This is a genomic window from Polaromonas sp. P1_E11, from assembly GCF_056405995.1.
In genome coordinates, this window is record NZ_JBFUBA010000002.1 from 283402 (window position 1) to 397303 (window position 113902).

Here is a 113902-nt window from a genome sequence, read left to right on the forward strand (position 1 = left end):
ATCCAAACGCGGCGCCATCCTACACATCGCCCCATGCCTTGGTACAGAATAGGCCCCAATGGACAAATTGCGAATCGACAAGTGGCTGTGGGCCGCCCGCTTCTACAAGACCCGCGCGCTGGCCGTGGAAGAAATTGACAAGGGCCGCGTACGCATCAACGGCATCGAAGCCAAGCCCGCGCGTGAAGTCAAATCCGGCGACACCGTGACACTGCGACAGGGCCCCTACACCCGTACCCTGATGGTGCGCGGCATCAGCAAGCAGCGCGGCGCAGCGCCGGTGGCCCAGCAGCTCTACGAAGAAACCGAAGAAAGCCTGCGCCTCAAAGCCGAGGCCGCCGAGCAGCGCCGGGTAGCCGCCGATCCGGCTGGCAGCCTGGAGCATGGGCGCCCCACCAAACGCGACCGCCGCACGCTCGACAAGGCATGGGACAACCGCTGGAGCGCGTCAGCCGATTGAGGGCTGGGAAGCTGCCCGTTTTTGCTATCATTTTGGTAGCCGCTCGCGCAAGTTTCAATTGGGCTAGAGGCCGATTTCATTCAAAAATGGGCTGTTTGAGCCATGCAGGTGGGTAATGAACGCTCAGGCATACGCCCGCTGCGCCAGCGCCCGCGCCAGCAGGGCCGCCGGGTCCACCAGCTCAAGTGAATCCCTTCCAGGCACCGCGCTGAGTGCCAGCGGAATCTCGGTGCAGCCCAGAACCAGCACTGAAAGGCCGTGCCGCCCGGCAAGCGCGCTGGCCACGCCCGCAAAACACTCACGCGCCAAAGCCATGTTGCCGGCTTTCACGCCTTCATAAATGCCTCGCATCAGGCGCTCACGCTCTTCCACGGAAGGAATGTGGCATTGCAGCCCCGCCTGGCGCAAGGCCTGGTCGTAGAGGCCCGCCCGGTACGTACCCTCGGTCGCCAGCAAACCTACTTGCCCTACCCCACGGCCGGCCAGGTTTTGCGCGACCTCACGCGCCACGTGCAGCACTTCAAGCTGTGGAAAGCGCTCCTGCAGCTCGGCGTGCCACGCATGGGCCGTGTTGCACGCCACCGCGACGGTGGTGGCACCTAACGCTGCGAGTTTCCCCATCGCTTGCAACATGGGATCCAGGGGCTGATGGCCACCGGGCCCCGGTGAACCCAGCGCGTTGCTGCGGTCCGGCACCGGCACCTGTGCCAGCCAGTGCTCGGGAAATGCCTGGTCAGACACGGGAATCTGCAGCGACCGCATGTGATCCGCGCACGCCTGGACAAACAGCCGCGCAAAGTCCGCGCCGGCCGCCGGGCCCATGCCGCCCAGGATGCCGACCACACGAGCTCGGTGCAGGGCCTGTCTTTCAGTGCTGCTCATGGCTCAAGCTCCAAAACAAAATTCAAGGCGCGCACCCACCCACTGGCGCCAAAGGCTCCGGGTTGGGGATTTCAGGGGGAGAGAAGCTGCGGACCCGATCGGGCGCGGCAGCTGTGAAAGCAGGGCGGGGAGCGGCGCGCAGGCGCTCCCCGTCTGGTGCTTACATGGCCGGCTTGTCGCTCAGCGCCTTGAGGTTGGCCTTCAGCTCTTCGCTCATCGGCAGGTTCAGGTTCACGCCCTTTGGTGGGATGGGTGAAGTGAACCACTTGGCGTACATCTTGGCAAAGTCGCCGGACTTGATCAGGCGGATGATCGTGCCGTCCACCAGCTTCTTGAACTCAGGGTCGTCCTTGCGAAGCATGCAGGCATAGGGCTCCACCTGCAGGGAATCGCCTACGACTTCCAGGGACGCAGGATTCTTGGAGTTGGCCATCAGACCGAACAGCAGGATGTCGTCCATGGCGAAGGCCAGGGCGCGATCATTTTCAACCAGCAGCAGCGAATCGTCATGGTCTTTGCCCAGGATGAGCTGCATGTCGAGCTTTTTGTCGGCGCTGTACTTGCGGATCACCTGCGCGTTGGTGGTGCCGGTCGTGCTGGCCACCGTCTTTTTGGCCAGGTCGGCGTAGTTCTTGATGCCGGATGACTTTTTGACCAGCAGGCGGGTGCCGGTATAGAAGTGATTGATGGCAAATGCCACATCCTTGCCGCGTGCAGTGTTGTTGGTGGTAGAGCCGCACTCGAGGTCGTAGGTGCCGTTGACCAGCAAGGGGATGCGGTTTTGCGAAGTCACGGGCATGTAGGCGACTTCGAGATTCGGCTTTTTCACCTTCTTGCGAATGTCGTCAATGATGGCTTCTGTCAGTTCTGCCGAAAAACCCACCGAGGTTTTGGACCCGATCAGGTAGCTGAAAGGCACCGAAGCCTCGCGATAGGACACGGTGATCTTGTTGCTGTCGGCGATCTTTTTCAGCGTCGGCACCGTTTGCGCGCCGGCGGTGGTGGCCAGGCCGGCTGTCAGCAGCACGGCGGTCATGAGGAGAGTGAATTTCATGCTTGTCCTTTCGGGGGGCGGTGGGTTGGCGTTTCGGGAAACTGGCATCGCTAGTGTAGGAACAGCAGCGTGTGGCGTGTCATTCATTTTCGCGGCAAACCCATGACCAAAACTCATGGTTTACCCAGAATCCCTTCTGCCACCCTTCGCAGGAGGGCATAACCACACGTCATGACCCTCGCGCATTCAGCATTGTTCAAACCTGTACCCACTGCGTAAAGTGGCGCTCTTTCAGGGAACAAAGAGGCTTCTATGCATGTGTGTGTGCTCGGCGCAGGAATCGTGGGACTGGCAACCGCCTACAGCTTGCGGCGGGCCGGCCACGAGGTGACAGTGGTGGACCGCGCCAGCCCCGGCAGCGGCGCCAGCGGCGGCAACGGCGCACAACTGAGCTACTCTTACGTGCAGCCGCTGGCAGATCCCGCCATCTGGCGGCAGCTTCCCAAACTGCTGCTGTCGCCCTCCTCCCCGTTGAAGCTGCGACCTCGCCTGGATGTGCGCCAGTGGTTGTGGGGCGCGCAGTTTCTGGCGGCCTGCAACGGCAAGACCTCACGCAACACCACCAGCCATTTGCTGTCGCTGGCGGCGCTCAGCCGCCAGTCTTTCGACGCGATGATGACCGAAGAAAAACTGGATTGCGACTTCTCGGCCACGGGCAAGCTGGTGCTGTACGCTGGCGACGCTGCGTTCGCCGCAGCGCGCCGGCAGATGTTGCTGCAACGTGAACTGGGCAGTACCCAGGAGGCGGTCAGCGCCGACCGCTGCGTGGAGATCGAGCCCGCGCTGAAAAACCGCCACGGGCACATCGCCGGCGCCATTTACACACCGGGCGAGTGTGCTGCCGACTGCCAGAAAACCTGCGATGGTCTGTTCACCGTGCTGCGCCGCGAGGGCGTGCGCTTCCTGCTGGACACGCCCGTGGAACAGCTCGTGGTGCGCGGCAACCTGGTTGCAGCTGTTGCCACACCCCAAGGCCATCTCGAAGCCGACCGTTATGTGATGGCGATGGGCGCCGGGTCTGCGCGCATGGCGCGCACCTTGGGTGTGCACCTTCCGGTGTACCCGCTGAAGGGTTACAGCATCACGGTGGATGTCACGCCTGGTGATCGCGCAGCACCGCAGGTGAGCGTGACCGACAGCGCCCGCAAGGTGGTGTTCGCCCGCATCGGCTCGCGCCTGCGGGTGGCGGGCATGGCCGAGCTCTCGGGTTACAACACCACCGTCGACCCGGCGCAGATTGCTTCGCTGAAAGCGTCGACCCAAACAGTGTTTCCGGATTGCAGCAACTTTGAAACCCTCAGCCCCTGGGCCGGCATGCGCCCCGCGACCCCCACAGGCCTGCCGGTCATTGGCGCACACGCGAAAGGTCCGGCCAACCTGTTGTTCAACACCGGCCATGGCGCCCTGGGCTTCACCCTGGCGTTCGGCTCTGCGCAGCGCATCAGCCGCATGCTGGAGCGCTGACCTTCAGTTTTGCGCAGCGCAAGCGGTTAGGCGCGCTGCGTCAGGGCTTGCTGGAAGCATTTCACAAAAGACCGCACGATTACCGAGCCGGGCTTGCCTGCGGGCAACAGCGCATTGATGGGCACCGGGATCAAGGGTTCCAGCTCCAGCAGGTCCACACGCGTCAGGTCGGCGGACGCCGCTGTGCACGTGTCAATCACCGCAATGCCCAGCCCGTGGTGAGCCAGCGCCAGCGCCGAATGGTAGGTCTGCACGGTGATATGGAATTCGAGGCCCACCCCTGCCTCGCGGCAGGCCTGGTTGAGGCTGCGGCCCACCGGGTCCATCACATCAAGCCCGACGACCGGTACCTTGGTGAGGTCTTCAAGCGTGACACTGCCACGCTTGACCAGGCGCGCAGGCAGCATGCCCTTGGGCGCAACGCACACCATGCGGCCGTCGGCCAGGTGTTCCTGTGCCAGCGCCGAATGCGCTGCCGGGCTGAAAAGGAAACCGACATCCCCCTCCTGCAGCGCCAGTGCCGAGATAATTTGCGGCGAATGCAACGCCCGCACGGTAATGGCCACATCGGCATGCTTGACCCGAAAGAGCTTGATCGCGTGGGGCAGGATTTCGTAGCTGAGCGCCAGCACCGTCAGGATGCGGAGTTCCCTGGCGCTTTCGCCGGTTTTCAAGTTGGCCGCCAGGCGCTGCACTTCATCGAGCTGGGCAAACAGCCGCTCGATGTGCGGGTACAGCGTCAACGCCTCGGAGGTCGGCGTCAGCCGGCCCTTGCTGCGCTGGAAGAGGGCAAAACCCAGCTGCAGTTCGGCATGCTGCAGGATGCGGCTGACGGCGGGCTGGGTGACATTGATCAGGCGGGCCGCCCCGCTGACGCTGCCGGTGAGCATGACCGCGTTGAAGACTTCGATGTGGCGCAGGCGCATGGGTGGTTCCGTGGTGCGTGTTCAGGCGGGATGGTGCAGGCTCAGCACAGCAATTATCGTGCGCAGCATGTGCGGGTGATCCAGTCACGGAAAACGCCCATGGCCCCCGTCACGCGCCGGGATTTGAGCCGGGTCAACCAGTAACTGCCGTTTTCAATTTCCAGTGGAAACGGCCTTGCCAGGCGCCCTTCCTGCAACTCCCGCACAAACAGGTTCACCGGGAGCAAGGCAACGCCGGCGCCCTGCGCGGCAGCTTCCGCCATGGTCAGGGACGAATCAAACACCACCCCCCTGACCACCGGGCAGTCCACACCGGCCAGGGCAAACCAGCTCACCCATTCATCGGACCGGTAAGAACGCAGCAGCACCTCACCGGCCAGGTCCGCAGGTTCGCGCAGACGGGAAGCCGTTGCAGGTGAGCAGACGGGCGACAGCGGCGAGGGAAAAAGCAGGTCGGCTTCGGTGCCGTGCCATGCGCCGTCGCCAAAGCGTATGGCGTAGTCCAGGCCCTCGCCGGCCAGGTCCACGCGGTTGTTGTTGGTGAACAACCTGAAGTCAACAAAAGGGTGTGCTTGCTGGAACGCCGCCAGGCGGGGAATCAGCCAGCCCACGGCAAAAGTGCCGACAGCCCCGACGCTCAGCACTTCCCGAAAACGGCCATCGCGGAATTGCTCCAGCAACGCGCCGATGCGGCCGAACGATTCCGATAGCGCGGGCAACAGCGCCTGGCCCTCATCGGTCAGGGCTAGGCCGCGCGGAAGCCGCCGGAACAGTGGGACACCCATGCGCTCTTCCAGGTTCTTGACGTGCTGGCTGATCGCGGTTTGCGTGACGTTCAGCTCGTCGGCGGCCCGTGTAAAGCTCAGGTGGCGTGCGGATACCTCAAAGGCGCGCAAGGCATTCAGGGGAAGGTGCATGGTTCAAGCCCAAGATTTACTTATGAGTTCCCTTGATTATTGCCGTTTGCCGAAATTGCAGCCCTTCAATATCGTTACCGTTTTCATACCAACTCGAGAGTAAAAATGATGCAGAGACGACAATTTACCGGCGCACTGGGAAGCTTCATGGCGGCGGGCATGGTTTCAGCTCATGCCCAGAATTTATGGGGTATGAGCGGCGCACCGCAAGCCGCCGATTCAAGTTCGGTCATCGGACGGCTCAAAGCCCTTGAACGGGAAAGCGGCGGCCGGCTCGGTGTTGCCATCCTCAACACCGGTACCGGCGTGCAGCATGGACACCGCGCGGCGGAACGCTTCCCCATGTGCAGCACCTTCAAGCTGCTGGCCGCTGCGCTGGTGCTGCACCGGGTAGACACCGGAAAGGAACGGCTGGACCGCCTGCTGCCTGTTGACGGCGCGGCACTGGTTTCCCATTCACCGGTCACCGGGCCAAGAGCCGGTGGCAGCATGTCGCTCGCGGAGTTGTGCGAAGCCACTATCACCGTCAGCGACAACACGGCCGCCAACCTGATGCTGGCCAGCTTCGGCGGGCCCAAGGGCCTGACCGACTACGCGCGCTCGCTCGGTGACCGCATGACACGACTGGATCGCATTGAAACCGCGCTGAATGAAGCCACGCCCGGCGATCCACGCGACACCACTACGCCTGCCGCCATGCTGGGCACCGTGCAAAAAATCGTGCTGGGCAATGCGCTGTCAGACACCTCGCGCCAGCAGATGCGCCAGTGGCTGATCGCCAGCAAGACATCCGACCGGCGATTGCGCGCCCTGCTGCCGCGGGACTGCCTGGTTGGAGACAAGACGGGTACAGGCGCCAATGGCACCACCAACGACATCGGCGTTTTGTGGCCTGCGGGATGCGCGCCTGTGGTGATCACGGTGTATTTGACCAAGAGCCCAAAGCCCCTGGAGGAACGCGAGGCCATCGTGGCAAAGGCCGGTCAATTGGCGGCTTCTTTGGCCACGCCGGCTTGAGAACACGAGACAACAAAGTTGGCCGCCTCCGGGCGGCTTTTTGCGTTGCGGGGAAACACATTCTCAAACGGCAAAGCTGTCACCAAGGTAAAGAGGTCGGGCACGAGAGCCTGCAATCTATTGCCGGGGTTTGGCGCTTAACAAAAACGTTGGTTTTCGACGAATTTTCTATTGCAATTGATGAAATTATTGAAAACGAAATGCCGTATTAACTAGAGATTGGTTACAACAGAGATAGAAAAATGTAATACTAAAGATCGATAATCAGGAGATTCCTAGAAGAGTTCACATACAACATGAAAATAAACCCGCAGGTAGTGATCGATGAACTTATCGACCACCTCACTGCCCTCGTTCTTCACACGCCTGAGATTGAGAAATTACGGCAGCGAGGAAAAGAGGACAGGTTCAGCCGGGCTGGTTATCAACTCCTTGGGGCACTTCCCGACGGTCAGGACAAGCTCGACTTTATCTGTGAAATCACACTTCAGGCGGAGAAGCAGCGCAGCTCATTCCTTGTAAAAGTACTCGGCCAGGCAAGCCGTGACGGTTCTCACTGGAAAATCACCGAAATCTATGACGTGGAAGTCGAGCTGGCGGGTGGTGGTCCTCCTGTGCCGTAGCAAAGAAATTGACGGCCATATTTGCGAGGTCGCTGATTGATTTTCATGCCCTGCCGGCATGGGACGCAACATGCGTACCGCAAACCTCTCGAGAGCGGGTTCTCGGCACCAGGAATACATAGCGAATAGACGAACGCAGATAGTTTCCTGCGAGACAACCACGGGGCTTTCCGCGCCGAATCAGGGGACCGCCTGGATCCTTGAGAAAAACACGAGCATGAGGTCCGTGAACGCGTCTTTCGGTATGGCGTCTTTTCGATGGGCATCCAGCTCGGCGATATGCTCAAGCTCCAGGGGAAGTGCTTCGAGCGCTGCCATGGAAATGTCTTTGAAGATGCGTTCCTTTGTCGTCGTGATGTAGACGATCCGGCAATTGTGGTGCCGTCTGTCGGTCGCGATGCTCACATATTTCTGAAGCACCGTCTGCTCGGGGCCTTCGAGTATTTGGGCAAACACCCCGCCGCCATAAACCAGCAGGCCCGTGATGCCCAGGGGCGGGTTGTTTTTCCCCGCGCTCTTCAAAACGCCATTGACCGCATCCTCGTTGATGCCGTCCGCAGCGTCGCTGATGTAGAACAGTCTGATCATGAGGCAATGTCCTTGAGTTGAACTTCATCATGCTGAACCGCGCTCCACCGTACGAAGAAGCTGGAGCGTTTCAGCATACGACGAAGCCCCGCCCAAAGTAAAGAAAAAGACGCCGTTGAGCAGGTTCGGTCATCATCCGGCAGGTGCAGCCTCAGCCAGACGCAAAAAAGCCGCCCGAAGGCGGCTTTTTATACTGGCGGAAACGGAGGGATTCGAACCCTCGATGAGGCTCTACACCCCATACTCCCTTAGCAGGGGAGCACCTTCGGCCACTCGGTCACGTTTCCAATAAATCGATTATCTCACGACTTCCCGGCCATTTTCAGGCGGTGGGCTGGTCCAGGTCAAAAGCCTTGTGCAGGGCCCGCACGGCGAGTTCCATGTATTTCTCGTCGATGACGACCGAGGTTTTGATTTCGCTGGTGGAAATCATCTGGATGTTGATGCCCTCTTCGCTCAGCACGCGGAACATCTTGCTGGCGATGCCCACGTGGCTGCGCATGCCGATGCCGACGATGCTGACCTTGCAGATCTTGGCGTCGCCGGTGACTTCCTGCGCGCCCAGCTTGGGCACCACCTGGGTTTTCAGCAGGTCGATGGCTTTGGAGTAATCGTTGCGGTGAACCGTAAAGCTGAAGTCGGTCTTGCCGTCCTTGCTCACGTTCTGGATGATCACGTCGACTTCGATATTGGCGTCGGCCACGGCGCCCAGGATCTGGTACGCGATACCAGGGGTGTCGGGTACGCCGAGCACGGAAATTTTGGCTTCATCGCGGTTGAAAGCGATGCCCGATACGATGGCTTGTTCCATGTTTTCGTCTTCCTCAAAGCTGATCAAAGTGCCTGACTTGGCTTCTTCGTTGATGTCGATGTCCCATTCGGTGAAGCTGGACAGCACGCGCAGCGGCACCTTGTATTTGCCGGCAAATTCCACCGAGCGAATCTGCAGCACCTTGGAGCCCATGGAGGCCATTTCCAGCATCTCTTCAAAGCTCACGGTATGCAGGCGGCGCGCCTCGGGCACCACGCGCGGGTCGGTGGTGTAGACGCCGTCGACGTCGGTGTAAATCAGGCATTCGTGCGCCTTGAGCGCCGCGGCAATGGCCACGGCCGAAGTGTCGGAGCCGCCGCGGCCCAGCGTGGTGACGTTGCCGGCCTCGTCCACCCCTTGAAAGCCGGTGATGATGACAACTTTTCCGGCGTCCAGGTCTGCACGCACACGCACGTCGTCGATCGACTCGATGCGGGCCTTGGTGTAGGCGTTGTTGGTCTTGATGGTGACTTGCCAGCCGGCGTAGCTCACGGCCGGCATGCCTTCGGCCTGCAAGGCAATGGCCAGCAGCGCGCTGGAGGCCTGCTCGCCGGTAGCGGCCAGCGCATCGAGCTCGCGGCCATAAGCATCGCTTGTCCTGGCGGGCGCCAGTTCTTTGGCCAGGCCGAGCAAACGGTTGGTTTCGCCGCTCATGGCACTGGGAACGACCACCATCTGGTGGCCGGCCCGCGCCCATTTGGCCACGCGTTTGGCGACATTGCGGATGCGCTCGGTAGAGCCCATCGACGTGCCGCCGTATTTATGAACGATCAATGCCATTGCAGGATGTCAATCAGGAGTTGTTGCGGATTTCTTGCCGGGAACCTGTGTAAAAGCGCCCGTTTGAGGGCTTTTAACGGCGATTTCGCGCCAGCAAAGCCTTCAATTATACCTAGGGACTACTACCTGGTTAGCTCGCCTTGTCCCCTGCAGCCGCATAGTTCAGCACCGCGCCAACGCGCGTGACATGCCCGGTCGCCACCTTGAGGTGGATCTGGTGCCCGCGTGTGGTGCAAGCGGCGACTTGCAGGAGCAGTTGGTCGAGCTGTGCTGCGCTGGGGGTGGCTTGCTGCAGCATCAGCCAATAGCGCAGCACATTGGCCTGCCGCGGCTGTGACAGGGATTGCAGGGATTTGATCACCGGGGGGGTTCCCACGGCAGCCAGGTCTTGCTGTGCCACCTCGACCAGCAACCCGTGCGCCTGGGCCGCGTGGCGCGCGCTGCGTGCAAAGGTCTCTCGAAACTGCGGAAAGGTTTGTGCCAACGCAGGCAGCAGGCGGGCCCGGATGCGGTTGCGCGTGAACTGCTCGTCGGTGTTGGTCGGGTCTTCCACCCAGGTGATGCCGCGCGTCACCAGCCAATCGCGCAGCAATGCCCCGGGCACCGTCAGCAGCGGACGGTAATAGGTCATGCCGTCACGCTCCCATCGCGCCGGCATGGCGGCCAGCCCAGGCAGCCCCGCGCCGCGCGACAGCGCCAACAGCATGGTCTCCACCTGGTCATCGGCATGCTGGGCAATTGCTATGTTTTTAATAGCTGCTTGCGCAGACCCTTCCTGGGCTGCAGCCTTAAACGCCGCATAACGCGCCTTGCGTGCCGCATCTTCCGGGCTCTCGCCGGAGGCGTGGCGGGCATCCACACGCCGGACAATGAGCGGGACTTTGAACTGCGCACACAGGGCAACGCAGTGCCGCTCAAACTCATCAGCCGCCGCCTGCAGGCCGTGATGGATATGGATGGCATGCACCTGCCCCGGCCAATTCTCGGCGCAGGCTACCAGCAACGCGACAGAATCGGCACCGCCGCTGAGCGCAACGGCCAGCGGGAAAGCAGGTTGAAATTGGGAAATCGCCGCGGCGACAGCGATCGCGGCGCTGCCACTCTCGGCCTCAACACCATGGGGTTGCGCATGGTGGCGGACCATCGTCTTGTCGCTCCAGCTTGTGCCGGGGCGCCTTACTTGCCGGCGTCGGCCTTGGTGTCGGTGAAGCGGCCGTAGCTTTGCAGGCGTTCGTAGCGGCGGTCCAGCAGCTCCTTGACCTTCAGGTCGCTGACCTGGCGGAAGGCGTCGTTGAGGGCGCGCTTCAGAAATGCGGCCATCTGCTTGTGGTCGCGGTGGGCGCCGCCCACGGGCTCATTCACGATCTTGTCGATCACGCCCAGGGCCTTGAGCCTGTGCGCGGTGATGCCCAAAGCTTCTGCGGCTTCCTGGGCCTTGTCGGAGGTTTTCCAGAGGATGGACGCGCAGCCTTCGGGGCTGATGACGGAGTAGATCGAATACTGCAGCATGACCACCTGGTCGGCCACTGAAATGGCCAGTGCGCCGCCGGAGCCGCCTTCGCCGATGATGGTGGTGATGATGGGCACCTCGAGCTGCGCCATCTCGAAAATGTTGCGACCGATGGCCTCGGACTGGCCGCGCTCTTCGGCGTCGATGCCGGGGTAGGCGCCGGGGGTATCGACAAAGGTGAACACCGGCAGCTTGAACTTCTCGGCGGTTTTCATCAGGCGCAGGGCCTTGCGGTAGCCCTCGGGCTTGCTCATGCCGAAGTTGCGCAGGCCACGCTCCTTGGTGTCGCGGCCCTTCTGGTGGCCCAGCACCATACAGGCAGTGCCGTTGAAGCGGGCCAGGCCGCCCACGATGGACAGGTCGTCGGCAAAATGCCGGTCGCCGTGCAGCTCCACAAAATCCGTGAAGATTTCGTTGACGTAGTCCAGGGTGTAGGGACGTTCCGCGTGGCGGGCGATCTTGGTGATCTGCCAGGGCGTCAGGTCACTGTAGATGTCTTTGGTGAGTTGCTGGCTCTTTTTAGCCAGCTGGTCGATTTCTTCAGAGATATCGACAGCCGACTCGGTCTGTACGTAGCGCAGTTCTTCAATTTTTCCTTCAAGCTCCGCAATCGGTTGCTCGAAATCGAGGAAGGTCTTCTTCGCCATGTGCTGCTCCTCAGGGCTTCATGAAACTTAAATTTGCTCGGTACCCGTGGGGGTACCCAGAACCGGTAATGGGTCCAGAGAGCGCCAAATATACCAAGTTGCCACGCTGCAGTAAGGCGACCAGGCGGCAGCCACCTCTCGCGCGTCGCTTCGGCTGACGGATTCACCCGAAAAGTAATTCTGGCTGATGCCGGTGATCAGCCCCACATCGTCCAGCGGCAGGACATTGGGGCGCATCAGGTAAAAAATCAAAAACATCTCGGCCGTCCAGCGGCCGATGCCGCGGATGGCCACCAATTCTTCAATGATGGCTTCATCGTCCATCGCCGCCCAGTCCTTGACGTGGACGGTGCCGGCATCAAAGTGGATCGCCAGGTCCACCAGGTATTCGACCTTGCGGGCGCTCAACCCGGCAGCGCGCATGTCGTCAACTTTGAGGCGCAGCACGTTGGCAGGCGTCACTTTTTTCGGCAATGCCGAAAATTTGGCCCAAACACTTTGTGCCGCCTTGACCGAAATTTGCTGGCCCACGATGCTGCGCGCCAGCGTGCCAAAGGCATCGCCGCGGGTTTGCAGGCAGGCGTCGCCGAACAGGGGAATCAGCCGCTTCATCACACGGTCTTTTTTGACCAGGTGCCTGCAGGCATCGGCCCAATACTCGGGCACCGTGGTGGCCGGCTCGGCAACGTCGGCCAGCTCGGCGCTGGCCGGGCCGCTTTTCACTATCTTTTTCATAGCTGCTTGCGCCGGTCCTTATTGGCCTGGAGGCCGAAAAGGCTTGAAAAACAGGGTGAAAAAACGACGCTAAACCTCACGATTGCACCTCCCAGGTGGTGCCGGCGGGCGAATCCTTCAAAACAATACCTTTGGCCAGCAGGTCCTTGCGGATACGGTCGGCTTCGGCGAAATCTTTTGCCAGCTTCGCGGCTGCGCGCTGCGCGATCAGCAGCTGAATGCTGGCGTCGTCAACGCCGGCGCCTGCCTGGAGGTAGGCCCCAGGTGCGCCCTGCAGCAGGCCCAGGCAGCCGCCCAGGTTTTTCAACAGCCCTGCGAGTTCGGCAGAGCCTGTCCGGTTGACTTCACCGGCCAGCTCGAACAGCACAGCCACGGCCTCAGGCGTGCCGAAGTCTTCGTCCATGGCCGCCTTGAAGCGCTGCGCAAACGGGTGTGCCCAGTCGGTCGGCAGCGCTGCCGGCTTGACCAGATCGAGCGATGTGTAAAGCCGCTTGAGCGAGTTGCGCGCATCGTCCAGGTGGGCATCGCTGTAGTTCAGGGCGCTGCGGTAGTGGGCGCGAACAATGAAAAACCGCACGGTTTCGGCATCGTATTTGGCCAGTACTTCGCGGATGGTGAAGAAGTTGCCCAGCGATTTGGACATCTTCTCGTTGTCGACGCGCACAAAACCGTTGTGTACCCAGAAGCGGGCCAGCGGCTTGCCATTGGCCGCCTCGCTCTGGGCGATCTCGTTTTCGTGGTGCGGGAACTGCAGGTCCGCGCCGCCGCCGTGAATGTCGAAGGTCTCGCCGAGGGTGCCGCGGCACATGGCCGAGCACTCGATATGCCAGCCGGGACGGCCGGGGCCATAGGCGCTGTCCCACCTGGCGTCGTCGGGTTCGGTGGGTTTGGCGCTTTTCCAGAGCACAAAGTCCAGCGGGTCTTCCTTGCCGTCCAGCACTGCGACGCGCTCGCCAGCGCGCAGCTCGTCGAGCGACTTGCCTGAGAGCTTGCCGTAGCCGGGAAACTTGCGCACTGCGTAATTCATGTCACCGGTGGAGCCCTTGTAGGCCAGGCCTTTTTCCTCCAGCGTGGCGATCATGCCCAGCATCTGCGGCACGTACTCAGTCGCACGAGGCTCCAGCGATGGAGGCTCTATGCCCAGCGCGCCGATATCCTGGTGCATGGCCGCGATCATCTCGTCGGTCAGCTGGCGGATGGTGATGCCGCGCTCGACCGCCCGCTTGATGATCTTGTCGTCGATGTCGGTGATGTTGCGCACATACGTGACCTTCAGGCCGCTTGCCTTGAGCCAGCGTTGCACCACGTCGAACGCCATCATCATGCGCGCATGACCGATGTGGCAGAGGTCGTAAATCGTCATTCCGCACACATACATGCGCACATGGCCGGGATCAAGCGGGGAAAATTCTTCCACGGCACGCGACAGCGTGTTGTAAATGCGAAGGCTCATGAAAATTATGCTGCGGGGGCCTGGTATCGGCCGGAAGCAGCCGATGGTCAGGCAAAGGAAAGAAGCTTTATCTCACGGACGCCGCAGGCGGGCAAGGGCCATTCGGCGTACACGCAAAAACGTGCGATAAAACGGAAAGTACGCAATTCTGGGGGCCATGAACTATACCCCCCTCAGTTACAATCGCCCAGTATATCCAGCCCGTCGGACAACGTTCAGCGGCTCCCGGAGCGCCCTGAAAAGCCTGGCTGTTTATGTTGACTTCCGCCCAACGGCTGCCAAAACAGCACCGGGGGCTTTAAAACAAATCGCGAGAGTGCCATGCCCACGCCAAACTTCCTTACACGCAATCCGCTGTCCGCCGCCCTGCGCATGCTGGCCGTGGCGGTCACCCTGTCGGTGTCCGTTGCCCATGCCGACGACTACGCCGACGTCAGCCGCCTGATGCGTGCCGGCCAGTATGCCGAGGCGCAGGCCAAGGTTGACCAGTACCTCGCCAGCAAGCCGCGCGACCCGCAAATGCGTTTCTTCAAGGGCGTGATCCAGACCGAGACCGGCAAGACCAACGACGCGATCGCGACCTTCACCAAAATCACCGAAGACTACCCCGAGCTGCCTGAGCCCTACAACAACATGGCCGTGCTGTATGCCGGCCAGAGCCAGTTCGACAAGGCCCGGGCAGCGCTTGAAATGGCGATCCGGACCAACCCCAGCTACGCCACGGCGCACGAAAACCTGGGCGACGTCTACGCCAGGCTCGCCAGCCAGGCCTACAGCAAGGCCCTGCAGCTCGACGGCGGCAACGCTGCCGTTCCACCCAAGCTGGCACTGATCCGCACACTGTTCTCCGCCGAATCCAAAAGCCCGACCAAGCCGGCTGCCGGCGCGCCAACATCCGGCCCGGCTACAACGCTCCCTGCGGCTCCCCCGGCGGCTGTCAAGCCAGCGCCCTCAGCCCCGGTGGCCGCAGCGCCTGCCCCTGCCGCGCCGGCAACACCCGTAGCACCGGCTGCCGCCGCAGGCGCCGAAAAAGAAGTCGAAGCAGCCGTGCGCAGCTGGGCCCAGGCCTGGTCCGACAAGGACATGAACGGCTACCTGAGCAGCTACGGCCAGAACTTTGCGCCTCCCGGCAAACAGGCACGCAAGGCCTGGGAAGAAGACCGCCGCGCGCGCATCGTCGGCAAGTCGCGCATCAGCGTCAAGCTCTCCGACCTGGCCATCGCCATACAGGGAGCCAAGGCCACGGCCAGGTTCAAGCAGGACTACAGCGCCGACTCCATCAATATTTCCAGCCGCAAGACGCTGGAGATGGCCAAGGCCGGTGATCGCTGGGTCATCGTCAAGGAATCCACAGGCGGCTGATCGCTGGCGGCCGGCCTGACCCAAGTGCATTGTTCAGCCTGTTCCTGTCCGTCTGTGTTGGCCGGCAAACTTTCGTGGAAGCCCGCATGAAAAAAGCGGCCGCAACGCTTCTCTTCATCGCACCGTGCCTGGTGCTGGCCTTTTCGCCTGCGCGGGCCGAAACCCGCGCGCACACAACCAAGCGGCCCGCGCCGGCAAAAGCTTCCGCCCCGCATGAGGCGCGCGGCGGCGAAGCGGAAGCCCGGCTGATTGAAATCTACAAACTGATCGGCCAGGCGAATTCGCGCGAAGCCCTGCGCAAGGCCGAAGGCCTCGTGAAGGACCACCCCAACTTCCAGCTGGCCCAACTCGTTTACGGCGATCTGCTGGCCGGCTTTACACGCCCTGTGCGCACGCCCGGCGACGTTCCGGATGCCGCTGCCAAGACTGCGGCGGCCCTGCTGACCGAGTTGCGGCAGGAGTCTCTGCTGCGCCTGCGCGCACTGCGAGAACGGCCCGCCCCCGGCCTGGTGCCGTCGCAATTCCTGGTGCTGTCATCGCGTAACAAACACGCCATTGCCGTCGATGCGTCCAGGTCACGCCTTTACCTGTTTGAAAACACCAGCGCGGGCCTCAAGCTCGTGGCGGACTATTACATCTCGGTTGGAAAATCCGGCATTGAAAAATCCGTCGAAGGTGACCTGCGCACTCCGGTCGGCGTCTACTACATCACCAGCAACCTGAACCCCAAATCGCTGCGCGACTTTTACGGCTCGGGCGCACTGCCCATCAATTATCCCAACCAGCTCGACGTCAAGCGCGGCAAGACCGGCGGCGGCATCTGGCTGCACGGCACACCACCGGCGCAGTTTTCCCGGGCGCCGCTGTCCACCGACGGATGCGTCGTGCTGGCCAACCCCGACCTGGAGCGCATCATCCGCACCGTCGAGGTGCGCAGCACGCCCGTCGTGATTGCCCACAGCCTCAAATGGGTGGCGCCGCAATCACTGGCGGCCGACACCCGGTCGTTCGAAACCGCGCTGCAAAGCTGGCACCACGCCAAGTCCAGCGGCGACATGGCCAGACTTACAAGCTGGTACACACCCGATTTCACAAGTTACGGCAAGACGCTGGCCGAATGGACGCCGCTGCTGCAAAGTGAGCTCAAGCAACTCGGCGGGCGCGACATCCTGCTCAAGGACGTTTCTTACCTGCGCTGGACCGACAGCACCGATACGATGGTGGTAACCTTTGGCGAACTGGTCAAGGGCGCCAAAACCGGCCGCACCAAACGCCAGTACTGGGTCCGCCAGGGGACCCAGTGGAAGATTTTTTTCGAAGGAACCATTTGATGGCAGTTCACAGGACGTTTGCCGCGCTCGCGGTGTTTTCTCCCTTGCGCCGCGCCGCATGTGCGGTGGCGGCCGCCGCAAGCCTGGCCCTTCTGGCCGGCCCGGCGCTCGCGCAAAGCGCACCCAAGGTCAAGTTCATCACCAGCGAAGGCGACTTCGTGGTCGAGGTCTATCCCGACAAGGCGCCCAAGACCGTTGAAAATTTCCTGCAGTACGTCAAGGACAAACACTATGACGGCACGATTTTCCACCGCGTGATCCCCAACTTCATGGTGCAGGGCGGCGGCTACGACGCCACCTACGCCGAGAAGAAAACCCGCCCGCCGGTGCCGCATGAAGGCCGCGAGGCGCTCGCCAAGGGTGGGCCCAAAAACGTGGTCGGTACGCTCGCCATGGCGCGCACCAACGACCCCAATTCTGCGTCGTCGCAGTTCTTCATCAACGTGAAGGACAACGACTTCCTGAACCCCACGGTGATTCCCCCCGGAGACCCGGTTCCGAAGTTTGAGTACCAGGGACGCGTCTATGAAAACACCCCGCGCGCCCAGCTCGTCAACGCACCCCAGCTCTTTGGCTACACCGTGTTCGGCAAGGTGGTCAGCGGCATGGACGTCGTGAACAAGATCAAGGCCGTGCCCACCGGCGCCGGCGGCCCCTTCCCGACGGACGTTCCCAAGACGCCCGTCCTCATCAAATCAGCAACCCTCGTCAATTAATTGACACACCCCCACAGGACACCACCATGAGCAACCCCAAAGTCGAACTGCATATTGCCGAATACGGCGTCATCACGCTGGAACTGGACGCCGCCAAGGCACCCAAGACCGTTGCCAACTTCCTGAACTATGTGAACAAGGGCCATTACGCCAACACGGTGTTTCACCGCGTGATCCCGGGCTTCATGGTGCAGGGCGGCGGCTTTGAGCCGGGCATGAAACAAAAGCCAACCGATGGCGAAATCGAGAACGAAGCCAACAACGGCCTGAAGAACGACAACTACACCGTGGCCATGGCGCGTACCAACGCACCGCACTCGGCCAGCTCGCAATTCTTCATCAACGTGGCCGACAACGGCTTCCTGAACCACACCGCGCCGAACGCATCGGGCTGGGGTTACGCCGTGTTCGGCAAGGTGGTTGCCGGCGCCGATGTCGTCGACAAGATCAAGGCCGTCAAGACCGGCCGCAAGGGCTTCCACGACGACGTTCCGATGGAAGACGTGATCATCCAAAAAGCCGTTGCAGTGGCCTGAGTGCCCTTTCGGGCCGCGCTTGCCGAAATCCAACCGGTGAACAAACCCCAGGCCGTGCCCCCCATGGCAGAGCTACCGGCTCCGCCCGTGTGGCGCACGGTCGATTTCATTTCCGACCTGCACTTGCAGGTCTCGGAGCCCGCTACCTTCGCGGCCTGGCAGCACTACCTTGAAACAACGCCGGCCGACGCGGTCTTCATACTGGGCGACCTGTTTGAAGTCTGGGTCGGCGATGACGCCGTGGACGGCGACCTGCTGGACCCTGCCGCCGGCTTTGACGCGCGTTGCGTGCAGGCCATGGGCAATGCCGCCAGCCGGCTGGCCCTGTTTTTCATGCACGGCAACCGTGACTTCCTGGTGGGCCAGGCCCTGATGGACCTGTGCAACGCCACTCTACTGGCAGACCCGACCGTGCTGGTTTTTCCCGCCGGCACCGGGCGGCGCTGGCTGCTGTCGCATGGTGACGCCTTGTGCCTGGACGATGTCGACTACATGAACTTTCGCAGCCAGGTCCGCAGCCCCGAATGGCAACGCACCTTCCTGGCCAGGCCGCTGGCCGAACGCCAGGCGATTGCGCGCGGGCTGCGCGAGCAAAGCGAAGCGCGCAAGAAGTCCGGCGCACAATATGCCGACGTCGACACCCAGGCCGCGCGCCAGTGGCTGCAGGCGGCCAGTTCCCGCACGCTGATTCATGGCCATACGCACAAGCCTGCCGTGCATGACCTGGGCGGCGGCCTGTCGCGCGTGGTACTCAGCGACTGGGACCTGGGCGCCCCGGCGCCGCGCGCGGAAGTGCTGCGCCTGACCGCGGGCGGGCTGCAACGGATTACGCTGTGCTGACCCTTGTTTCATTTCGCTTAACCACAACCTTCATCTCATGCTGAACTGGTTACGAACACTTGGCGGCTCCAAAGCCCCAGCCAAAACCATCCCGGAAACCCTGTGGATGGACACCCTGCTGCAGTTCCCCTTTCTGGCCCGGCGGCCGGTCGCCGAGCTGCAGGAGCTGAACGCACTGACCGACAAATTCCTGAAGCAAAAGGAATTCACCGGCGCACACGGCCTGAAGGTCACCGATGAAATGGCGGTCGCGATTGCCGCACAGGCCTGCCTGCCGGTGTTGCACCTGGGCCTGCGCTGGTACGACGATTTCAAGGGCATCGTGGTTCACCCTGGCGCCATGCTGGCGCGCCGCCAGGTCACCGACCAGGCCGGCGTGGTGCACCACTACAGCGAAGAACTGCTGGGCGAAGCCATGCAGGGTGGCCCCGTCACCCTGAGCTGGCAGGACGTGGCCGGCGCGGGCGAATCGGCCGAGCACGGCCACAACGTGGTAATTCACGAATTCATCCACAAGATCGACATGCGTGACGGCGTCGCAGACGGCTGCCCGCCCTTGCCCACGCGCAGTGCCCATATGTCCTGGCATGCGGTCATGCAGCCGGCTTACGACGGGTTCTGCGAAAAAGTCGCCATGGCTACACGCTTCGGCGCCGAGCCGCCATGGCTGGACAGCTACGGCGCCAGGTCACCGGCCGAATTTTTTGCCGTGGCGTGCGAAGCCTATTTTGTGAACCGCACACGCTTCACACAGGACTTCGCGCCCCTGACCGTGCTGTTCGACAAGTTTTTCATGCCGAAATGAGTCCAAGGCGGCTGTCCGGTCGCCTGGTGCGCCGCGCTGACTTTTTTCGAGACAAATCGCCCCTGAACCCAATATTTACGGGCGCAAGCTGCTATCAAATACATAGCAAACGGCTGACCCGATTTGGCTCTTTTCGGCCGGCTTAACCCCATTTCCCTCGCCCCTTCGTTTCAATGGGCTCCACCACTTTCCGGAGCTCAACTTGAAAACCCCACTTCTTGCCTCTTCCATCCTGCTGGCCATCCTCACCATGGCCGCCCTGCCCGCGCAGGCCGTCGGCCGGCTGGCCGATGTGACCGTGATTGACCGCAACACCGGCGCCACACTGCCGCTGTACCACCACCGCGGCGAGTACTGGGTGGCCGGCCAGTACGGCGCCAAATACGCCATCGCCGTGCGCAACAAGCTCGGTGAACGGGTACTGGCCGTGACCGCCGTCGACGGCGTGAACGTGCTGAGCGGCGAAACCGCAGCCTGGGACCAGACCGGTTATGTGTTTTCACCCTGGCAGCAGTACCAGGTCACCGGCTGGCGCAAAAGCAGCAGCGAAGTCGCCGCATTCGAATTTTCGGCACTTGGCGATTCTTACGCCGGCCGCACCGGCAGGCCCGGCAACGTCGGTGTGATCGGTGTGGCGCTCTTCAGGGAGCAGGCTCCCGAGCCGGTTGCCCAGGCACCCGCCTATTCCAGCCGCAAGGAACGCGAAGCCGATGCGTCGCTGGGCTTTCGAAACGCCCCTTCGCCTTCGTCAGCCTCACCGGCACCTTTGGCGGAATCATCCACCGCCGGAAAATCCGCGCTGGCCGACCGGGCCAGCGGCAGCGCGGAAGCTTCTGCCTCGGCCGAAGACCGGGTTAGAAGGCTGCCATCTACATCCCTGCCTGCCGCCAAGCTCGGCACAGGCCACGGCGCGCGGGAAAACTCTCTCGTATCGCAGACCACCTTCGCGCGCCTGCAAACACAGCCCAACGAGGTCATCCGCATCCGCTACGACAGCCGCGAGAACCTGATCGCCAGCGGCGTGATCCGCGAACCCGTGGCGCGCAACCCCATCCCTGATCCGTTCCCACAGTCAGGAAACCCGTCTTATGTGCCTGACCCTCCACGGTATTGAGCCCCCACGGTCGCTCACTTCGTGTAGCTTCCTGCCCCCCGGGGGGGCCGCCCGCCTGTGGCCCGGCAAAGCCGGTTCCACGGCTCATGCTTGGTTGAAGAGTCTCCTGCGGTCGCTCACTGCCTGTCATGTTCTGCGCAGTGATAATCTGGCGCATGCCCAGCGCCATGACAACAGCCGACGACGAAGACAGCGACGAATCGCTGATGCTGCGTTATGCGGCCGGCGACATGGCGGCTTTTGACGTGCTGTATGCGCGGCATGAACTGGGCGTGTGGCGCTATGTGTTTCGCAGTGTGCGGGTGCAGGCGGTGGCCGACGACCTGCTGCAGGATGTCTGGTTTGCCGTGGCCCGCAGTGCCGCCACCTATACGGTGACGGCGAAGTTCAAAACGTGGCTGTTCACCATGGCGCATAACCGGATGGTCGATTACTTCCGCACGGCAAAGCAGCATGTCAGCATCGATGGACGCGGCGACGATGAAGAAGGCCTGGGCCTTGGCGACACGCTGGCGGCCGACTCGGGCTTTGGCCCGGTGCGGCAGCTGCAGTCGCGCGAGCAGGCAGCCGCGCTGATTGCCGCGGTCGAACGCTTGCCCCGCGAACAGCGCGAAGCCTTCCTGCTGCAAGCCGAAGCCGGCATGAGCGTGGAAGACATCGCCACCGCGACCGGCGTCAGTTTTGAAACCGCCAAGAGCCGCCTGCGCTATGCCCGCAACAGCCTGCGCCAGCAGCTACAGGAGTTTGCATGACAGAGCCTGAACACAGCACGCACAGCGACGAGCTGCTGCAGCGCTACCGGGAGGCCAGCGCAGACGATACACGCCGCCCCGGCGCGCATGTGCGCGACGCCGTGCGCGCCCACGCGCAGATGGTGATCGAAGCCGGCAAGCAGGCCGGTGCGCCGCAAGCTGTCGCCAACACCGATGCAGCGCAGCGCCCGGCAGCCAACCAGTCGCGCTGGAAAATCTCCGCGCTGGCGGGCTTTGCGCTGGCCGGCCTGACCGGGTTACTGGTGCTGCAATTTGACCGCGGCACCGACGAGGAAAAAGAACTGGCGTTTGGCCAGCCCAGCGCCACAACACCTTCATCGTCATCATCGCGAGCTTCACCTCCGGCACCGGCGCCTTCGCCATCGATGGCTGCGGCTCCCGCTCCGGTGGCACGGCAAGTACCCGCCCCCGAGGCCGACGCCAAAAAGCGATCTGCCGACATTGCGAAGCCGGCCTCGAAATCACCGGCTCCTGCGGCGCAGGACAAAGCAGTGGCCTCGCCCCCGGTGGCTGAACCCGTTGCGCGGCAAAGAGAAGCTGAAGCTGAAGCCGCGCCAGCACCGGCTGCCGCAGCCCCTCCAGCCGCGCCGCCTCCCGCACCAGCGCCCGTTGCCGCGCCCGCGCCTGCCGCCGCCATCCAGGAAAATGCGCAGTCCTCTCAAGCGCCACGCATGGCAGGCGCCGCGGCCGGATCGCTCTCGGCGCCACCAGCGCAGGCTGATATGGCCGCAGCGGCGCCGGCTGTACGCCCCGCACCTGCGGCGCCTGCCGCAGCAGCGCCCGCCGCGCCTGCAGCACGCGCCGTAGCGCCTCCACAAAAGCAGGAAAGTGCCCTGCAATACCGCGCACCGCGTGCAGAAGCAGGCGCCGGGCCCAACCGTCTGGCCGGGGCTCTGCAGGACGCTGCCCGTGCAGGACGCCTGGAGCTGCTGGAACGCCTGCTCCGGCAAGGCGCACCCGTCAATGCAGCCGATACGGCAGGCCGCACACCGCTGATCCTGGCCGTCATGCAGGGCCATACCGCCGTGGTTCAACGCCTGCTGGCAGCCGGGGCCAACCCGGCGCTGGTGGATCAGGAAGGACTCAACGCACTGCAGCACGCACGGCGGCTTGGCTTTGACGGGATTGCCCGCCTGATTGAAGCGGCTTCCTGAGCGCCGGAACAGCACTGCGCCGCGGACTTACAAAGCAAATCGGCTTGCAGCCCAATACTATCGGGCGCAAGCAGCTATCAATTCAATAGCAATAACAAATCAAACTGCTGAAGAACGCTGCAGGTTCAACGCCAGCAGCCTTTTGAGGATTTCCTCGTCGGGCATGTCGGCGGAGTAGTCAGACCAGCCGTAAGCGGCAGCCACCGCCAGGTCCAACTCTTTGTGCACCGCATCCAGCCAGGCTGGACGCTGGTTATAGAGCTTGGTCAGCGTGCGTTCAGCCAACTCTTTTTCGAATCCGTCTTTGGGCAAGATGCGGTCGGGATACGGACTGACGCTCATGCCCAGTGGAATCACCTCGGGCACACGCTGCGTCCACTCGGGCGGATTCAGCCAGGCTTCGCGCAGGTCATTCAGACGCTTGGCGGCGCGGGCGATGGCTTCGGCCACTGTACGCGTCGCTATCTTATCCATAGCTGCTGGCGCACGCGCCGTCAGGGCTGGAGGCCTGTTTCCCGCTGGAAGGCCGGAAGGAATCAGCGCGCCGCCTTCGATGGCTTCGGTTTGCTGATGCGCAGTGTCGGCGGGGGTCAGGCCTTCGGGGAAAGGGAAGGTCTCGAAGCAAGTGGTAGGGGTGTAGCGCGGTCGGTCTTCCAGCGAGGTGCCCATGCGCAGCGACCAGAGTTCGTGGAAGCGGCTGTGCAGGATGCCGAATGTGGTGTCGTCGGCGCGGGCGACGACAACTACTTGGATATCCGGCAAGACAGCGACTGGAAGATAAGTCCATACGCGATATTTAGACACGCGAGGTGTGGCGAGGAACTTAGATAGCGGTTTAAGAGCGCGTCGAAGCGCAGGGGATGGCTCACCAAGGCGCCACCAATACTTTTTTCTGCTCTCGCGCCTGCCCGCGAGCCTCATCGCCTTGACGTTTTCAGTCAGGTATTTAAACGGCAGCTCTACTAAAGCAGCTTCAGCTTCGGACATCACTAGACCAAAGTCAATGATCCAAGTATCTGATGATCGATCCGCGATGTCTTTACCGTTACTCCACGGTGTTAATACTGAAGAAATTTTTGATCCAAGCGAAGGTTGCGAAAGCCACTTGCGAGCAGTAAGACCATCCACCGTAAAAGGTCCATTCTGCTGAACACCGAGAAGACAACCCGTCAGATTACTGATCAGTTTTTTGGCCGAAGTATGACTATCCCAATGATCGGTCGCCGTCAAATCAGCACCGATAGATTTGACGTCTACGCCATCGAGCCAAGGTATCTGATCAGCACGTCCAAACGCCACCAGCGATACTCGCACCGCAGCTCCTTCATTAACCCACCCTTCGTCACTCCACGCCTCATAAATACGCGTGGTCTTGACGATCGCACTCAGCACCGCGCGATTCTTGCCCCCGCGAATGCTGTTCGTCGCCACCAGCCCCGCTGCGCCCAAACCATTCGTCTCAATCGCTTTTCGCGCCTTTTCAAACCAGTAACAGACAAGATCCGCACCGCCCGGCACACTGCCTTTGTAAATGGCGCGCAGCGTTTCGGTATAGTCGCTGCCCAATTCGGCGCGCATCTTCTTGTCGCCTAGAAATGGTGGATTGCCAATCACCACACTCGCAGTCGGCCACACGGCTTCAACAGCCCCACTCCGATCGGCTTGATAAGTCAAAATCGCATCACGGCACTCGATGTGATCCAGCGGCTCCAGCACCGGGTTGGTCTTGAACTCATAGCCGTGCAGCAGGCGCCACTGCAGCTCGCCTATCCACACCGTCACCCGCGCCAGCTCAGCGGCGTATTCGTTGAGCTCGATGCCCAGCATGTTGTGCGGGCCGGTCACCAGGTCGGTCTCGCGCTCCAAACCCAGCTCGTGGGCTTCAAGGTGGCTCTTGAGTTCAATATCTTTGAGCGTCTTCAGGCCAAGGAACAAAAAATTGCCACTACCGCAAGCCGGGTCCAGCACACGGTAGTTTTTGAGCTGGTCCAGCCAGCCGACAAATTGCACCAGGGCCGCCTTGTAGTTGGCGTCTCCTTTTCTTTTGCTTTTGCCCAACAACACTCGCATCTTCTGCGCCGTTTGATCCCAAATTTGTAGCAGCGGCCGCTGGAGCACAGGCACCACGATGCGCATGATGGTGGCCGGATCGGTGTAGTGGGCGCCAAGCTGGCTTCGTTTACTGGGGTCCAGACCGCGTTCAAACAACGTGCCGAAGATGGACACGTCGATCGCGCTCCAGTTCAGCGCAGCGGCATTTCGCAGCTCGGTCGTGTCGAGCACTGTAAGCGTCGGCACCTTGATCTTTTTGAACAGACCGCCGTTGAACCACGGAATATCGTCATTGCCGTAGAGGCCGCCGTCGCGCATGACAGTGAACAGGTTGCGCAGGCCGGTGGTGAGCTTGTCACTGGTGAGCTGGCGGTTGTTCACCAGACCTTCAAACATGCGGCCGGGCAGCAGGCCCACGTCTTCGGCAAAAAAGCAGAACAGGCACTGCGTGAGGAAGTGCGCCACTTCATCCGCATGGGCCTGCATCTCCAATGGCTGGTCTTCTTTAGCGGGGCCACGCTTGCGCAGGCCGTCTGCCAGCGTGGCAAAACTTTTGGCGGCGGCTTCGGTGATGTCGCGGCTGGTTTTCTTGGGCCTGAAACTCTCAGGATCCGTCCAGATGCGGCGTAGCAGGGCGCGCTTGTCGGGCTGGTCCAGTTCAGACAGCGGAACATTAAAGGTTTCGGTCGGGTGACCGGTGAATTGGGTGTGAATCCGAATCGTCAAGCGGTCGCACACGACCAGAATCGGCGGGTTGCTCAGCGCCAGGCTGTAGCTGAGCAACTGTTTAAGTGCAGCATCAAGATTTTTACCGGGCGCCTTGTTCTCCCAGGCGAAGGCGCCACTCTTGAAGACATCGGCATAGCCTCGTGCCTCGCCCAGCACCAAGGTCTGCTTCTCGAATACGTAGCCGGCCTCGCTGCCGGGCTTTGGCACGCCGAGCAGTTCACACAGATCAATGAAGTGGCTTTGCGCGCCCTGCTCTTCGTTGAGGTAGAAGGCCGGACCGCCGGGGCCCCATTTTTGGATGAAATTCTGGGGCGTCATATTTGCCAAGCTTAACGTCCAAGACGCTCAGTTAGCAAAATACAGCACCGCCACAAAATGGCAAGTGGTACCGGCCGCGACAAACAGGTGCCACACAAAGTGGCCGTAGCGCAGCCGTGAATCGGTGGCGAAGAAGCCGACACCGAGCGTGTAAAAAAGCCCACCGGCCACCAGCCAGAAAAGCCCCCAGCCTGGAATCAGCTCCAGCATCGGCTTGATGGCGATCACGGCGATCCATCCCATGGCGAGGTAGAGGATGGTGGACAGCCGTGGCCAGCGCACGCCCGCAAAGGCCTTGACCGCCACACCGGCCAGCGCCATGGCCCAGACCAGGCCGAACAGCGTCCAGCCCCAGGGCCCACGCAACACGCCGAGCGTGAACGGCGTGTAGGTGCCGGCAATCAGCAGGTAGATGGCGCCGTGGTCCAGGACCTGGAACACCCGCTTGGCACGCATGGCCCGGATGGCGGGCAAGGCGTGGTACAGCATCGAGGTGAAATACAGCACCACCATGGTGGCGGCAAAAACACAGACCGCCGCCACATCAAGCGCATCGCCGTCGCGCGCACTGGCGATGACGAGGAAAGGCGCCGACACCAGCGCGGCGAGCAGCGCAACACCGTGGCTCACGCTGTTGGCGATTTCCTCGCCCAGCGTCTGCTGCCGGTCTTCCTGGCCCCCACGCTTTTCACTTCGTGTGCCTTCGGCCGTGCGCTGCCCCTCGACCCACGTGAGGGGGCTGGACTTGCTTGGGGCGGCCTTGCGCTGCGTCCGCAATACTGCGTCAGCTACGTCAGGGCCTGCCGAATCGGTCATCGCTTGAGCAATGCCTTCAGCACGTTCTGCACACGCCTGGCGTTGCCGGCATCAAAGTCGGCGGCCAGCACCTGGGCGGTGTCTTCACCCCAGGTTTCAGCCGGCGCGGGGGCATTGCGTTTGGTCAGCAGTTGCAGTTGCAGCATGCGGCGTGCACTGATGTGCTCGGCAGGCGTCGGCAGCTCGGCGGCAATTTCCAGGCGCAGCAACGCTTCGGAGGCATCCTTGCCCGAGGGCGTGCTGACGGCTTGCACCCAGCGGTTGCGCACGGCAGCCGGCACAGCCTTGCCGAGGTCTTGCGCGCTTGGCAGTTGCTCCGGGTCGCGCTTTTCCCAGGCGGTGAGCAGGTTGGTGAGCACCTCACCGTGGGCCTGCATCGCGAGTTTCTTGAGCGCCTGGTTGGCGGCTTCAAAGGCTTCGCGCTGGGCACGGAAGGCAGCGTCGCCCAGGCGTGGGCCGCGCTCTTCGAAGGCGGGGCGTGCACTGCGGTCGCCACGGTCTCCCCGATCATTACCGCGCGGGCCGCGGTCGTCACGGCTTTCCCGGTAAGGCTCGAACTTGTTGTCGGTGCTTTGGCGCGGGCCGCCGGGCTTGCTGCCCGGGCGCGAATCCTTGCGGTCGCCAAACTTTCCGCCGCGCCCGGCCGCTGCAGGCTCGGGTTTCTTCATGCCCGGGCGGTCGTCGCCGCGCCGTGCGATCACGGGCTTGGGTGCGGGTTTCGGTGCGGGTGCGGGCTCAGCGGGTGCACTGGCCGGCTCGCCTGCTTCGGCAAATTCGGTGGCCGCCGCTTCGCTGGCAGCTTCCGTCACAGCGGGTGCATCTGCTACGTTTTCGGTAGCTGCTTGCGCAGGTTCTGCCTGGGCTGCAGCCTCGTTTTCCTTTGCAACAGGGGTGGCGTTGGCCTCAGCCAGTGCAGCTTCAACCGATGGCGTTGCCGGGGCCGCAACAGGTGCTGGCGCCGGTGCGGGCACAGGCACTTGCCCACGCACGATGGCTTCCAGCGCCTTGGCAGCCGCGTGGATTTTCTGCACATCACCGCTGGCGGTGGCGGCTTCAACGGCCTTGGAGGCGTCCAGCACCATGCGGTCGTATTCGCCCAGCGCCGCGGCGGCTTTTTCGCGTTCGGCGGTCTTGCGCTGGAAGGCGTCGTCGATGGGTTTGCGGAAAGCGTCCCACATCTTTTGCTCTTGCTTGCGCTCGATGGGCACGCCTTGCGCTTCATGCTGCCAACGCTGTTGCAGCGACTTGACGGCGTCGATACGCAGCATCGGCTCGGCGCCCAGCACATTGGCTTCTTCAATCATGGCCTTGCGGCGCGCAATGCTGTCATGGCGCGCAGCGGTCAGCGGAGCGTCTGCGGCATCCATCGCGGCTTTCCACTGCGGCTGGATTTCGGCAAACGCCTTTTCACCCAGATGGCCGGCTTCACGCCATTTTTCGACAAAGCCATTGAGGCTGCGAATGTGGTGCTTCCAGTCGGTATTGCCCTTGTTGGCTTCGGCCCAGGCCAGCACTTCATCAATCAGCAGCTTGCGTTCGGCCTTGACGGTTTCGCTTTGTTCTTTCACTTTCTCGAGCCAGGCTTCAACGACCTTGTGCGCTTCATTGCAGGCATCGTCAAAACGTTTCCACAGCGCGTGGTTGGGCGTGCCACCCTGGTCGCTGGTCTTCCATTGTTCGCGCATGGCGCGCAGGGCTTCCTGCTGCTTGCGCCCGCCCAGCGGCTTGGCCACCAGGGCTTCTGCTTTCACGACGAGTTCTTCGCGGATCTGGTCGGCGCGCCAGCGCTGCCAGCCTTCGAGTTCACCGGCGGCTGTCAATGCGGCGTGCGCTGCGGTTTCAAGCTTGCTGTCGATGTTGCGGATGTTCTCTTTCAAAGCCTGGCGCAAATCAGCGGCGACCTTGGGCGTGGCCTTGCCATGGCCTTCACCCACTTCATGCTCAAGCCGCGCCAGTGCTTCCTGCACGATGGCGGACGATTTTTCGCGCATGTCTTTGAGCACGGCCGGATCGATTTTGGCCTTGGGTGCGCGGGCAGCTTGCTCGCTCACTGCAGGCGGCAGGCCGCGCGCGGCGCGCAGCTCGTCGGCCCACACGGGCACGGCGGGCAGAGGCGCGGCCGCATCTTCAGCGGCTTTCTGGGCCTGCGCAAGGGCGCCCTGGAAGGCTTCCCACACGGCGAGCAACTGCGCGCGAGATGCGTCGAGCAGTGGAGGGAACTTGGCGTCCACACTGGCCCAGTTGGCGTCGTGCGTGATGTCATCGGCTTGCGACTGCCAATGCGTGACGTCGCCGCGCAGGGATTCGAGGGCGGTTTCGGCATCACGCCAGGGCTTGAGCGACAGCACTTCGGTGCGCTGGGCCAGCAGCACGGCGGCTTCGCGCTGCACCTGGGTGCGGTGCTGCAGGTCTTCAATCGTCTTGACGCGGTCGGCCAGCTGGACCTTGAGGCCCGCCAAAGGTTCTTTGGACAGCGGTGCACCGGCCTTGGCGGCGTCACGCTGCCAGGCCAGGGCGTCGGCCAGGTTGAGCTTGGGCACAGCCAGCAGCGCCTGGGCTTTTTCAGCCCATTCGGCGGCCACGGCTTCCTGGCCCTTGCTGCGCTTGAGTTCGTCGAGCTTTTCTTTCAGCGGCTTGGCGGCGCCCTTGTCGCGGTTGGCCAGGTCCTTGTAGACCTCGGCCATCTGCTCGGCGCTGGGCTCGGTGGCCAGCCAGGTGCGGATGCGCGCCGTGCGTTCACCGGATGTGGGCGCAGAGAAAGCGCCGCCGGTCAGGCCGTCCAGCGGATGGGCTTCAGCCTGCTTGGTGGTGGGCGTTTTCACGGCGGGGGTTTCAGGTTTGGAAGATTTAAACATGGGAACGCAAGGTCAAAAAATAAGTGCCCCCAGCCGCAAGGCTCCCCGGGGAATGGGGGACTTTGCGGGCGGCAGCGGGTGTTGGATTGGATGGGGGGCGGGCGCCGCAACCCGTGTTGCGCGCCCAGGCCCAAAGGCCCCATAAAAGCTTTATCAATAAAGCACTGACGCTATTTTCGCTGTTTTAAGAGCCTGTTCATGATCTATTTGGGGCCACGCAGGTATTTTTTCGGGATGGGATGCAAGGCGCGGTGCGCTGCCAATAGCCCGCTATTGGCAAGCGCCGCAACGCAGCAGACCGCCCGAAAAAATGCCTGCCCTTCGGGTTGGGGTGAAATCGGGCGATTCGGCGCCCCAGCCCCTTGCATGGGCATGAGCCCATGCGGCGGGTACTGGGCCACCAACTCATCCCGATTGCACCCCAACGTGGCCTCAAATAGATCATGAGCAGGCTCTAAGGCATCGCCAAATTCAGCTCCGCGCGCGGTGTCCATTTGGCCTCCGGCGGCACGGCTTTGGCGGCCCCCAGAAAGAGCCTTTCAGGCGGTAAATCGCGTGAAGCCAGGTAGTCTTTCACCGCCACGCCACGCTGCACGGCGAGTTCGCGCATGGCGTCGTCGTTCACTTTAATGTCGGCCAGCAGCAGCTTTTCCATCTCGGGCACGGGCAGGTCTTTGGCCAGGCCGACCAGGTTGCGCGGCTTGGGCATGTCGGCGCGTTTATAAACTTCCTTGAGCAAGGCCGGGTATTCGGCTGGGCTGATGCTGACTGCCGCTGTGGCGATGCCGCCCTCTTTGGCCGTGGCGCGGCGCTTTTCAGCGCGCACCAGGGCGTCGAGCCGCTCGCGCTTGAAACCGTCGCGCTCGGCATCGACACTGCTGGTGCCCACCACGGTGAGCCGCAGCGATGGCCGGTCGGCCAGCGCCTTGGCCACTTTGTCGAGGCCGGCTTTGGCTTCCGGGCCCAGTTCGGCGCTGCCGGCGGCAAAGCCCACGGTGCTGAGTTCTTCCCCGCCGCCGCCCAGCGCATTGGCCAGCAGGCTGAAAGGCGAGGTGATCGCTTTCACAATCACGTTGAGGATGACCTTGACGATGATGGGCCCAAGGCTGAACTGCGGGTCATTGAGCGAACCGCTGATGGGCAGGTCGATGTCGATCACGCCGTTGCGGTCGGCCAGCAGTGCCACGGCCAGCTTGACCGGCAGGCTGGCCGTGGAGCCCTCCACCTTGTCGCCAAAGCTGAGCTGGTTCAGGATGACCTTGTTGGTGGCGGTAAGCCGCCCGTCGGGTTGCACCACATAACCGACGTCGACACTGAGCTTGCCGCGGTTGATGCCGTAGCCCGAGTACTTGACCGAATACGGCGACAGTGGCGGCAGCTCGAGGTCGCGCACCTTGCCTTTGATGTCGAGCGCCAGCGGCTTGGCCAGCGGGTTGAGCTTGCCCAGGATTTCCAGCGAAGCCGTGCCTTCGGCGCGCCCGCGCAGCTCCAGGTCGGCCATGTTGGGCACGGTGGCCGTGGTACCCGGCACGGTAGGCGCGACCGATGAAAAGGCGCTAAGCTTGCCGGTCAGGTCGCTCAGGTCGGCCGAATAGTTGGGTTTGACGAAGCGGTCGGAGAACAACACCTTGCCGTTGATGAGGCTGATCGGGCCGAAGTTGACGATAGGCGGCGGCGACCCGGCCGCGGCTGCGGGCGCCACGGGGCTGACCGGTGCTGCCGACACGAATTTTGAGCCTTTTGAGCTGCTGGAGCTCAATGGCTGTGTGCCAGCAGCTATCGTTTCAGTAGCAGATGAAGCTTGCGGTGAAGATGGCGCCGGTGATGGCGAAAGGGCCAGGGTGGCCGTTCCGCCTTCCGCACTGGCGGCCACAGCGTCTTTGCCGGGCTTCACCAGGTTCTGCAAATTGATGCGGCCATCGGGCAGGATGATCACGCGCGCAAAGAAGTCGGTGAGCACGGTTTCCCGCACATCCACCCGCGTCGCCTTGGCCGGGTCCAGCGCAACATTCAGGCCGCGCAGGTTCAGGACCTTCCAGGCCAGCAGGTCTTCGCTGGGCGCCAGCGTGTTGGCGCGGAACTCTTCCAGCGACACATCACCGGCCACCTGCGCCTGCGGGCCGGCCGGTGTCTGCCGGTAAGACACGCGCCCCTTGAAGCTGGCATCTGCGCGCAGCAGTTCGATGTTGAGCACATCGGCAAGGTAGGGCTCAAATGCCTGCACCGGCAGCCTGTCGACCACCAGCCGGCCCTGCGCCTGAACCGGACTCAAGCCGAGATTGCCGTTGAAATCGACCTTGCCGGGTTCAAACCGGCCGGTGGCCAGGCGCAGCGAGGCAGTCAGCGGCATGGGTTTGGCGGCTTGCGCCTTGGCGTCCGGCCTGTCGTCCAGCACCAGCCCGCCCAGCTGGGCTTTGGCGGCTGTCACTTCAAACACCACCGGCTTGCTGCCCGACTGGTCGGAAAACGACATGGCGCCGCCGTCCAGCTGCACATCGGCAATGGCCACGGCCCATGAAGGCGCCGCCGCGCGTGTTGCGGCGTCGGTAGGGGGCGGCGCCGGCGTTGCGCTGCCCGGGCTCGCCATCCAGCGCTGGTACATCCAGCGCTTGTCGGTGTCGCGGTCGACCTTGGCCTTGGGCTGGTCCAGCTGCATTTTGGCGGCCTTGAAGGACTGGCCTGTCACGTCGATGTCGACCTGCGCGAGTTCGACACGCTTGACGGACACCAGCGAGACCTTGCCCTGCGCCAGCAGGATGTCACTGACAGTCAATTGCGGGGCGGTGACCTGCAACTGCTGCGGCTTGTCACCGCTGGGCGCCTGCCAGTTCACACCGAGCTGGGCGTCGAGCTGCCCGTTCAATGCCGGCAGCAGGAACTGGCCGACGTATTTGGCGGCCATGCCCAGCGGCCAAGCCGCCACGGTGGCCGTGGCCTGGGCGGCCTGGTCGGTGGCTGTGCCGCTGAAAGTCAATAACGCCGGCGTTGCCAGCGCTTGGGCCACGGGCTGGGCCGGTGCTTTGGCGGACGGCTTCGCACCGGGTTTGGCCGGTACAGGCACTGAAGCTGCGGGAGGCGGCTCCAGCCCCAGCGAACCGTTGAACTGCAAGGGCGCGCTGGCCACAAAGGGCATGGCGATGCCGGAGGCATTGAGCGTGAGCCCGGCGAGGTGAATGTCGGCGGGTGAAGCCAGCGTTTCATCCAGCCAGTTCACACGCCCGGCGCGCACCGCCACGCGGGCGATCTGCACTTTCCAGGGGGCGGATGAAGGCGTGTTTTTAGCTGAAGGTGCAGACGCCGGGGCGCCAGCCGAGGCCGCACCGGCAGGTGCCTGGGCTTGAATATCGGAAGAGTTTTGGCCTGCAGCCCTTTCTGGCTGTGCGCCGGCAGCTCCTTTTTTGGTAGCATCCGCCGCGCCAGGCGGCAGCAGATTCAGCCGCCCTGCCCGGTCCCTGGCGATGGACAGCGTGGGCGCTGTGAGCTCCACCGCAGACAGTTTGACGAACTGCTCCAGCGGGCGCACGTCGTCCATCGTGATCTGCAGGCGCTCAAACGCGAGCAAGTCCGCGCGCGCCGCCGGCAGGGCTTCGCTGTCGGCAGCGCGTTTGCCGGATGCACCGGGTTTTGCAGCCCGCGCCGGCGCAGCAGGTGCTTGCCCGGCCGTTTGTGCTGTCAGCACACGCACCTTTTCCGCCGTCACCGTCCCGGAAATCCGTACCACCGTGGCGGGCGTCTGCTCAAACGCGACTTTGGCGTCGGCATGCAGCACCGCGCTTTGCAGCCTGACGGGCAGGCTCGCCGGCCAGTACGCCAGGTAAGGGTTCAGGTCGAAACCGCGCAGCGTGAGGGTGGCGTCGGTTTTGTGGGTCTGGGCAAAGGGTGTGCCTTCGGCAGCGGTGTCAAAGCTGCTGCCGTTGAGCCTGAAGGCCAGGTGCGGCGAGGTTTTGACCTCTCGCTGCGATTTGAGGTTGCTCAGGAACGGAACCGACAGGCCCAGCTCCCGCAGTTCATGGGTCTTGCCGACCGACTGGTCGGTGAAGTCCATGCGCCCGCCGCTGACGACGATGTTGTAGACCGCGAACCGCGGCGGGTCGCCGGCAGGGGCGTCTGCGGGTGTTTTGAAGCGCTCCAGGATGTCGTCGATGTCGTAACGGCCCTCACCTTGATGGGTAAGAAACGCGACGGGTTCGTCCACCTGAACAGCGTCGGCCACCGGGGCGAGGCGCAGCAGGGACTCCAGTTCTGCATCTATATATAGGCGCTTGATGGAAAACTGGGGTGTTGCCTGGGAAGAGGCTGCCGAAACGCCACCCACAGGGCCGGCACGGGCGATGGCCAGATCGTGAAGAGTCAGTTCGAGCGACCAGGGCTTGAAGTTAACCTCGCCCACAGTGACCTGCCGGCCCAGCTTTTCAGAGGCGATCTTCTCCAGTTGGGATTTGAGGATGGGCGGTACGGCCGCATAGGCCAGCACCCACAACACCAGCAAGCTGCCCACCGCCCAGGCCGCGCGGCGCTGCCAGAGCGGCGACCGGCCCACGGCAGCCGCCCTGGCCGGCAGGGTTTTGCCGATTTCCTGCCAATTGGTCTCGCGCCAGTTGAATTTTCGCCATTTGTTCTTCAAATCTTTGATTGCCATAGGCGTCGAGTTTTTAGCGCCGGGGCCGTCAGGTCAATGATTTATTTGAAAAAGACGGTCAACCGAAGGGCATTGAAGCCCGTGAAAAGTGGCGCCCCCAAATGAAAAACCCCGGGCAGTTAGACCGACCGGGGTTGACGGCGGGCGTTTATGCTCATGCCGTCGGGGTTCCGCAAAGAAGAGAGTTATCGTCTCCAGTGCGATGAAAGCAAGTGATTGCTTCCAGATTTTCCGGGGTTGGTTACCCGGTTGATGCGTGAGTAAACACGCAATTGCAGGTTAAACCTCTGCCCGAATGGAGGCAAGACCATCTTTTCAATCACAGCGCGGGATGTGATTGCCGCTGCCTTTTTTGTGTGCTCCCAGGCAACCCAGGCCGGCCACAGGCGCCGATCCGGCGACTACATGCAACATGGAAAACGGCCTACAAGCGCAGCCGCGAAAGGCTGATCGCGCTTTTTAGAGGCAAAACTTAACTTAGAGCTCCATCTCAAATAAAGCCCGTAAACACCTTGATTCAGGCCGGTTTTGCCGGAAATCAAGGTTTTTATTTGACTTTTTGATATAAAGAATTGATTTGTTATTATTGACAGGTTATTAACCAACCCCATAGAATCCCGCCAGTCCCACGAATCCTAGGGACAACCCGAACCCGCTGCCCTATTCCTCAAAGAAGCCGGCAACGTCAAACAAGGGTCAACACCCAAAAGGCTTGCCTTGGTTTGATGGCGACCCAATCAAAGCCTGTCTGGCCCCCAAAGGCCTGCAAGCGTAGAAAGGAGTGCTATGACAGCGCTAGGACAATTCGGCCTTAACCTGAATGTCAACGCACACATCAAGAATGTGCGAAGCAGTGTTTCAAACATTGTTGACGACATCTCCCAAGGCTTTTTCGAGATTACCCACAACAGCTTCGCCCTTCTGGGCCTGGCGGTCGTATTTGCGGTGATCACCCTGACAGCCCGGCCCGACTTGCGTCAGGCCGGTGAATTCAAGCTCATGACCTGGCTGCAGCAGCGCCAGGAGGCCGCCATCGGTTTTACCGAGCCGGCCGCCATTGAGCGCGCCACGGCGTCCAACCCGAAAGACCTGCCCGCCCAACAGGCGGCAGTGGCCTACTGGCTGAGCAAGAAGTACGGCGTCGCGCCCGAGCCGCTGAGCGTGCTGGTGGCCGAGGCCTTCGAGATCGGCCAGAAAGCCAAGCTCGACCCCACCCTGATCCTGGCCATCATGGCGATCGAGTCCGGCTTCAACCCGTTCGCGCAAAGCCCGGTGGGCGCGCAGGGCCTGATGCAGGTCATGACCAAGGTGCACCACGACAAGTACGACAACTTCGGCGGCAAGCTGGCGGCGTTTGACCCGGTGACCAACCTGCGCGTCGGCGTCAAGGTGCTGCAGGAATGCATCGCCCGCGCCGGCTCCATCGAAGGCGGCCTCAAATACTATGTGGGCGCAGCCAACATGGACGACGACGGCGGCTACGCCGGCAAGGTGATGGGCGAACATGCTCGCCTGCTGGCTGTGGTGGCGTCTGCCTCCAAGCGCGGTGCGCCCTCGCCTTTCTTCACCACACCCGGTGGCTCGTCGCGCCCGGTGCCGGCCTCCCTGCCGGCCACACCCGACGCTGATGGCAAGACGCCTGACAAGGTGGCGCTGCTGAACCAGTCCTGATTCGGCCGCTTTGTGGGGCCTTTTCACCCCATCCACTGCCAAAAAGCCGGGCCGCTGCCAGCGCCCCGGCTTTTTGCTTTTCGGGCTGCAGGTGAAGAACCCCGGAGGCGGCAGGTTTTGGGCGCGCTCAGTTACACTAGCGAGGTGCGCAACTGGCGATAGGCTCAAGGTTTTCGCAACCATTGGAGCTGACGTGGGACACCACTGGGAAGCGCACCGCTGAAAGCCGTTGGGCCGAAGCGTTCAGCCGTTCGCCTGGGCAGCCCTTGTTTCATTCATTGAAGAGCAGGGACCACGTCTTTAAGGACTGCCATGTACCACCGCAACATCCTGGTTGAACAAACCGACCCCGAAATCTTCGCTGCCATCCAGGCTGAAAACGCCCGGCAAGAACACCACATCGAGCTGATCGCCAGCGAAAACTACGCCTCGCCCGCCGTCATGGCCGCGCAGGGCTCGCAGCTCACCAACAAATACGCCGAAGGCTACCCCGGCCGCCGCTACTACGGCGGCTGCGAGCACGTGGACGTGGCCGAGCAGCTGGCCATTGATCGCATCAAGGCCATCTTCGGCGCCGAGGCCGCCAACGTGCAGCCGCATTGCGGCGCATCGGCCAATGAGGCCGTGTTCCTGGCTTTCCTCAAGCCCGGCGACACCATCATGGGCATGAGCCTGGCCGAAGGCGGCCACCTGACGCACGGCATGGCCCTTAATATGAGCGGCAAGTGGTTCAACGTCGTCTCTTACGGCCTCAACGACAAGGAAGAGATCGACTACGACGCGATGGAGCGCAAGGCCCACGAGACCAAGCCCAAGCTGATCATCGCGGGCGCCTCCGCCTACAGCCTGCGCATCGATTTCGAGCGCTTCGCCAAGGTGGCCAAGGCCGTCGGCGCGATCTTCATGGTCGACATTGCCCACTACGCCGGCCTGGTGGCCGCAGGCGTGTACCCCAACCCGGTGCCGCACGCCGACATCGTCACCTCGACCACACACAAGAGCCTGCGCGGCCCGCGCGGCGGCATCATCCTGATGAAGGCCGAGCACGAAAAAGCCATCAACAGCGCCATCTTCCCCGGCCTGCAAGGCGGCCCGCTGATGCACGTGATTGCCGCCAAGGCCGTGGCCTTCAAGGAAGCCATGGCGCCCGAGTTCAAGGCTTACCAGCAGCAGGTCGTGAAGAACGCCCAGATCGTGGCCGACACCCTGACCCAGCGCGGCCTGCGCATCGTCAGCGGCCGCACTGAAAGCCACGTCATGCTGGTCGACCTGCGCGCCAAGGGCATCACCGGCAAGGAAGCCGAAGCCGTGCTGGGCAGCGCCCACATGACGATCAACAAGAACGCCATCCCGAACGACCCGGAAAAGCCGATGGTCACCAGCGGCGTGCGCATTGGCACCCCGGCCATGACGACGCGCGGCTTCAAGGACGAAGAAGCCCGCGCCACGGCCAACCTGATCGCCGACGTGCTCGACAACCCGCGCGACGGGGCCAACATCGAAGCGGTCCGCGCCAAGGTTCACGCCCTGACCAGCCGCTTCCCGGTCTACCGCTGATCATGACGGACAGCGCAGGCACTATGATTTTAATAGCTGCTTGCGCTCGTCCTGATTGGGCTGGAGGCCGATTTACACCTTTAAATTCAGGCCCAACCCCATGAAATGCCCGTTCTGCGGCCACCTTGAAACCCAGGTCGTGGAAACGCGGGTGGGCGAAGACGCCGAATTCATACGCCGCCGCCGCCAGTGCGGTGCATGCGAAAAGCGCTTCACAACCTATGAGCGGCCCGATGTCACCTTCCCGTCCATCGTCAAGAAGGACGGCAGGCGCATCGAATACAAGCGCAGCAAAGTCCTGGCGTCCCTGAACCTGGCGCTGCGCAAGCGGCCCGTCAGCACCGAGCAGGTCGACTCGGCGGTTGAACGCATCGAGGAAAAGCTCCTGAGCCTGGGGCTGCGGGAAGTGCCTTCCAACCGCATCGGCGAGCTCGTCATGCGTGAGCTCCGCAAGCTCGACAAGGTCGCCTACGTCCGCTTTGCGAGCGTCTACCGCAGTTTTGAGGATATTGACGAGTTCAAGACGCTGGTGGACGAGGTTCGACGGTAAGGGAAAACCCTGGCGCCGACAGGTGGCGTATTGGTCGCGATGGGCGGCAGCGATCTTTATGTAGGGCTTGCTTACACTGCGTAAATGAATCTTCACACATTGCGCATTGGTCGCCTTCAAAAAGGTTTCACGCTGATTGAAGTGCTGATCACCATGACGGTTCTGGGCGCTTTAATGGCCGTGGCGCTGCCCAACCTGAGATCCTTCATTGTCAGCAATCAGCTGTCCTCCAACGTGAACGGGTTTATAGGGCTGATTAACTACGCTCGCAGTGAAGCCCTCGTGCGGAATCAATCGGTGATCATTTGCCCTAAAGATAACGCCGCGAACACCTGCGTCTCCTCCCAGTTCTGGAACCAATATGAGATCCAGGTATTTGTGGACGTTGATGGCAGCGATACCCGAAACACCGGTGACATCCTGCTCAAAACCATACCTGCGATGGACGTAAATGGGACCGAAACCGCTTTCGTCAGGCCCGCAGGTGTTGGAAACATCAAGTTTGGGGCAGTCGGCATGTCGCAAACTGCTCACCGATTCGACATCCACGCAGTGGCAGCCTCAGATACTGCATACGAATTCAAGTATGGAAGATCTGTTTGCATAAGCAAGCCAGGACGCGTACGGGTTATCCCATATTCCGCCAGCCAATGTGACGCATTTTGACCATGACCTCACCATGAAACAGAAACAAAAAATCCAGTCGTTCCACCATCACGAGCGCGGCGCCACGCTGATTGAGGCGCTCGTCTCGATTCTGATCCTGTCGCTGGGCTTGTTAGGTCTTGCCAGTCTGCAGATGAACGCACTGGCGTATCAAAAATCGTCGTGGGCGACTCACCGGATTGCCGAACTGACGGGCGACATCAGTGAGCGCATCAGAGCGAACCCTCTTGGCGGGACCAATGGCTATTACGTCTATACCGCCAATTACACAACCGCCAAGACTGCCAGCCTCACCAGCAATAACTGCCGCACCTCGGGCGCGGCCTGCACGACAAAGCAGATTGCCGATGACGACTTATCGGCGTGGCTGGCAAAAGCTCAAGCGGCGCTTCCAGGCGGCGCAGTCAACCTTGAAGGTGCCAGCAGCACGGGATATGTCGTCACGGCCATGTATGTGGACAAGGAATTCATCAATTCCACCACGGGCGTCCTTCAGACCTCCACCGTCTGCACCAGCGCAACCAGTGGCATCGCCTGGCGAAACTGTTGCCCGGCCGCGGCGGCAGTCCCCGACGGAGTTCGGTGCTCCAGAACTGACATCATTCCATGAGTACAAGCATGCGCCCTATTCAAGCTTTACAAGGCTCCCGGCCGAGCCAAAACTCGGGATTGACACTGATCGAGTTAATGGTCGGTCTGGTGATCGGCCTTATTCTGTCAGTTGTTGCCTCATCAACTTATCTGTATTCCAAGCAAGCCTTTAATGCAGTCACTGAAAACTCGCAAATGGAGGAAAGTGGCCGGTTTGCGCTGAACCTGCTTGCAAGAAATATTCAAAGCGCCGGTTACGTTTCAATTGACCCCAAGGCCAATGGGCCGCAAGGTCCGAGCGATTTAAAAATCCGTGGTTGCGATTTTGGAATGACCAACCCCAAAACAGCAACCTCGACCACAGACCTGGCCTGTTTGGGCTCGACCCCGGCAGGCACCACACGGTCCGCCTCCATTGGCATCTTCTACGATACCGACGCGAACAACACATCCGGTGCAAAATTTCAGGGTTTCGATTGCCTGGGCAACGCGCCGGTCACTGTTGCAAGTATTCCTGCGGGTGGCAGCCCCACTTATGAAGTGCGGTCGTATTTCTTTATCTCCACCGCCACGGCCCAGACGCCCTACGGAACCACCACCATGGGACAGTTGAGCTGCGTCACCGACCCAACGACAGTGGCGGGGGCCACGGCGACATTCCAGGCACAACCGCTCATCCCCGGTGTCCACCAGATGGCCATAACGTACTTGACGCCATCCACCATAGACAAAAATGCGGCTCAAGCCGGAAACACGGCCGCAACCATCGAAGCCGCGGGAACCTGGGCGCAGGTAGTTGCTGTGGAGGTATGCGTGCTGACCAAATCCATTCAGGCGTCGGGCAATGACACGGCGACGCAGGTCACGGACTGTTACGGAAACAGTTTTACGCCGCCGCCCTCACAGAGTTTTAGACGGTTTACAAGCATTGTGAACTTAAGAAACAGGACGCCAGCATGAAGAGTTCTCATCATTTTCGTTGGGACATGCCGCCACGCACCCCCAATCAACGGGGAATATCGCTGGTCATTGTCATGATCTTTCTGGTGATTCTGAGTGCCCTCGGAGTTACCGCAATGCAAAGCTCAACCTTCTCGTCAAGGATTGCTCGAAATGAATCCGACCGCAATCTGGCCTTTCAGGCCGCCGAAGCGGCTTTGCGCGATGCGGAACTGGATATAAAAAACACGCGCGTCGATGGCACGCTATGCACCACAGCCATTGTCGGCTGCCGGGCCGAACTGATTAACCGCGGCGACGGTTTCGACACAACTTGCCCGTTAGGCAGATGTGATTCCAGCGCAATGGTGACCCCGGTTTGGGAAGACACAACCAAGTGGGCCACCAGCGGCGCAAGCGTTGCTTACGGCACCTACACGGGTGCTGCGGCACTTCCTGTGGTGGCGCAGCAGCCGCGCTATTTGCTTGAATACTTTCCTCTTGGCGACTCCACCGTGTATCGCATTACAGCCGTCGGCTTTGGCGTAAATACCTCCACCCAGATCATGCTTCAGTCCGCAGTTAAGGCACTTCCCATATGACTACCACTCACGGAATATCTTGGTTTAAAAAACAAACCGTTTATACCTGGCTCAGGGAGCGCTTCAAACTCGTACTGTTGCTGGGAAGCGCTTTGCTGGCGTTGCAAACGCACGCGGTGAACTTCACGCCTTTGCCCCCTTTTCTTTCCGAGATAAAAGGCGCGCCTATGGTCATGCTCAACCTGTCGCGCGACCATCAGCTCTTCTACAAAGCCTACAACGAATATTCCGACCTTGACGGAGACGGTCTTCCAGAGACCCAATACGTACACTCTTATAAGTACTACGGTTATTTTGACAACCAGCGCTGCTACCAGTACAGCACCACCAACAACCGCTTTGCCCCCACCAGGCAGGTAGCCAGCGACGGCTATTGCAACTACACCGGTGGAAACTCGGAGTGGAGCGGCAATTTCATGAACTGGGCAACCATGACCCGCATGGACGTGGTTCGCCGGATTCTCTATGGCGGCTTTAGAAGCACGGACGATTCGATCGTTTCGGGCACGTCATTGACGGTGCTGGAGCGCGCCCATTTGCCGACAGATGCCCATGCGTTCGCGAAATACTATGTAGGTGCAGACATCAACAAACTGACGCCTTTTACGAAGGCGGAAATCACGCTGTGCAACGCCTCCTTCAGCAGTACTGCTGCACCGTCCATTCTTGTTGCGGACGGAAACTATGCATTGTGGAACGCCAACGAACGCTGGCAATGCTACTGGAGTGAAGACAAGGCCGCCTCCAACGGAAATAACTCTGCGCTGACCGGCTTGAACGCGGCGAATTCCAACCCATCCCGCGCAACCAAAGGCCTCGGTACCGGGTATGCGGCAGGCAGTTATACCGCCAGGGTTGAGGTTTGCAAAACCGGCCTGACCGGCGGATTTACCGCAGACGAAGAAGCGCGCTGCAAACTTTATCCATTGGGAAATTACAAACCTGTTGGCTTGCTCCAGAAGTACGGAGAAAGAAATGAGGCTGCTTTTGGGTTGATGACAGGGAGTTACGACAAAAACATCTCGGGCGGCGTGTTGCGTAAAAATGTGGCCTCGTTTACCGATGAGGTCGATATTGACGACGGTCAGTTCAAAAACTTCAACGGCATTGTTACCGCGCTCAACAAGCTCAAAATTTACGGGTACAGCTACGCTGACGGTACCTATGAGAGTCTCACAGGCAAATGTAATTTCCAGCAAATTGGCCTGGTAGATGGCGAGTGCTCAAGCTGGGGCAACCCTTTGGGTGAGATGTACCTGGAGTCGCTCAGGTACCTTGCAGGCGCATCGGCCACCGCTGCCTATGTGGCCTCCCCGGCGACCAGGGACAACAGCCTGGGCTTGACCATCACCGCCTGGTCGGATCCTTTTGCGACTTCAACGGTCGCGACTTTTGGCGACAGGCTGTGCCGCAGAAGCAGCATTGTGAATTTCAACGCGAGCGTGACTTCGTTTGACAACGACCAATGGACCGGAGCGCCAAGTGTTTCGGGCATGTCCACCACCACGGTAGACACCTATACCAATCAGATTGGCGCAGCGGAAGGTTTGTTTGCTGCCGGAAAAATGTGGCCGATTGGACGCAGCGGCGCCAGCAACAACGGCTATTGCAGCGACAAGACGCTGACTTTCTCTGGTGCCACCTCCCTCGCCAACGCTACGGGTATCTGCCCTGAGGCACCGACCCAGTTCGGCGGCTACAAAATGGCCGGTGCTGCGCTTTACGCACACGTAAATCCTATCCGAAGCGACTTCACCATCCCGGCCAATAACAGGCGGGCTTTCAGGGTGGACACCTACGGCGTGGCCCTGGCGACAGGCAATCCCCGCATCAAGATTCCTGTGCCAGGCCAGCCGGGCAAGTTTGTTTTTATTTCACCCGCCTACCGTCTTGATGTGGGCACCGGCGGCGGCGGAACACTGGTCGATTTCAAGGTCGTCACGCAGACTCCAACGGCCGGAAAATACCTCATCAACTGGGAAGACTCCGAACAAGGCGGCGACTACGACCAGGACGTTTTGGGCATTCTTGAATACTCCGTGGTTGGCACAACCATCAGCGTGAAGACCTATGCTGCCGCCGAGGCCACGGTCAGTCCTCAGGGCTTTGGCTATGCCATTACCGGCACCAACGGCAAAGACGGCGTCCACTTTCATACCGGCATTGAAGGTTTCGATTACAACGATCCGCGCAATATCACCGTAACACCCAACACAAATGTAAATGGTACCGGCGGTTGCAATAATTGCCAGGTCGCACAGACCGCAACCACGGCGTCGTATTCCATGATTGGCGTCAGCGGGGAAGAGCTTCAAGATCCGCTGTGGTATGCCGCCAAATACGGTGGTTTTGATCGTGACAAGACCACGACATACACCCTTGGTGCTGTTCTTCCGATTGATTCCTGGGACCTGAAGAAGGCCGACGGGTCCACGGGCACCGATGGCATCCCCGATAACTTCTTCTATGCTGTTGATCCGGCCCAGCTGGAAAAATCGCTGGAGCAGGTCTTTGCCACCATCCTGAAGGCCGGTGGCTCTGCCCCGACCGCCACACCAGCGCGAACCGATGCAGGGGGTTATGCTTTCCAGGCTACTCACAGCATCAAGGCCGCCAGTACAAGCGCCGACGCTGACGCCAGCGGCCAGTTTTTCCGGTATAGCTTCCAGAGCGATGGGCAGCTTTCCACTTCGCCGGATTGGGATGCCGGGGCAAGATTGACCATTCAAAACTGGGACACGGGGCGAAAAATACTCTCCTTGACCGGTACCGGAACGATTCCTTTCAGATGGGCCAATCTGGACGCTGCACAAAAGACTTCGTTGCAAACCAATCCCCAAACTGGTGTCGTCGAAACGGTTGCAAAGGGTCAAAACCGCCTGAACTGGCTTCGGGGCGACAACACGAATGAAACCGTAACCGGTGGTTTACGTGCAAGACCTACCACCAAACTCGGGGCAATCATCAACTCCACGCCGTGGTACGTGGGGCCGCCCTCTGCCGGCTATACCAATACGGCTTATGGGGGCGGCTACAGCACATTCAGGACAACGAATACGGCTACCAATGCAGTTTTTGTAGCGGCCAATGACGGGATGTTGCATGCCATCAATGCCGCAACGGGAGATGAGCTGTTTGCGTATGTTCCGCGCGCACTCTATCCGACGTCGGGAACCGCACCGTATTCCAAACTGTCGGCCATCACCGCCAAGGACTTCGCCCTCACTTCGGGAACCAACAGTATCAATGTAGATGGAAGCCTGATGTCCGCCGACATGAAAGTCGGAGGAACCTGGTCCACCTATCTCTTTGGAACGTTCGGTCGCGGCGGCAAAGGGGTCTACGCCCTTGACGTCACCAAACCTCAAAATGTGACGGAAGCCTCTACTTCAGTGGCCAAATGGGAATTCAGTGAGGCGACCGGCGACCCCGATATGGGCTACATCGTTGGCCGTCCTTCCTCAAGGTCTAATGGGCAACCATTTCAGACAGGCTATATGGCCAACGGGAAATGGGCCGCCATTTATGGCAACGGCTACAACAGCACCAGTGGCAAAGCTGCACTGTTTATTCTCTTTGCTGATGGCCCAGCCAGCGCGGGCACGACCACCTGGACTGCGGGCACCCATTACATCAAAATTCCTACAGGAACTGCAGGCGACGGACCCAACAACGGGCTCGGAATGGCGACCGCCATCGACACCGATAACGACGGTGCGATCAACGTGGTCTATGCAGGCGACCTGAAAGGAAACGTCTGGAAATTCGATGTGAGCAATGTCAACCCGGCACTCTGGAAAGTTGCCACTACGAGCGATGTTCCGCTTTACCAGGCAAGCACCACGATCACCGGCAGCACTACGGTCGTGGTTCAACCGATCACCACAGTGGTTCAGCCCTTCCCTCACCCGAACGGCGGTTACCAGATTGTGTTTGGAACAGGTAAATCCCTTGAAAGCACCGACTATCCGATGTCAGTGTCCTTTGCCAACACCGTCTATGGCATTTATGACCGCCCTGGCAACACCACCACTCTCACGGTAGGACGCACTGATCTTGTGCAGAAGTCGACCACTTTTGTGGCCGGCAGACCGTATATATCAACGGATCCGGTAAGTTACATCACCAAAAAAGGCTGGTACTTCAATCTGCCCTTGCCGTCTGACGGCCTCGTGTTCAACATGCTGGCGCTTAACTCCGATCGGGTTTCACTGAAATCGCTGGCTCCAGATGGAACCTCAGACGGATGCCGCGTTGACAGTATCAGCAACGATTACGACCTGGACCCCATTTCGGGAACGCCCCCTCCCGGGGTAGTGGACGGGGCGCCTGCCATTCCCGGTTTTGCCGTTGCAGGCGGATCTTCGAATAACAGCTTTGAAATCGCCAGAGGCGGCATTTACCGCTCACCCACGCCGCCCATCAGCAATACCGCGTGCACCGCAGGAAGTGCCAACTGCGTCTGCAACCCGGCTGCCCCCACCGAATGCGTGTTGTGCCCGGACCCAGCAACATGCAACCCGCCATGGAAACCAAAAGATCCGAACCAATGCGTATTCCGTAAACTGTCTGCACTTGGCACAGGCGGCGTGGAAACGACGTTACGCTATGGAAGTTGTAGCGACGGGCGGTTGACCTGGCGCGAAATCCTGCGCAATCGCTGACCAAGCAACGAGGAAGCTATATGTTGTATATGCAAAAGCAAAAACTGCGTGGATTCACGCTGATAGAAGTCATGGTGACGGTTGCCATCATCGGCACTCTCGCGGCCGTCGCCATTCCTTCGTATTCGGAGTACGTCAAACGCGGCAAGCGCGCAGAGGCACGAGCCGAGGTATTAAAGGCGGAGGGTTGGCTGGAGCGGTTTTATACCGAAAATAACAACTACGCCAGCAATCCGCCAACCAGTAATACGAATGCGGGTTTCAGCTCGCGATTTTCATTGGTACCCAGCACAGGCGGGGCCAATTACTCAGTGACCCTCGCCGTAACGGCTGCAGCCTATACAGTGACCGCCGCCCCCATAAATTCGATGGCCGGCGACAAATGCGGCTCGTACGTGAAAACGAATTTTGGCTCGATCACCGTTCCAAGTGCCAGTTCCAGTGACGTTTCAAAATGCCTAAAGTGATGTAAATGTCCTGGCGGTGGAAGTGTGCGCTGCTGGTGCTGGTGTGTGCCGCTCACGCTTTAATAATTTTTACCTTCGACCCAAAGCCCCGCCCGTCGCCAGCGCATGCGTCCCGGGCCGCTTCTGTGCGTTCGATGACCTTGTACACAATGCCCGCCCTAAGGGCTGGGGACGTCCGGCAAAGCAAATTCGAGCCGGCAAAACCCCGCCGCGTCGCGCCGGTAGAGTCGCTCGAGTCGTTGCGACAATCCCCTCCATCCGATGAGCCGCCCGACACGATGGATCGGGGCATCACCCTGGATGCCGAGAACTTTTTGACAGCGGAGGCCGTTGACGAAACCGCCTTGCCCGAAGAACATTTCGAGGAAACCCTGAAGCAGTCCTTACCCTATGGCCTCGAAGCCATAGAACTGGAAATCTGGATTGACCAGACAGGGACTGCGGTGCTCGTGCAATGTCTCGACCAGGACAATTGCAAGGACTCTTCCGAGGGCCTTCAACAATTGCTGGGACTTCGTTTCAAGCCGGCCATCAAAGATGGGCTACCGGTTCCCAGCCGCAAACATATTTCAGTTCACATAGACCCAACGCCAACATATGGTCTTTAAATTCGGATTACCAGAGTGTTCCAACGGAACTACCATCTACTCAAATGACCGACAAAATTCGAACCAGTCTATTGGCGACGCTTCACAAGCTGGCAGTACAGGCATCAGGACTGAGTTCACCCAATCCTGCTGTGGGTTGCATCATTGCCGACGAAGCATTCAAGGTGCTGGGTCAGGGTCATACCCAGCAGGCAGGCGGGCCCCACGCCGAAGTCATGGCCCTGCGCGATGCGGCGAATAGGGGCCATTCGGTTAAAGGGGCCACCGCCTACGTCACCCTTGAGCCCTGCTCCCACCACGGGCGAACCGGCCCCTGCTGCGATGCGCTGGTCGCGGCCGGCATCAAAAAAGTGGTTGCCTCGATAGCGGACCCCAATCCGCTGGTGGCCGGCCAGGGATTTGAGCGCCTGCGGGCCGCCGGCGTCGAGGTGGAGGTCGGGCCGGGCGCCGGGGAGTCCAGGGAACTGAATATCGGCTTTTTCAGCCGGATGGTCCGCAAAACCCCTTGGGTCCGCCTGAAGGTTGCCGCTTCGCTGGACGGCACCACGGCGCTGGCCAATGGCCAAAGCCAGTGGATCACCTCGACTGAGGCGCGGACCGATGGCCACGCGTGGCGGGCCCGGGCCTCCGCCGTGCTGACGGGCATCGGGACCCTGCTGGAGGACGACCCTCAGCTGGACGTGCGGCTGGTGGAAACGCCGGTGCAGCCCTGCCGCGTGATTGTCGACAGCCTGCTGCAAACGCCGCCTGGCGCCAGGATATTCCAATCGGGTGGCCCGGTGTGGATCTACACCGCCACCCGAGGCTCGCCACACGAAGCCGCGCTGGTCGCCAAGGGTGCGACGGTCACCTGCCTGCCCGACGCCCGGGGAAAAGTGGATCTGGCGGCCATGATGAAAGACCTGGCTCAGCGCGAGATCAACGAACTGCACATCGAAGCCGGCAGCAAGCTCAACGCATCGCTGATCCGCAGCGGGCTGGTGGATGAATTCCTGGTTTACCTCGCGCCAAAGCTGCTTGGGCCGGGCCAGGGCATGGCGGCCCTGGAACCCTTGCAAGCACTTTCCAACGGGCTGGAACTGCAGTTTGTGTCTACCGAAAGGATTGGGCCCGACCTGCGTATCGTCGCCCGTGTAGCGGGCCGGGACACTTTTTAGCGCGATGGCAGATACCGCCCTGCCCGGCGAACAAACACGAAACGCCGCACGGCCGCTATTAAAATAATAGCTGCTTGCGCCCGTCAATATTGGGATACAGCCATTTTTCTTTGAATAGAGACGGCTAAATCGGCCCGCGAATCCCGCGCAAGCCCTGTGAATCACGGCTGAACACCCTCTTTTCCGGGCCTTTGGCCCTGTCTGCGCCGCCGCGCCCGGATTCCCTGCGAAAATGGCACCATGTTTACCGGAATCATTACCGGCTTGGGGCGCATCGTCGCCATCCAAAGCCTGGGCAGCTCTTCAGACCACGGCAAGCGCCTCACCATCGAGGCGCCTGCGGGTTACCTTGATGACGTGGGCCTGGGCGACAGCATCGCGCTCAACGGCGCCTGCATGACTGCCACGACGCTGGACCTTCCCCTCAATCGCTTCACCATCGACATTTCCGCCGAATCCCTGGCCAAAACCACCGGCCTGGCGGAAACCGGCCCCATCAACCTCGAAAAAGCCCTTCGTGCGCACGATCGCCTCGGCGGCCACATTGTTTCCGGCCATGTAGACGGCATTGGCAGCGTGACGCATTTCGCCCAGGTGGGAGAAAGCTGGGAGCTGCGCATTCGCGCCCCGCGCGAGCTGGGCAAGTACCTGGCCTACAAAGGCTCCATCACCGTCAACGGCGTGAGCCTCACCGTCAACCGGGTCACCGACCTGGCCAGCGACGCTGGCGGCACGGAAATCAGCATCAACCTCATTCCCCACACCGTGCAGAACACCGCGCTGGGCCGGTTGGCAGCAGGCTCCGACGTCAATCTCGAGATCGACCTGATCGCACGCTACGTCGAGCGCATGCTGGGCGACACCCATAACAACATCCTGAAAAAGCCCTGAACCATGACCACAGCCATTTCCCCTGTTGAAGACATCGTTGCCGACATGCGTGCCGGCCGCATGGTCATCCTGATCGATGAAGAAGACCGCGAAAACGAAGGCGACCTGGTGCTGGCGGCAGACCACGTTACAGCGGAAGCCATCAACTTCATGGCGCGTTTTGGCCGAGGACTGATCTGCCTGACCCTGACCCGCGAGCGCTGCGAGCTGCTGCAGCTGCCGCCCATGGCCACACGCAACGGCACCAAGCACTCCACCGCATTCACCGTGTCCATTGAAGCCGCCGAAGGTGTGACCACCGGCATTTCAGCGGCCGACCGCGCCCGCACCGTGCAAGCCGCCGTGGCCAAGGATGCCAGGGTCACCGACCTGGTCCAGCCCGGCCACATCTTTCCGTTGCAGGCTGTCGATGGCGGTGTGCTGATGCGCGCCGGCCACACCGAAGCCGGGTGCGACCTGGCCGGCATGGCCGGCTGCTCACCGGCTGCCGTCATCTGCGAGATCATGAAAGACGACGGCACCATGGCCCGGCTGCCGGACCTGCTGCTGTTTGCGGCGGAGCACGGCCTGAAAATTGGCACCATCGCCGACCTGATCGAACACCGCAGCCGCAACGATTCGCTGGTAGAAAAAATCGGCAGCCGCACACTGCAAACCGCCTTTGGTAAATTTACCGCCCATGCCTTCCGGGACAAACCCAGCCAAAGCCTGCACCTGGCCCTGGTCAAGGGTGCTTGGTCCGCCGACGATGTCGTGTCCGCGCGGGTGCATGAGCCTCTGTCGGTGCTGGATGTTCTTGAAACAGGCCGCTCCATGCATTCGTGGAGTCTCGACCAGAGCCTGAAACACATCGCAGAACAAGGCAGGGGCGTTGCCGTTCTGCTCAATTGCGGTGAAAGCGCGGCGCAGTTGCTGGCCCAGTTTGAAGGCACCGCGCGCGCCAGCCAGGCACCTGAGCGTGGCCGCATGGACTTGCGCACCTACGGTGTTGGTGCGCAGATTTTGCGTGAATGCGGCGTGCACCGGATGAACCTCATGGGCAACCCGCGCCGCATGCCGAGCATGACGGGCTACGGCCTTGAGATCGTGGGCTACACCACCAAAGACTAGCCCATTCATTTAGCTTAAAAAATCAATCAAAGGGATTCATCGTGTTTGGAGCAGAAAAAGGTTCAGGCGACAAGCTTGACGGCAAAAAACTTTCCATCGGCATCGTGCAGGCGCGCTTCAATGAAAGCATTACCAATGCACTCGCGGAAGCCTGCAAGCACGAGCTGGCCTCCCTGGGCGTGCAAGAGGACAACATCAAACACATCAAGGTGCCGGGCGCACTGGAAGTCCCCGTTGCACTTCAGGCCCTGGCCGAAAGCGACAAATACGACGCGTTGATTGCCCTCGGTTGCATCATCCGCGGTGAGACCTACCATTTCGAACTGGTGGCCAATGAAAGCGGCGCCGCCGTCACGCGCCTGGCGCTGGACTACCAGCTGCCTATTGCCAATGCCATACTCACGACGGAAAACGTCGCTCAGGCCGAAGCCCGGCAGGTCGACAAAGGGCGCGACGCCGCACGCGTTGCCGTCGAAATGGCGAACCTGATCAATGAAATTGCCTGAGCGCCTGCTCCTGCACCCCTTAACCTGACTGGCACTTCATGGCAGACCCCACCACCAAACCCAAACGCCCGCCCCAAACCCGCACCGGCCTGACCGACACCGGCGTCAAAAAGGCGGCGGACAAATCCGCCCGTACCCGCGCGCGCGAGTTCGCACTGCAAGCGCTCTACCAACACCTGGTAGGCCGAAACGAAGCGGATTCGATCGACGCATTTACCCGCGACCTCGTGGGTTTTCACAAAGCCGACTCCGCCCACTACGATGCACTTTTGCACGGTTGCATCGAAGGCGCGGCAACGCTCGATGCGGGCATCACGCCCCTGCTGGATCGGCCCATGGCCGAAATATCGCCGGTGGAGCATGCCGTGCTGTGGATTGGCGCCTATGAGTTCACCCACTGCCTCGATGTGCCCTGGCGTGTCGTGATCAACGAGTGCATCGAACTTGCCAAAGCCTTCGGCGGCACTGACGGCCACAAGTACGTTAACGGGGTCCTGAACAAAATGGCGCCCTCGCTGCGCGCCGCTGAAGTCGCTGCCGACAAATCCCGATAGGGGCTCGCCCCGTGAAAGGCCAGCCTTGAAAATCGCCCAGCGGGCTCAGCGCATTGAGCCCTTCTATGTCATGGAGGTTGCCAAAGCGGCCTCTGCGCTGGCGCAGGAATTTGCGCACAGCGCATCGCCGATGATCTTCCTGAACATCGGCGAGCCCGACTTCACGGCGCCGCCTCTGGTACAACAGGCCGCAACCCGCGCCATTGAACACGGCACCACGCAGTACACCCAGGCCACCGGCTTGCCGGCACTGCGTGAGCGCATCAGCGGCTGGTATGCCTCCCGCTTCGGCGCGCAGGTGGCTCCCGGCCGCATCATCATCACCGCGGGTGCATCCGCTGCCTTGCAGCTGGCCTGCCTGGCCCTGATTGAGGCAGGGGACGAAATCCTGATGCCCGACCCGAGCTACCCCTGCAACCGGCATTTCGTCAGTGCGGCCGAAGGCAATGCGGTACTGGTCCCCACCACCGCCGAAGAACGCTTTCAGCTGACCCGGGAAAAGGTGGAAGCAGCATGGAACCCCAAAACACGCGGCGTGCTGCTGGCTTCCCCGTCCAATCCCACGGGCACCTCGATTGCACCGGAAGAGCTGCAGCGCATCCACGAATTTGTGCACAGCCGCGGCGGCATTACGCTGATCGATGAGATCTACCTGGGCCTGAGCTACGAAGAACACTTCGGCCATTCGGCGCTGGCCATGCCCGGCGAGCTGGGCCAAAGCGTGATCAGCATCAACAGCTTCAGCAAATACTTCAACATGACCGGCTGGCGCCTGGGCTGGCTGGTGGTGCCCGAAGCGCTGGCGCCGGTGATCGAGCGCATTGCGCAAAACCTCTTTATCTGCGCCAGCACGGTTGCCCAGCATGCCGCCCTCGCCTGCTTCGAGCCTGAGAGCCTGCAAGAGTACGAACGCCGCCGCGCCGAATTCAAGGCGCGCCGCGACTACTTCATTCCCGAGCTCAACCGCCTGGGGCTCACGGTTCCGGTGATGCCGGACGGCGCGTTTTACGCCTACGCCGATTGCACCGCTGCGGCTGCCCGCCTGGGTGTCAGCGGCAGCTGGGACTTCGCCTTCGAGCTCATGAAGCGCGCCCACCTGGCCGTCACCCCGGGGCGCGACTTCGGGCATGCGGCGCCTGAGCAGTTCGTACGGTTTTCCACAGCCAACTCCATGGACCAATTGAAGGAAGCTGTGGCCCGGCTCAAGGCGGTGCTGGCATGAAGCCGGGCGCGCGCGTTTTCAGTTGGCCCGTACGGGTCTACTGGGAAGACACCGACGCCGGCGGCATCGTTTTCTACGCAAACTACCTGAAATTTTTTGAACGTTCGCGCACCGAGTGGCTCAGATCACTCGGTGTTGAACAACAGCGCCTGAGGGAAAGTACCGGTGGCATATTTGTGGTGGCAGAAACCAGCATCCGCTACCATCGCTCTGCCCGCCTCGACGATGAACTCATTGTTACGGCAAGCCTGGTCGAAGCAGGCCGCGCGTCCATGATAATCGGGCAGCAGGCGCTATTAAAAACAGAGCAAAAAACGGAGCAAGAAGAGGGACACCCACCCATCCTGCTCTGTGAAGGAACCATACGGATCGGCTGGGTCGACGCCGCCAGCCTGCAGCCCAGGCGGATTCCTGCTGCCATTCTTGACAGCCTAAAAACTTGAGCAAAGCTTCAACATGAATCAAGACCTCTCCATCGTCAGCCTCATCCTCAATGCCAGCTGGGTCGTTCAGGCCGTGGTGGCGCTGCTGGTGGGCGTGTCCATTGCCAGCTGGGCCGCCATCTTCAGGAAAATCATTGCCCTGAAAAAAGTGCAGAAGCTCAATGACGAATTCGACCGGGAGTTCTGGTCGGGTACAAGCCTCAACGACCTTTTCGCCGGTGCTGCGCAAAACGCCAAGCACTCCGGACCCATGGAACGCATTTTTGCCAGCGGCATGCGTGAATACCAGAAGCTGCGCGAGCGCCGCATCACCGACGCCGGCACCCTGCTGGACGGCGCGCGCCGCGCCATGCGCGCAAGCTACCAGCGTGAGGTGGACGCCATCGAAGCCAATCTCTCCTTCCTGGCCACCGTTGGCTCCGTCTCGCCTTACGTCGGCCTCTTCGGCACGGTCTGGGGCATCATGCACGCCTTCACGGGCTTGGCGGCCCTGGAGCAGGTCACGCTGGCCACGGTGGCGCCCGGCATTGCCGAGGCGCTGGTAGCCACCGCCATCGGCCTGTTCGCCGCCATTCCGGCCGTGGTGGCCTACAACCGCTTCTCGCACGACATCGACCGTGTGGCCAACCGGCTCGAAACCTTCATAGAAGAGTTTTCCAACATCCTGCAGCGCAACCTCGGCGCCCAATCTCCTTCGGGACACTAGAGCTGTAAGGAGACCGCCATGCCAGCAGTCAATTCCCGCCGCGGCCGCAACCGGCGCACCATCAGCGAAATCAACATGGTGCCGTTCATCGACGTCATGCTGGTGCTGCTCATCATCTTCATGGTGACGGCGCCGCTCATCACGCCCAGCATGATCGCGCTGCCCAAGGTCGGCAAGGCGCCCAGCCAGCCGCAAAATCCGGTGCAGATTCTGATCAGCAAGGATGAAACCGTGCAGATCAAGATCAAGGCCGACAGCGTGCCCAGCAACGTGCGCAACGTCGCAGGCGACATCGCCCGGCTGGAGCCGGCCGTGAAAGCCGCCGGCGCCGAAGCTGTGCCCGTGGTCATCAGCGCCGACAAATCGATCAAGTACGAAACCGTGGTCCAGGTCATGGACAACCTGCAAAAAGCCGGGGTGTCGCGCGTGGGCCTATCGGTGCAAACCGGCAACAAGTAGCCGCCCGCAACCCGCCATGCCCAGCGCCGCAGACCGCCTCGAATTCGGACCGCCCCGCGACAGCGGGTCGTTGCGGGCGTTCGGGCTGGCCCTGCTCGCCCACATCCTGCTGATGGCCGCGCTGACCTGGGGCATCAACTGGAAACACAGCGACAAGGCCGTGTCGTTTGATGCCGAAATCTGGTCCAGCGTGCCGCAGGCGGCAGCGCCCAAACTGGTGGAAGCTCCCACTCCACCGCCGCCTCCACCCGCGTCCCCCACACCGGAGGTGAGAACACCGCCACCAGCGCCCAATGTCGACATTGCGCTGGAGCAGGAGAAAAAGCGCAAGCTGCTGCAGCAGCAAAAAGAGGCCGAAATCCAGAATCAGAAACTGAAACAGGAAAAGCTCAAGGCTGAGCAGTTGGCAAAGAAAGAAAAAGAACTGAAGGCCAAGGAAGAGCAGGCCAAGCGCAAGGCGGCTGAAGATGCGAAAAAAGCCGAGGCAAAGAAGCAGGACGCGAAAGACGACGAGAAGCAAAAACTGGCCGACGCTGCAGCGAAAAAGCTGCGCGACGAAAACCTCAAGCGAATGATGGGCCAGGCCGGTGCCACCGGCGGCGCCGACGCCAAAGGTACGGCGCAAAAAGCCGGTGGCCCCTCAGCGAGTTATGGCGGCAAGGTCAGGGCCAAGGTTGTGCCTAACATTGTGTTTACCGAAGACATTGCGGGCAACCCGACCGCCGAAGTAGAAGTGCGCACCACGCTGGACGGCACCGTCATCAGCCAGCGCCTGGTCAAATCCAGCGGCAACAAGGCGTGGGACGACGCGGTGATCAAGGCCATCATCCGCACGGGCACCATGCCGCGCGACGTGGATGGACGTGTCCCGACACCCATGATCCTGGAATTCAGACCCAAGGACTAGGCTTGACCGCAAACACTCCGCTATCAATTCAATAGCTTCTTGCGCCCGGCCTTATTAGGCTAAAGGCCTGTTTCACTCATAAACAATCTGCACCAACCCTTTGTCGGCCTGCGCCATCCAGCTGGCCAGTGCGGCATCGGTGGGGAAGAATTTGGCCGCCTCTCCCAGATGAAGCTCCGCTGTCACGCCGCCGGCTTCGCCTTGGCGCCGAAGGCTCAAGCGCACCGGCAGACCACGGCTCAACTCTCCCTGGTCTGACATCTCGCGGCGTGGCGGAAAGTCCCTGACCAGCCGGGAGATATCCGGCGCAGTGCCGTTGACCGCAACGCGCAGGTACTTGCCGAATTTGCAGCGGGCAGTTTCCAGGTCCCAGACCTGCGTGACCTTGAAGCGGCGGCCGAAGCGCTCCGACGCACCTTGCAGCGTGCCCTGCACGATGACCAGTTCGTCGTCCTTGAGCAGGTTACGGTTGGCGTTGAAGGTCGTTTCGTCCACCGAGGCTTCAAGCACGTCGGTCTTGTCGTCGAGCTTGAAAATGATCAGCTTGCCGCGGTTGCCGTTGATGACGCGCAGGTCGCTCAAAATGGCAGCCAGAAGCTGAGGTTCGCGCGAATCGATCAGGTCCTCAATCTTGCGCTTGGCAAACTGGCGCACTTCGGTCTCCACCTCGTCAAAGAGGTGGCCCGAGAGGTAAAACCCGATCGCCGTTTTTTCCAGTACCAGCCGCGCCTTCACACCGAAAGGCATGGCCTCGACCAGCGCCGGCTCCTGGGTGCTGGCCGCGTGCGAGTCGGACATGTCGAACAGCCCGCCCTGATTGGCATTGGCTTCGGTCGCTGCGGCGAATTCAAAGGCACGGTCCACCGACGCCAGCAGTGACGCACGGTTGAGCTGAAGGTTGTCAAAAGCTCCGCCCTTGATGAGGGCCTCCACCGTTCGCTTGTTGAGCCGGCTGCGGTCCACGCGCACGCAAAAGTCATACAGCGAGGTGAACGGGCCGCCTTCCTTGCGCGCCGCCACGATGGCGGCAATCGCCTGCTGGCCCGTGCCCTTGACTGCGCCCAGGCCGTAGCGCACCGATGTGGCACTGATCGGCTCGAAGCGGTAGTCGCCGCGGTTGATGTCGGGCGACTCAAACTGGATGCCCATCTTCTGCGCGTCACCGAACAGGATCTTGAGCTTGTCGGTGTCGTCCATTTCCACCGTCATGTTGGCGGCGAAGAATTCGGCGGTGTAGTGCACCTTCAGCCAGGCTGTGTGATAGGCCAGCAGCGCGTAGGCGGCAGAGTGCGACTTGTTGAAGCCGTAGCCCGCGAATTTCTCCATCAGGTCGAAAACCTCGTCGGCCTTCTCCTCGCTCAGGCCGCCCTCGCCCGCACCCTTGCGGAAGATCTCGCGCTGGGCATCCATCTCTTCTTTTTTCTTCTTGCCCATGGCGCGGCGCAGCAAGTCGGCACCGCCCAGCGAGTAGCCGCCCAGGATCTGCGCGGTCTGCATCACCTGCTCCTGGTAGACCATGATGCCGTAGGTCTCTTCGAGGATGGCCTTGACGCGCGGGTCCGGGTATTCGGGCACTTCCTTGCCCTGCTTGCGCGCGATGTAGGTCGGGATCAGCTCCATCGGCCCTGGCCGGTAGAGCGCATTCATCGCAATCAGGTCTTCGAGGCGGTCTGGCTTCGCGTCTTTCAGCATGCGCTGCATGCCGATACTTTCAAACTGGAATACGGCTTCGGTCTGGCCCCGGCCGAACAACTCGTAGACCTTTCGGTCGTTCAGCGGCAGGTCTTCAAACTTGAAGTCTTTTTGCGCCGGGTGGCGCGCGATGATGAACTCCCGGGCGATTTCCAGGATGGTCAGCGTGGCCAGGCCCAAAAAGTCGAACTTGACCAGGCCGATCGCTTCCACGTCGTCCTTGTCGAACTGGCTCACGGCGGAATCGCTGCCAGGCTGGGCATAAAGCGGGCAAAAATCGGTCAGCTTGCTCGGAGCGATCAGCACGCCACCGGCATGCATGCCGACGTTGCGGGTCAGGCCTTCGAGCTTTTGTGCGAGCGCCAGCAGGGTTTGCACGTCCTCTTCCTTGCGCTCGCGCTCGGCCAGGATGGGCTCCTGCTCCTTGGCCTGTTCAATCGTGATGTGCTGACCCGGCTTGTTCGGAATCAGCTTGGAAATGCCGTCGCAAAAGCCATACGGGAAGTCGAGCACACGGCCCACGTCGCGGATGGCGGCGCGCGCGGCCATGGTGCCGAAGGTCACGATCTGGCTCACGGCTTCCTTGCCGTATTTGTCTTTCACGTAATCGATCACGCGGTCGCGGTTGCTCTGGCAAAAATCGATGTCGAAGTCGGGCATGGATACCCGTTCCGGATTCAGGAAGCGCTCGAACAGCAGGTTGTACTGCAGCGGGTCCAGGTCGGTGATCTTGAGTGAATACGCCACCAGCGAACCGGCGCCGGAGCCCCGGCCCGGGCCCACCGGGCAGCCGTTGTTCTTGGCCCAGTTGATGAAGTCGCCCACGATCAGGAAGTAGCCTGGGAAACCCATCTTGAGGATGGTGTTGATCTCGAACTCCAGGCGCTCCACATACGCAGGCCGCTTCTGGTCGCGCACGGCTACGTCGCGGTACAGGTGCGCCAGGCGTTCCTCCAGCCCTTCAAACGACGCGTGGCGAAAGTATTCGTTGATCGGCATGCGCACGCCATTGACTTCCGGCGTGGGGTAGTCGGGCAGCATGGGCTTGCCCAGCTCCAGAGTGAGGTTGCAGCGCCGGGCAATTTCCACGGTGTTGGCCAGCGCGGTGGGCACATCGGCAAAAAGCACCGCCATTTGTGCGGCCGACTTGAAGTACTGCTCCCGCGTGAACTTGCGCACGCGGCGCGTGTTGCCCAGGATTTCGCCTTCCGAAATGCACACACGGGCCTCATGTGCCTCGTAATCGTCGTAAGTCAGGAACTGCACCGGGTGGGTCGCCACCACCGGCAGCTTGAGCCGTGCCGCCAGCTGGACGGCGGCCGCCACATGGCGTTCGTCATCGGGACGCTGGGCGCGTTGCAGTTCGAGGTAAAAACGGTGCGGGAAGAGGCCCGCAAAGTACAGCGCACATTCCACGGCGCGGGCGCTGTCGCCCTGCAGCAGCGCCTGGCCCACAGCCCCACCCTGCGCACCCGACAGCGCAATCAGGCCTTCATTGAGTTCCTGCAGCCATTCGAGCTTGACCACCGCCTGGTCGCGCACCACATTTTTGGTCCAGGCGCGCGTGAGGATCTCAGACAGATTCAGGTAGCCCTGGCGGTTTTGCACCAGCAGCAGAAGGCGCGCGGCGGGCGCCCCAGCTTCCTTGCCCGGCACCTGCACCCATACATCGGCCCCAATGAGGGGTTTGACGCCTGCGCCCCGGGTTTCCTTGTAAAACTTGACGGTTCCGAACAGATTGCTGAGGTCTGTGATGGCCAGGGCCGGCTGGTGGTCGGCAGCCGCAGCGGCCACAACTTCATCGATGCGGTTGGTGCCGTCGACGACTGAAAATTCGGTGTGAAGGCGCAAATGAACAAACATACAGGTCATTTTAGGGCCGAGGCTGTCCGCTGAGGCGCCGTGACGCAGTGCAAGGCCCTGCATGCCTGCCTACAATCGACCGGATCATGCAAATCCTGAACATTGCAGCCTACAAATTCGTCACGCTGGCGCAGCCCGCGATGCTGCGGGGCAGCATCGAACAGGCGCTCCAGCAACGCGCGATCAAAGGCACCGTACTGCTGGCAGAAGAAGGAATCAACCTCTTCCTGGCGGGCCCGGCGGCAGATATTCATGATTTTTTGGCATGGCTGAAACAGGATGCCCGCTTCAGCGACCTGCAAGCCAAGGAAAGCTGGTCAAGTGCCCAGCCGTTTCGCAAGCTGCTGGTCAAGGTCAAGCCGGAAATCATCCGCATGAACCACCCCGCCATCCAGCCAGCCTCAGGCCGCGCACCGGCGGTGGACGCCGCCACACTCAAGCGCTGGCTGGACGCAGGCCATGACGACGCGGGCCGGCCGGTGGTCACGCTGGACACGCGCAATGACTTTGAAGTGGATGTCGGCACCTTTCAAAATGCCATCGACTGGCGCATCAGTAAATTCACAGAGTTTCCCCAAGCCCTGCTGGACCACCGGCAAGAGCTTGACGGCAAGACTGTCGTAAGTTTTTGTACCGGCGGCATCCGCTGCGAGAAAGCAGCGATCCTGATGCGAGAAGCCGGTGTTGACAACGTTTTCCAGCTCGAAGGCGGCATCCTCAAGTACTTCGAAGAAAGCGGGCATGCGCATTTTGACGGTGAATGTTTTGTCTTTGACGAGCGCCGCGCCTTGGACCCAGCCCTCAAACCCCAGGTCAACCCAACGCCCAAATCGCCGGGCCCCAACCCGACCGGGCGCCGGCACGCGGCAGTCGGGGTCTTGTCTGACAGTTGAGTCCGAAGCGCTGTGCGAAGCTTTTTGAATTGCTCGCCAAGCGATTCATCGTTCAGCCAGCCGCAACCACCTTTCAAACGGTATTCACACGGTAGCCGCCATGCCTAAAGAATCACTCCATTCGCGCTCCCCCTCCGCCCAATCTCTGCCATCCGCTCTGGCCGCGCGGTTCAGCGCAGTGCGCCAGCAGACCGAGGCCTTGATCAAACCACTCAGCCCCGAGGACTGCCAACTGCAGTCCATGCCGGACGCGAGCCCCGCCAAATGGCACTTGGCGCACCTGACCTGGTTCCTCGAGACCTTTATCCTGGAGCGCTTTGAGCCCGGATTCAAGCCCTTCGACGCCAGCTTTCGCGTACTGTTCAACAGCTACTACAACGGCGTGGGCGACAAATACCCGCGTCCCAAACGCGGGCTGATCAGCCGCCCCTCCCTCGACGAAGTGCTGGCCTACCGTGCACAGGTCGACCAGCGAATGCTGGAAGTGATCGCACAGGTGGAAGCCGGCACCGACGCCGCGCAGCAAAAAGAGCTGGCCAGCCTGGTCACGCTTGGCCTGCACCACGAGCAACAGCACCAGGAACTGCTGCTGACAGACATCAAACACGCGCTGTCTTTCAATCCGGCACGTCCCGCCTATGCCAGCCGCTGGCCGCTGGCGGGCATACACCCGCAGCCGGTGAACTGGATGCGCCACGACGCGGGCCTGGTGGAACACGGCTTTGACGCGGGACGCGACGGTGGGTTTGCCTTCGACAACGAAACGCCGCGCCACAAGGTGTATGTGGCGGCCTTCGAGCTGGCCAGCCGGCCCGCCACCAACGGCGAGTTCATGGCCTTCATCGCCGACAGGGGCTATCAGCGACCGGAGTTATGGCTTTCCATGGGCTGGGATTGGGTGACCGAGAACGGCGTCAGCCTGCCCTTTTACTGGCAGGGCAGCGAAGGGAGTTACCAGCACTTCACGCTGCAAGGGCTGATTGATGTAGACCCGAATACGCCGGCCTGCCACCTCAGCTACTTCGAAGCCGATGCCTTTGCACGCTGGGCCGGCGCACGCCTGCCGACCGAGTTTGAATGGGAGCTGGCAGCGCGCAGCGTGCCGGCCAACCCCATGCCGCAAGGCAATTTTGTGGAAAAGGCGGCATACCACCCCCTGCCGCAGCAGGAGGAAAGCTACGGGCTGCCGGCCCAGATGTACGGCGACGTCTGGGAATGGACACAGTCCAATTACAACCCCTACCCCGGCTACAAGCCCTGGGAAGGCCTCGTAGGTGAATACAACGGCAAGTTCATGTGCAACCAGTTTGTGCTGCGCGGCGGCTCGTGTGCCACGCCGCAAAGCCACATGCGCGCCAGCTACCGCAATTTTTTCCCGCCTGATGCCCGCTGGCAATTCAGCGGCCTGCGCCTGGCGCGTGACCTGCCCGATGGCCGGCCCTGAGAAGCACTGTCAGGCTATTCGCGCAACACGTCCAGCACATCCGAGTTGAATTCGCGGTTGTACAAAATCAGCACCACCACGGCTGTGGCCAGCGCAAACGCAAACGTGGAAAAAAACCAGGCCATGATGGCAAAGCTGAAGTAGTAACCGCGCAGGCCGTCGTTGAAGGTTTCAGCAGCAAGAGCCACCATGCGACTGGCTCGCGTGGCAAAGACCTCGCGGTCAAATTTACCGACCTCAAACTCTTGTGGCGACGGCATCGAGCCAATGAGCAGGGCCACAAAGGTGTACTGGCGCATCGACCAGCTGAAACGGAAAAAGGCGTAGACAAAGACACCCACCATCATCAGCACCTTGAGGTCAAAAATCAGCACCGAGGTGCGCACGGCAAACGGTATTTCGCGCACCAGTTCAGCCGCCTTGTCAGTGGTGCCCAGCAGCGCGAACAATCCGCCAATGATGATGATGGTGGTGGACGAAAAGAACGCCGGCGTGCTGGAAAGATTCTGCGTGATGATGCCGTCGATCACGCGTGGGTCGCGCGAGGTGGCCTGTATCAGCCAATGGTGCCGGTAACGGTTGGTGGTGCGCAGCAGCGAAGACCGCTTGACCCCATAGTGCCGGGCAAACCATGCATAGCCCATCCAGCCGCCAAAGAACCAGACAATGGCCATCCAGTCGGACCAGGGAAGCAGGGTGAAAATTTGCATCGCGTGATCTTAAACGCTGCGCTTTCCCTGGAAAAGCTTTGACCGCGCCTCAGCCCGCAGTGAACTTCCGCTCAGGCAACGGGATGAATTCAGTCTCCCCGGGCACCTGCCCCATGGCCTGGGCGGCCCAGTCCTCACCGGCCTGCACGATGCGTTCCTTGCGGCTGGAAACAAAGTTCCACCACATGAAGCGGTGCGCATCCAGCGCATCGCCGCCGATCACCACCAGGCGCGTCGGGGTGTTTGCGCTGAGTTGTACTGCTGCGCCGGGTAAGAGGGTCGCCAGCGTGTGCATCGCCAACGGATCGCCGTCCAGCAGCAGGTCGCCGTCCACCGCATACAGCGCCATCTGCGCTGCCAGCGGCGGCAACGTGAAAGGCGTGCCCGCCGCCAACGCCACATCCAGGTAAAGGGTCTTGGAGAAGGTCTTGACGGGCGAGACTTTTCCGAATGCCTCACCGACCAGGACGCGTACCACCGCGCCGTCCACGGATACTTCAGGAATGCTGTCCGCAGGCGTGTGTGAAAAACCGGGCGCTGTTTCTTCAAACTCTGCGGGCAAGGCAGCCCACAGCTGCAGGCCGTGGTTCACATATGCGGTGTCACGCAGGTCGTCAGGCGCGCGCTCCGAATGCACAATGCCCCGCCCTGCCGTCATCCAGTTGATGGCACCGGGTTCTATGCGCTGGGCAGAGCCGATGCTGTCGCGGTGCATCATGGCGCCCTCGAACAGGTAAGTGACCGTGGCCAGGCCGATATGCGGATGCGGCCGCACGTCATGGTTGGTACCGGGTTGTTCGGTCACCGGGCCGAAGTGGTCAAAGAAAATGAAAGGGCCGACAGACTGCTGCTGCGCAGAAGGCAGCAGGCGGCGCACCATGAAGCCGCCGCCAAGGTCTTTGTGATGCCCGGTCAGTTTCAGTGCAGCGCTCATGTCAGCCGTTCCACGTCCGTCGTGATTTCCGTCGTGACGGTGCTCATGAGCTTGTGCACCGGGCATTTCTGGGCAACGGTGTGCAATTCCTGCAATTGGGCGTCCGTCAAGGCACCCTTGATCTGGAGTTTGGTGGCAAGCCTGTAGACGCCGGCGCGTTCCTGGGAGTCGTCCCGCTCAACCTGCGTTTTTATTTCGTCGACAGGGATCCCCTTCTTCCGGGCGTACCACATCACCGTCACGGCCTTGCACGCGCCGAGCGCCGCGTCATACAGGTCATGGGGCGAGGGGCCGGCATCGTCACCGCCTTCTGCCAGCGTAGCATCGGTAATCAGCTCGTGGCTGCGGATTTGCAGATGCTGGGCCAGCTCCGCCGGAGGGTTGCGCCTGAGTTCAACGGTCATGACAATTCCTGTAAAAAGAAAGCTGGTTTAGAAAGCGGATTCAGAGAGCGAATCTCGCGGCGATACCGGCCACGCGCTGCCCGAAGTTGCGGGCGTTGTCCAGGTCCCCTGCATTCATTTCGCCGGCACCTGCATCCGATGGCGATTGTGCGACAGCGCCGCTGTAAGAGCCGAGGTAGTTGGTATCGCTGCGTACCGCCGCCTTGCTGTTGCTGGGCAACACGCCCTGGCTGACCCAGATGCCGCCATGCTGCATGGCCAAAGTAAAGAGGTAATTCAGCGTCGACATCTTGTCCCCGCTCATGGCTGCGCTGTTGGTGAAGCCGGCAAAAAGCTTGTCTTTCCAGGCCTGGGTGTACCAGGGTTTGGAAGAAGCATCGGCAAACTTCTTGAACTGCCAGCTGACGCTGCCCATGTAGGTGGGTGATCCCATGATGATGGCCGTGGCGGCATTGAGCGTTTCCCAGCCGCCTTCGGGCAGGTTGCCCTCGGCATCAATAGCCACCAGTTCAGCGCCCGCGCCCTCGGCGACTGATTGCGCCATGCGCTGGGTATGGCCGTAGCCGGAGTGGTAAATCACGACAACTTTGGACATTCGGTATCTTTCGCGGCAGAGGGTTGAAATCTAAAGCAGGCAAACAAAAAGGCTGCAGCAGGGCTTCATGCCCAAAGCTGCAGCCCTGTTGATGTGTCAGCCCTTGGTCTTGCCGTCTACGCTCCAGGCGCCGCCACCGAAAGCCGCGACGGTGAACAGGCCGCCGACGATGGCCATGTTCTTGAAGAACATCATTTGTTGCGTGGGGTCGGTCCAGAAGGCGTGGAAGATGCAGGTGATGACGACCGTGAAGACGCCAATGGCCAGCGCGGCCCAACGCGTCTGGAAGCCCACGGCCAAAAGGATGCCCAGGCCGAGCTCTACCACGATGGCAATGGCGGCTGCGACTTCAGGCAGCGGCACGCCCTTGGACGAGATGTAGCCCACTGTGCCCGCAAAGCCGGCAATCTTGGAAAAACCGGCAGGCACAAACAGCAGGGCCAGCAGCAGGCGGCCGATCAGGGACAGAGGGTTTTGCAGGGAATTGAGCATGATGAGTCCTTATGAAAAAAGTAAACGGGGAAATGATGGAGGAAAAAAACACTCTGGGCAAGCACCATGCGACTGTACGCATTCGGTACCTGACCTGGGTGATGGGTTACAGCATGTGACCGGGCGTTACGGTGCCAGGTCAAACACCAGCACCTCGGCATCCTGGCCGTGGCCCAGTTGCAGTGTGCCTTCTGCCTGCAGCGCAGCGGCATCGCCGGCCTTCAGCACCTGGCCGTTGACTTCAAGCTGTCCGCGAATCAGGAACACATAGGTCTTGCGCTTCGCGTCGAGCGGCAGCGTGGCGGTTTCCGCGCCGTCGAAGAGGCCTGCATAGAGCCTGGCATCGGCATGGATCAGCACCGAGCCCTGGCTGCCGTCGGGCGAAGCCACCAGCCGCAACGTGCCGCGCTTTTCGGCATCGGCAAATGTTTTTTGCTCGTAGCTGGGCGGAATGCCGGTCACATTGGGCTCGATCCAGATCTGCAGGAAATGCGTGGTCTGGCCGTCTGCGTGGTTGAACTCGCTGTGCTGTACACCGGTGCCCGCGCTCATGCGCTGCACATCACCGGGCGGGATGCCCTTGATGTTGCCGATGCTGTCCTTGTGCGCCAGCTCACCGCTCAGCACATAACTGATGATTTCCATGTCCTTGTGGCCATGGGTGCCGAAGCCGCGGCCGGCGGCAATGCGGTCTTCGTTGATGACACGCAGGTTGCCAAAACCCATGTGGGCCGGGTCGTAATAGCCGGCGAACGAAAAGGAATGAAAAGATTTGAGCCAGCCGTGGTCGGCATAACCGCGTTCGCCGGATGTTCTTAAAGTCATCATGAGGTGCTCCTTTCAAGGTGCGTTGAACTGCGTTGCAATGGCTCCAATGTAGGCGCCGGCACCCCGCTTTTCATTGCTGCGTTTTGATGGCATCATTCAAATTATTTGAATGATATTTCCCTCAATGAGCAATAACCGGATTCGCGACGCCCTGACCCCGGAGAGCATCAGTCTGATTGGCGCGGTGCACCGGGCCGGCAGCATGGCAGCGGCGGCACGCGAGCTGGGCCTGGTTCCCAGCGCCCTCACCTACCGCATCCGCCAGGTGGAAGACGCCCTTGACGTGCTGCTGTTTGACCGGTCATCACGCCAGGCCAAACTGACCGAGGCCGGCAGGGAACTGCTGCGTGAAGGCAATCGCCTGCTGGCCGAACTCGACACCGTAGCCAATCGTGTCAAGCGCGTCGCCACCGGCTGGGAGCCGCAACTCACGCTGGCTGTGGACAGCGTGATCTCACGCACCACCGTGATGGAGCTGTGCGAAGCTTTTTTTGCCCTGAACCCGCCCACGCGCCTGCGGATTCGCGAAGAAGCGCTGTCAGGCACGCTGGAAGCGCTTACCTCAGGCCAGGCAGACCTGGCCATCGGGGTGGCCATGGAACCGTCCGTCAACACGTCGGTGCAGCACAAGACACTGGGCAGCATTCATTTCATTTATGCCGTGGCGCCCCATCACCCGCTGGCAAAGGCCGCCGAACCGGTGACGGACGCGATGCTGATGCCCCACCGCGCTGTGGCCGTGGCGGATTCCGTGCAGCGTGGCAGCGGCATCACTGTGGGCCTGCTCGGTGGCCAGGACATTTTTACGGTGCCGGGCATGCAGGAAAAACTGCAAGCCCAGCTGCGGGGCCTGGGTGGCGGCTTTTTGCCCGAATACCTTGCGCGTCCGCATGTCGCCACCGGCAGGCTGGTCGAGAAAAAAATGCAGCGAGCCCCACGCCTCGTACCCATGAGTTACGCGTGGTTGCGCGCCGTGGACGGCCAGGGCGGGCGGGCACTGCAGTGGTGGCTCAAGCAACTGGAGAACCCCGCCACGCGAAAAGCGCTGCTGGAGCGTGACCAGTCTGCATGAAAACCCGTAGTTACGCGCAATATCCGCGCATGCGCTGCGGCTGCGTGTAGAGTGTGTGCGTAGAACAGCTTCCTGAAGTTTTCGTTTATGGTTGAGATGTGATGACATACGCCGGGACGCCGCAAACCGTTTGAATGACCCGCAGCACGCCCATTCGTCAAACCGCACAAAGTACAAAGACATGACAAAAAAATCCATCCGCCCCCCTGAATCCGCGGCCCCGCGCCGCATTGCCGTCATAGGCGCGGGCATTGCGGGCATTGCCTGTGCCCGCACTCTGGCGCAGGCCGGGCACCGCGTCACCGTGTTTGAAAAAAGCCGGGGCGCCGGCGGCCGGATGGCCACACGCGAAAGCGAATTCGGTGGTTTTGACCACGGCACGCAATATTTCACCGTGCGGGACGCGCGTTTTGAGAAGGCCCTGGCCACCGCCACCGGGCTGGTCCGGCCCTGGAGCGCCAACACCGTGCGCATCCTCGACGAACTCGGCCGTGTCGTGGCCTCGGCGCTGCCGCCCAAGGAAGCCCACTGGGTCGCCTCACCCGGCATGAACGCACTGGTGCGGCTGTGGGCCCAGCCCCTGGATGCCGCCGGCCAACTCGCGCTGGAAACCGAAGTCATGCGGATCGAACCCGACAAGCTGCACGCCAGCCAGTGGCAATTGCAAACCGAAGGGCCCGGCGCAGACAGCCGCGTGCATTCAGGTTTTGACACCGTCATTCTGGCGGTGCCGTCTTCGCAGGCGCAGGCCCTGTTGCTCAGTTCACAGCAGGCCAAGCCCCTGGTGGCCGAGCTGTCGGAAGTCAGCGTTGCGCCCTGCTGGACGCTGATGCTGGCTTTTCCGCAGGCGATGCAGCCCACCATGGCGCACCTGGGCCCCCACTGGAATGCAGCGCGCAGCACGCACCACCGCATTGCCTGGCTGGCGCGGGAATCGTCCAAGCCCGGGCGCAGCCCGATTGAACGCTGGACCGTGCAGGCCAGCCCGGAATGGTCGGAACGCCACCTGGAAGACGATGCCGAGCGCGTCAAGGCCAAGCTGCTGAAGGCTTTCACTGAAGTGACGGGCATCCGCGCCCAGCCGCCACACGCGGCGGTGCACCGCTGGCGCCACGCCCAGACGCAACAACCGCTGGGCAAAACACACGCCTGGGACGCCAAATCGCGCATTGGCGCGTGCGGCGACTGGTGCCTGGGCCACCGGGTAGAAGACGGCTTTGTCTCGGGCCTTGAAATGGCCCTGGAAATTTGTTAGCCCCCACGCTTGTCGCTTCGCGTACTGCGCTGCCCCCCGAGGGGGCTGGCCTTGCTTGGGGCGGCCCGGCGCGGCGGCCGCCAGGTTAGCTTTCTCATAGTTTCTTCTGCTTATGGCCTCGGGCTACAACGGTAGATTTGCCCCTTCTCCCACAGGCCCGCTTCACGCGGGCTCGCTGGTGGCGGCCCTGGCCAGCTGGCTGGATGCCCGGGCCCACCACGGCCGCTGGCTGGTACGCATCGAGGATGTCGATACCCCGCGCTGCGTGCCGGGCGCAGACCGCGTCATTCTTGAACAGCTCGCCTGTTGCGGCCTGGTGCCGGATGAACCACCGGTTTATCAATCACAACGCGGCGCGCTGTACCAGAACGCGCTCGACTCGTTGATCACCCACGGCCTGGCTTACCCCTGCGCTTGCACACGGCAGGACATTGCGCAGGCGCTGGCGGCTTCCGGGCAGCCACGCGAACGCCATGGCGAACTGGTGTACCCCGGCACCTGCCGCAATGGGCTGCATGGCCGTGCTGCACGTGCGTGGCGGTTTTTGACACAGAATTATGTGCCGAATAGTGGCCTGAACCAATCAGGACGGGCGCAAGCAGCTATAGATTTAATAGCAAACGACGCCACGCCACCAGCTGCCGCACAAGCCGAAGTCCGATGGGACGACCGCCGCCTGGGCACACAGATGCAAAACGTCGGCCGTGAGGTCGGCGACTTTGTCCTCAAGCGCGCGGACGGCCTGTGGGCCTACCAGCTGGCCGTGGTGGTGGACGACGCGGCCCAGGGCATCACCGACATCGTTCGCGGCGAAGACCTTGCCGACAACACCGCGCGGCAAATCCTGCTGCAGCGCGCACTCGGCTTGCCGCTACCGCGCTACCTGCACACGCCGCTGGTGCTGGGCGCCAACGGTGAAAAGCTGTCCAAACAGAACGGTGCCCAGCCGCTGGACACGGCCCACCCGCTAACGTTGCTGGCCCAGGCGGGCAAAACGCTCGGGCTGGAAGTCGAGCGTATAGCCAACACAGAGACACCCGCCGCCTGGCTTCAACAGGCCATCCCGCTCTGGGCGACTAAAATCCCCCAGTGACTGAAACCCTCCCCCCTGTGCCGCCCTCCTCGCCCGAAGGCGCGCCCGCCGACACCCACCCGCCCCACAACATCCGCAGCTTCGTGCGCCGCACCGGCCGCACCACGGCGGGCCAGGCCAAGGCCTTTGCCGATGTGGGCCCGAAGTTTTTGCTGCCCTATGCCGATGCGCCGCTGGACTTTGAAAAAGCCTTTGGGCGCAGCGCCCCCACCATCCTCGAAATAGGGTTTGGCATGGGCGAGGCCACGGCGCACATTGCCGCGCTGATGCCCGAGAAGAACTTCCTCTGCTGCGAAGTGCACACGCCCGGCGTGGGCGCCCTGCTCAAACGCATTGACGAACAGAACCTGTCCAACATCCGCATCCTGCAGCACGATGCCGTTGAGGTGATTGACGACATGCTCCCCCGCGCCAGCCTTGACGGCGCGCACATCTTTTTTCCCGACCCCTGGCACAAGAAAAAACACAACAAGCGCCGGCTGATCCAGCCGCCGCTGATCACCAAACTCGCGGCCCGCCTCAAACCCGGCGGCTACCTGCATTGCGCCACCGACTGGCAGCTTTATGCCGAGCAAATCCTGGAAGTGCTGGGCGCCGAGCCGTTGCTGAAAAACACCGCAGACAGCAGCGCCGGCGGCTATGCGCCCAAGCCAGCCTACCGGCCACTGACCAAATTTGAAAACCGCGGTATCAAGCTGGGGCACGGCGTCTGGGACGTCGTGTTTGTGCGTGCCTGATCTTGCGGCTGCGCGGGTGTGAGCAAAACACCGAAGCTCGGGCTGCATGGTTTGGCCACGCGGGCCGGCATCAGCCCCAGTTGCGTCGGCCTGCCGGCCGGCAGCTGGCCCAGCATCACTGACTTTCTGGTGGAACGCTTTCCGGCCATCTCGCGCGAGGTATGGTTGCAACGCATGCACAACGGCCTGGTGGTCGATGAATTCGGTGAAGCCGTCACCGCCGAACGCCCCTACCGCGGCCACATGCGCGTGTACTACTACCGCGCCCTGGACGAAGAACCCCGCATTCCGTTTGAAGAGACCGTGCTGTTTCAGGACGAACACCTGGTGGTGGCCGACAAGCCACATTTTTTGCCTGTGACGCCCTCGGGTCACTACCTGCAGGAGACCCTGCTGGTGCGCCTGAAGAACCGGCTCGGCATCGACGGCCTGGTACCCATCCACCGCATTGACCGTGAGACCGCAGGCCTGGTGCTGTTCTCGGTCAACCCGGCTGAACGCGACGCCTACCAGTCACTGTTTCGCCGGCATGAGGTCACCAAGCATTACGAAGCCGTGGCCCCATGGCGTGGCGACATCGGCTTTCCCCTCACGCGCAAAAGCCGCATCGTCGAAGACGAGCCTTTTTTCCGGCAACGCGAAATAGAGGGCCAGCCCAATAGCGAAACGCTGATCGATGTGCTCGACGTAAAGGACGACATAGCGCGGTATGCCCTAAGCCCCGTGACTGGCAAGAAACACCAGCTGCGGGTGCACATGAATGCGCTTGGCCTGCCACTGCTGAATGACCGTATGTACCCACCGGTCGAAGTGACACCGGAAGACGATTACCGCTACCCGCTACAGTTGCTGGCCAAGTCCATTGCGTTCATGGACCCTGTAACAGGCGAGCAGCGACGCTTTGAAAGCCGGCTGTCGCTGCGGGATTTGCAGACTTGATCAGGGCCTTATATGTCGCCCATAGCGCCAAGCCGCGTCCGGTTATGACCCGCCGCATCTGCTCAAACCCAGTCGCAGATAGAAGCCTTCTGTGGGATTGACGTTGGAGATAACCGGCTGGCCATAGATGGACGAAGTCCGCCACGAGAACGTAGTGTCGATCGACTTGTTAGGCATCGCTGCCCGCCTTTCGCAAAGTGCTGCAGTGCTCACACGTACACCCTGGGCTGTGGAACGCCATTATGAGAATGAGCCGATCCCACAACAAAATTCCCCAGTAGTTGAAGTCATCCAGGTTCGGGTACTGCACAAACTTGTAGTCGAATACACCGGGGTAGCTGCCGCGTGATGCAACGTCGTGCAGCGCGTGCAAGAATCGCTCGGGCGGCGGCCGGTCAGGAGGCGCAATTTCGAGAGAATTAGGCGTGTCTTCTGGAACGAACTCACCGAATTCGCAGAAGTACAGGCCGCGCACGATCTTCCAGGCAACTCGATGAATCCTCGCACCTTCGATCCGTTGCGCCACTAGGCCAGGGGGAAGAAGAATGCCGCCTGGGGCGTGCTGAAACTCGTTCAGTACTTTATGAACCAGCGGAACCTTCTCACCCGCCCCGTACTTCTCAAATATCTCCCGCAGGAACGCGCCTCCGGAATATGAACCGGTACCGTACGGTGCCAGAGCATTTACGAAGTAGTCCTCGTCATGCTGGTACGCCCTGTTGCACGCCGCATGAACAGGAATCGTCAGCATGTTCGGAGAGTACGCCTTCCGAACCTCCTTCGCGTACAGCTGCTTTGGTGGAACGTGGTCCCCGCTTGTCGGCGGCAGCAGCGGCTTGCCACAGAGATAGCAGATGGTGGGTTGAAACAGCACCGAGCGAGGCCTAGCGTCGGAGGCAACCGGGCCGCAACACATACGGCGAAACCGCCTCCTGCAGTTGCCGGTCCGTGTTGACTGACTTATTAAAGAGCATTCTCACTCAGTTGCTCTCTTCGGTTAGATAGGCCTCGAATTTGCGCCCCTCTTTTGTGACGAGCGTGCACACGCAATCATAGGTGGGAAGTCCCTGCGGAAAGACGATGCGACCTACAGAGAAGTTATAGGTGAGCGTTGCGCTCTGTAAGATTTCGAGCGCGAAGCCTTCCTTGGCAAGGATGTCAACGAGAGACGGCTTCAAGGCGCACACGATCTCCAAAACCACTCCTTCCTGGACTTGACTCGGCACCACTTCTTGCCTGATCACGTCAATTACTACCACCGGTGCATTCTCGCGCTTGGCCGCCTTCGCGAGGTGGTGGATGGCGTAGTCGTCGGTCCAGTAGTTCAGCGTGCTCGCGAACTGGTGCGCAAGGCTATGCGCGACAGATCTGAGTGGCTTTAGCGACGACACGTAACTTGCCTTTAAGGTCGAAGCTGCCCGCCACGCAGCAAGCGCCTCAAAGAGGCATTCTGCTGCTGCGTGTCCACGCCGGGCGAAATGTTAAAACCCGTCTGATCGGCAGAGCTCAAGAACATGCTACGCCTTAATCTCACTCGCCCGCTCGCTACCACATGCGGCACAAAAGTGAGCCTGCCGGGTGCGCAACGGCTTCCCGCACGAATGGCAAGGCGGACCATACAAACTAAGTCGATGATGAAACAGCGCATTTGCGTTCGTTTCTTTGAAGCCCGTGAGGTTTTCGTATGCATCAAGGGCGACCCGTCCAAAGCCCTTCGATGTTGCCTCAGCCAATGAACACCCATGCAGCTCCCTATATGCCTTGATCTGCGCCACCCCGTTGCTGAGAAATGGCGAAACGGTCTGCCACTCTTCGTCAGTGAGCATCGGAAGCTCCATCTTGCAACGCCAACAGTAGAGGGTGTGAGGCATAGCTCGAGGTTTAACGCAAAAATGACCGGACCACCACCATTCGCGGCGAAGCCGCCTCCTGTAGGTGTGGGTCCGTGTCGATTGACAAGTTAAGTCTCACTCCTCATGCGCCTCCATCGCAGTCCCGCAGCCAAAGAGAAACTGAATGCTAGTAGGAGGTGCTGCCCCACAACATACGACGTCGTAAACCCGAGGTGACGGAAGGCGGGACGGTCCCCCGCCGACAGGAGAACAGCGACGAGCACAGAGACTACGACGGATGCGGCTAACACGATAGGGATAGTAGCCCAGCCCCTACGACCGAGCGCAAAGATGACAGGTAAACCGACAAGGGCAACACCCACAAGAGCGACACAGGTCATGAGTATGAACTCGACGACGTAGGCGCGAACCTGCACCTCCCAATAGTTCTCAGGGGAAACATGCCACTTTGAGACGGCTTCATCCAGGGGCACGTAGCTTGAAATGGCAGTAATGACTGAACAGGCCAATATCACCGCCAAGTATCCGGCGACCAGTCTCCGCGCACTCAACACTGGCCTAGGAGCGCTGCCCCTGTAGTGCATTGCAGAAGCGCCGGCAACGATAAGAAGCGCGGCGAACAATACGAACGGTGATGCGAAAACCTCGGCGCCCATAAGACCTAACGCAGAGGTAGCCGGCGCACAACGAGTGCCGAGCGCCGCAAGCGCGGACGACCTTGGACGTCCGCGTTGACCGCCTTGTTAGGTTGCGTGCTCATTTCGGTGGCGTTTTGGGGGGATTGCCGAACTCGGCATCCGTTGCGCTGAACATTGGACCAGCCGGCGCTCGATGAGTATGAGGCGGCGGCAAATTCACTACAAGAGATCTGGCCACCCGGTCTGCCAACGATTGGCGCGTGGGCGAGCGTTCCAGCACGCTTGATTCCACAGCTACCAGCGCAACCACTGCAAGCATGCCCACCACCGGAGCGAAAGATGGCCCCTCGAGAAGCACAAGTGGAAGCGCGCGGACTAGCGCTCGCGCAAATGACCGCGCAGCAGTGAGCGGACCGCCCGAATCGCTGCAAACCATGATGTTGGCGACATAGCGACCGAAGGTTTGGCCATGGTTTGTGACAACCAACGTACCTTGGTACAGCACGAAGACAGCAGCAAAGACGTCCCACCGCGCGAGGTCATGGTGCAATTGGTCCGCGACAGTTCCAACAATCAGGAAGAGAACGAACGTCGTTACCGTGTCGACCACAAACGCTGCGTAGCGACGAGACGGCTCGGCGGTGAATGAAGACTGGAATGCCACTGAGCAACCTAACGTTGGCGATGAACGGTCGACAACGGCGTGCCGCGTTCCGAAGAATGAGGCATGCAGCCACCGCCGTTGACGATCCGATCGATCAACAAGTTAAGCCTTACTTCTTTCACACCATCTACCTGCTGCTGAGTGCTGCGCCAAGCACCGCAAAAACAACAAATGCCAAAACCACGATAACGGCGCAAAACGCATATGCGAAGAACAATGGCACTTTGCCTTTCGCCATGTACAGCCAACACGCAAGCGGCAGGCCAACAAGTAAAAGTAACCCGCCACGCCAAACGCTCAATAGGCCAAGAATAATCGCAATAATCTTATTTATGGTGATGGATTGCGGCTCAGGAAGTCCTTTCGCGGTTAGCTCCGGTGACGACGGCAGAGGTGCACCACATACAGTGCAAACAATCGCATCGTTATCGCCTGTCGTGGCGCACTTTGGGCAGAACGACATAAGGTTTAACGTAATGTATGCCGCAAAACCTGCGGTATAACCTGGCGCTTGCAATCTAATCTGGACATCTAAAACCCCTGTAAGCCGCTTGCATGCTGGGCTTCAAGCCCATACACGGTGAATTTATACAGTTATAAAAATTCCGTGAAACCCCGCAAATTTTCAGTCCAGTTTTACACAGCTTTTGGCGTTGGGCACGCTGACAATGCTGATCCAAACAATGAAGCGCTTTACAGCAAGAACGTCCTGACAATACCGGTTCCAATCGCTGTCTCATTGTTTCCTGCATCACCAGCCCTTGTCAGGCTGCACGCCGCGTAATGCTTAAGCCTTGACCTCTTTTGCCGTGATTTGATACTTGAAATCGTCCGGCGCGTAAGAGTCAAAACGTCCGGCCGCGTTTTCAGCCACGGGGTACATGAAGAAGCCGAGCTTCTCGCCGCTGGCTTTGGGCAGCGCGACGTCATGGGCGGTGTTGTAGGCCATCCAGTTGCCTTCCCAGCCGCCAAACAGCGCCTTGTTGACAGGCGCCACCACCGGGTTGGCCGTGGTCTTGATCCACTCGGCCGTTTCCAGGCGCATGACCTTGGCCACGTCGGCCGGGTCCATCGCCACCCAGCCGTAGCCCTTGAGATAAACCTCCGCGCGGCAATGCTGCGCACCCTTGAGGCTGGCGGGGTTACCCGAGAGCTCCTTGTAGCCAAAGGCTGAAGGCACCAGGCGAATGCCGTACACGTCGCGCGCCGGCAGGCCGACCGAGCGGCACAGGCCCACAAACAGCGCATTCAGGTCGGCGCACTTGCCGCCCAGGTTGCCGGTTTCCAGCATGGTCTTGATGTCGCCTTCGCCACAGCCGCGCACCTTGGGTTCGCGGTAGGTGTTGGCCACAATCCAGTCGTAGAGTTTTTGCGCCTTTTCCACATCTGTCTTGGCACCCTGGGTGGCGGCCACTGCGGTCTTGCGCACAATGCCGTCGGTCGGGATGAGGACGGTAGGACGCGTGAAGTAACGCAGTGTGTCAGCGCTTTCGGCCGGGGCGGTCTTCTGCGACCAGTCCATCGCGCGGCCTTGTGTCTGCACGCGGCTGGTCAGCTCCACATAGGGCTTTGTTTCAGTGGCCGCAAACTCCACATAAAGCATCTTCGCGCCGTCCTGGCCGTCCTGCATGAGCTTGGCGGTGCCGTTGCTGGAGAAACCATTTTCCAGCGAGTGCTGGTAGTCGCTGTTGACCGAGGGGATCGGCAGCCACACTTTGGTCACGCCTTGCGGTTTGAGGATGTCAACGCGCGTGGTCACGTCGAAAGTTCGCCAAGCGCCGCTTTGGGGTGCGAAGTTGCTGCGGCTGGGCGCGGCGGCGGGCGTCTGGGCAAAGTTGATGGCGGGCAATGCAGCGGCTACGGCGGCAGCGGCGGTGTTCTTCAGGAAAGTGCGGCGTACGGTCGACATGAAAGGTATCTCCGGGTGGGAAAGAACCTGTTCACGGTCTAAACGGGGTCGCGTTGGGGTGCAATCGGGATGATTGGGCCGACCGGGTCCGCTGCATGGGCTAATGCCCATGCAAGGGCTCGGGTGGCTCAATCGCCCGATTTCACCCCAACCCGAAGGGCAAGTGCCTTCTCGGGCGGTCTGCGGCGTTGCGGCGCTAACCCATAGCTATGCTATGGGCGTCGCACCGCGCCTTGCATCCCATCCCGGGAAGGAACTTGCGCGGCCCCGTTTAGGCCGTGAACAGGTTCTAAGGGCAACGTGCACCGGAGCAGGTAAAGATGCTCCGGGATGTCTGGCAGCCCACACCGCCCGCAAAGGCAGCGCAAGGGCTGACCTTCAATTATCGCTGCTGCCGTGCCGGGCGGGATTCAGGGCTTGAGCAAGCCGGCAATCAGCTTTTCGGCGGCCGGGCTGGTCCAGTCGACCTCACCAGTCACGCGCTGGCGCGGCCGGCCGGTGCGGTCAATCATCAAGGTGGTCGGGAAAACCTTCACGCCCCAGCCCCGCGCAGCTTTGCCGTCCAGGTCCAGCAGCACCGGCAGTGTTACGCCGGTGGTCTTGGCGAACTGCAGCGCACGCGCCGCCGGCTCCTTGAAGTTGATGGCCAGGACCAGCAGTTTGTCGTCGCCGTAGAGGTCGGCAATCTGCTGCAGCGTCGGCATTTCAGCGCGGCAGGGTTCGCACCAGCTGGCCCAGAAATTCAACAGCACGGCACGGCCGCGCAAATCGGCCGGGCGCCAGGTCTTGCCGGTTGTGTCCACCAGCGAGAACGCTGCCAATGGACCGGCCCAGGGAGACACTTCATAAGCCGGGCCGGTCAGCCCCTGCGACATTGCGGGAAGCACGGCCGCCCCTGAGCCGGCGGCGATTGTCTGCTGCAGGAAATGGCGGCGGGAAATAAACGGGGTGGGAAACGGGGTCGGCATGGGCCCTGGTGTTGGTACGCAGGTTGAGGGGTAAATGGGGTGGACGACTTCTATCGCTGCAAGAACAGGCACTGCCTGCATTTTAGGGACCGTATAGCATCCGCTGCATGCGCCAGCGGCGCCTTCACACAAATCACAGGAACTTCATGAACATCCATATCCGGGACGCGCAAGCCGGCGACGCCGCAGCGATTCACGCCTTCATCGTTGAACTGGCCATCTATGAAAAAGCTGAGCACGAGGTCATCGCGAGCATCGCAGACATCGAGCGCAGCCTGTTTGAGGCCGGGACGCCTGCCCGGGCCCTCATCTGCGAGATAGACGGCCAGCCTGTGGGCTTTGCGGTGTATTTCCTCAGCTACTCCACCTGGCTGGGACGCAAAGGCATGTACCTGGAGGATTTGTACGTATCGCCCCAACACCGGGGTAGCGGCGCCGGCAAGGGGCTGTTGCGCCACCTGGCCCGGCTGGCTTTTGACAGCGGCTGCGGGCGGCTCGAATGGAGCGTGCTGGACTGGAACGAGCCGGCAATCCAGTTTTACCAGTCGCTGGGCGCCAGGCCGCAAGCTGAATGGGTGCGCTACCGCATGGCCGGTGAAACCCTGCAGCACTTCGCGCAGGGGGACACAAGCCAGGTTCAGCCAACGCCCTGAGCCGCTCGCGCGATTATCGGTAAGGGCCCGGCTTTTGTAAGAAATAGCAGCATTCAGCGACCAAGTGACACAGGAAGTACAGATGGCGGTGAAAACCGCGCTCAGCCCAGCGGGCGGTCCACAAGAACCCTATATAGGACAGCATTTGGTCGACACCGCTTGCGCCCAAAGCGGTTCAGTCCTACAAAGGCGTTTCGCTATCTGCTTTTAAATCTGTCGATATCACTTAACTGGCTGATCCAACGTGAACCTGCCCCTCAAATTTCCCGGCCTGGCTGAGGCCCTGCCAACGGCATCGCCGCAGTTCATCAACCTCTACAACGAGTCGCAATCGGGCCAGACCCAAAATGTGGCGCAGGAGCTGGAAGAGGGTTTGCTTGAGCCCACGGCCACCATCAGCCCCAAATTCTTTTACAACGAACTGGGCTCGAAACTTTTCGAGGCCATTACAGGCCTGGAGGAGTACTACCCAACCCGCACCGAGGCCGCCATTTTTGCGGCCTCCTACCCGAAAATCGCCGCCACGCTGAGCGCGAACGGCATCCACAACGCCTGCCTGATCGACCTGGGCGCCGGCAACTGCGCCAAAGCTGCAGCGCTCATTCCGCATCTTCAGCCGCGGCAATATGTGCCGGTCGACATTTCGGTGGAATTTTTAAGGGATGCCGCCGCGCAGGTGCAAAACAGCTTCCCCGCACTCGACATCGTCGGCCTGGGCATGGATTTTTCGTCCGGTCTGGTATTGCCGCGCGAGGTGCAAAGCCAGGAACGGGTGTTTTTCTACCCCGGCTCCAGCCTGGGCAACTTTCATCCGGCGCAGGCCCTGCGGTTCTTGCGGCACATCGCTGACCCGGCGCAGGGCAAGGCGCGCGGCCTGTTGCTGGGCATTGACCTGGTGAAGGACACTGCACGGCTGGAAGCGGCTTACGACGACGCGCTGGGCGTGACGGCCGCTTTCAACAAAAACGTGCTGCTCAACGTCAACGAGCTCCTGCAGGCGGATTTTGATGTTCGCCAGTGGCGCCACGTAGCGCTCTTCAACGCCGCAGAGTCGCGCATCGAAATGCACCTGGAAGCCCTGTCGGACTTTACGGTGCGCTGGCCCGGGCATGCGCGGCGCTTTGGCGCCGGCGAGCGCATCCACACCGAATGCTCTTACAAGTACACCGTGGAAAGCATGACGGCGCTGTTGCGGCAGGCCGGATTCGGGCAGGTTCGCTACTGGACCGACCCGCAAAGCTGGTTTGCGGTGTTCTGGGCCGCCGTTGAGTGAAAAAGCAATGAAAAAGGCCAATTTCTTGAACGAAATTGGCCTCCAGCCCTTTACTACCGTGCGCGAGCAGCTATCAAATTAATAGCGATTTGACGGACCGCCTCAGGCGCGCTCGGTCACCCAGGCCTGCACAGACTTCAGTGCATCACCCAGTTTGGAGGCATCGGTGCCGCCAGCCATGGCCATGTCGGCCTTGCCGCCGCCCTTGCCGCCCACCTGCTGGGCCACAAAGTTCACCAGCTCACCGGCCTTGACCTTGCCGACGCTGTCGGCGGTCACGCCCGCGGCGATCTGCACCTTGTCGCCATCGACGGCGGCCAGCACGATGACGGCGGTTTTGAGTTTGTCTTTCAGCTTGTCCATGGTGTCGCGCAGCGTCTTGGCATCAGCGCCTTCGAGCTTCGCGGCCAGCACCTTGAGGCCCTTGACGTCAACAGCCTGCGTGACCAGCTCATCGCCTTGTGAAGAAGCCAGCTTGCCCTTGAGCGCGGCGATTTCTTTCTCCAGCGATTTGACCTGGTCCAGCACCTGGCTGATGCGGCCCTGCAACTCGGACGGGCTGGCCTTGAGCGAGCCGGCCGCGGCTTCCACCGTGGATTCAAGCGACTGCAGGTAAGCCAGCGCGTTTTCGCCGGTCACGGCTTCCACGCGCCGCACGCCCGCCGCCACACCGCTTTCAGCCACGATCTTGAAGAGGCCGATATCACCGGTGCGTTTGACGTGAACGCCACCGCAGAGCTCCTTGCTGGAGCCGATCGTCAGCACGCGCACGGTCTCACCGTACTTTTCACCGAAAAGCATCATCGCGCCGGATTTTTGCGCGTCTTCCATGGCCATCACACTGGCATCGGTCGCCACGTTGGACAAAATTTCGGCATTGACGCGCGCCTCGATCTCACGGATCTGCGCGTCAGTGACCGGTGCGTTATGCGCAAAGTCAAAGCGCGTGCGCTCGGCATTCACCAGGCTGCCCTTTTGCTGCACGTGGTCGCCCAGCACTTCACGCAGGGCCTTGTGCATCAGGTGGGTGGCGCTGTGGTTGCGCACGGTCGCGGCGCGCAGCGCGGTGTTGACCTGCGCGGTCACGGTGTCGCCGACTTTCAGCGTGCCCTCTTCCTGCGTGCCGTGATGGCCGAACACGTCGGCCTTGATCTTGAGCGTATCGTCCACCGTGAAGGTGGAGCCGGTGGCCGTGAGCCGGCCCTGGTCACCGACCTGGCCGCCGCTTTCGGCGTAGAACGGTGTCGTGCTCAGCACCACCACGCCGCTTTGGCCTGCATTGAGTGCCTGCACGGCCACACCGTCGGCATACAGCGCGACAACTTTGGCGGGCTCTTCGAGCAATTCGTAGCCAGTGAAAGCGTGGCCTTCACCGGAATATTCGAGTGCACGGTCCATCTTGAACTTGCCGGCGGCGCGTGCCTGGTTCTTTTGCTTGTCCATGGCGGCCTTGAAACCGGCTTCGTCAACCTCGACGCCGCGCTCGCGGCACACGTCGGCCGACAAGTCCAGCGGGAAGCCGTAGGTGTCGTGCAGCTTGAAGGCGACGTCGCCCGGCAGCACCTTGGCACCACCGGCCAGGGCGGTGTCCAGGATGGTCATGCCGATTTCGAGTGTTTCGAAGAAGCGCTCTTCTTCGGCTTTCAGCACGGACGTGATGCGGGCTTCGTCGGCCTTCAGCTTGGGATAGGCGTCGCCCATCAGGCGCGCAAGGTCTGCCACCAGCTTGTGGAAGAACGGTGTCTTTTTGCCCAGCTTGTAGCCGTGGCGGATCGCGCGGCGGATGATGCGGCGCTGCACGTAACCGCGGCCCTCGTTCGAAGGGTTGACGCCATCGCTCACCAGAAATGCGGTGGCACGGATGTGGTCGGCAATGACAAACAGGCTCTTGTTGCCCAGGTCTTTTTCGCCGGTCTCGCGTGAGGCTGCCTTGATCAGTTCGGCAAAGATGTCGATTTCATAGTTGCTGTGCACGTGCTGCAGGATGGCAGCCAGGCGCTCCAGGCCCATGCCGGTATCCACGCAGGGCGCGGGCAGTTTGGTGACGCTGCCGTCGGCGGCCATGTCGAACTGCATGAACACGTTGTTCCAGATTTCGATGAAGCGGTCGCCGTCTTCATCGGGGCTACCGGGTGGGCCGCCGGGGATGTGGTCGCCGTGGTCGTAAAAGATTTCCGAGCAGGGGCCGCAGGGGCCGGTGTCGGCCATCATCCAGAAATTGTCGGACTTGTAGCGGCCGCCCTTGTTGTCGCCGATGCGAATGACGCGCTCGGGCGGCAGGCCGATCTCTTTGGTCCAGATGTCGTAGGCCTCGTCGTCCTCTTCATAGACGGTGGCCAGCAGGCGCTCGGGCGGCAGCTTGTAGACCTCGGTCAACAATTCCCAGGCCCATTTGAGCGATTCGCGCTTGAAGTAATCGCCAAAACTCCAGTTGCCCAGCATTTCAAAGAAGGTGTGGTGGCGCGCGGTGTAGCCCACGTTTTCCAGGTCGTTGTGCTTGCCGCCGGCGCGCAGGCAGGCCTGTACCGAGGCTGCGCGCACGTAGGGGCGCTTGTCGGTGCCCAGGAACACATCCTTGAACTGCACCATGCCCGAGTTGGTGAACATCAGCGTCGGGTCGTTACCCGGCACCAGCGAGCTGGACGGCACCACGGTGTGGCCTTTGGACGCGAAGAAATCGAGAAATGTCTTGCGAATGTCCGAGACGGTGAATACAGGCGTTGACGCTGACGTGGAGGCTGTCGTGGAGTTGGGATGGCTCATGGTCTGCAATAGTGGTTTTGGCAAGGCGGCGCCCCTCGGGCTCACCCGCTTTGGCTAAGCCTTTGATTATAGGTTTGAGGGGGATGCCCCCGCTTTATTGGGCTGTCTGCCGGCCGAGATCAATGCGGTGGGACAAAAAGCGCCATATGCGCTCATCGTCGCTGAAAGCAACGTTAAAGCGGAGCCAACCCGTCGGATGGGGCTCCAGCAGAAACAATTGCCCCGGGCCCAGCATGATGCCCTCGGGCGTAGCCTCTTTGGACAGGACGGCCCCATCGGGAAGGTCCGGGTGCCGGGCCCACAGGTACATGCCGGCCCCTGGCTCATGGAAAAGCTCAAAACCCAGGCCGGTCAGGTTCTTTTCGGTCTTGCGGTGCGCCGCCGCCAGCTTCTCGCGAAGTGACTTGAGATGCTTGCGCCAGCGGCCGTCAGTGACCACCCCGAAAGTCAGCCGTTCGGCGATATCGGACGAGGTAAGGCCCGAAATCATCTTGAGCTGTGCCAGGTCCTCGATCAGCTCGCCTCGTGCCAGCAGGTAGCCCACGCGCAAATTGGGGGAAATTGTTTTGGAATAGCTGCCGATGTAGACCACGCGCTGCAGCTGGTCCAGGCTTGCCAGCGTGGACCGCGAGACCGGGTCCATGTCGGCGTAAATATCGTTTTCCACCAGCGTGAAGCCGTGCGTCTCGGCCAGTTGCAGCAAGCGGTGCAGATGGGCCGCGGACGCAATCGAACACGTCGGGCTTTGCAAACGGGGTTGGGTGAAGAAGGCCTTGGGCTTGTGCTCTGCCAGCAGCGCCTCCAGCGCAGCCAGGTCGTAACCCGTGGGGGTGCGCGGCACACCCACAAGGTTGGCGCCCAAAAACCGCAACATGAACATCAGGTTGGGATAGCCGGGGCTATCGACCAGCACGGTGTCTCCCGGTTTGACCAGTTGCCGGGCCACCAGGTCCAGCGCCTGGCTGGAGCCTTGCGTCAGCAACACCTGGTCCACCTCGACCGATATCTGGTTTTCGGCGAGCGCCTCCGCAATGACCATGCGCAGGGCCATATGCCCGTAAGGCAGGCCATAGCCTTCAAGCGAAGAGCCGTCTGCCGACAGGTGCCGCATGCTGCGGCGAATCGCGTCTCCGAACAGGAAATCGTGCGGCAGCCAGCCGCAACCGGGTTTCATCGGCAGGTTGCGGTTTTCAAAAATCTGCTTGAGGTACCAGCGTGCGTCAAATTTCGGCTGCGGGGGCTGTGCGTATGGCACGCCCGACGCACCATCATCGCCCCTGCGCTTGACGAAAAACCCGGCATTGGCCCGGGAAACGAGCCATCCCTGGGCTACAAGCCGGTCGTAAGCCTCTACCACCGTAAAAACGCTGACGCCGTGCTGGGCGGCAAAACCGCGGATCGAAGGCAGCTTGACGCCCGGTTTCAGCGCTTGCCCGGCAATCATGCCCCGCAGGCCGTCGACGATCTGGCTCACCAGGGGGGTCTGCAGTTCCGGGCGAAGTGTGAGCATCAAAAAACCAAAAAGGGCAGATTGTGCATCGCAATGCCCATGCACCGGGTTGGGGAATCCATGTACAGGATTCTAGACCCGCACAGTGTGTTGAAAACAGCGCGGCGGTGTACATGGACGGCCCTTGCCCCGGCTTCTAAAGTCCATCCATCTTTTTCCTCAACCCAGTCAACCCAGAAATTCCGGAAATCACCTTCACCATGCAGCCAAACCAGACTTCCAGCAACGCCGCCCTGATGGCGCGCCGCCAAGCCGCCGTGACACGCGGCGTAGGCCAGGCCCACGAGATTTTTGTCAGCCGGGCGAAAAATGCCGAACTGTGGGACGTTGAAGGCCGCCGCTACATCGACTTCGCCGGCGGCATCGCCGTGCTCAACACCGGCCACCTCCATACCGAGGTCATTGCCGCCGTCAAGGCCCAGCTCGATCTCTACACACACACCTGCTTCCAGGTCGTCGCCTATGAGCCCTACGTTGAACTGGCCGAGAAGCTCAATGCCCTGGCACCCGGAAATTTCGCCAAAAAGACCCTGCTGCTGACCACCGGCGCCGAAGCAGTCGAAAACGCGGTCAAGGTGGCGCGGTCTTACACCAAGCGCCCCGGCATCATTGCCTTTACCGGCGGCTACCACGGCCGGACGAACATGACACTGGGCATGACCGGAAAGGTGGCGCCCTACAAGCTGGGGTTCGGTCCCTTTCCCGGCGAAGTGTTCCACGCCGAATACCCCAACGTGCTGCACGGCGTGAGCATCGACCAGGCACTGCACTCGGTTGAGCAAATTCTCAAAAACGACGTCGAACCCGAGCGCGTGGCGGCGTTCATCATTGAACCGGTGCAAGGTGAAGGCGGCTTCTACATTGCCCCGCCCGAATTCATCAGCCGCCTGAAAGCGCTGGCCGACCGGCACGGCATTTTGCTGATCGCCGACGAAGTCCAGACCGGCGCGGGGCGCACGGGCACCTGGTATGCCAGCGAACAGTGGCCCGTGGCGCCCGATCTGATCGCCATCGCCAAATCCATGGCGGGCGGCTTCCCGATCTCGGGCCTGGTCGGCCGCGCCGAGGTCATGGATGCGCCCGGCCCCGGCGGGCTGGGCGGCACCTACGCCGGCAGCCCCATTGGTTGCGCGGCAGCGCTGGCGGTGCTCAAGGCCTTTGACAAAGAAAAACTCCTGGCGCGCAGCAAAACGCTGGGCGCCCACTTGATCAAGGGCTTGCAGGCCATTGCAAAAAAGGAGCCCTCTATCGGCGACGTGCGGGGCCTTGGCGCCATGGTGGCCATAGAGCTCTTTGAAAACGGGGACCCTGCCCGCCCCGATGCGGCGCTGACCAAGCGCGTGGTGGCCGAAGCCGCCCGGCGCGGATTGATATTGCTCTCATGCGGTACCTACGGTAATGTGATCAGGATTCTGGTTCCCCTCACGGCGTCTGACGCTCTGCTGGACGAAGGCCTGCAAATCCTGGCCGACAGCCTCGCCGCATCGCGCTGATCTTCGTGGACAGCTCAGGAAAACCGATGACTGATAACGATGTCCTTGTGCGCTTTTCAGGCGTGCAGAAAACCTATGACGGCAAACAGCTTGTCGTGCAGCAACTCGACCTCGACATTCATCGCGGGGAATTCCTGAGCCTGCTGGGTCCCTCCGGCTCGGGGAAAACCACCACGCTGATGATGCTGGCGGGGTTCGAATCCCCCACAGCGGGAGAGATTTTTCTCAATGGCGCGCAGATCACCGGCACGCCGCCACACAAACGCAACTTCGGCATGGTGTTCCAGAACTACGCCCTCTTCCCGCACCTCACGGTGGGCCAAAACGTGGCCTATCCGCTCACGGTGCGCAAGGTTTCAAAGGCCGACCAGGCCAGCCGCGTCAAGCGTGCACTCGACATGGTCCGACTGACAGGCATGTCGGACCGCCTGCCGGGACAACTCTCGGGCGGGCAGCAGCAGCGCGTTGCGCTGGCCCGGGCACTGGTGTTCGAACCCCAGCTGGTGTTGATGGACGAGCCGCTGGGCGCGCTGGACAAGCAGCTGCGCGAACACATGCAGATCGAGCTGAAGGAGTTGCACAAGCAGCTGGGCGTCACGTTTGTCTATGTCACCCACGACCAGGGGGAAGCCTTGACGATGAGCGACCGGGTAGCAGTCTTCAACGATGGCGCGATCCAGCAGCTGGCGCCGGTAGAGGCACTGTATGAGACGCCCTCCAACCGTTTTGTTGCCGGTTTCGTCGGAGACAGCACGGTACTCAAAGGCAAGGGAAATGCCACAGGCATCGAATTGCCGGATGGCCGCGTTCTGGGCGGCACCAACGTGAATCAGGCGGCTGCTGGCGCGCAGGTCGAAGCCTACATCCGGCCCGAGCGCATTGTGTTGCATCGCCAGGTGCCGGCATCGCCTGCCAGTGCTTTGCCCGCGCACGTGGCCCGCATCATCTATTTCGGCGACCACCTGCGGCTGCTGTGTGAGGTCGGTGCCGGCCAGGCGGAAGCGACAGTCAAGCTGCCGCTCACCCTGTTGAACGGCCAGCCGCCGCCGCAACCGGGCGAAGCGGTACACCTCGAATTTCCGCCCGCATTTACGCGGATTTATGCGGTGTAACCGCTTTCTCCTTTCACCATTTTCAATGTTCCCTTCTGCCTTTATTAACCACCGAGGAAATAGCACCATGAAGAAAAACATCATCGCCCTTGCCATGGCTTCGTGCCTGGCCGTACCCGCGTTCGCGCAGCAGCAGATCACTGTCGTGAACTTCGGCGGCGCCAATGCCAATGCGCAGAAAAAGGCCTACTACGAGCCCTTCGAAAAAGCAGGCACCAAAGTCGTTGCCGTGGAATACAACGGCGAGCAGGCCAAGATCAAAGCCATGGTCGAGACGAAAAAAGTCACCTGGGATGTGGTCGAGGTCGAAGCACCCGACGTGCAACGCGGTTGCGATGAGGGCTTGTTTGAAAAAATCGACTTCAGCAAAATTGGCCCCAAGGCAGACTTTCTGCCTGCAGCCGTGAAGGAATGCGGTGTGGGCGTTTTTGTGTGGTCCACCGTGATGGCCTGGAACGCCGACAAGGTCAAGACCGCCCCCACAAGCTGGGCCGATTTCTGGGACGTCAAGAAGATCCCCGGCAAGCGCGGCATGCGCAAGGGCGCCCGCTACAACCTCGAGTTCGCACTGATGGCCGACGGCGTCAAACCCGCCGACGTCTACAAAGTCCTGGCCACCAAGGACGGGGCCGACCGCGCGTTTCGCAAGCTGACAGAACTCAAGCCCAGCATCCAGTGGTGGGAAGCCGGCGCCCAGCCTGCGCAGTTCCTCGTGGCCGGTGACGTCGCCCTCAGCACCGTCTACAACGGCCGCATCGACGCCGCCAACCGTGAAGGCCGCAACCTGAAGATCTACTGGCCCGGCGGCATTTATGACCTGGACTATTGGGTCATCCCCAAAGGCGCTCCCAACAAGGATGCGTCGATGAAATTCATCGCCTTTGCCAGCCAGCCAGCCACCCAGGCCGTCTATGCGCAGAACATTGCCTACGGCCCCGTCAACAACCAGGCTTTGGCCAAGCTCGACAAGAAGGTGCTGGACGATCTGCCAACGTCGCCGGCCAATGCCAAAGAGGCGATCCAGATGAATGTTGGCTTCTGGGCCGACCAGGGCGAGGCGCTTGAAAAACGCTTTGCTGCCTGGGCGACGCAATAAGCCGGCGGAGCAAGCACCCCATGAGCAGCATCACCAGCCAGGGCCCCCTTCAGGGCAATGACGCCGTCACATTGCGTCAGGCGCTGTCGCGCGCGGACGCTCGTCGAAAATGGCGCGCCTTTGCACTCACAGTGCCCTTGCTGGTGTTTTTGCTGCTGACCTTGCTGGTGCCGATTGCGGCCCTGTTGCAACGCGCGGTTGAAAATCCGGAGGTGGCGCGGGCGCTGCCCCGGACGGCCAAAAGCCTCAAGGACTGGAACGCCCAGACACCCCCCGGCCCTGCAAGTTACGCAGCACTGGTGGAAGACCTGGGCCATCTTTCTGACAGTTCAGATGCCGGTGCACTGGCACGTCGCCTCAACTCCGAAGTGCCGGGTGCGCGCTCCCTTGTCATGGGGACCTATCGCGCGCTGCCTGTCACGGGCTCGCCTGAAGAAATACAGGCCAGGCTGCTCCAGCTCGACCCACGCTGGGCGGAACCCCTCTTCTGGCAAGCGATTGCCAAAAACAGTTCCCGCTGGACGCCCGACTATCTGCTGGCGTCGGTAGACCTGCGACGCGACAGCAAGGGCGAGGTGGAACGCATGCCGCCGGACCAGCGCGCTTTCGGCGCCATTTTGCTGCGAACCTTTCAGATCAGTTTTCTGGTCACCGTTTTTTGCCTTGCGCTGGGTTACCCCCTGGCCTGGTGGTTGGCCTCACTGCCGGCGCGCAAGGCGAACCTTTTGATGATTCTGGTGCTCGTGCCTTTCTGGACATCGATTCTGGTGCGCGTGGCGGCCTGGATCGTGCTGCTGCAGTCCGAAGGGCTGGTCAATCGCGGGCTGATGGGTATCGGCCTCATAGACAGCCCCCTGGCGCTGCTGTTCAACCGCGCAGGCGTGGTAATTGCCATGGTGCACATCCTGCTGCCCTTCATGATCCTGCCGCTTTACAGCGTGATGAAAAACGTGCCGGCAACCTACGTGCGGGCCGCCGTGTCGCTGGGCAGCGCACCCCTGTCTGCCTTCTTTCGGGTGTATGTGCCGCAGACCTATCCCGGCATCAGCGCAGGCGCGTTGCTGGTGTTCATCCTGTCGATCGGCTATTACGTCACCCCCGCCCTGCTCGGCGGTGCGGATGACCAGATGCTGAGCTACTACATCGCGCGCTACACCAACGTCGAGGTCAATTGGGGCATGGCCTGTGCGCTGGGTGCGGTGTTGCTGACGGCCACCATGGTTCTTTACAGCGTTTACCGGCGCATCGGCAAGGCCGAACTCAGCATCGGTTGACACCTTCTTTTTCAGACCCAGACGCCAATTCATCATGCTCAAAATCAAAGGGCCCGCCTTTCCCCGCTATGCCACCCTGACAGACAAGGCCGGCTGGTGGCTGGTGCGCACCGCCTGCGTTGCCATTCTGGTTTTTTTGCTGGCGCCCATCCTGGTCATGGTGCCGCTGTCTTTTTCCGACAGCTCTTTTTTGAGCTACCCCATCCCGGGCTGGTCGCTGAAGTGGTATCGCAACCTGCTGGACTCGCCTGAATGGGCCAGGGCTGCGAAAAACAGTTTCATTGTGGCGCCCGCTGCGACCCTGATTGCCACCGCGTTGGGCACTTTGGCGGCTGTCGGCTTGTCCCGAACGAACTTCCGGTTCAAGAGCCTGCTGATGGGCATCCTCATCGCGCCCATGGTGGTCCCCATCGTCGTTGTCGGCGTGGCCACCTACCTATATTTCGCCCCGCTGGGCCTTGCCGACAGCTACTTCGGGCTGATCGTGGTGCATGCCGCGCTGGGTGCGCCTTTTGTGCTGACCACCGTACTCGCAACGCTTGCCGGCTTTAACCACAACCTGGTGCGCGCATCGCTCAGCCTTGGCGAGACCCCGTTGCGGACGTTTTTCAGGATCACCCTGCCGGTCATCGCGCCGGGTGTCATTTCGGGCGCACTGTTTGCATTTGCCACCTCGTTTGACGAAGTGGTGGTCACGCTGTTCCTGGCGGGCGCGGACCAGGCCACGCTGCCGAGGCAGATGTTCACCGGCATCCGGGAAAACATCTCACCCACCATCGCGGCCGTTGCCACACTGCTGATCCTGTTCACCACGGCGCTTTTGCTGCTCCTCGAGTGGTTACGCGGGCGCCGGGGCTGACAAGGCATTTGTGATGCCATGCCCTTGCAGGATCGCCAACAGCGGGCGACGGCGTCGCCCCTCATTGGCATCGGGGAAACGAGCGGCCTCAAAGCACCCCGATCCGAAAGCAGTCAAAATCAGCCCCATTGCCCGGATACCCGCAACCACATCCCATTTTTTCAGGACATCTCCATGGACATGAAAACTTCCCCCATCTCCCTTCTCAAAGACCCCAGCATTTTCAAGACCGACGCCCTGATCAATGGCCAGTGGGTAGCCGGTCCATCCCGCTTTGATGTCAATGACCCGGCCACCGGCCTGAAGCTGGCCGATGTGGCCAACCTGGGCGCCCAGGATGCCGAAGCCGCCATTGCCGCGGCCAACGCGGCCTGGCCCGCATGGCGCAGCAAGACCGGCAAGGAGCGCCACGCCATCCTGCTCAAGTGGTACCAGCTGCTGATGGCCAACCAGGAAGACCTGGGCCGCATCATGACCGCCGAGCAGGGCAAGCCCTTTGCCGAGGCCAAGGGCGAAATCGCCTACGGTGCGAGTTTTGTCGAATGGTTTGCCGAGGAAGCCAAGCGCGTCAACGGCGAGACCCTGCCCCAGTTCGACAACAACCGCCGCCTGATGGTCATCAAGCAGCCGATCGGCGTGTGCGCAGCCATCACGCCCTGGAACTTCCCGCTCGCCATGATCACCCGCAAAGTCGCCCCGGCTCTCGCCGCCGGCTGCCCCGTGGTCATCAAGCCGGCCGAGCTCACACCACTGACGGCCCTGGCCGCCGCCGAACTGGCCATCCGCGCCGGCATTCCGGCGGGCGTGCTCAATGTGCTGACAGCCGACAGCGCCAACAGCATTGCCGTGGGCAAGGTGTTTTGCGCCAGCGACGTGGTGCGCCACATCAGCTTTACCGGCTCCACCGAAGTCGGCCGCATCCTGATGGCCCAGAGCGCGCCTTCAATCAAGAAGCTGGCACTGGAGCTGGGCGGCAATGCCCCCTTTATCGTGTTTGACGACGCCGACGTGGATTCGGCCGTAGAAGGCGCCATGGCCAGCAAATACCGCAACGCCGGCCAGACCTGCGTCTGCGCTAACCGCATTTATGTGCAGGACGGCGTGTACGACCAGTTTGTCGAAAAATTCGCCGCCAAGGTCAAGCAGCTGAAAGTCGGCAACGGCTTTGAGGACGGCGTCGTGCAGGGCCCGCTGATTGAGGACGCCGCTGTCGACAAGGTGCAGCGCCATGTGGATGACGCGATGGCCAAGGGCGGTAAGCTGCTCGCGGGCGGCCACAAGATCAAGGGCCAGTTTTTTGAGCCAACCGTGATCTCCGAAGCCACCGCCGACATGCTCTGCGCCCGCGAAGAAACCTTTGGCCCCTTCGCACCGGTGTTCCGCTTCCGGAAAGAGCAGGAGGCAATTGACGCTGCCAACAACACCGAGTTCGGCCTGGCCAGCTATTTTTACAGCCGCGACATCGGCCGCATTTACCGCGTGGCCGAGGCGCTCGAATACGGCATGGTCGGCATCAATGCCGGCGTGATCGCCACTGAACATGTGCCTTTTGGTGGCGTCAAGCAGTCCGGCCTGGGCCGCGAGGGCTCCCGCCATGGCATGGAGGAATACCTGGAGATGAAGTACCTGTGCCTTGGGGACATCCAGCGCTGAACCGATTCACTCATAGCAAACAGCGAATCGAATCAACATGCGCCTGCTGCTTGTGGAAGACGAAGCCGAGATGGCGGCTTGGCTGGTGCGCGCATTCAAGCAAAGCGGCTTTGTGCCCGACCATGCGCCGGACGCCGGCACCGCCGAGTCGCTGCTGGCCGGCAATGACTACGACGCGATCGTGCTCGACCTGCGGCTGCCCGACAAACACGGGCTGAACCTGCTTGCCGACATTCGCAAGGCAGGCAACCGCACGCCGGTACTGGTGCTGACAGCCCAGGGCTCACTGCAAGACCGGGTCAAAGGCCTGAACGTCGGAGCCGACGACTTCCTGACCAAACCCTTTGCGATTGAAGAACTCGAGGCCCGCATCGCCGCGCTGGTTCGGCGTAGCCGGGGGCGCTCGCACGCGCCGCTGCAGTGCGGTTCGCTCTCGTGCGCCCACGACAGCCGCGCCTTCACGTTGGCCGGCACGCTGCTGCAGCTCACGCCGCGCGAAAGCGCCGCGTTGTCGGTGCTGCTGGCGCGCAGCGGCTCGCCAGTGGAGAAGTCACAGCTCTCGGCCAAGGTCTTTCCGGCCGACAGCAATGCCGGCCCTGACGCCATCGAACTGGTGCTGCACCGGCTGCGCCGCAAGCTCGACGGCGGCGACGTGCGCATCGTCACCGTGCGCGGCCTGGGCTACATGCTGGAGGCCACCGCACGTGAAGCGCATGAAGATACTGCGGGCTGACCCAGACCGCTTCGGCATACGCGCACGCCTGTTGACGCTGCTGCTCCCGGCCATCCTGGGCTTGCTGGCCCTGGACAGCTGGAACGACTACCGCGCACTACGCGGCCAGGTGCAGGACGCCTACGACCAGGCCATGCTCGAATCCGTCCATGTACTGCGCGGCAGTCTGTCGGTGGGTCCGGACGGCTTGCTGCACCTGAACGCGCCACTTGCGGTACAGGCGGTGGTCGATGCCGCCGGCCCGCTGCAAAAGTACCTGCATATCGGACTGACGCCGCAAGGGGTGGGCTCAGCAAGTGAGGTGACCTTGCTAGGCGCAACCGACCTGCCTGCACCGCCGCAGCAGGCCCCCTCGCCGTCTTCCATCGCCTCCCCCGTGGTCTGGTACGACAGCGACTACCGGGACCATGCAGTGCGTGTGGTGGCGCTTCAAAGCAAAGTGCTTGACGAGCGTGGCCAGGCCTTTGACCTGCTGATCCAGGTGGCCGAAAGCACCGAACCACGCGACCGGGCGCAGGCGGCCACGCTGCGGCAGGAATTGATACGCGACACCCGCATGGTGCTGGTGATGATCCTGCTGGTCTGGCTGGGTGTGACCTGGTCCCTGCGGCCGCTGGAGCGCCTGCGCAAAACCGTGTTGGAAAACAAAGGCCGCGACCTCAAGCCGCTGGACACCACCAACGTGCCGCATGAAGTGGCACCGCTGGTCGACGCCGTCAACCAGCACCTGGCCAGCTACCGCGATTTGCTTGAGCAGCAATCGCAGTTCCTGGCCGACGCATCGCACCAGCTGCGCACACCGCTGGCCATCATGCTGACGCAGGCCGGCGTCGCGCTGCGCGAAAAAGACCCTGACCTGCTTCACACGACCTTGCGCGCCATGGTCGTGCAGATCTCGCGCAGCCGGCGTCTGTGCGAGCAACTGCTGTCGCTGGCCCATGCGAGCGACGGTGCGCCATCCGAAGACGCGCCCGCCGTCGTGGACCTCAACAGCATCGCGCGGGACGTGGTGCTGCAGCACCTGGCGCTGGCCCATGAGAAAAACCAGGACCTGGGCCTGGACGCGGCTGAAGATGCACCGGTGTCCGACCCACTGCAAAAAAACCCTGCAGTCCCGGTACTGGCTCGCGGCGCCGAACTGCACGAGGCGCTGTCCAACCTGGTGCACAACGCGATTGTCTACACCCCGCCGGGTGGGCACATCACCGTGAAGGTGAGCGCCGGCGATGGCGCGGCGCTCGCCGAGGTGCGCGACGACGGCCCGGGCATAGCCAAAGCGCGGCACGCAGAAGTGTTTGAACGCTTTCATTCGGCCGGCCCGACGGAAAAAGGCGCGCGCGGCGCAGGGCTCGGTATGGCCATCGCACGCGCCTATGCCAGGCGCAACGGTGGCGACATCGAGCTGGCCGATGCTGGCTCCGGCTCAGGCTTGCGCGCCATCCTGCGGCTGCCGCTGGCATCCGATCCACTGGGTTGAACGCACACGGCTGAGCCGTGGCCGGCAGTGCCGCAGGCGCCACCGGCCCTGTTAGTGATAACACGTATTTTGAGTTCGGCTGCGTAAAACGAAAGCCGATTGGAAGCCTCGCTTCCTAACATCCGCTCCATCCCAAACGCCCCAGCCGGTTGCAACTTGTGCACCAGCCAAAGGCAGGGCCACCATCAAGGAGACACGGATGAATCACCCCCCGTTTGTGACAACGCCCGCAGCGGCGCAGCCATGGAGCAAACCCCTATGAACATGAAGAACCGCAACTTCGTGCGGGGCCTCTGCCTCATGGCGATCGCCCTGCTCTTTGGCGGGGTGTCGCTGAATTACACAGTAGGCGAATTAAGCCGGTCCGGACCCGGCATGTTCCCCCTGATCGTGAGCTCCCTGCTGTTTGTGATTGGCGTCCTCACGGTGGTGCGCTCGCACTTCTATGACCCCGTCCCCCTGGATTACGGCGTCAAAAATATCGCCCTCATTCTGCTGAGCCTCGTCGGGTTTGCAGTGATCTCCCACTACATCAACATGATTCTGGCCATCGTGTTTCTGGTGTTTTGTTCCACGCTTGCAGGTACGTCGTATTCCGTGGTGCGCAACATCAAGATCTCGGTGGGTCTGATCCTGGTTGCCTTTGCCTTCAAAAACTTTCTCGGCCTTAGCCTGCCCCTCTACTGATGGACATCCTGCATAACCTCTCGCTGGGTTTCGAGCACGCGCTGACCTGGCAAAACCTTCTTTATTGCGCTCTTGGCTGCACGGTGGGCACACTCATCGGGCTGCTGCCGGGACTGGGCCCTTTGTCGACCATCAGCCTGCTGCTGCCCCTGACTTATTCCATTCCCACCGGCGGCGCACTCATCATGCTGGCTGGCATTTACTACGGGGCCCAATATGGCGACAGCGTGAGCGCCATCACGATGAAGATCCCGCATGCCAGCAGCATCGTCGCCTGTATAGACGGCTACCAGATGACGCTCAAGGGAAAGACCGGCCTGGCCCTGTTCACCGCGGGCATTTCCAGCTTCATTGGCGGCACCGTGGCCATTGTGGTGCTTTCGACCCTGGCTCAACCATTGGGTGAAGTGGGCTTCCTGTTTGGGCCGGCTGACTACTGCGCCCTCATGCTGCTGGGGTTTTTCTGCGTGAGCTTTGTCAGCAGCGGCAGCCTGCTCAACGGCCTGGCCATGGCCATGGTCGGCGTCCTGCTCGGGATGGTGGGTACCGATGTGAACAGCGGCACTGCGCGCTACACCATGGACCTGCCGTTCCTGATGGACGGGATTGGCCTGATCAGCATCGCCCTGGGCTGCTTCGGCATTGCCGAGGTGGTGAAAAATCTCGACAACAAAAATGTTCTCACGCCGTTCAACGGCGAAATCAAGCTCATGCCGACCTGGCCCGAGTTCAAGCGCATCATCCCCAGCGCCCTGCGCGGCAGCATCATCGGCTCGGTCCTGGGCATACTGCCCGGCGGCGGCCCCACGATTGCCCAGTTCGCCGCCTACGCCGCCGACAAGAAGTTCAGCAAATACAAGCACGAGATCGGCACCGGATGCATCGAAGGCGTGGCCGGGCAGGCCGCCGCCGACGAGGCCGCCGCACGCACCAGCTTTATCCCGCTCATGGCCATCGGCATTCCCGAAAATGCCGTCATGGCCCTGATGATGGCCGCCTTCGTCATCAAGGGGATCCAGCCCGGCCCCAACATGATCGCCAGCCACCCCGATTTATTCTGGGGTCTGGTAGCCAGTATGTGGGTGGGTAATTGCTTTCTGGTCATCCTCAACGTGCCCCTGGTGCGCTACTGGCTGTCGGTCTTCAAGATTCCCTACACGGTGCTGTTTCCGGCGATTCTCTTTTTCTGCTGCATCGGCACCTTCAGCATCAACAACAGCCTGGACGACATCTACATCACAGCCGTGTTCGGCCTGGTGGGCTATTTGTTTTTGCGCCTGGAGATGGAGGCCGCGCCACTCCTGCTGGGTTTCATTCTGGGCCCCATGCTGGAGGAAAATTTCCGCCGCGCCATGCTTCTCAGCCGCGGCAGCTTCAGCGTGTTCGTCAACCGCCCCATCAGCGGAACCCTGCTGGCCGTGATTGGCACCCTGGTTGTGTGGCAGGTAGTGGTGTTTGCCCGCAAGCTGATCAAGGCGCCCGACCATCACATCCACTCGGACGGCAATGCGCCCGCCGTGCCGCTACCCGCAACCGGTGGTAAATGAGGTCGACGTGAGGCAAAAGCGGTAGAGCCCGCCGGTTCTCCCCCGAGCCTGAAAGCCCCCAAGCCTCTCACGAGCTTGGGGGCTTGTTTCATGCGGCCGTTGTGTTGAAATGAGCCCTCCCCCTCAGGAGACACACCAACATGAACCGCAGACTCTTCATCCAGGCCGGGGCCGTCGGCTCGCTGGCCCTTTTTGCTCCTTTTTTGATAGCTGCTCGCGCACAACCAGCGGGCGCCACGGGCGCAAAACGTCAGGGAATCGTGATCCAGGTCAGTGACAACGACCCGGCCAAGTGGAACCTGGCGCTGAACAACGCCAAAAACCTGCAGGACGACGTGGGCGCCGCCAACGTCGACATTGAAATCGTCGCCTACGGCCCGGGCATCGGCATGCTCAAGCTGGAGTCTCCCACCGGCGCGCGCGTCGCCGACGCCGCCAAAGCCGGCATCAAGGTCACGGCCTGCGACAACACCATGCGCGGCCAGAAGCTGACCAAAGACGACATGCTCGCCGGCATCAGCTATGTGCCCGCCGGCGTCACCGAAATCATGAAAAAGCAGCACGAAGGCTGGGCTTACCTGCGGCCGTGATCGACAACTCAAGCTTGGCTGGCTCCGCCGGTCGACCGCTTCTATAATGGTTAGTACTGCGGGTGTAGTTCAATGGCAGAACTTTTGCTTCCCAAGCAAATAGCGTGGGTTCGATTCCCATCACCCGCTCCATCGTCCGGCTTTTGCACCACATGGCTTGCCGCGCCTGGCCGGCTCACGAATTGCTGCGTCGCTTCATCCATCTCATCAGGCTGCCGACCACGGGCAGCTTTTCATAGAGTTCTTCAGCCGCGTCCCAGTAGTCGCGGTGCAGCGTGATGCGGCCTTCGCCGTCCAGCACCAGGTGCGAGCCGCCCAGGATGCACTGCGCCCTTCCCCGCTGAAAACGTTTGAAGGCAAAGTGGAACTCCCAGGTCAGAAAGCATTGCGTGCCTTGCACGATGCGCCCGGTGATGACGAAGCGCGGGTTTTCCAGGCTCGCATACATGTGACGAAAAATTCGCTTGATTTCGGCCAGGCCTTGCACGTCGTTGAACGGGTCCTTGAAGCGCGCATCGGGGGCGTAGATGGTGCCCAGCATTTCCACGCCCGCGGGGGTGAGGGTCTGGAAGGTGTCTGCAATGCGGTCGACAGCGTAGTTGGCGAAGTTCATGGATTTCTAGGCCTGCCTGAGGCGGCGGGTCGCCGCGAAAAATAGGAAATAGGGCAAAAGCCGCAGGGCTTTCATCCAGAGGGTAAAGCGTTTGGGGAAGTGGATTTCAAATTCTCCGCGTGCCCAGCCCTTGAGTATTTCCTGGGCCGCCTGTTCGGGGCTGATCAAGGCGGGCATTTTGAACTGGTTCTGTTGCGTGAGCGGTGTGTTGACAAAGCCGGGGTTGATCAGCGCAACACCCACACCCCGGGGTTGCAGGTCCAGGTACAGGGTCTCGGCGAGGTTGATGAGCGCGGCCTTGGTGGGGCCGTAGGCCAGGCTGTTGGGCAGGCCGCGGTAGCCGGCGACGCTGCCCATGAGGCTGATGTGGCCGCGCTGGCCGGTGCGCGTGTGGGGCGACCGCGCCAGCAGCTGCGGCACCACGGCGTCCAGCATGTAGAGCGCGCCGACGTAATTGACTTCGTTGTGGCGCAACAGGTCGGCCAGGTCCATGTGGGTGGCGTCCATGGCGTGGTAGTGGCCCGCGCAGTACACGACGCAATCCAGCGCATCCTGCGCGGCCAGGGCTGATGCCGCGGCCTTCACTGCGCTCGCGTCGGTGACGTCCAGCGGCAGGGCCAGGGCGCCGGGGTGCGCGTCGACGAAGGCGTTGAGCGCATCCGCGCCGCGGGCCGACACCACCACCCTGGCGCCCTGGGCGTGCAGCGCCGATGCGGTGGCCCGGCCTATGCCGGTGGATGCGCCTACCAGCCAGACCGTGCGGCCGCGCCAGTCCGCGATGCGAGAGTTCAGTGCCATGGCTGTCTATCGCTTGGTGAAGGACAGCGTCACTTCGCCCAGGCCCACACCCCACTTGCGCATGGCGGCCTTGTTGAGCATGACTTTGTCGTTCATGAGGTACATCCAGTCGTCAAACTGCACCTCGATCACCCGGCCGTCCACCGGCAAGGCCAGGGTGTAGGCCCAGTTGAACGCATTGCCGCTTTGCCGGCCCTCGGCGGTGCCGACCACGTCGTCGGCCTGACCGGTGTAGCGGCCATCGGCATGGCGCGTCAGGCGCCAGATGCGGCGCTGGGTCGTGCCGTCGGAATAGCTGAAGGCTTCGTCGAGCACGCCGGCGTCGCCCTTCCAGGTGCAGGTCATCACCACGGTAAAGCGCTTGACCACCTTGCCCGAGCTGTCCGTGAAGATGCCGTAGGCGTCGAGCGTCCCGTTGAAGTAGTCGCGCAGTTCCAGCACCGGGGTTTCCCTGGCGTAGTCCTGCACTTGCGGCGTGCCGCAGGCGCCCAGCAAGGCGGCGCACACCACGGCGGCGAGAAGGCGTGAGCGGTGGAAAAAATTGCGTTGTGTCATGGGGTGTGTGGCTGGGCCGTGGTTGGGAGGATGAAAAAATGGAGCGCGCCGGCCGCCAGGGCTTTGAGCGCGCAGGGAAGGAGGCAGTAGGCGGCGGTGAGCAAGGCGGAGGCGTTGGCATCCCGCGCGCCGGGCACATAGCCGAGCCAGCCCAGCAAAGGCAGGGCCAGGCCGGCGGCCAGCGCCAGGTTCAGCTTGGTGGCGAAGTTCCACCAGCCGAAGTAAGCCCCTTCGGCGCGGCCGCGGTCACCGGCCCTGGCGATGACGCCGGCCAGCAGCGCGCCGGGAAGGACCAGGTCGCTGCCCAAGGCAGCGCCCGACAAGGCGCACACCAGCAAAAACCAGGGCGCGTCGCCTGCGCCCAGCCGGCTTGCACCCAGAAAAACCGCGATGGACAGCAGCATGCCAAAGCGCCAGCTGTGCGCCAGCCCCCAGCGCTTGACCCCGCGCAGCCACAGCGGCATGGACAGCGCGCCGCACACAAAGTACACGGCCAGCGCGGCGGACTGCATGGCCTCGCTGGCCAACAAACGGTCTTGCAGGAAAAACAGCACCAGCGTGGCAGGGATGGCGCTGGCGATGCCGTTGAGCAGGTAGACGCCCAGGAGGCGGCGAAAGTCGGGATTGCGCCACGGATGCCGGAGCGCGCCGGCGGTGCTGTCCGCGGCGCTTGCCGCCGCATGGCCGCGCTCGGGCCGGGGCGCCGCGCGCCAGGTCCACCAGCCGCCTGCCAGGCCGGCGACCAGCAGGGCCAGCATGACGGGCACGCCCAACAGCGCGGGCGTGACCGACGCGAGCAGCACGCCCACCAAGCCCAGCCCCTCGCGCCAGGCCACGACGCGGCTGCGATACAGCGCGTCGCCGCCCATCATGGCGCCCCAGGACTGGTGCGCAATAGACAAAGCGCTATAGGCCGCATAGGTCACGACCAGCCAGAACCCCGCCCACCAGAGCAGTGCGGTGGGATCACTCACCAACGGCACAAACAAAAAAGAAAATCCCACGGCGAGAACGGCTCCCGCCAATGCGCCCATCACCAGCACGGCGCGAAGCGATACGACATAGAGTCGATCGCACAAGCGGCCCAACAACGGATCGATGACCGCATCAAGCAGGCGCGCCCCCAGGAGCACGGCGCCCAAAGCCGCCAGCGACACACCCCAATGGCGCGTGTACAGATTGGGCATCAATACATAAAGGGGCAGAGCGCAAAACGCCAGGGGCAAACCCAGCAGGCCGTAGCGCGCCCCGCCGCTCAGACCCAGAACCCGGGGCTCCGCTTCGATGCGCGCGGCCATAGAGGGATTCATGGTGCGACACCCACCGAGACCGGGGATTTCTCCTGCGCCAGCAGCGCACGGCGCATTTGCGGCTCGGAGGTTTGCGGTGACAGCCAGATGCCGAAGAAGAGTTTGGCAAACAGCGGGTCGCGCACTTCACCGAGCAGGCGGCCGTTGCTCCAGAATACCGCGCCCGTGGCGGGCTGGTGCACCCCGGTGATGCGATCGCCGGCGCCGACATCCGGGAACAGCGCGCGCATCTGGTTTTCCCAGGCGGCTTCCTGCGCCGGGGTGATGGCCGCCTGGCGGCGCATCTCCGCAATGGATCGCCGGGCAATGTCGGCCCCTTTGAAGTCACGCAGGTAAGCCAGCTCCAGCGCAAACGGGCTTTTTTCATAGGCTGGCCCGTCGAATCCTGGTGCAACCCAGAGGGTCGCCCGGTAAACCTCAAGGCCCCAGAATTTCAAATTAGCCTGACCCGACAGGCTGGCCACAGGCAAGGCGGAGCGCAGCTCTTGCGGCAGGGGCTGAGCCTGAACTTGCAAGCAAGAAAGGCACCCAATGACCGCCAATATCGCGCAAGCAGATGCGTTTTTCATATCGAAAGCGCTTCAGGTTTGCGCAAGGTGTACTGCATCAGGTTGATATCACCCGTGTCAAAGGCAGCCTCGCAGTAGCCCAGGTAAAACTCCCAGATGCGCATAAACCGTTCGTCAAAGCCGAGCGCCGCCACCTCGGCCTTGCGGGCGATGAAGGCGTCGCGCCAGCGGCGCAGCGTCTCGGCGTAGTCCGCGCCGAAGGCGAATTCGTCCACCACCTCCAGCCCCACGGCCTGGGCCTGGCGGCGGAACTCCCGCGGACACGGCAGGCAGCCGCCGGGAAAGATGTACTGCTGGATGAAGTCGGTCGACTCGACATAGCGGTCGAACAGCGCGTCGTTGATCACGATGCTTTGCACGCAGGCCCGCGCGCCGGGTTTGAGCAGGCGGCTCACGGCCGCAAAGTACGTGGGCCAATAGGCTTGGCCCACGGCCTCCACCATCTCGATGGAGCAGATCGCGTCAAAGGGCGCGTCCGGGATGTCGCGGTAGTCCTGCAGGCGCAGGTCGGCGCGCCCGCCCGGGCCGGTGCTCACGCCCAGGCGCTGCATGCGCGCATTGGCATAGGCCAGCTGCTCGGTGCTCAGCGTCACGCCCACCACGGCCGCGCCGCGTTCGACGGCGGCCTGCTCGGCAAGCGCGCCCCAGCCGCAGCCGATTTCCAGCACGCGGTCGCCGGACTTCACGCCGGCCATGTCCAGCGCGCGGCGCACCTTGGCGTTCTGCGCCTCGGGCAAGGAGCGCGACAGGTCGCCGTCGAACCAGGCGCCGGAGTAGTTCATGGTCTCATCCAGCCACAGGCGGTAAAACGCGTTGCCCAGATCGTAGTGGGCATGGATGTTCTTGCGGCTGTTGGCGCGGCTGTTGTGGTGCAGCAGGTGCTTGACGCGGTACAGCAGCCGCCCGAGCCATGTGCCGAAGATCATGGCTTCGACCTCCCGGCGGTTGGCGGAGAACAGCTTGAGCAGTTGGGTCAGGTCGGGCGTGCTCCAGTCCCCGGCGATGTAGCTCTCGGCAAAGCCGATGTCGCCGGACTTGAGTGCGGCGCCGAACACCTTCCAGTTGTGCAACGTGATGCTGGCGCTGGGGTGTCCGGGCATATGCATGTCGTGCTGCTGCGGGTGCTCGCCAAAGCGGCGCTGCGAGCCGTCGGGCAGGTGCAGGGTCAGCGCGCCGTGGCGCAGGTTTTGCAGCAGGCGCAGCGCGCTTCGGGCGGCGGCCGGCGCATCATTTGGAAACGCAAGGCCTTGGGCGGTGCGGGTAACGGCGTTCATGTCGGACTCCTGGAATGGGGCTTATGCATTGCGCGTGCGCCTCTAGCGCGAGACAAAGCTTTGCGGCGGCTCGGGTTTGCGAAAGAAAGGCACTTTTTTCAGCCACAGGCGCAGCGCCTGGACGTGGATGTGCAGCACCACGCCCAGCGTCATCGCGGGATAGCGCCACAGGGCGCCGCGCAGGACGGCGGGCGTGATGGCCTGCAGCGTGCCGCTCACACTGGTCTGCAGCACGGCGTCGTCTGCAACGACTTCGTCGTAGAAATCCACGCGGGCCACCGTACGCGCCTGTCCGTCCTGTTCGCCGTGTTCGCTGCGCATGAAGCGAAAGCGGTAGTGGCCCTGCACCGGGTTGAAGGGGGAGACGTGAAACACCTTGTCCGCGCGCTGCTCCACGCCATAGCGCGGGGCATCCAGCACATAACAGTGCCGCTCGCCGAAGGTGTTGTTGACTTCCACCACGATGGCGCGCAGCCCACCCTCCTGGTCGCTTGCCGCGCGGTGGCAATACCAGAAGCTGACTGGCTTGAAGGTGTAGCCCAGCACGCGCGGATAGGTGTGCAGCCAGGCCTCGCCGGTCGCATCATGAATGCCTTCGCGCCGCAGCACTTCGTCCAGCCAGGCGATAGCGCCGCCCTGCTCCGGCGCCCGCCCATCGCCGTGGTCGGTTTCGAAGAAGCTCAGCGCGCCCCCGCGGTTGATGCGCCACCGGCCCGCTTGCGGCGCCTGCTTTTGCAGGCTGCGCAGCGGCAACATCAGGAAATAGGTGGGGTAGGCAAACGCGTGGCGCCGCGGGCGCAGGCGGGTGTGGCGCACCTGGCCGAAACCGATGAGCGGCACGGGCTGGCTCATGCGTCCGCCAACAGCTGCGCGGCGGCAGCCAGCCCGGCCTTGAGGCCGTCTTCATGAAAGCCGTAGCCCATCCACGCGCCCGCAAAGTAGCGATGGTTTTTGCCCTGCAGCGCCGGCATGCGGGTTTGCGCCGCCACGGCGGCCAGGTCGAACACCGGGTGGGCGTAGTCGTACTCGCCGATGATTTTTTCCTGTGCGATGGGGCGTACCGGGTTCAGGGATACGACCACCGGCTGCTCCCAGGGCAGAGGCTGCAGGCGGTTGATCAGGTAGTGCAGGCACACCCGCGCGCCCTCCTGTTCGGCTCCGCCTGCACGCTCATAGTTCCAGGCCGCCCATGCCGCCCTGCGCGTCGGCAGAACCGAGGCATCCGTGTGCAGCACGGCCTTGTTGGACTGGTAGTGAATGGCGCCCAGGGTTTCACACTCCTGCTCCGTCGGCGCGGCCAGCATGCGCAGGGCCTGGTCGGAATGGGTGGCGATGATGACCTTGTCAAACAGCTCGGCGCCCGCGTCGGTGTGAATGCGCACGCTGGCTTTGCCGTCCGGCGTGTTGCCCGTGCGTTCGATGCGGCGCACCGGGGTGTTCAGCCGCTTGTCCGCAATGCCCTCAATGATTTTTTCGACATAGTGCCTGGCACCGCCCTGCACGGTCCACCACTGGGGGCGGTTGGTGATTTGCAGCAAGCCGTGGTTGTGGCAAAAGCGCACCATGGTCGACACCGGGAACTGCAGCATCTGCGCGGTGGGGCAGCTCCAGATGCAGGCCATCATGGGCAGGAAGTACCAGTCGCGAAACGCGGCGCCGAAGCCGTGCTCGTCCAGGAACTTTCCGAGGGGTTGGCCCAGTTGCGCATCGGTCCCGTTTTGGGCCATGCGACTGGTCAAGGCGTTAAAGCGCAGCAAATCGCGCAGCATGCCCCAAAAGCGCGGGTTGGCCAGATTGCCGCGTTGCGCAAACACGGTGTTCAGGCTGGAGCCGCTCCACTCCACAGCGCGGCCGTTGGCGAAGTCATCGGCGCGTACCGAAAACGACATCTCGGACTTGGCGCTTGCCACGTCCAGCTCCGCCAGGAGCTTGATCAGTTGCGGGTAAGTGCGCTCGTTGAGGACCAGAAATCCTGTATCCACCCCGTGGGTGACCTCACCACGCGGTGTGGGAAGAATCACGTCGACGGTGTGGGTATGCCCGCCAAACCAGGCACCCGCCTCCAGCAGCGTGATGTCTGCCTTGCCCCTGAGGGCGTGGGCGGCCGCCAAGCCTGAAATACCCGAACCCACGATGGCCACTCTGATTGACACACGCACTCCTTGAATTGCTTGGGTCAATTATATACCGTTTAGTATTTATTAATACTGTCTAGTATTAATAAATCCTTAGAATTCTTTTTTAAGACTAAATTAGCTAAAATCAGACCATGATCCCTAGCACTCTCCCCCCCAAGGTTTCTTTCAAGGCACAAATGCTGCTGGCACGTGAAGACGCCATCATCCAGTCGGTGAACCGTCTGCTGGCGGAAAAAGGCTTTGAAGCCATGACAGTGGACGAGGTGGCTGCCGCGGTGGGTATTGCCAAAGCCAGCCTTTACAAGCACTTTCCCAGCAAAGAAGACCTGGCAGCGGCGGCCATGGTCTCGGTCATGCGCCGGGCCCAGGCTTTTTTGGACACATTGCCCGCAGAGCTGTCCGCCGTGGACAAGCTGCGCAAAGTGGTGGCGTGGACCATGGGCCTGAAGCTGGCGGGTGAAATGCCCTCGCTGCCCAGCCAAAACTCCAGTCTGCGCACCGCGCTGATGGCCAACAAGGACTACATGGACGGGCTCATGGACGTGAGTGACCGGCTGGGCGCCTGGATTGAGGCGGCACAGGCACAAGGCGCCCTCAACCCCAAGCTCCCGCCCATTGCAGTGCTGTATACCCTGTACGCCCGCGCCTGCGATCCTGTGCTGGAGTTTCTGAAAATGGGGGAGCTGCACACCGACGATGAAATCGTCACCCTGGTGCTGAGCACGTGCTTTGAAGGCCTCGAAGCCCGCTGATCGCTGGCGCACACGGGGCCTGCCTCAGGGACCGGCATAACTGCTTCGGAGCCTTCCAGGACATCTGTGCCTTGAGTTCCTTCGTAACCGCGTACCCCAATCATCGGGGCTGTGCCGGCTGGGTACCTTTTTGGCACTGCGGTATTGAGTTTCCAAGTCAGGGTCGGTGCGTCAACGCATCACGATGATCACGATACCCAGCAAAGTCAAGCCACTGCCCGCCAGCGTGGTGGCCTTGATGGCGTCCTGGTCCTTGAACAGCAGATGGCTCAGCGGGAAAACCAGGACCGGCGTACACAGCGTCACCAGCGTGGCAACGGACAGCGGTATGTAGCGCATGGCGCCGATCACGCACATCTGGGCTGAAATGGTGGTCACGCCGATCAGGGCGTAGAGCGCCATGCCACTGCGGCTGGCTGAGCGCAGGCGGGCGGCCATGGCGCGCTTGCCAGCGCTGAAAAACAGGAGCAGGGCCAGGCCGCTGGCGGCGCCTATCAGCGCGCCCACGACGGGCTCATTCCAGCTGCGCACCGCAGAACCCCTGAGGACGTTGCCTATCGCATACGCCAGCGAGCTGCCCATGCCCAGCAAAAAGGCCGATTGCAGCGCCCGCTGAAGCGCGGTGGATTGCACAGGCGCAGGTGCGGGGCCTCCGTCGGGCGCCAGCGCTGCCGTGGAAGCGCGGCGCGAAAAAAAACCGGGCTTGTAGCTGACCAGCATCAGGCCGCCTATCGTCATGACCATGCCCAGCGCTACCAGCAAACTCAGACGCTCTCCCAGCAGCAGCCATGCCATCAATGCAGTGAACAGCGGACTGCTGATCTGGAAAACGCTGGCTTTGGCCGGTCCGAAACGCACCACGGACTCGTAAAAAAACCAGCGCCCCAGGTAGGTGGCAAACGCACCGGCAGCGGCAAAAAGCCAGAACGCCTGCGCATTCCAATGCAAGCCATCCGTGCGCAGGCCCATCTGCACCAGCGTGGCCAACGCAGAAAACGCCACATTGGAGGAAGCTGCGACGAGAAAGCCCAGGCCAAGCTCCAGGCGGCTGGATGCCACCTTGGTGACCAGAATGGAGACCGTGAAAAGCAGCAGCGCAACGCTGGCCAGCAAATAACCCAGAAAGGTATCAGACATCCAGATCAAGCATCAAATCGGCATTCAGCCCTTATAAGACGGGCATAATCAGCTATCAAAACAGGAGCATTCATCACGATGTCAGATCTTGAAAGCTTCCAGTGATTCGGGGGCAAACAGCTCCTGGGGCGTAAGCAGCCGCTTGGAGAGGCCCTGCTCAAACGAGTAGCGCAAGAAGGTCTGCAGCGTGGCTTCGTTCTTCTCAAACCCGTAAGGCCAAAAGTCTTCACCCATCTCACGCCTGACCTGCTCGACGTGCGAAGTCAGCCAGGGCAGCATGACTTTAAGCGCCGCTGTTTCGTACAGGTCTTCGTAAGTGCGCCGCTGCGACTCCTCCAGCGCCTTCATCAGCGAGCGAGCCACCCAGCGGTTGGCTTCGTACACGTCGCGGCGTATTGCCACCGTGTGCATGATGGGGAAGATTTTGGTTTCCTGGAAGTAGTTGCGCTCGACCTGTTCGTAGTCTTCAAAGAGGCGTTTGACTTTGCCACCACCCTTCAAAAAGCTCGAAGGCATGCGCGCGGTGTAGAGCGCGTCGATCTCGCCGTCGAGCAGCATCTGCGCCAGTGTCTGTTCGGGGCCTATGCGCTCGACCTTGATGTTGGGCGGCAAATCCAGCTTGATCTTTTCAGAGCGGCCAGGTTCTTCCTCGCCGCCGGTGAAGTAGGTCACGCTGTCAACGGGCACGCCGTAGTGGTCGGACAAGATGCCGCGTATCCACACCGGTGCCGTCATCTGGTATTCGGGGTTGCCGACGCGCTTGCCTATCAAATCCTTCGCCTCGCGGATGCCGGAGTTGGCATTCACATAGATGCAGGAGTGCCGGAAAAAGCGCGAGGGAAACACCGGGATCGCCACAAACGGCCGCGACTCGTTGAACATCGAGACCGTGTACGAAGAGAGCGACATTTCTGCGGCATCAAATTCCTTGTGCCTGAGCATGCGAAAGAAAGTTTCTTCCACCGGCATGTTGAGATAGTTCAGGTCGATGCCGTCGGGCTGCACGCTCCCGTCCATCAGGGCGCGGGTACGGTCGTAGTTCCAGCAGCCGAAGGTCAGTTTCAGTTTTGACATGTCGCGGTATGTTCCTGAGGGGGTTATTCCGGCTTGATGCCCGACGCCACAATGGCTTTTGCCAGGCGCTCGTTTTCACCAAGGATGGCCTTGTTGTAGTCGGCAGGGCTGCTGCCGATGGGCTCGATGCCGGCGTTGTTGAGCGTGGTGATGACTTCCGGCATCCTGGCGATCTGGGCCATCTCGGCACTGATGCGCTCTATCGCACTCGCAGGCGTACCCGTAGCGGCCAGCACGCCCACGATGGGCGCGAAGTCAAACCCAGGAATGGTTTCCGCAATCGCCGGCACATTGGGCTCCTGGCTGGAGCGCTGGGCCGCATTGTTGGCCAGCAGCTTGACCTGCCCGCCTTTCACAAAACCGGCCAGGGACGGCAGTGCCGAGAACAGCACGTCGACCTGTCCACCGATCAGCGCCGGAACCGACTGACCCGTGCCCTTGAACGGCACATGGGTGATTTGCAGGCCGAGCGATGCCTTCAGCGCCTCCATGGTCAGGTGGTGTGTGCTGCCGATACCTGAAGAGCCGTAGTTCAAGGTTCCCGGTTTGGCCTTGGCGAGCGCGATGAACTCCTGAAATGTATTGACCTGTACTTTGGGGTGAACCGCCAGGTACAGCGGCGCGCGAGCCGCGAGCGACACGGGCATGAAATCGCGTTTGAAGTCGTAACCCAGGCTTTTGTAGATGGCTGGGTTGATGGAGAACATCGAGCCGTCCGTCACCAGGAAGGTGTAGCCGTCTTTCGGGGCGGTGGCCAGCGCCTGCGCGGCCACCACACCGTTGGCGCCCGGCCGGTTGTCGACCACCACCGACTGGCCGAGCTTGTCGCCCAGCCGCTGCGCAAAAATGCGGGCCACGGTGTCGGGCAGGCCGCCGGCCGCGTAAGGCACCACGAACTTGATCGGCCGATTCGGGTAGGCACCCTGGGCGGCTGCAAACATCGGCAGCAAGGTGCCGGCGGCCAGTATGGCGCTGGCCCATAGAAGATGACGGCGCTGTTTCATGAAATGTCTCCTGATGATTTTTTAAAGTGTCATGCCGAAAAAGAAGCACAGAGGCAGAAAAAATGCCCTATGTGGCGCCTTATGTGGAATAGGACGGCTCCAGCGCTGGCTCGCGGGAATCCCACACATAGGACGCCTGGTAGGCACGCCAGTCCGTCGTTTTCGGAACAATAGCCTGAAAAGCGACCACGCTGGGCGGAATACGGAGCTCGCCTGTGCCGATGGCGGCTTCCCCCGCCTGGAACGCGCTCACCGCCTCCAGCATCTGCTTGCGGAACTCCACCACCGCCATGTCGCTGGCGCCCAGACGTTCGTGCGTTCTGTCAGCAATGGGGCCCATGGTCACCCACATGGCGATGTCCTGGTTGGGGAAACCGGTGATACCGGTGAAGTTGCCGGCCTTCATGGCTTCGCGGTCCTGCCAGAAGTGGTTGGCACGGTTGCGCAGCGGCTGGTAGTTTTCGTCCAGATCGGGGCCCAGCTGCTGGCCAAGGAATTTGCGCCAGGCGCCGGTGTCAGGCGTCTGCGACGGATGGCCCCAGGCGATGAAATAGAACGCGGTGTTGGTATCGTCCATCGGCACATTGATGTTGGCGACGTTGTACAGATTGTTGGGCGGGATAAGTGCTGTGGCGGGCGCCACAAACACGGTCGAGCGAATGTAGTCATTGGCCGCCGCGTTCTTGATGGGTCGGCGTATGGCCGCATAACGAAAACCGTAGCCGCCGCGCTCCACCTGCATGCGCGGCGCCTTGTCGGTTGAGGGCCGCAGCCAGTTGGTATTCGTGGCCTCCGCGCCTTCCACGCGCGCCGGCACCATGTCCGACGAATGCAGGCTGGAGCTGTGGGCCGAGTCGATCGCGCCTTCCAGGATTTGTGCCCAGTTGCAGGGAATCAGGGCCTTGGCAATCGTCACCTTCGTGTCGGCGGTGGGCGCCCAGGCCGGTGGCACGAACTCGGGCTGCGTCTCTTTCGGACCCATGTAGGCCCAGACAAAACCACCCCACTCCTTGACCGGATAAGCCAGGTGCTTGACCTTTTGCGCCATGCCGCTGGCGGCGGGTTCTGAAACCATCTCCAGCACATTACCCTCCACGTCCATCTTCCAGCCGTGATAGAGGCAACGCAGGCCGCAGTCTTCATTCCGGCCAAACACCAGCGACACGCGCCGGTGCGGGCAGTATTCGTCCATCACACCCACGCGGCCTTTGGTGTCGCGAAACACCACCAGGTCCTCCCCAAACACCCGTGCCTTGACGGGCGTGCCGTCGGGCTCGCTGACTTCTTCGATCAGGCATACCGGCGTCCAGTGGCGGCGCATCAACTGGCCCATGGGGGCCAGGCCCTCCACACGGCACAACAGGTCATTTTCTTCGGCGGTCAACATCGCAAATATCCTTCACATCGGTTGCAGATTCATGACTCCCATGAAATCAAAAGCAGCTTGCAAATCCGGGGCAAGCAGATTATTCTTAGCACACTAAGAATATCGGGCTTTTGACATTTGTCAATCACCATACGGAGACAACGATGAGCGTTAACCCTAGCGTCGCAGCAGGCAGCCCCGCCGCGGCCGCCATTGAGCCGGATTTTTTTAAACTGCGGGTGGCCAGGAAGGAAGCGGTTGCACAAGGCATTTACCTGTTCGAGCTGCGTCACCCGGACGGCACGCCCCTGCCCGCCTTCACGCCCGGCTCGCACCTGACGGTTGAAGTGCCGAGCGGCGTGCGGCGCAACTATTCCCTGTGCAGCGACCCGGCCGACAACGGCGCATGGCAGATCGCCGTCAAGCGTGATGAGCGCGGCCGTGGCGGCTCCGTCAGCATGGCGGATGACGTACAGGTGGGGCAGATGCTGTCGGTCAGCGCGCCGCGCAACAACTTCGAATTGGCAAGCCACGCCGCCGAGTCGATCTTCGTGGCGGGCGGTATCGGCATCACGCCGGTGCTGTCGATGATGCGCCACCTCAAGCGCACGAACGCCGGCTTCAAGCTCTACTACTGCACGCGCGATGCAGGCAGCACGGCGTTCATCCACGAGCTGAAATCCGAGTTTGCGGGCCAGGTGCAGATTCACCACGACAACGGCGACATCGACCAGGCGCTGGACCTGTGGCCGGTGTTTGAAAAACCCACCGCCGCGCACATTTACTGCTGCGGCCCCAAAGGCCTGATGGACAGCGTGGCCGACATGTCGGGCCACTGGCCTTCGGGTTCGGTGCATTTTGAAAGCTTCGGCGTCGACGCCACGGTGTATGCCGACAACACGCCCTTTACCGTGCGGCTTCAAAAGAGCGGGAAGACCGTCGAGGTTAGTGCAGAACAAACCATTCTGGAGGCCTTGCGCGCCACGGGCCTGCGCGTGGCCAGCTCTTGCGAGAGCGGCACCTGCGGCACCTGCAAGACCCGCCTGCTGGCAGGCGAGGCCGAGCACCGCGACATGGTGCTGACCGACCAGGAAAAGGCTGACCACATCATGGTGTGCGTCTCGCGGGCAAAATCGCCTGAACTGGTACTGGACTTATGACAAACCGCACACTGAAGATGGGCGTGGTGGGCCTGGGACGGGCCTTCACGCTGATGCTGCCCACCTTTGTGCATGACGGCCGCGTCACACTCGTCGGTGCGGCCGACCCGATTGCCCAGGCCCGGGCGCAGTTTGAAAAAGACTTTGCCGCACCCAGCTACGAATCTGTTGAAGCGCTGTGCGCCAACCCGGCCGTGGAAGTGCTTTACATCGCATCGCCCCACCAGTTCCATGCGGAGCACGTGCGCCTGGCCGCCTCCTTCGGTAAACATGTGCTGGTGGAAAAGCCGATGGCCCTGACGGTGGACGAATGCACCAGCATGATTGAAGCGGCCCGCAGCGCAGGCATTCACCTGATCGTGGGCCACAGCCACAGTTTCAACATGCCGATACGGCGCACGCGCGAACTCATCGACAGTGGCCGCTACGGCGCGGTGAAGATGATTCACGCCATGAACTACACCGACTTTCTCTATCGGCCGCGCAGGCCGGAGGAACTCGACACGGCGGCCGGTGGCGGCGTGATCCATAGCCAGGCTACGCACCAGATGGACATCGTGCGGCTGCTGGGCGGCGGCCTGGTGCGCAGCGTGCGCGCCCACACCGGCGCCTGGGATGCCGCTCGTCCCACCGAAGGTGCCTACAGCGCACTGGTCGAATTTGAGGGCGGTGCGTTTGCCTCTGCCACCTACAGTGGCTACGGTCACTATGACTCGGATGAGCTGCTGGGCAACGTCGGCGAAATGGGCCAGACGAAAAACTCCAGCGACTACGGTGCCGCACGAAAACGCCTGCAGGGCGCCCCCAGCGCCGCAGAAGAAACTGCACTGAAAGCGGCGCGCAACTATGGCGGCACCCTGTACACAGCTGATACCGGATTGCAGCAAGGCCTGCAGCACCAGCACTTTGGCCAGTTCATCGTGAGTTGCGAAGAAGCTGATCTTCGCCCCGGTCCGACAGGCATCGCCATCTACGCTGACGGCGGAAAAACCTTCGAACCCCTTCCTGCCCCGCCGGTTCCGCGCCAGGAGGTGATCGACGAGCTCTTTGCCGCATTGGTGAACGGCGACTCACCGGTTCACAGTGGCGAATGGGCCCGGGCCACCACGGCGGTGTGCCTGGCGCTGCTGGAATCCGCGCGCAGCGGGCGGGATTGCCGGCCGGGGTACCAAGTGCGTCACAATGCCGGTTCATGACCAACGATACGCAAAACATCATCCGTCACTGGCGTGAAGCCGTCCCCAATGACCGCCTCGCACACCTGATCCGCGATGCCTCACGCGCCTTTCACCGCGCGCTGCAGGTGCGTCTGGCAGAGCATGGAGTTCCCTTTGGTCACTGGACCTTCCTGCGCATTCTCTGGGAGTCGGACGGGTTGACGCAAAAGGAGCTCAGCGAGCGTGCCGGCGTGATGGAGCCGACCACCTTCATCGCGATGAAGGCCATGGAGTCGCTGGGCTACATCGTGCGCAAGCAACTGCCCACCAACAAGAAAAACATGTATGTGCACCTGAGCGACAAGGGCCGGGCGCTCAAGAAGCTGCTGGTGCCTTTGGCCGAAGAAACCAACAACGTCAGCATTGAAGGCATTGCCCCCGAAGACATCAAAACCACGCGCGCGGTGCTGCTGGCCATGATTGAAAACCTCGCAAAAGACGAGCTGCTGCAAACACCACCCACAACGAAGCGCAAGGCTGCCGCAAAACCGGCCGCGCAGGCCACCCAGTCACCCTCGGCCACGCGCAGCAAGCGTGGCAAAAAAGCCGCGTCCTGAACCCCGCACGGCGTCCCTTCATGAGCCCATCGCTCCCGCACCCGTTTCGCCGGGTATAGTCTGCCCATGTACACGCCTTTTTCAAGCCATGCGACTGCGCCAGCCCTGCTGGCAGATGACATGCGCCTGACAGGCGGCTTTACCGCGCCCCCACCTGCCGCACCTCCGCGCAACGTGGTCGCTTCCGGCGCTTACCCGCCGGCCGCACACGTTCCCGGCTGAGTCCCAGCCGGTCCAGCTCTCCAGCCTCGTTTGATTCAGCCACTGGCGCAGCCGCGCCACGTGCGCTCGCTGGAGCTTGTCCTCTTTTCGGCAGGTAATTTCATGATTTCAAAAAACACGGCCTGGGCCACCTTCGGCCCGACTTCCCTTTTCGTCCTGATCTGGAGCAGCGGCGCGCTTTTCTCCAAACTCGGACTGCAGCACGCCAGCCCTTTCGCCTTTCTGGGTTTACGGTTTGCCCTTGCGCTCAGTGTTCTGCTCGTGCTTGGGCTGGCCGGGCGCCGCTGGCTGCCGGCGCCCGGCACCCGCCTGCGCGTCGCGCTGACAGGCCTTTTGATGATCGGCAGCTATTCCATCTGCCATTTGCTGGCACTGGACCACGGCCTCACACCCGGTGTACTGGCCACCGTTCTGGGCGTGCAACCCATCCTGACACTGGCACTGACGGAGCGGCAGGCTTTTTCCAGGCGGCGCCTCGCGGGCCTCGGCCTGGCCCTGGGCGGACTGGTGCTGGTGGTGTATGAAAGCATCGCGCGTGCGCACTTCACCGCCACCGGAATGCTGTTTGCTTTTGGAGCCCTGGCATGCATGACAGTGGGCGCCATCCTGCAAAAGTCAGTCAGGCAAGCGCCGCGCGAAGTGCTGCCGCTGCAGCTGGCCTGCAGCCTGTTGCTATGCCTGCTCTTTGCGCCGTTTCAGCCGATGTCTGTTGACCTGGGCACCGGCTTCTGGGTGGCGCTGGTGTGGATGGGGGTTGTCATGTCGGTGGTGGCCACGCTGCTGCTGTACCGCCTGATTCATGCGGGCAACCTGGTCAACGTCACCAGCCTGTTCTACCTGGTGCCTGCAGGCACGGCTGCCCTCGACTACCTGGTGCTGGGCAACCGCCTGGCGCCCTGGAGCCTGGTGGGCATGCTGGCGATCCTGCTGGGCCTGGTGCAGGTTTTCCGCAACCCTGTGCAGCCCTTAGCCGCACGCTGAAACGCTGAAAGTTGCCGGGCGGCAGTGCAAAACCGCCGCCCGGCTACAGATCAAATCAGCTGGACACCCGTCTTGGCCTGCAAGACCTCGCGGGTTACGCCGGGCGCAAGTTCCACGACTTTGAGGCCTTCGGGCACGACGTCCATCACGGCCAGGTCGGTGATGATGCGGTCCACCACGCCCACGCCCGTCAGCGGCAGCGTGCATTTCGGCAGTATCTTCATGTCTTCGCTGCCGTCTTTCTTTTTGGCAACGTGCTCCATCAGGACAATCACGCGCTTGACGCCGGCGACCAGGTCCATGGCCCCGCCCATGCCCTTGACCATCTTGCCCGGGATCATCCAGTTGGCGAGGTCGCCTTTTTCGCTGACCTGCATGGCGCCCAGGATGGACAAATTGATCTTGCCGCCGCGGATCATCGCGAAGCTTTCATGGCTGCCAAAGATGGATGAGCCCTTGATCGTCGTCACGGTCTGTTTGCCGGCGTTGATCAGGTCGGCGTCCACCTGGTCTTCGGTCGGAAACGGGCCAATGCCCAGCATGCCGTTTTCCGACTGCAGCCACACTTCCTTGTCACCCGTGAAGTTGGCCACCAGCGTCGGGATGCCGATGCCGAGGTTCACATAGAAACCGTCTTCGAGTTCCTGGGCGGCGCGTGCCGCCATTTGGTCTTGGGTCCAGGGCATATCAAACTCCCGCTTTCTCGGTGATGGTTCGCTTTTCGATGCGCTTTTCGGGGTTCGCATTGAGCACAATGCGATGCACATAAATACCGGGCAGATGGATGTCGTCCGGCGCCAGCTCGCCGACCTCAACGATCTTCTCCACCTCGACAATGCAAATCTTGCCGGCCATTGCGGCGGCCGGGTTGAAATTGCGGGCCGTGAGGTTAAAGCGCAGGTTGCCGGACTTGTCGGCCGTGTGCGCCTTAACCAGCGACACATCAGGCACCAGTGAACGTTCCATCACATAGGTCTCGCCGTCAAACTCGCGCAGCTCCTTGCCGTCTGCCACTTGCGTGCCCACGCCAGTCTTGGTGAAGAAGGCCGGAATGCCGGCACCGCCTGCGCGCAGCTTTTCGGCCAGCGTGCCTTGCGGCGTGAAGTCCAGCTCCAGCTCGCCCGCCAGGTACTGGCGCTCAAACTCCTTGTTCTCGCCGACGTAGCTCGAAATCATTTTTTTGATCTGCCGCGTTTCCAGCAGCTTGCCCAGGCCGAAGCCGTCAACACCGGCGTTGTTGGAAATTACGGTGAGGTTCTTAACCTGGCTGTCGCGCAAGGCTTCGATCAGCGCCTCGGGAATGCCGCACAGGCCGAAACCGCCAACGGCCATCAGCTGGCCGTCCTTGACGACGCCCTTGAGGGCTTCTGCGGCGGAAGGGAAAAGTTTTTTCACAAATAGTCTCCTTGTGTCGTGACGCTGGCAGGTGCCATCAGCAATCCATTACGATACTACTTATCAAGTTAGGTAGTTTTCCGTAAAGGTAAGTACTGTGGAAGTCGATTACCAGCTCGCATTCGATCTGGCACCGGTGGGACTGGTGCTGTCCCGCAACCGCTCCATTGTGGACTGCAACCAGCATTTGTGCGAGATGTTCGGCGCCACGCGCGAACAGCTTGCCGGCCAGTCATTCATGATTCTTTATCCCAGTGCGGACGAGTACGAGCGCATAGGCGCACGCATGATTCCCATCCTGAACGCCAAGGGCCTGTATTCCGACGACCGCATCATGAAGCGCGTGGATGGCCGCAACAAAGGTGAGACCTTCTGGTGCCACGTCACGGGGCGGGCGCTCAACCGCAGCGCACCGCACGAAGCCGGCATCTGGACTTTCGAGGACCTGAGCTCGCGCCGCCCCGTCACGGCCGAACTCACCGCGCGTGAACGTGAAGTGGCCGCGCACCTGATGGACGGCATGACCTCCAAGGAAATCGGCCGCGCGCTGGTGATCAGCCACCGCACCGTCGAAATTTACCGGGCCCGCCTGATGCGAAAGTACAAGGCGTCCACCACGGCCGACCTGGTGCACAGGCTCATGGCCGGGTCCTGATTAATCGACCATTTTTGCTACATTTTAGATAGCGCCTTGCGCCCGTTCTTAAAGGGCTTCATGGGGTTTTCTTAAACCATTGACGCGGGGGTGCGCGCCGGCTCCCGTGGCTTAACCTCTTCACTCGCCAGCCGGTCAAACGGCAATTCCTGCTTCACCAGAATCACCGTGCAAGGCGCTGCCATGGCGACCTTGATCGGCACCGTCGCCAGCAGGCGCTGCATCTGCAGGCCGTGCGTCGCAGCGCCCATCACGATCATGCTGACATGATTGCCCTGGGCATAGTGCAGCAGTGCCTGCGCCACATCGCCCGACTCGATGACATGAAAAGACACGGCCTGGCTGCTCATGTTCAAAGGCTGCGCCCACTGGCGAAGCATGCCCAGGTAACGCCGGTGCACGGTGGTCTCGCTGGTTTGCGCGTCGTGGCCCGGGGTTGCCGACGGATCAATCACCGTCACGCAGGCCAGCCGCGCGCGCGGTGTCGTGCCCAACACCCGCATCACGGCGCGCCGCAGCGAATACAGCGTGGCGTCGCTCACATCCAGGTAAGGGACGGCCACCAGGATGATGGGCGCCGCATCAATTTGCCGGGAGGGGAGCGGGCTGGGCTGGTAGTCTTTGCCCGCCGCGCGCAGCCACCGCTTGAAGTGCACCCAAAATCCCGTGGGTTGCAGGCGCTGGCCCAGCCCCGTCACGGCGATCTGCGTCGGGTCGGAAAGATCCAGCGCCAGGTGTGCAGCCGACGCATAGCGCCGGTCGGCCTCGTTCTGCAGGCAGTGCAGGATCACTTCCTGCAGCCATTCGGGCAAGTCTGGCCGCAGCGCGCGCGGCGGCACCGGGTCCATCCACAGGCGTTGCCGCAGGCCGCCGCGGGTCTGCGGGTTGCCAAAAGGCAGCGCGCGCGTGGCCAGCTCGTACAGCATCACGCCGATGGCAAAGATGTCGCTGCGCGGGTCGCCCCGCACGCCCACCACCTGTTCGGGCGCCATCCAGGTCGGGGAGCCGACGGCGGGACGCAGCTCTTCAGCCAGCAGGTCCGGGTAATGCGCATGGCAAGACAACCCGAAATCGAGCAGCACGGCATTGCCATCGGGGCGTATCAGCACGTTCGCCGGTTTAAGGTCCAGGTGGCAGGCATCCTGCAGATGCAGGCTGTGCACCGCTTGGGCCACTGCCACACCCAGCCGGGCAATTTCTTCGGCAGGCAACGGCGCTGCGGCCTCGTCCAGCAGTTGTTGCAGG

The 113902-nt window shown here is 61.7% G+C and carries 105 protein-coding genes, 2 tRNA genes and 1 riboswitch (1 of these 108 cut by a window edge); of the genes, 62 read left to right on the plus strand and 45 right to left on the minus strand.

The window, feature by feature from the left end; translation table 11 throughout:
• The first annotated feature begins 58 nt into the window (after window positions 1-58).
• Window positions 59-460 carry an RNA-binding S4 domain-containing protein gene (locus AC1D11_RS08795; protein WP_477647670.1) on the plus strand — a complete coding sequence of 134 codons (402 nt, stop codon included), beginning with the start codon at window positions 59-61 and terminating at the stop codon, window positions 458-460.
• A gap of 123 nt (window positions 461-583) precedes the next feature.
• Here the strand turns inward: AC1D11_RS08795 and AC1D11_RS08800 are convergent, their stop codons facing one another.
• Both AC1D11_RS08800 and AC1D11_RS08805 read right to left on the minus strand, forming a co-directional pair.
• A complete protein-coding gene (locus tag AC1D11_RS08800; RefSeq protein ID WP_477647671.1) occupies window positions 584-1342 on the minus strand; it encodes an aspartate/glutamate racemase family protein in 759 nt (252 codons plus the stop codon).
• 160 nt (window positions 1343-1502) lie between these two features.
• Window positions 1503-2396 carry a transporter substrate-binding domain-containing protein gene (locus tag AC1D11_RS08805; RefSeq protein ID WP_477647672.1) on the minus strand — a complete coding sequence of 298 codons (894 nt, stop codon included), beginning with the start codon at window positions 2394-2396 and terminating at the stop codon, window positions 1503-1505.
• Between the two features lie 252 nt (window positions 2397-2648).
• On the opposite strand from AC1D11_RS08805, the gene AC1D11_RS08810 reads away from it, so the two are divergent.
• The gene (locus AC1D11_RS08810; RefSeq protein ID WP_477647673.1) at window positions 2649-3860 is read left to right on the plus strand and encodes a D-amino acid dehydrogenase; all 1212 of its coding nucleotides are present in this window, start codon (window positions 2649-2651) and stop codon (window positions 3858-3860) included.
• A gap of 26 nt (window positions 3861-3886) precedes the next feature.
• Here the strand turns inward: AC1D11_RS08810 and AC1D11_RS08815 are convergent, their stop codons facing one another.
• Both AC1D11_RS08815 and AC1D11_RS08820 read right to left on the minus strand, forming a co-directional pair.
• Window positions 3887-4786 (minus strand): LysR family transcriptional regulator, encoded by a 900-nt coding sequence (locus tag AC1D11_RS08815; RefSeq protein WP_477647674.1) that lies wholly within the window; start codon window positions 4784-4786, stop codon window positions 3887-3889.
• Between the two features lie 53 nt (window positions 4787-4839).
• Window positions 4840-5703 carry a LysR substrate-binding domain-containing protein gene (locus AC1D11_RS08820; RefSeq protein ID WP_477647675.1) on the minus strand — a complete coding sequence of 288 codons (864 nt, stop codon included), beginning with the start codon at window positions 5701-5703 and terminating at the stop codon, window positions 4840-4842.
• A gap of 108 nt (window positions 5704-5811) precedes the next feature.
• Between AC1D11_RS08820 and bla the strand changes: the two genes are divergently transcribed.
• Together bla and AC1D11_RS08830 are read left to right on the plus strand one after the other, a co-directional pair.
• Window positions 5812-6720 (plus strand): class A beta-lactamase, encoded by a 909-nt coding sequence (bla, locus tag AC1D11_RS08825; protein WP_477647676.1) that lies wholly within the window; start codon window positions 5812-5814, stop codon window positions 6718-6720.
• Between the two features lie 296 nt (window positions 6721-7016).
• Window positions 7017-7343, plus strand: a complete 327-nt coding sequence (locus tag AC1D11_RS08830; protein WP_477647677.1) for a hypothetical protein — start codon at window positions 7017-7019, stop codon at window positions 7341-7343.
• A gap of 180 nt (window positions 7344-7523) precedes the next feature.
• Here AC1D11_RS08830 and AC1D11_RS08835 read toward each other — a convergent pair whose 3' ends face one another.
• The 7 genes from AC1D11_RS08835 to cysS form a co-directional block, all read right to left on the minus strand.
• The gene (locus AC1D11_RS08835) at window positions 7524-7931 is read right to left on the minus strand and encodes a BLUF domain-containing protein (protein ID WP_477647678.1); all 408 of its coding nucleotides are present in this window, start codon (window positions 7929-7931) and stop codon (window positions 7524-7526) included.
• A gap of 194 nt (window positions 7932-8125) precedes the next feature.
• Window positions 8126-8218 (minus strand) — tRNA-Ser (locus AC1D11_RS08840).
• A 35-nt stretch (window positions 8219-8253) separates the two neighbouring features.
• Entirely contained in the window at window positions 8254-9522 is a 1269-nt protein-coding gene (locus tag AC1D11_RS08845) for an aspartate kinase (protein WP_477647679.1), read from the minus strand.
• A gap of 130 nt (window positions 9523-9652) precedes the next feature.
• Window positions 9653-10666, minus strand: coding sequence for a tRNA lysidine(34) synthetase TilS (gene tilS / locus AC1D11_RS08850; protein WP_477647680.1), 1014 nt, complete (start codon window positions 10664-10666; stop codon window positions 9653-9655).
• Window positions 10667-10698: 32 nt separating this feature from the next.
• Window positions 10699-11679, minus strand: coding sequence for an acetyl-CoA carboxylase carboxyltransferase subunit alpha (locus AC1D11_RS08855; RefSeq protein ID WP_092131429.1), 981 nt, complete (start codon window positions 11677-11679; stop codon window positions 10699-10701).
• A gap of 27 nt (window positions 11680-11706) precedes the next feature.
• Window positions 11707-12414 (minus strand): DNA-3-methyladenine glycosylase family protein, encoded by a 708-nt coding sequence (locus tag AC1D11_RS08860; RefSeq protein ID WP_477647681.1) that lies wholly within the window; start codon window positions 12412-12414, stop codon window positions 11707-11709.
• Between the two features lie 76 nt (window positions 12415-12490).
• Window positions 12491-13867, minus strand: coding sequence for a cysteine--tRNA ligase (gene cysS / locus AC1D11_RS08865; protein WP_477647682.1), 1377 nt, complete (start codon window positions 13865-13867; stop codon window positions 12491-12493).
• A 321-nt stretch (window positions 13868-14188) separates the two neighbouring features.
• Between cysS and AC1D11_RS08870 the strand changes: the two genes are divergently transcribed.
• The 9 genes from AC1D11_RS08870 to AC1D11_RS08910 all read left to right on the plus strand — a co-directional run bounded on the left by AC1D11_RS08870 (window position 14189) and on the right by AC1D11_RS08910 (window position 22498).
• Window positions 14189-15229 (plus strand): L,D-transpeptidase Cds6 family protein, encoded by a 1041-nt coding sequence (locus AC1D11_RS08870; RefSeq protein WP_477647683.1) that lies wholly within the window; start codon window positions 14189-14191, stop codon window positions 15227-15229.
• An 86-nt stretch (window positions 15230-15315) separates the two neighbouring features.
• Complete coding sequence (locus tag AC1D11_RS08875) at window positions 15316-16560, plus strand: L,D-transpeptidase family protein (RefSeq protein ID WP_477647684.1); 1245 nt, start codon at window positions 15316-15318, stop codon at window positions 16558-16560.
• Window positions 16560-17276 carry a peptidylprolyl isomerase gene (locus AC1D11_RS08880; RefSeq protein ID WP_477647685.1) on the plus strand — a complete coding sequence of 239 codons (717 nt, stop codon included), beginning with the start codon at window positions 16560-16562 and terminating at the stop codon, window positions 17274-17276. Before AC1D11_RS08875 ends, AC1D11_RS08880 begins: the two co-directional genes overlap by 1 nt.
• 26 nt (window positions 17277-17302) lie before the next feature.
• Window positions 17303-17812, plus strand: coding sequence for a peptidylprolyl isomerase (locus tag AC1D11_RS08885; protein WP_477647686.1), 510 nt, complete (start codon window positions 17303-17305; stop codon window positions 17810-17812).
• Between the two features lie 63 nt (window positions 17813-17875).
• The gene (locus AC1D11_RS08890; RefSeq protein ID WP_477647731.1) at window positions 17876-18652 is read left to right on the plus strand and encodes a UDP-2,3-diacylglucosamine diphosphatase; all 777 of its coding nucleotides are present in this window, start codon (window positions 17876-17878) and stop codon (window positions 18650-18652) included.
• Between the two features lie 37 nt (window positions 18653-18689).
• On the plus strand, window positions 18690-19457 hold the full coding sequence (locus AC1D11_RS08895; RefSeq protein WP_477647687.1) for a M90 family metallopeptidase: 768 nt from the start codon (window positions 18690-18692) through the stop codon (window positions 19455-19457).
• 202 nt (window positions 19458-19659) lie between these two features.
• Complete coding sequence (locus tag AC1D11_RS08900; RefSeq protein WP_477647688.1) at window positions 19660-20571, plus strand: hypothetical protein; 912 nt, start codon at window positions 19660-19662, stop codon at window positions 20569-20571.
• 155 nt (window positions 20572-20726) lie between these two features.
• Window positions 20727-21323: a sigma-70 family RNA polymerase sigma factor gene (locus tag AC1D11_RS08905; RefSeq protein ID WP_477647689.1), complete on the plus strand. Its 597-nt coding sequence runs from the start codon at window positions 20727-20729 to the stop codon at window positions 21321-21323.
• A complete protein-coding gene (locus AC1D11_RS08910) occupies window positions 21320-22498 on the plus strand; it encodes an ankyrin repeat domain-containing protein (RefSeq protein ID WP_477647690.1) in 1179 nt (392 codons plus the stop codon). The genes AC1D11_RS08905 and AC1D11_RS08910 overlap by 4 nt, the downstream gene beginning before the upstream one ends.
• Window positions 22499-22597: 99 nt before the next feature.
• On the opposite strand, the gene AC1D11_RS08915 is transcribed toward AC1D11_RS08910, so the two are convergent.
• The 4 genes from AC1D11_RS08915 to AC1D11_RS08930 all read right to left on the minus strand — a co-directional run bounded on the left by AC1D11_RS08915 (window position 22598) and on the right by AC1D11_RS08930 (window position 33907).
• Entirely contained in the window at window positions 22598-25597 is a 3000-nt protein-coding gene (locus tag AC1D11_RS08915; RefSeq protein ID WP_477647691.1) for a class I SAM-dependent DNA methyltransferase, read from the minus strand.
• A 27-nt stretch (window positions 25598-25624) separates the two neighbouring features.
• Complete coding sequence (trhA, locus tag AC1D11_RS08920) at window positions 25625-26413, minus strand: PAQR family membrane homeostasis protein TrhA (protein WP_477647692.1); 789 nt, start codon at window positions 26411-26413, stop codon at window positions 25625-25627.
• Window positions 26410-29268, minus strand: coding sequence for a DUF349 domain-containing protein (locus AC1D11_RS08925; protein ID WP_477647693.1), 2859 nt, complete (start codon window positions 29266-29268; stop codon window positions 26410-26412). The genes trhA and AC1D11_RS08925 overlap by 4 nt, the downstream gene beginning before the upstream one ends.
• 454 nt (window positions 29269-29722) lie before the next feature.
• The gene (locus AC1D11_RS08930; protein WP_477647694.1) at window positions 29723-33907 is read right to left on the minus strand and encodes a DUF748 domain-containing protein; all 4185 of its coding nucleotides are present in this window, start codon (window positions 33905-33907) and stop codon (window positions 29723-29725) included.
• A gap of 786 nt (window positions 33908-34693) precedes the next feature.
• Here AC1D11_RS08930 and AC1D11_RS08935 point away from each other — a divergent pair.
• The 20 genes from AC1D11_RS08935 (at window position 34694) to tolA (ending at window position 54177) form a co-directional block, all read left to right on the plus strand.
• Window positions 34694-35578: a lytic transglycosylase domain-containing protein gene (locus AC1D11_RS08935; RefSeq protein ID WP_477647695.1), complete on the plus strand. Its 885-nt coding sequence runs from the start codon at window positions 34694-34696 to the stop codon at window positions 35576-35578.
• Between the two features lie 138 nt (window positions 35579-35716).
• A riboswitch (ZMP/ZTP riboswitch) is annotated at window positions 35717-35846 on the plus strand.
• Window positions 35847-35890: 44 nt separating this feature from the next.
• Window positions 35891-37135 (plus strand): serine hydroxymethyltransferase, encoded by a 1245-nt coding sequence (gene glyA / locus AC1D11_RS08940; protein WP_477647696.1) that lies wholly within the window; start codon window positions 35891-35893, stop codon window positions 37133-37135.
• A gap of 100 nt (window positions 37136-37235) precedes the next feature.
• The gene (gene nrdR / locus AC1D11_RS08945) at window positions 37236-37685 is read left to right on the plus strand and encodes a transcriptional regulator NrdR (protein ID WP_457280253.1); all 450 of its coding nucleotides are present in this window, start codon (window positions 37236-37238) and stop codon (window positions 37683-37685) included.
• An 84-nt stretch (window positions 37686-37769) separates the two neighbouring features.
• Window positions 37770-38351 carry a GspH/FimT family pseudopilin gene (locus AC1D11_RS08950; RefSeq protein ID WP_477647697.1) on the plus strand — a complete coding sequence of 194 codons (582 nt, stop codon included), beginning with the start codon at window positions 37770-37772 and terminating at the stop codon, window positions 38349-38351.
• A 13-nt stretch (window positions 38352-38364) separates the two neighbouring features.
• Window positions 38365-38961: a type IV pilus modification protein PilV gene (gene pilV / locus AC1D11_RS08955; RefSeq protein WP_477647698.1), complete on the plus strand. Its 597-nt coding sequence runs from the start codon at window positions 38365-38367 to the stop codon at window positions 38959-38961.
• Window positions 38958-39902, plus strand: a complete 945-nt coding sequence (locus tag AC1D11_RS08960; RefSeq protein WP_477647699.1) for a PilW family protein — start codon at window positions 38958-38960, stop codon at window positions 39900-39902. Before pilV ends, AC1D11_RS08960 begins: the two co-directional genes overlap by 4 nt.
• Window positions 39899-40483: a pilus assembly PilX family protein gene (locus AC1D11_RS08965; protein WP_477647700.1), complete on the plus strand. Its 585-nt coding sequence runs from the start codon at window positions 39899-39901 to the stop codon at window positions 40481-40483. The genes AC1D11_RS08960 and AC1D11_RS08965 overlap by 4 nt, the downstream gene beginning before the upstream one ends.
• Window positions 40480-45147, plus strand: coding sequence for a PilC/PilY family type IV pilus protein (locus tag AC1D11_RS08970; protein ID WP_477647701.1), 4668 nt, complete (start codon window positions 40480-40482; stop codon window positions 45145-45147). The genes AC1D11_RS08965 and AC1D11_RS08970 overlap by 4 nt, the downstream gene beginning before the upstream one ends.
• 20 nt (window positions 45148-45167) lie before the next feature.
• Window positions 45168-45614: a type IV pilin protein gene (locus tag AC1D11_RS08975; protein ID WP_477647702.1), complete on the plus strand. Its 447-nt coding sequence runs from the start codon at window positions 45168-45170 to the stop codon at window positions 45612-45614.
• A gap of 149 nt (window positions 45615-45763) precedes the next feature.
• Window positions 45764-46222 (plus strand): hypothetical protein, encoded by a 459-nt coding sequence (locus AC1D11_RS08980; RefSeq protein ID WP_477647703.1) that lies wholly within the window; start codon window positions 45764-45766, stop codon window positions 46220-46222.
• A gap of 44 nt (window positions 46223-46266) precedes the next feature.
• Entirely contained in the window at window positions 46267-47379 is a 1113-nt protein-coding gene (gene ribD / locus AC1D11_RS08985) for a bifunctional diaminohydroxyphosphoribosylaminopyrimidine deaminase/5-amino-6-(5-phosphoribosylamino)uracil reductase RibD (protein ID WP_477647704.1), read from the plus strand.
• Between the two features lie 240 nt (window positions 47380-47619).
• Window positions 47620-48270: a riboflavin synthase gene (locus AC1D11_RS08990; RefSeq protein WP_477647705.1), complete on the plus strand. Its 651-nt coding sequence runs from the start codon at window positions 47620-47622 to the stop codon at window positions 48268-48270.
• Between the two features lie 3 nt (window positions 48271-48273).
• On the plus strand, window positions 48274-49380 hold the full coding sequence (gene ribBA, locus AC1D11_RS08995; RefSeq protein WP_477647706.1) for a bifunctional 3,4-dihydroxy-2-butanone-4-phosphate synthase/GTP cyclohydrolase II: 1107 nt from the start codon (window positions 48274-48276) through the stop codon (window positions 49378-49380).
• A gap of 41 nt (window positions 49381-49421) precedes the next feature.
• Window positions 49422-49886 (plus strand): 6,7-dimethyl-8-ribityllumazine synthase, encoded by a 465-nt coding sequence (gene ribH, locus AC1D11_RS09000; RefSeq protein ID WP_477647707.1) that lies wholly within the window; start codon window positions 49422-49424, stop codon window positions 49884-49886.
• 38 nt (window positions 49887-49924) lie between these two features.
• Window positions 49925-50440 carry a transcription antitermination factor NusB gene (gene nusB, locus AC1D11_RS09005; protein ID WP_477647708.1) on the plus strand — a complete coding sequence of 172 codons (516 nt, stop codon included), beginning with the start codon at window positions 49925-49927 and terminating at the stop codon, window positions 50438-50440.
• A gap of 25 nt (window positions 50441-50465) precedes the next feature.
• Window positions 50466-51662 carry a pyridoxal phosphate-dependent aminotransferase gene (locus AC1D11_RS09010; protein WP_477647709.1) on the plus strand — a complete coding sequence of 399 codons (1197 nt, stop codon included), beginning with the start codon at window positions 50466-50468 and terminating at the stop codon, window positions 51660-51662.
• Window positions 51659-52105 (plus strand): tol-pal system-associated acyl-CoA thioesterase, encoded by a 447-nt coding sequence (locus tag AC1D11_RS09015; protein WP_477647710.1) that lies wholly within the window; start codon window positions 51659-51661, stop codon window positions 52103-52105. Before AC1D11_RS09010 ends, AC1D11_RS09015 begins: the two co-directional genes overlap by 4 nt.
• 13 nt (window positions 52106-52118) lie before the next feature.
• Window positions 52119-52811 carry a protein TolQ gene (gene tolQ, locus AC1D11_RS09020; RefSeq protein ID WP_457280238.1) on the plus strand — a complete coding sequence of 231 codons (693 nt, stop codon included), beginning with the start codon at window positions 52119-52121 and terminating at the stop codon, window positions 52809-52811.
• Window positions 52812-52829: 18 nt separating this feature from the next.
• Window positions 52830-53270: a biopolymer transporter ExbD gene (locus AC1D11_RS09025; protein WP_477647711.1), complete on the plus strand. Its 441-nt coding sequence runs from the start codon at window positions 52830-52832 to the stop codon at window positions 53268-53270.
• 16 nt (window positions 53271-53286) lie between these two features.
• A complete protein-coding gene (gene tolA, locus AC1D11_RS09030) occupies window positions 53287-54177 on the plus strand; it encodes a cell envelope integrity protein TolA (RefSeq protein WP_477647712.1) in 891 nt (296 codons plus the stop codon).
• 72 nt (window positions 54178-54249) lie between these two features.
• On the opposite strand, the gene dnaE is transcribed toward tolA, so the two are convergent.
• Window positions 54250-57732 (minus strand): DNA polymerase III subunit alpha, encoded by a 3483-nt coding sequence (gene dnaE, locus AC1D11_RS09035; RefSeq protein WP_477647713.1) that lies wholly within the window; start codon window positions 57730-57732, stop codon window positions 54250-54252.
• An 86-nt stretch (window positions 57733-57818) separates the two neighbouring features.
• Here dnaE and AC1D11_RS09040 point away from each other — a divergent pair, with 86 nt between their 5' ends.
• A complete protein-coding gene (locus AC1D11_RS09040) occupies window positions 57819-58625 on the plus strand; it encodes a sulfurtransferase (protein WP_477647714.1) in 807 nt (268 codons plus the stop codon).
• A 100-nt stretch (window positions 58626-58725) separates the two neighbouring features.
• Window positions 58726-60069: an ergothioneine biosynthesis protein EgtB gene (gene egtB, locus AC1D11_RS09045; protein ID WP_477647715.1), complete on the plus strand. Its 1344-nt coding sequence runs from the start codon at window positions 58726-58728 to the stop codon at window positions 60067-60069.
• Between the two features lie 14 nt (window positions 60070-60083).
• On the opposite strand, the gene AC1D11_RS09050 is transcribed toward egtB, so the two are convergent.
• From AC1D11_RS09050 to AC1D11_RS09075, 6 genes are all read right to left on the minus strand, one after another.
• Complete coding sequence (locus tag AC1D11_RS09050; protein ID WP_477647716.1) at window positions 60084-60779, minus strand: DUF599 domain-containing protein; 696 nt, start codon at window positions 60777-60779, stop codon at window positions 60084-60086.
• A gap of 49 nt (window positions 60780-60828) precedes the next feature.
• Window positions 60829-61713 carry a pirin family protein gene (locus AC1D11_RS09055; RefSeq protein WP_477647717.1) on the minus strand — a complete coding sequence of 295 codons (885 nt, stop codon included), beginning with the start codon at window positions 61711-61713 and terminating at the stop codon, window positions 60829-60831.
• Window positions 61710-62117, minus strand: a complete 408-nt coding sequence (locus AC1D11_RS09060; protein ID WP_477647718.1) for an OsmC family protein — start codon at window positions 62115-62117, stop codon at window positions 61710-61712. The genes AC1D11_RS09055 and AC1D11_RS09060 overlap by 4 nt, the downstream gene beginning before the upstream one ends.
• Before the next feature lie 40 nt (window positions 62118-62157).
• The gene (locus tag AC1D11_RS09065) at window positions 62158-62712 is read right to left on the minus strand and encodes a flavodoxin family protein (protein WP_477647719.1); all 555 of its coding nucleotides are present in this window, start codon (window positions 62710-62712) and stop codon (window positions 62158-62160) included.
• Window positions 62713-62808: 96 nt separating this feature from the next.
• A complete protein-coding gene (locus AC1D11_RS09070) occupies window positions 62809-63204 on the minus strand; it encodes a DoxX family protein (RefSeq protein WP_477647720.1) in 396 nt (131 codons plus the stop codon).
• Between the two features lie 126 nt (window positions 63205-63330).
• Window positions 63331-64032 (minus strand): pirin family protein, encoded by a 702-nt coding sequence (locus tag AC1D11_RS09075; protein ID WP_477647721.1) that lies wholly within the window; start codon window positions 64030-64032, stop codon window positions 63331-63333.
• A gap of 109 nt (window positions 64033-64141) precedes the next feature.
• Between AC1D11_RS09075 and AC1D11_RS09080 the strand changes: the two genes are divergently transcribed.
• The 5 genes from AC1D11_RS09080 (at window position 64142) to AC1D11_RS09100 (ending at window position 69128) form a co-directional block, all read left to right on the plus strand.
• Window positions 64142-65104 carry a LysR family transcriptional regulator gene (locus AC1D11_RS09080; protein ID WP_477647722.1) on the plus strand — a complete coding sequence of 321 codons (963 nt, stop codon included), beginning with the start codon at window positions 64142-64144 and terminating at the stop codon, window positions 65102-65104.
• 181 nt (window positions 65105-65285) lie between these two features.
• A complete protein-coding gene (locus AC1D11_RS09085; RefSeq protein WP_477647723.1) occupies window positions 65286-66359 on the plus strand; it encodes an NAD(P)/FAD-dependent oxidoreductase in 1074 nt (357 codons plus the stop codon).
• 112 nt (window positions 66360-66471) lie between these two features.
• Window positions 66472-67452, plus strand: a complete 981-nt coding sequence (gene gluQRS / locus AC1D11_RS09090) for a tRNA glutamyl-Q(34) synthetase GluQRS (RefSeq protein ID WP_477647724.1) — start codon at window positions 66472-66474, stop codon at window positions 67450-67452.
• Window positions 67449-68189: a tRNA (guanosine(46)-N7)-methyltransferase TrmB gene (gene trmB, locus AC1D11_RS09095; RefSeq protein WP_477647725.1), complete on the plus strand. Its 741-nt coding sequence runs from the start codon at window positions 67449-67451 to the stop codon at window positions 68187-68189. Before gluQRS ends, trmB begins: the two co-directional genes overlap by 4 nt.
• Before the next feature lie 18 nt (window positions 68190-68207).
• A complete protein-coding gene (locus AC1D11_RS09100; protein WP_477647726.1) occupies window positions 68208-69128 on the plus strand; it encodes an RluA family pseudouridine synthase in 921 nt (306 codons plus the stop codon).
• A 169-nt stretch (window positions 69129-69297) separates the two neighbouring features.
• Here the strand turns inward: AC1D11_RS09100 and AC1D11_RS09105 are convergent, their stop codons facing one another.
• From AC1D11_RS09105 to AC1D11_RS09120, 4 genes are all read right to left on the minus strand, one after another.
• Window positions 69298-69879: a hypothetical protein gene (locus AC1D11_RS09105; protein WP_477647727.1), complete on the minus strand. Its 582-nt coding sequence runs from the start codon at window positions 69877-69879 to the stop codon at window positions 69298-69300.
• 229 nt (window positions 69880-70108) lie between these two features.
• Window positions 70109-70519, minus strand: a complete 411-nt coding sequence (locus AC1D11_RS09110; protein ID WP_477647728.1) for a hypothetical protein — start codon at window positions 70517-70519, stop codon at window positions 70109-70111.
• 126 nt (window positions 70520-70645) lie between these two features.
• Window positions 70646-70954 (minus strand): hypothetical protein, encoded by a 309-nt coding sequence (locus AC1D11_RS09115; protein WP_477647729.1) that lies wholly within the window; start codon window positions 70952-70954, stop codon window positions 70646-70648.
• 783 nt (window positions 70955-71737) lie between these two features.
• Complete coding sequence (locus tag AC1D11_RS09120) at window positions 71738-72283, minus strand: RDD family protein (RefSeq protein WP_477651440.1); 546 nt, start codon at window positions 72281-72283, stop codon at window positions 71738-71740.
• Here AC1D11_RS09120 and AC1D11_RS09125 point away from each other — a divergent pair.
• Window positions 72277-72786 carry a hypothetical protein gene (locus AC1D11_RS09125; protein WP_477646147.1) on the plus strand — a complete coding sequence of 170 codons (510 nt, stop codon included), beginning with the start codon at window positions 72277-72279 and terminating at the stop codon, window positions 72784-72786. The two genes, AC1D11_RS09120 and AC1D11_RS09125, sit on opposite strands and share 7 nt — an antisense overlap.
• A 284-nt stretch (window positions 72787-73070) precedes the next feature.
• On the opposite strand, the gene AC1D11_RS09130 is transcribed toward AC1D11_RS09125, so the two are convergent.
• Window positions 73071-74192, minus strand: a complete 1122-nt coding sequence (locus AC1D11_RS09130) for a transglutaminase-like domain-containing protein (protein WP_477646148.1) — start codon at window positions 74190-74192, stop codon at window positions 73071-73073.
• 410 nt (window positions 74193-74602) lie between these two features.
• Entirely contained in the window at window positions 74603-75160 is a 558-nt protein-coding gene (locus AC1D11_RS09135) for a TlpA disulfide reductase family protein (protein WP_477646149.1), read from the minus strand.
• A 146-nt stretch (window positions 75161-75306) separates the two neighbouring features.
• Between AC1D11_RS09135 and AC1D11_RS09140 the strand changes: the two genes are divergently transcribed.
• Together AC1D11_RS09140 and egtD are read left to right on the plus strand one after the other, a co-directional pair.
• The gene (locus AC1D11_RS09140) at window positions 75307-75813 is read left to right on the plus strand and encodes an N-acetyltransferase family protein (RefSeq protein WP_477646150.1); all 507 of its coding nucleotides are present in this window, start codon (window positions 75307-75309) and stop codon (window positions 75811-75813) included.
• 244 nt (window positions 75814-76057) lie between these two features.
• Complete coding sequence (gene egtD, locus AC1D11_RS09145; protein WP_477646151.1) at window positions 76058-77086, plus strand: L-histidine N(alpha)-methyltransferase; 1029 nt, start codon at window positions 76058-76060, stop codon at window positions 77084-77086.
• A gap of 102 nt (window positions 77087-77188) precedes the next feature.
• Here the strand turns inward: egtD and alaS are convergent, their stop codons facing one another.
• Complete coding sequence (gene alaS / locus AC1D11_RS09150) at window positions 77189-79849, minus strand: alanine--tRNA ligase (RefSeq protein WP_477646152.1); 2661 nt, start codon at window positions 79847-79849, stop codon at window positions 77189-77191.
• Between the two features lie 94 nt (window positions 79850-79943).
• The gene (locus tag AC1D11_RS09155) at window positions 79944-81359 is read right to left on the minus strand and encodes an aminotransferase-like domain-containing protein (protein ID WP_477646153.1); all 1416 of its coding nucleotides are present in this window, start codon (window positions 81357-81359) and stop codon (window positions 79944-79946) included.
• Window positions 81360-81559: 200 nt separating this feature from the next.
• On the opposite strand from AC1D11_RS09155, the gene gabT reads away from it, so the two are divergent.
• From gabT to AC1D11_RS09215, 12 genes are all read left to right on the plus strand, one after another.
• Complete coding sequence (gabT, locus tag AC1D11_RS09160; protein ID WP_477646154.1) at window positions 81560-82852, plus strand: 4-aminobutyrate--2-oxoglutarate transaminase; 1293 nt, start codon at window positions 81560-81562, stop codon at window positions 82850-82852.
• A gap of 26 nt (window positions 82853-82878) precedes the next feature.
• Window positions 82879-83964: an ABC transporter ATP-binding protein gene (locus tag AC1D11_RS09165; protein WP_477646155.1), complete on the plus strand. Its 1086-nt coding sequence runs from the start codon at window positions 82879-82881 to the stop codon at window positions 83962-83964.
• 67 nt (window positions 83965-84031) lie between these two features.
• Window positions 84032-85060: an ABC transporter substrate-binding protein gene (locus AC1D11_RS09170; RefSeq protein WP_457280209.1), complete on the plus strand. Its 1029-nt coding sequence runs from the start codon at window positions 84032-84034 to the stop codon at window positions 85058-85060.
• A gap of 20 nt (window positions 85061-85080) precedes the next feature.
• Window positions 85081-86334, plus strand: coding sequence for an ABC transporter permease (locus tag AC1D11_RS09175; RefSeq protein WP_477646156.1), 1254 nt, complete (start codon window positions 85081-85083; stop codon window positions 86332-86334).
• 34 nt (window positions 86335-86368) lie between these two features.
• Window positions 86369-87193, plus strand: coding sequence for an ABC transporter permease (locus AC1D11_RS09180; protein WP_477646157.1), 825 nt, complete (start codon window positions 86369-86371; stop codon window positions 87191-87193).
• A 174-nt stretch (window positions 87194-87367) separates the two neighbouring features.
• Window positions 87368-88846 (plus strand): NAD-dependent succinate-semialdehyde dehydrogenase, encoded by a 1479-nt coding sequence (locus tag AC1D11_RS09185; RefSeq protein ID WP_477646158.1) that lies wholly within the window; start codon window positions 87368-87370, stop codon window positions 88844-88846.
• Window positions 88847-88883: 37 nt separating this feature from the next.
• On the plus strand, window positions 88884-89579 hold the full coding sequence (locus tag AC1D11_RS09190) for a response regulator (RefSeq protein WP_477646159.1): 696 nt from the start codon (window positions 88884-88886) through the stop codon (window positions 89577-89579).
• The gene (locus AC1D11_RS09195) at window positions 89560-91056 is read left to right on the plus strand and encodes a sensor histidine kinase (protein ID WP_477646160.1); all 1497 of its coding nucleotides are present in this window, start codon (window positions 89560-89562) and stop codon (window positions 91054-91056) included. The genes AC1D11_RS09190 and AC1D11_RS09195 overlap by 20 nt, the downstream gene beginning before the upstream one ends.
• A gap of 264 nt (window positions 91057-91320) precedes the next feature.
• Window positions 91321-91743, plus strand: a complete 423-nt coding sequence (locus tag AC1D11_RS09200) for a tripartite tricarboxylate transporter TctB family protein (protein ID WP_477646433.1) — start codon at window positions 91321-91323, stop codon at window positions 91741-91743.
• Complete coding sequence (locus AC1D11_RS09205; protein ID WP_477646161.1) at window positions 91743-93290, plus strand: tripartite tricarboxylate transporter permease; 1548 nt, start codon at window positions 91743-91745, stop codon at window positions 93288-93290. Before AC1D11_RS09200 ends, AC1D11_RS09205 begins: the two co-directional genes overlap by 1 nt.
• Before the next feature lie 140 nt (window positions 93291-93430).
• Window positions 93431-93880, plus strand: a complete 450-nt coding sequence (locus AC1D11_RS09210) for a DsrE family protein (RefSeq protein WP_477646162.1) — start codon at window positions 93431-93433, stop codon at window positions 93878-93880.
• Window positions 93881-93938: 58 nt separating this feature from the next.
• A tRNA-Gly gene (locus tag AC1D11_RS09215) sits at window positions 93939-94012 on the plus strand.
• Between the two features lie 43 nt (window positions 94013-94055).
• On the opposite strand, the gene AC1D11_RS09220 is transcribed toward AC1D11_RS09215, so the two are convergent.
• From AC1D11_RS09220 to AC1D11_RS09255, 8 genes are read right to left on the minus strand one after another with little or no spacing between them, the layout of a single operon-like run.
• Window positions 94056-94493 (minus strand): nuclear transport factor 2 family protein, encoded by a 438-nt coding sequence (locus tag AC1D11_RS09220; protein ID WP_477646163.1) that lies wholly within the window; start codon window positions 94491-94493, stop codon window positions 94056-94058.
• Between the two features lie 6 nt (window positions 94494-94499).
• Window positions 94500-95291 (minus strand): SDR family NAD(P)-dependent oxidoreductase, encoded by a 792-nt coding sequence (locus AC1D11_RS09225; RefSeq protein WP_477646164.1) that lies wholly within the window; start codon window positions 95289-95291, stop codon window positions 94500-94502.
• Window positions 95292-95297: 6 nt separating this feature from the next.
• Window positions 95298-95846, minus strand: coding sequence for a DUF3833 domain-containing protein (locus AC1D11_RS09230; RefSeq protein WP_477646165.1), 549 nt, complete (start codon window positions 95844-95846; stop codon window positions 95298-95300).
• A complete protein-coding gene (locus tag AC1D11_RS09235; protein ID WP_477646166.1) occupies window positions 95843-97156 on the minus strand; it encodes an MFS transporter in 1314 nt (437 codons plus the stop codon). Before AC1D11_RS09235 ends, AC1D11_RS09230 begins: the two co-directional genes overlap by 4 nt.
• Complete coding sequence (locus AC1D11_RS09240) at window positions 97153-97671, minus strand: chalcone isomerase family protein (RefSeq protein ID WP_477646167.1); 519 nt, start codon at window positions 97669-97671, stop codon at window positions 97153-97155. The genes AC1D11_RS09235 and AC1D11_RS09240 overlap by 4 nt, the downstream gene beginning before the upstream one ends.
• Window positions 97672-97721: 50 nt before the next feature.
• A complete protein-coding gene (locus tag AC1D11_RS09245; RefSeq protein WP_477646168.1) occupies window positions 97722-98999 on the minus strand; it encodes a class I SAM-dependent methyltransferase in 1278 nt (425 codons plus the stop codon).
• Between the two features lie 42 nt (window positions 99000-99041).
• Entirely contained in the window at window positions 99042-99851 is an 810-nt protein-coding gene (locus AC1D11_RS09250) for a DUF1365 domain-containing protein (RefSeq protein WP_477646169.1), read from the minus strand.
• Window positions 99848-101146, minus strand: coding sequence for an NAD(P)/FAD-dependent oxidoreductase (locus AC1D11_RS09255; RefSeq protein WP_477646434.1), 1299 nt, complete (start codon window positions 101144-101146; stop codon window positions 99848-99850). Before AC1D11_RS09255 ends, AC1D11_RS09250 begins: the two co-directional genes overlap by 4 nt.
• 122 nt (window positions 101147-101268) lie before the next feature.
• Here AC1D11_RS09255 and AC1D11_RS09260 point away from each other — a divergent pair, with 122 nt between their 5' ends.
• Entirely contained in the window at window positions 101269-101889 is a 621-nt protein-coding gene (locus AC1D11_RS09260; protein ID WP_477646170.1) for a TetR/AcrR family transcriptional regulator, read from the plus strand.
• Window positions 101890-102060: 171 nt separating this feature from the next.
• Here AC1D11_RS09260 and AC1D11_RS09265 read toward each other — a convergent pair whose 3' ends face one another.
• The 4 genes from AC1D11_RS09265 to AC1D11_RS09280 form a co-directional block, all read right to left on the minus strand.
• Window positions 102061-103026 (minus strand): EamA family transporter, encoded by a 966-nt coding sequence (locus AC1D11_RS09265; RefSeq protein ID WP_477646171.1) that lies wholly within the window; start codon window positions 103024-103026, stop codon window positions 102061-102063.
• A gap of 81 nt (window positions 103027-103107) precedes the next feature.
• Window positions 103108-104100: a substrate-binding domain-containing protein gene (locus AC1D11_RS09270; protein ID WP_477646172.1), complete on the minus strand. Its 993-nt coding sequence runs from the start codon at window positions 104098-104100 to the stop codon at window positions 103108-103110.
• Between the two features lie 23 nt (window positions 104101-104123).
• A complete protein-coding gene (locus AC1D11_RS09275) occupies window positions 104124-105104 on the minus strand; it encodes a Bug family tripartite tricarboxylate transporter substrate binding protein (RefSeq protein WP_477646173.1) in 981 nt (326 codons plus the stop codon).
• Window positions 105105-105183: 79 nt separating this feature from the next.
• Window positions 105184-106491, minus strand: a complete 1308-nt coding sequence (locus AC1D11_RS09280; protein ID WP_477646174.1) for a Rieske 2Fe-2S domain-containing protein — start codon at window positions 106489-106491, stop codon at window positions 105184-105186.
• A 143-nt stretch (window positions 106492-106634) separates the two neighbouring features.
• Between AC1D11_RS09280 and AC1D11_RS09285 the strand changes: the two genes are divergently transcribed.
• From AC1D11_RS09285 to AC1D11_RS09305, 5 genes are all read left to right on the plus strand, one after another.
• Window positions 106635-107630, plus strand: a complete 996-nt coding sequence (locus AC1D11_RS09285) for a PDR/VanB family oxidoreductase (protein WP_477646175.1) — start codon at window positions 106635-106637, stop codon at window positions 107628-107630.
• Window positions 107627-108826 (plus strand): Gfo/Idh/MocA family protein, encoded by a 1200-nt coding sequence (locus tag AC1D11_RS09290; RefSeq protein WP_477646176.1) that lies wholly within the window; start codon window positions 107627-107629, stop codon window positions 108824-108826. Before AC1D11_RS09285 ends, AC1D11_RS09290 begins: the two co-directional genes overlap by 4 nt.
• A complete protein-coding gene (locus tag AC1D11_RS09295) occupies window positions 108823-109404 on the plus strand; it encodes a MarR family winged helix-turn-helix transcriptional regulator (protein WP_477646177.1) in 582 nt (193 codons plus the stop codon). The genes AC1D11_RS09290 and AC1D11_RS09295 overlap by 4 nt, the downstream gene beginning before the upstream one ends.
• Before the next feature lie 66 nt (window positions 109405-109470).
• Window positions 109471-109626: a hypothetical protein gene (locus tag AC1D11_RS09300; RefSeq protein WP_477646178.1), complete on the plus strand. Its 156-nt coding sequence runs from the start codon at window positions 109471-109473 to the stop codon at window positions 109624-109626.
• Window positions 109627-109728: 102 nt separating this feature from the next.
• Window positions 109729-110607, plus strand: coding sequence for a DMT family transporter (locus tag AC1D11_RS09305; RefSeq protein WP_477646179.1), 879 nt, complete (start codon window positions 109729-109731; stop codon window positions 110605-110607).
• A 50-nt stretch (window positions 110608-110657) separates the two neighbouring features.
• On the opposite strand, the gene AC1D11_RS09310 is transcribed toward AC1D11_RS09305, so the two are convergent.
• Entirely contained in the window at window positions 110658-111293 is a 636-nt protein-coding gene (locus AC1D11_RS09310; protein ID WP_477646180.1) for a 3-oxoacid CoA-transferase subunit B, read from the minus strand.
• Between the two features lies 1 nt (window position 111294).
• The gene (locus AC1D11_RS09315; RefSeq protein ID WP_457280178.1) at window positions 111295-112002 is read right to left on the minus strand and encodes a CoA transferase subunit A; all 708 of its coding nucleotides are present in this window, start codon (window positions 112000-112002) and stop codon (window positions 111295-111297) included.
• A 97-nt stretch (window positions 112003-112099) separates the two neighbouring features.
• On the opposite strand from AC1D11_RS09315, the gene AC1D11_RS09320 reads away from it, so the two are divergent.
• Entirely contained in the window at window positions 112100-112657 is a 558-nt protein-coding gene (locus tag AC1D11_RS09320; protein ID WP_457280177.1) for a helix-turn-helix transcriptional regulator, read from the plus strand.
• 71 nt (window positions 112658-112728) lie between these two features.
• On the opposite strand, the gene AC1D11_RS09325 is transcribed toward AC1D11_RS09320, so the two are convergent.
• On the minus strand, window positions 112729-113902 hold the 3' portion of the coding sequence (locus AC1D11_RS09325) for a protein kinase domain-containing protein (protein ID WP_477646181.1). 302 nt of this gene lie beyond the right edge of the window; only the last 1174 of its 1476 coding nucleotides appear in the window; the start codon falls outside the window, past its right edge; the stop codon is at window positions 112729-112731.

Excerpts from the sequence above, each read along its gene's own strand:
- AC1D11_RS08795 (WP_477647670.1), top strand. The coding sequence starts at position 59 with ATGGACAAATTGCGAATCGACAAGTGGCTGTGGGCCGCCCGCTTCTAC.
- AC1D11_RS08800 (WP_477647671.1), bottom strand. The coding sequence starts at position 1,342 with ATGAGCAGCACTGAAAGACAGGCCCTGCACCGAGCTCGTGTGGTCGGC.
- AC1D11_RS08805 (WP_477647672.1), bottom strand. The coding sequence starts at position 2,396 with ATGAAATTCACTCTCCTCATGACCGCCGTGCTGCTGACAGCCGGCCTG.
- AC1D11_RS08810 (WP_477647673.1), top strand. The coding sequence starts at position 2,649 with ATGCATGTGTGTGTGCTCGGCGCAGGAATCGTGGGACTGGCAACCGCC.
- AC1D11_RS08815 (WP_477647674.1), bottom strand. The coding sequence starts at position 4,786 with ATGCGCCTGCGCCACATCGAAGTCTTCAACGCGGTCATGCTCACCGGC.
- AC1D11_RS08820 (WP_477647675.1), bottom strand. The coding sequence starts at position 5,703 with ATGCACCTTCCCCTGAATGCCTTGCGCGCCTTTGAGGTATCCGCACGC.
- bla (WP_477647676.1), top strand. The coding sequence starts at position 5,812 with ATGCAGAGACGACAATTTACCGGCGCACTGGGAAGCTTCATGGCGGCG.
- AC1D11_RS08830 (WP_477647677.1), top strand. The coding sequence starts at position 7,017 with ATGAAAATAAACCCGCAGGTAGTGATCGATGAACTTATCGACCACCTC.
- AC1D11_RS08835 (WP_477647678.1), bottom strand. The coding sequence starts at position 7,931 with ATGATCAGACTGTTCTACATCAGCGACGCTGCGGACGGCATCAACGAG.
- AC1D11_RS08845 (WP_477647679.1), bottom strand. The coding sequence starts at position 9,522 with ATGGCATTGATCGTTCATAAATACGGCGGCACGTCGATGGGCTCTACC.
- tilS (WP_477647680.1), bottom strand. The coding sequence starts at position 10,666 with ATGGTCCGCCACCATGCGCAACCCCATGGTGTTGAGGCCGAGAGTGGC.
- AC1D11_RS08855 (WP_092131429.1), bottom strand. The coding sequence starts at position 11,679 with ATGGCGAAGAAGACCTTCCTCGATTTCGAGCAACCGATTGCGGAGCTT.
- AC1D11_RS08860 (WP_477647681.1), bottom strand. The coding sequence starts at position 12,414 with ATGAAAAAGATAGTGAAAAGCGGCCCGGCCAGCGCCGAGCTGGCCGAC.
- cysS (WP_477647682.1), bottom strand. The coding sequence starts at position 13,867 with ATGAGCCTTCGCATTTACAACACGCTGTCGCGTGCCGTGGAAGAATTT.
- AC1D11_RS08870 (WP_477647683.1), top strand. The coding sequence starts at position 14,189 with ATGCCCACGCCAAACTTCCTTACACGCAATCCGCTGTCCGCCGCCCTG.
- AC1D11_RS08875 (WP_477647684.1), top strand. The coding sequence starts at position 15,316 with ATGAAAAAAGCGGCCGCAACGCTTCTCTTCATCGCACCGTGCCTGGTG.
- AC1D11_RS08880 (WP_477647685.1), top strand. The coding sequence starts at position 16,560 with ATGGCAGTTCACAGGACGTTTGCCGCGCTCGCGGTGTTTTCTCCCTTG.
- AC1D11_RS08885 (WP_477647686.1), top strand. The coding sequence starts at position 17,303 with ATGAGCAACCCCAAAGTCGAACTGCATATTGCCGAATACGGCGTCATC.
- AC1D11_RS08890 (WP_477647731.1), top strand. The coding sequence starts at position 17,876 with ATGGCAGAGCTACCGGCTCCGCCCGTGTGGCGCACGGTCGATTTCATT.
- AC1D11_RS08895 (WP_477647687.1), top strand. The coding sequence starts at position 18,690 with ATGCTGAACTGGTTACGAACACTTGGCGGCTCCAAAGCCCCAGCCAAA.
- AC1D11_RS08905 (WP_477647689.1), top strand. The coding sequence starts at position 20,727 with ATGCCCAGCGCCATGACAACAGCCGACGACGAAGACAGCGACGAATCG.
- AC1D11_RS08910 (WP_477647690.1), top strand. The coding sequence starts at position 21,320 with ATGACAGAGCCTGAACACAGCACGCACAGCGACGAGCTGCTGCAGCGC.
- AC1D11_RS08915 (WP_477647691.1), bottom strand. The coding sequence starts at position 25,597 with ATGACGCCCCAGAATTTCATCCAAAAATGGGGCCCCGGCGGTCCGGCC.
- trhA (WP_477647692.1), bottom strand. The coding sequence starts at position 26,413 with ATGACCGATTCGGCAGGCCCTGACGTAGCTGACGCAGTATTGCGGACG.
- AC1D11_RS08925 (WP_477647693.1), bottom strand. The coding sequence starts at position 29,268 with ATGTTTAAATCTTCCAAACCTGAAACCCCCGCCGTGAAAACGCCCACC.
- AC1D11_RS08930 (WP_477647694.1), bottom strand. The coding sequence starts at position 33,907 with ATGGCAATCAAAGATTTGAAGAACAAATGGCGAAAATTCAACTGGCGC.
- AC1D11_RS08935 (WP_477647695.1), top strand. The coding sequence starts at position 34,694 with ATGACAGCGCTAGGACAATTCGGCCTTAACCTGAATGTCAACGCACAC.
- glyA (WP_477647696.1), top strand. The coding sequence starts at position 35,891 with ATGTACCACCGCAACATCCTGGTTGAACAAACCGACCCCGAAATCTTC.
- nrdR (WP_457280253.1), top strand. The coding sequence starts at position 37,236 with ATGAAATGCCCGTTCTGCGGCCACCTTGAAACCCAGGTCGTGGAAACG.
- AC1D11_RS08950 (WP_477647697.1), top strand. The coding sequence starts at position 37,770 with ATGAATCTTCACACATTGCGCATTGGTCGCCTTCAAAAAGGTTTCACG.
- pilV (WP_477647698.1), top strand. The coding sequence starts at position 38,365 with ATGAAACAGAAACAAAAAATCCAGTCGTTCCACCATCACGAGCGCGGC.
- AC1D11_RS08960 (WP_477647699.1), top strand. The coding sequence starts at position 38,958 with ATGAGTACAAGCATGCGCCCTATTCAAGCTTTACAAGGCTCCCGGCCG.
- AC1D11_RS08965 (WP_477647700.1), top strand. The coding sequence starts at position 39,899 with ATGAAGAGTTCTCATCATTTTCGTTGGGACATGCCGCCACGCACCCCC.
- AC1D11_RS08970 (WP_477647701.1), top strand. The coding sequence starts at position 40,480 with ATGACTACCACTCACGGAATATCTTGGTTTAAAAAACAAACCGTTTAT.
- AC1D11_RS08975 (WP_477647702.1), top strand. The coding sequence starts at position 45,168 with ATGTTGTATATGCAAAAGCAAAAACTGCGTGGATTCACGCTGATAGAA.
- AC1D11_RS08980 (WP_477647703.1), top strand. The coding sequence starts at position 45,764 with ATGCCCGCCCTAAGGGCTGGGGACGTCCGGCAAAGCAAATTCGAGCCG.
- ribD (WP_477647704.1), top strand. The coding sequence starts at position 46,267 with ATGACCGACAAAATTCGAACCAGTCTATTGGCGACGCTTCACAAGCTG.
- AC1D11_RS08990 (WP_477647705.1), top strand. The coding sequence starts at position 47,620 with ATGTTTACCGGAATCATTACCGGCTTGGGGCGCATCGTCGCCATCCAA.
- ribBA (WP_477647706.1), top strand. The coding sequence starts at position 48,274 with ATGACCACAGCCATTTCCCCTGTTGAAGACATCGTTGCCGACATGCGT.
- nusB (WP_477647708.1), top strand. The coding sequence starts at position 49,925 with ATGGCAGACCCCACCACCAAACCCAAACGCCCGCCCCAAACCCGCACC.
- AC1D11_RS09015 (WP_477647710.1), top strand. The coding sequence starts at position 51,659 with ATGAAGCCGGGCGCGCGCGTTTTCAGTTGGCCCGTACGGGTCTACTGG.
- tolQ (WP_457280238.1), top strand. The coding sequence starts at position 52,119 with ATGAATCAAGACCTCTCCATCGTCAGCCTCATCCTCAATGCCAGCTGG.
- AC1D11_RS09025 (WP_477647711.1), top strand. The coding sequence starts at position 52,830 with ATGCCAGCAGTCAATTCCCGCCGCGGCCGCAACCGGCGCACCATCAGC.
- tolA (WP_477647712.1), top strand. The coding sequence starts at position 53,287 with ATGCCCAGCGCCGCAGACCGCCTCGAATTCGGACCGCCCCGCGACAGC.
- dnaE (WP_477647713.1), bottom strand. The coding sequence starts at position 57,732 with ATGTTTGTTCATTTGCGCCTTCACACCGAATTTTCAGTCGTCGACGGC.
- AC1D11_RS09040 (WP_477647714.1), top strand. The coding sequence starts at position 57,819 with ATGCAAATCCTGAACATTGCAGCCTACAAATTCGTCACGCTGGCGCAG.
- egtB (WP_477647715.1), top strand. The coding sequence starts at position 58,726 with ATGCCTAAAGAATCACTCCATTCGCGCTCCCCCTCCGCCCAATCTCTG.
- AC1D11_RS09050 (WP_477647716.1), bottom strand. The coding sequence starts at position 60,779 with ATGCAAATTTTCACCCTGCTTCCCTGGTCCGACTGGATGGCCATTGTC.
- AC1D11_RS09055 (WP_477647717.1), bottom strand. The coding sequence starts at position 61,713 with ATGAGCGCTGCACTGAAACTGACCGGGCATCACAAAGACCTTGGCGGC.
- AC1D11_RS09060 (WP_477647718.1), bottom strand. The coding sequence starts at position 62,117 with ATGACCGTTGAACTCAGGCGCAACCCTCCGGCGGAGCTGGCCCAGCAT.
- AC1D11_RS09065 (WP_477647719.1), bottom strand. The coding sequence starts at position 62,712 with ATGTCCAAAGTTGTCGTGATTTACCACTCCGGCTACGGCCATACCCAG.
- AC1D11_RS09070 (WP_477647720.1), bottom strand. The coding sequence starts at position 63,204 with ATGCTCAATTCCCTGCAAAACCCTCTGTCCCTGATCGGCCGCCTGCTG.
- AC1D11_RS09075 (WP_477647721.1), bottom strand. The coding sequence starts at position 64,032 with ATGATGACTTTAAGAACATCCGGCGAACGCGGTTATGCCGACCACGGC.
- AC1D11_RS09080 (WP_477647722.1), top strand. The coding sequence starts at position 64,142 with ATGATATTTCCCTCAATGAGCAATAACCGGATTCGCGACGCCCTGACC.
- AC1D11_RS09085 (WP_477647723.1), top strand. The coding sequence starts at position 65,286 with ATGACAAAAAAATCCATCCGCCCCCCTGAATCCGCGGCCCCGCGCCGC.
- gluQRS (WP_477647724.1), top strand. The coding sequence starts at position 66,472 with ATGGCCTCGGGCTACAACGGTAGATTTGCCCCTTCTCCCACAGGCCCG.
- AC1D11_RS09105 (WP_477647727.1), bottom strand. The coding sequence starts at position 69,879 with ATGCTGACGATTCCTGTTCATGCGGCGTGCAACAGGGCGTACCAGCAT.
- AC1D11_RS09115 (WP_477647729.1), bottom strand. The coding sequence starts at position 70,954 with ATGCTCACTGACGAAGAGTGGCAGACCGTTTCGCCATTTCTCAGCAAC.
- AC1D11_RS09125 (WP_477646147.1), top strand. The coding sequence starts at position 72,277 with ATGCCACTGAGCAACCTAACGTTGGCGATGAACGGTCGACAACGGCGT.
- AC1D11_RS09130 (WP_477646148.1), bottom strand. The coding sequence starts at position 74,192 with ATGTCGACCGTACGCCGCACTTTCCTGAAGAACACCGCCGCTGCCGCC.
- AC1D11_RS09135 (WP_477646149.1), bottom strand. The coding sequence starts at position 75,160 with ATGCCGACCCCGTTTCCCACCCCGTTTATTTCCCGCCGCCATTTCCTG.
- AC1D11_RS09140 (WP_477646150.1), top strand. The coding sequence starts at position 75,307 with ATGAACATCCATATCCGGGACGCGCAAGCCGGCGACGCCGCAGCGATT.
- alaS (WP_477646152.1), bottom strand. The coding sequence starts at position 79,849 with ATGAGCCATCCCAACTCCACGACAGCCTCCACGTCAGCGTCAACGCCT.
- AC1D11_RS09155 (WP_477646153.1), bottom strand. The coding sequence starts at position 81,359 with ATGCTCACACTTCGCCCGGAACTGCAGACCCCCCTGGTGAGCCAGATC.
- gabT (WP_477646154.1), top strand. The coding sequence starts at position 81,560 with ATGCAGCCAAACCAGACTTCCAGCAACGCCGCCCTGATGGCGCGCCGC.
- AC1D11_RS09165 (WP_477646155.1), top strand. The coding sequence starts at position 82,879 with ATGACTGATAACGATGTCCTTGTGCGCTTTTCAGGCGTGCAGAAAACC.
- AC1D11_RS09170 (WP_457280209.1), top strand. The coding sequence starts at position 84,032 with ATGAAGAAAAACATCATCGCCCTTGCCATGGCTTCGTGCCTGGCCGTA.
- AC1D11_RS09175 (WP_477646156.1), top strand. The coding sequence starts at position 85,081 with ATGAGCAGCATCACCAGCCAGGGCCCCCTTCAGGGCAATGACGCCGTC.
- AC1D11_RS09180 (WP_477646157.1), top strand. The coding sequence starts at position 86,369 with ATGCTCAAAATCAAAGGGCCCGCCTTTCCCCGCTATGCCACCCTGACA.
- AC1D11_RS09185 (WP_477646158.1), top strand. The coding sequence starts at position 87,368 with ATGGACATGAAAACTTCCCCCATCTCCCTTCTCAAAGACCCCAGCATT.
- AC1D11_RS09190 (WP_477646159.1), top strand. The coding sequence starts at position 88,884 with ATGCGCCTGCTGCTTGTGGAAGACGAAGCCGAGATGGCGGCTTGGCTG.
- AC1D11_RS09195 (WP_477646160.1), top strand. The coding sequence starts at position 89,560 with ATGAAGATACTGCGGGCTGACCCAGACCGCTTCGGCATACGCGCACGC.
- AC1D11_RS09200 (WP_477646433.1), top strand. The coding sequence starts at position 91,321 with ATGAAGAACCGCAACTTCGTGCGGGGCCTCTGCCTCATGGCGATCGCC.
- AC1D11_RS09205 (WP_477646161.1), top strand. The coding sequence starts at position 91,743 with ATGGACATCCTGCATAACCTCTCGCTGGGTTTCGAGCACGCGCTGACC.
- AC1D11_RS09210 (WP_477646162.1), top strand. The coding sequence starts at position 93,431 with ATGAACCGCAGACTCTTCATCCAGGCCGGGGCCGTCGGCTCGCTGGCC.
- AC1D11_RS09220 (WP_477646163.1), bottom strand. The coding sequence starts at position 94,493 with ATGAACTTCGCCAACTACGCTGTCGACCGCATTGCAGACACCTTCCAG.
- AC1D11_RS09225 (WP_477646164.1), bottom strand. The coding sequence starts at position 95,291 with ATGGCACTGAACTCTCGCATCGCGGACTGGCGCGGCCGCACGGTCTGG.
- AC1D11_RS09230 (WP_477646165.1), bottom strand. The coding sequence starts at position 95,846 with ATGACACAACGCAATTTTTTCCACCGCTCACGCCTTCTCGCCGCCGTG.
- AC1D11_RS09235 (WP_477646166.1), bottom strand. The coding sequence starts at position 97,156 with ATGAATCCCTCTATGGCCGCGCGCATCGAAGCGGAGCCCCGGGTTCTG.
- AC1D11_RS09245 (WP_477646168.1), bottom strand. The coding sequence starts at position 98,999 with ATGAACGCCGTTACCCGCACCGCCCAAGGCCTTGCGTTTCCAAATGAT.
- AC1D11_RS09250 (WP_477646169.1), bottom strand. The coding sequence starts at position 99,851 with ATGAGCCAGCCCGTGCCGCTCATCGGTTTCGGCCAGGTGCGCCACACC.
- AC1D11_RS09260 (WP_477646170.1), top strand. The coding sequence starts at position 101,269 with ATGATCCCTAGCACTCTCCCCCCCAAGGTTTCTTTCAAGGCACAAATG.
- AC1D11_RS09265 (WP_477646171.1), bottom strand. The coding sequence starts at position 103,026 with ATGTCTGATACCTTTCTGGGTTATTTGCTGGCCAGCGTTGCGCTGCTG.
- AC1D11_RS09270 (WP_477646172.1), bottom strand. The coding sequence starts at position 104,100 with ATGTCAAAACTGAAACTGACCTTCGGCTGCTGGAACTACGACCGTACC.
- AC1D11_RS09275 (WP_477646173.1), bottom strand. The coding sequence starts at position 105,104 with ATGAAACAGCGCCGTCATCTTCTATGGGCCAGCGCCATACTGGCCGCC.
- AC1D11_RS09280 (WP_477646174.1), bottom strand. The coding sequence starts at position 106,491 with ATGTTGACCGCCGAAGAAAATGACCTGTTGTGCCGTGTGGAGGGCCTG.
- AC1D11_RS09285 (WP_477646175.1), top strand. The coding sequence starts at position 106,635 with ATGAGCGTTAACCCTAGCGTCGCAGCAGGCAGCCCCGCCGCGGCCGCC.
- AC1D11_RS09290 (WP_477646176.1), top strand. The coding sequence starts at position 107,627 with ATGACAAACCGCACACTGAAGATGGGCGTGGTGGGCCTGGGACGGGCC.
- AC1D11_RS09295 (WP_477646177.1), top strand. The coding sequence starts at position 108,823 with ATGACCAACGATACGCAAAACATCATCCGTCACTGGCGTGAAGCCGTC.
- AC1D11_RS09300 (WP_477646178.1), top strand. The coding sequence starts at position 109,471 with ATGTACACGCCTTTTTCAAGCCATGCGACTGCGCCAGCCCTGCTGGCA.
- AC1D11_RS09305 (WP_477646179.1), top strand. The coding sequence starts at position 109,729 with ATGATTTCAAAAAACACGGCCTGGGCCACCTTCGGCCCGACTTCCCTT.
- AC1D11_RS09310 (WP_477646180.1), bottom strand. The coding sequence starts at position 111,293 with ATGCCCTGGACCCAAGACCAAATGGCGGCACGCGCCGCCCAGGAACTC.